The sequence below is a fragment of the Burkholderia guangdongensis genome (assembly GCF_013403875.1).
Lineage (GTDB): Bacteria > Pseudomonadota > Gammaproteobacteria > Burkholderiales > Burkholderiaceae > Burkholderia > Burkholderia guangdongensis.
The window spans coordinates 1-115,343 of the sequence record NZ_JACBNX010000027.1 but is presented as its reverse complement, the minus strand read 5'-3'; the positions used below and the strand labels follow the sequence as shown (position 1 = coordinate 115,343).

Genomic DNA, 115,343 nt, shown 5'->3' with positions numbered 1-115,343 from the left:
GCCTTCGTGCTTGCGCCGAACGTCGTCGCGTAGTTCTCGTTTTCGAGTGTGATCACGAACACGTGATGGATCTGCTGCTGCCCGGTCGTCTGCGTCGACGACGAGTTGCAGGCAGCAACGAAGAGCGTGGCGAGCGAGCCCACCAGCGCGATCAACAGCGCGCGGAACCAGAGACGGGAGGTCATGTTTTTTCTTTTGGGGTTTGGAGCTTTAGGTCCGATGAATCTAGCACACGGGATTGGCCAGTGTCTGCGCCGAATGGCTTAGGTGGAAACGCCAAGTGGAAATGCGGACTCGCGGCGCACAAAAGAAAAGCGCGTGAACCTCGCCGCGGTTTGCGGCGAGGTTCACGCGCATGCGTCTGGCCGATCGAGCGGGGTGCTCAGGCCTCGACGTCGGCGAGACTGAAGATCTCGGTCTTGTCGTTGTATGAGAACACTTCGCCGTAGCGGCCCCAGTCGATCACCGCGTCGAGCGTCTCCTCGGCCGCGCCGTCGGACAGGGAATCCTCGAGCTCCTGCTCGAAGCGCACGCGCGGCGCGCGATGGCCCGGCCGCTCGTTCAGCACCTTCTTGATCCGCGCGGCGAGCGGCACGTGCTGCAGCAGGTGGTCGGCGAACATCATCTTGCGCTCCTGCGTGCCGAACTCGGCGAACACGCGCGCGGGCGGCGTCAGGAACACGTCGCCTTCGCGCACGTCCGCGAAGCCGAGGTGCTGCAGCATTTCGGCGATCGGGAACAGATCGTCGACTTCCAGATGCAGCGAGCGCGCGATTTCCGGCATGTCCGCGCGGCCGTGATAAGGCGCCGCCGCGAGCGTCTCGATCAAGCCGGCCATCAGGTTGGTCGACACGCGCGGCAGCCAGCTGCCGAGGTCGAGCCCCTTCTTCGTCGCCTCGCCGGTCTGGCGCGCGGTCATCTTCGCGTAGATGTCGTCGACGAGCTTGCGGAACGACGGATCGAGACGATTGCGCGGATGCTTGAACGGTACCTTGATCTCGGCGATCACGCGGCCCGGGTTCGACGACAGCACCAGAATCCGGTCGCACATGAACACCGCTTCCTCGATGTTGTGCGTGACGATCAGCACCGACTTGATCGGCATCCGGCCCTGCGTCCACAGATCGAGCAGGTCGGTGCGCAGCGTCTCGGCGGTCAGCACGTCGAGCGCGGAGAACGGTTCGTCCATCAGCAGGATCGTCGGATCGACGACGAGCGCGCGCGCGAAGCCGACGCGCTGCCGCATCCCGCCCGACAGCTCGCGCGGATACGCGTTCTCGAAACCGTCGAGGCCGATCAGGTCGATCGCCGCGAGCGCGCGCTGGCGGCGCTCGTTCGCGCCGACGCCGAGCGCCTCGAGGCCGGCTTCCACGTTCTGCAGCACCGTGAGCCACGGAAACAGCGCGAACGTCTGGAACACCATCGCGACGCCTTCGGCCGGGCCGTCGAGCGGCTGGCCGCGATACGCGACGTCGCCGCTGGTCGGCTCGATCAGCCCGGCGATGATCCGCAACAGCGTCGATTTGCCGGAGCCCGAGCGGCCGAGCAGGCCGACGATCTCGCCTTCGCGCAGCGACAGGTTCGCATCGTCGAGCACGAGCAGCTCGCCCTGGCTTTTGTTGAAGCCGCGGCACACGTGATCGACACGCAGGATTTCTTCACCCAGGCGCGGCGGCGCCTGAACGGGAGCGGCGGTCTTCGCCAACGTATTCGAATTTTGCATCGCGTTTACTCTCAATCGAGCCGGAGCTTGGATTCCGCATAGGCGTACAGCGGACGCCACAGCAGGCGGTTGAACAACGTGACGAACAGGGACATCACCGCGATGCCCAGGATGATTTTCGGGAAGTCGCCGGCGGCGGTCGTCTGCGCGATATACGCGCCGAGGCCGTGCGCGACGACCTTCGTGTCGCCCCACTGCACGAACTCGGACACGATGCTCGCGTTCCATGCGCCGCCCGACGCGGTGATCGCGCCCGTCACGTAGTACGGGAAGATGCCCGGCAGCATCGCCTGCTTCCACCATTGCCAGCCGCGGATGCGGAAGTTCTTCGCGGCTTCCTTGTAATCGTTCGGATACGACGTCGCGCCGGCGATCACGTTGAACAGGATGTACCACTGCGTGCCGAGCACGATCAGCGGCGACAGCCAGATGTCCGGGTTCAGGTGGAACTTGACGATCACGATCACGAACACCGGGAACAGCAGGTTCGCCGGGAACGCGGCGAGGAACTGCGCGAGCGGCTGGATCTTCTCGGCGAGCGCGGGGCGCAGGCCGATCAGCACGCCGAGCGGCACCCAGATCACGGATGCGATCGCGATCAGCAGCATCACGCGCAGCAGCGTGATCAGGCCGAGCACGAGCACGTGGCCGACTTCGTCGAGCGTCACGCCGGTCGACACGTAGCTGACGACGCGCCACACGACGTACGCGGTCAGCAGGATCACGAGAATTCCCCAGACGATGTCGCCGACGCGCGTCGACTTGCGGCTCGTCGTGCCGCGACCGGCCGGCAGCTTGATCGCCGGCACGCGCATCGGCACGCGCGCGGCCTGCGCGAGCAGCCAGCCGGCCGGCACGAGCAGCTGATGGATCAGCCGCGTGCGGCGCAGCATGTCGAGCAGCCACGATTCGGGCGCGTCGCCCGAGCTCGTGTTCTCCATCCGGAACTTGTCGGCCCATGCGACGAGCGGGCGGAACAGCAGCTGGTCGTACGCGAGAATCACGACCGTCATCGCGAGGATCACCCAGCCGATCGCGCCGATGTTCTTGTCGGAAATCGCCTGCGACAGGTACGCGCCGATGCCGGGCAGCGTGATCGTGTTGTTGCCGACCGTGATCGCCTCCGACGCGACGACGAAGAACCAGCCGCCGGACATCGACATCATCATGTTCCAGATCAGGCCCGGCATCGAGAACGGCACTTCGAGCTTCCAGAAGCGCTGCCACGCGGTCAGGTGAAAGCCGCGCGACACCTCGTCGAGATCGCGCGGCACCGTGCGCAGCGACTGATAGAAGCTGAACGTCATGTTCCATGCCTGGCTCGTCCAGATCGCGAAGATCGCGGCGAGCTCCGCGCCGAGCACGCGCCCCGGAAACAGCGACAGGAAGAACGTGACGGTGAACGAGATGTAGCCGAGCACCGGCACCGACTGCAGGATGTCGAGGATCGGGACCAGCACCATCCCCGCGCGGCGGCTCTTCGCGGCGAGCGTGCCGTAGACCAGCGTGAACGCGAGCGACGCGACCATCGCGGCGAGCATCCGCAGCGTCGTGCGCAACGCGTACTCGGGCAGCATCGACGGCGCGAGCGAGATCGCCTCGGTCTTCAGCGTCGACATCGGCGCGAGCGTCTGATGAAAGCCGATCGCCGCCATCGCGATCAGGCAGATGATCAGCGGGAACGACACGAAATCCCAGCGGTTCGGCAGCACGCGCCAAGCCGATGCGTTCGCGGTGCGATTCGGATTGAAGAAACTGATATCCATCGGGAACGTTCTCTGGCGATAGGAAAGGGGAGGCGGCGCGGCGCGTTCAGAAGATCATGTGCAGCAGCCAGTACAGGCCCGCGGACAGCGCGATCGACGCGGGCAGCGTCAGCACCCACGCGAGCACCAGATTGCGCACGGTGTCCCAGCGCAGGCCCGAGCCGTTGGCCGTCATCGTGCCGGCGACGCCGGACGTGAGCACGTGGGTCGTCGACACCGGCAGCCCGTACATGTCCGCCATCCCGATCGTCAGCATCGCGACCGCCTCGGCCGACGCACCCTGGCCGTAGGTCAGATGATCCTTGCCGATCTTCTCGCCGACCGTCACGACGATCCGCTTCCAGCCGACCATCGTGCCGAGACCGAGCGCGATCGCGACCGCGACCTTCACCCAGGTCGGGATGAACTTCGTCGCGTGATCCATCTGCTTGCGCAGCGCGTCGAGCGCGCTTTCGTCCTCGGCGGAGAACGCCGGCGCCTTCGCTTTTTCCATCAGGCGGATCGCTTCGGACGCGACGTACATGTTGTTGCGCACGTTGTCGACGTTGTTCTGCGGCACCGCCGAGATCGAGCCGGCTTGCGCGACCTGATCGGCGATCGTGTCGCTGAGCTTCTGCAGCGCGGGCACCGTCGCGGGCGTCATCGTGTGCGTGCGGACGTACGCTTCGACGTCGCCGCGCGGGTCGGCGGACTGCACGGCCGGATCGCCGTACTTCGCGAGCGTGACCGACGCATGGCGCGCGACCGCGACGAACGTGCCGGTCTGGTCGGGCGTGACCGCCTTGTTCAGCGCGTAGGCGGTCGGCATCACGCCGATCAGGATCAGCATGATGAGGCCCATCCCTTTCTGGCCGTCGTTCGAGCCGTGCGCGAACGACACGCCGGTGCAGGTCAGGATCAGCAGCGCGCGAATCCAGAACGGCGGCGGCTTGTTGCCCTTCGGCTCCTTATAGAGCGCCGGCACGCGCACGACCGCCTTCAGCACGACGAGCAGCAGCGCGGACAGCAGGAAGCCGACGATCGGCGAGAACAGCAGCGCCTTGCCGACGCCGAGCGCCTGGTTCCAGTCGACGCCGCTCGTCGCGGCCGCGCCGCTGACGAACTGGTTCATCACGCCGACGCCGATGATCGAGCCGACGAGCGTGTGCGAGCTCGACGACGGCAGCCCGAGATACCAGGTCGCGAGGTTCCAGACGACGGCCGCGATCAGCAGCGCGAAGACCATCGCGAAGCCGGCGCCGCTGCCGACCTGCAGGATCAGCTCGACGGGCAGAAGCTGCAGGATGCCGAACGCGACGGCGCCGCTCGACACGAGCACGCCGAGCAGATTCCACAACCCGGACCAGACGACCGCGAGATGCGGATCGAGCGAGTGCGTGTAGATGACGGTCGCGACCGCGTTCGCGGTGTCGTGGAAGCCGTTCACGAATTCGAAGCCGAGTGCGATCAGCAGCGCGACACAGAGCAGCACGAACGGCAGGACGGAGCTTTCGTTGATCGGGCGGAGGTCGGCGGACAGATGAACCGCGATGTAGACGATCCCGCACGCAATGATCAGAAGAAACAGCGCGAAGCTGATGGTGCGCGTGCGGCTGGCTGCGCCGCTCGCGCTCGTTGCCGTGAGGTTCGGCATGTCGATGCTCCTGGGGTGTGGTCTCGTGTGGCTTAGGGACGGAGCCTAACGGGCGGCAGTGTCATCAATGTGACACGCAAATTACCGTCCATTAATTCGTCATCTTCGGCCGCGGGTCAGTAGGTGTCGGGCACGTGCATGTGCTCCGGCACCGGATGACGGATGTAGTCCTCGTGATGCACGCGCGCGGGCAGCACGACTTCGGGGCGCTCGACCTCGTGGTACGGCATCTGGCTGAGCAGGTGATGGATGCAGTTCAGGCGCGCCTTTTTCTTGTCGTCCGCGCCGACGACCCACCACGGCGATTCGGGAATATGCGTCCGTTCGAGCATCTCCTCCTTCGCCGCCGTATATGCCTCCCAGCGCCGCCGGCTTTCGAGGTCCATCGGGCTCAGCTTCCACTGCTTCAGCGGATCGTCGATGCGGCCCTGGAAGCGCGCTTCCTGCTCGTTGTCCGATACCGAGAACCAGTACTTGAGGATCTGGATGCCGCTGCGCGCGAGCATCTTCTCGAACTCGGGCACCGAGCGGAAGAATTCCTCGTATTCGTCGTCGGAGCAGAAGCCCATCACGCGCTCGACGCCCGCGCGGTTGTACCAGCTCCGGTCGAACAGCACGATCTCGCCGGCGGCCGGCAGATGCGCGACGTAGCGCTGGAAATACCATTGCGTGCGCTCGCGGGTCGACGGCGCGGGCAGCGCGGCGACGCGGCACACGCGCGGATTCAGCCGCTGCGTGATCCGCTTGATGACACCGCCCTTGCCGGCCGCGTCGCGGCCTTCGAAGATCACGACGAGCCGGTGCCCGGTATCGACGATCCAGTCCTGCAGCTTCACGAGCTCGCCCTGCAGGCGCAGCAACTCGCGGAAATAGCGGTGGCGGCTCGCGCGCCAGTCGGGATCGTCGGCGAGGCCGGATTCGAAGCGGCGGTCGTCGAGTTCCAGCTCGAATTCTTCATCGATCGTGTCGATGAGATCGGCATGCAGACGGCGCTCGCGTTCGAGCTCGGCCATTGCGTCGTCGTGTTGATGAATGTTGTCCATTGCGTACCTGTTCGTACCTGTTGTTCCGGTGTGACGGTTCTCGTGTGGTGGGCAGGCGCGTGGCCCGGGCGCCGATCGGACGGGCGTCCGCGTCAATGGTGCGTTCAGGTTCGTGTCGGGAACGTGTCAGGTTGGACGGCGATTGATTGCGAATTATTTCGGTTGATTGCGGCGTCTCGCGTTCAGCGCGTGACGAACGGCGCCGCCGCGCCCGGCGGCGCGCTGCGCGCGTGCCTGCGCTGGCGCAGCAGCGCGACCCGGCAGTTTTCTCGGGCGGTTTCGCGGCCGTCGTCGTCGAGCAGCACGAGGTCGCCGCGCATCACGTTGAACGTGATCACGTCGCCGGGCTGGTCGGCGAGCGTTTCCGGTGTGTGGATCGAGCCGGCCGGTTCGAGCACGGTCGAGCCGGCATGCGCGACCCAGTCGTATTCGCGGTAGCGCCATGCGCCCTGCAATGTGTAGACGAATACGCGGCCTTCGTGGCGATGCCGCGGCAGCGGGCGGCCGGCCGGCATACGCAGCAGCGCGGTCAGCGTGTCTTCGGCCGCGTCGATGTGCAGGTACTTGATCGCGAGGCCCGGCAGGTCGGCGTGCATCGGCAGCCAGGGGAGCGCGTCGTCGGGGAGGCAGGCGATGGGGGGGAGAGCGGACATGTCGAAAGGCGGGTGGTGTGGGACCGAGTAGTCGTGGAGTTGCGTTGGGTGATCAAGTTTACCAATGTGACAGGTTCGTGCCGACGAAATCGGCGAGTCGATGATCGTGCGGATGGATATCGGGCGATTTGCTTTCAAAATCCTTCCGTCGAAGCCTTGATGAATGTACCAATTTTGGTACAATTCGTGTCTGAGTCACATCGGGCTGCGGTTTATGGCGAAACAACAAGAAACTGAAGCGGTCAGGCTGGAAGTCAGGTTCTTCCAGACGACAACGGGAAAGGAGCCAGCAAAGGAATGGCTCAAGACGCTTGAGGGGCCGGATACGAGGAAGATCGACGCGGACACGATGGTTCTGCTGCACGGGTTCATCAAGAAGTCACAGTCGACTCCGCAGGATGACATCGATACCGCGAAATATCGTATGAAGCTGGTCAAGGCGGAACGCTGATCGGCAGAGCCCGCGCCGCTTGCAGCGCGCGACGGGCAAACAGGCAGCAGCAAACGCAGTAGCGCAATGGAGTGCGATATGCAACGCAAAAATAATAAGCACATCGGAAGTGATTTCGACAGTTTCCTCGAGGAGGAAGGTCTTCTCGAGGAAGTAACCGCAATTGCGATCAAGCGCGTCATCGCATGGCAGATCGAGCAGGCGATGAAGGCGCAGAAAATCACCAAAACGGAGATGGCGGCTCGCATGAAGACGAGCCGCGCGGCGCTCAATCGCTTGCTCGACGAAACTGATACGAGCCTGACGCTCACGACTCTGGCAAGCGCTGCAGCCGCACTCGGCATGCAGTTGCATTTCGGTCTGGAAGGCATGATGCCCGACGCGCCGGGAAGCGATGAAGCGGACGAGCAAAAAAGCCGCGCATCGACCAAGGCGCCGACGCGCCGGAAAGGACCGTCCGCATCCGCATCCGAAGACGTAAAGGCGGTCATTGCGCGGATCAAGAAGGTCAAATTGCCGCCGACTCAATCCAAGGAAATCGAAACGATCGTGACGGAATTCGTGTTGAGCCTGGGCGCCTCCACCCAAAACCGGGATCGCAGCAGGAGGTTGCCCGTCGACGCGCATTGAGATCGGCGCACCGGCCGTGCCGGTCTCCAGCCTCTATCCGCCGGTCGCCGCGACTGCCTCCCCCCCCGCATGCGCGTCCTCCAGACACGCCTGAAACAGCAGCGCCGCCCGCGACGGCCGCGGCGAGCGCCTGAGCAGGCTGACGAACCGGCACGCGTAATGAAACCGCTCCGGCGCGATCGGCTGCATCAGCCCCTTTCGCTCGAAACTCTCCGCATAGTGATCGGGCAGAAACCCGAGATACCGCCCCGACAGGATCAGCGTCGCCATCGCTTCCTGATCGAACGCGGTCGCGCTGCGCGTGAGCTTCGCGCGATGGCTCAGCTCCATGTTGGGCGAATGAAAGCCGAGCCCGACGAACGCATGCTTGCGGATCGCGCTCCACGTGAGCTTGCCGTGCGGCCGGTCGAACAGCGGATGCTGCGCGCCGCAGTACAGCAGCATCCGCTCGTCGAACAGATCCGCGTATACGAGACTGCCCGAGTTGCGATGCACCGGGATGATCCCGACCTGATAACTGCCGTCGATGACCCCGCGCTCGACCTCGTTGATCGACGCGACGTGCAGATTCAGCACGACGTCCGGCGCCTCGTCCGCGAACCGGCGGATTGCGTCGCCGAGCCGCGCGCGCGGGTTCGTCGCGGTCTTGTCGAACACCGCGATATGCAGTTCGCCGCCCATCCGGTCGTGAATCCCGTCGATCCGGCTCCTGAACGCCTCCATCGACGCGAGCAGCCGCAGTGTCTCCTCGTAGACGGTCTGCCCCTCGGGCGTCAGCGTGAAGCCCGCGCGGCCGCGCCGGCACAGCACGAGGCCGAGGCGCGTCTCGAGATCCTTCACGTGCCGGCTGATCGTCGAGATTCCGATGTTCAGCTCCAGTTCGGCCGCCGCCATCCCGCCGCATTGCACGACGCCCTTGAAGACCCGCAGCAGCCGCAGATCCATGTCGCTCAACTGCCCGAGCAGCGCGCGACTCTTCGGTTTCTTTGCTTGCATGGTTGCGCAAGTGAATATTGATATTGCGATATTCAAAAGACTAATCGGCCACTCGACAATGCGCAACATCATCACCGAGGAGGGGCGCGCCGCGCCGATGACATGACCGTTCAGACCGCACCGCAGCAACAACAGGAAGACACCGCCGTGCGCACCGATGCCGCGTGGCTCGACGCGCACTGGATGCCGTTCACCGCCAACCGGCAGTTCAAGGCCGATCCGCGCATGATCGTGTCCGCGAAGGACGCGTATTACACGGATGCCGAGGGCCGCAAGATTTTCGACGGGCTGTCGGGCCTCTGGTGCACGGGTCTCGGGCATGGCCGCACCGAGATTGTCGAAGCGGTCAGCCGCCAGATCGCGCAGCTCGACTACGCGCCGGCGTTCCAGTTCGGCCATCCGAAGTCGTTCGAGCTCGCGAACAAGATCAAGGCACTGACGCCGGCCGGCCTCGACTATGTGTTCTTCACCGGCTCCGGCTCGGAATCGGCGGACACGTCGCTGAAGATGGCCCGCGCGTACTGGCGCGCGAAGGGCAAGGGCACGAAGACCCGCCTGATCGGCCGCGAGAAGGGTTACCACGGCGTGAACTTCGGCGGGATCTCGGTCGGCGGGATCGGCGCGAACCGCAAGCTGTTCGGCCACGCGGTCGACGCGGACTTCCTGCCGCACACGCAGATCGCCGCGAACGCGTTCACGCGCGGCATGCCCGAGAACGGCGCCGACCTCGCGGACCGCCTGCTCGACCTGATCGCGCTGCACGACGCGTCGAACATCGCCGCGGTGATCGTCGAGCCGTTCGCAGGCTCGGCCGGCGTGATCATTCCGCCGAAGGGCTATCTGCAGCGTCTGCGCGAGATCTGCACCGCGCACGACATCCTGCTGATTTTCGACGAGGTGATCACCGGCTTCGGGCGCGCGGGCGCGATGACGGGCGCCGAGGCGTTCGGCGTGACGCCGGACATCCTGAACTTCGCGAAGCAGGTGACGAACGGCACGCAGCCGCTCGGCGGCGTGATCGCGACGAAGGAGATCTACGACACGTTCATGGCGGCCGGCGGCCCCGACTACATGCTCGAGTTCCCGCACGGCTACACGTATTCCGCGCATCCGGTCGCGTGCGCGGCCGGCGTCGCGGCGCTCGACCTGCTGGTGAAGGACGACGCGATCGGCCGTGTGCGCGAGCTCGCACCGCACTTCGAGGCGGCCGTGCACGGGCTGAAGGGCCAGCGCCATATCGCCGACATCCGCAACTACGGCCTCGCGGCGGGTATCACGATCGCCGCGCTGCCGGGCGAGCCGGCGCGCCGCCCGTACGAAATCGCGATGCGCTGCTGGGCGAAGGGCTTCTACGTGCGCTACGGCGGCGATACGATCCAGCTTGCGCCGCCGTTCATCTCGGAGAAGCGCGAAATCGACAACCTGGTCAACGCGCTGTCCGACGCGCTGAACGAAGTGGACTGATCCGCGCGTATCCTCGCGCGGGCGACGGCCCGTTCCCGATATCCGAATTCACGAAAGATCACAGGAAGCATCCGAACCATGAAACACGACAGCAACGTCACCTCCACCATCGGCCACCTGATCGACGGCAAGCGCGTCGAAGGCGGCACCCGCGTGCAGCCGGTGTTCGATCCGGCGACCGGCGCGTCGACCAAGAGCGTCGCGCTCGCCGACCAGTCGACCGTCGCAGCGGCGGTCGCATCCGCGAAGGCCGCGTTCCCCGCATGGCGCAACACGCCGCCGCTGAAGCGCGCGCGCGTGATGAGCCGCTTCAAGACGCTGCTCGAGGAGCACGCGGACGAGCTGTGCGCGCTGATCACCGCCGAGCACGGCAAGGTGCTCGCCGACGCGATGGGCGAACTGCAGCGCGGGATCGAGAACGTCGAGTACGCGAGCTACGTGACCGAACTGCTGAAGGGCGAGCACAGCCGGAACGTCGGCCCGTCGATCGATTCGTGGAGCGAGTATCAGGCGCTCGGCGTCGTCTCGGGGATCACGCCGTTCAACTTCCCGGTGATGGTGTCGCTGTGGATGTGGCCGATGGCCGTCGCATGCGGCAACACGTTCGTGCTGAAGCCGTCGGAGCGCACGCCGTCGTCGACGCTGCGGATGGCCGAACTCGCGCTCGAAGCGGGCCTGCCGCCGGGCGTGCTGAACGTCGTGAACGGCGACAAGGAAGCGGTCGACGCGATCCTGACCGCGCCGGACGTGAAGGCGGTGAGCTTCGTCGGCTCGACGCCGATCGCCGAATACATCTACACGACCGGCTGCGCGCACGGCAAGCGCGTGCAGGCGCTCGGCGGCGCGAAGAACTTCGCGGTCGTGATGCCGGACGCGGACATCGGCAACGCGGTGAACGCGCTGATGGGCGCGGCGTACGGCTCGTGCGGCGAGCGCTGCATGGCGGTGCCGCTCGTCGTCGCGATCGGCGATGAGACTGCCGACAAGGTCGTCGAAGGGCTCAAGGCCGAGATCGCGAAGATGAAGGTCGGCCCGGGCACCGGCGAAGGCGTCGACATGGGCCCGCTCGTCACGAAGCAGCACTTCGAGAAGGTCACGGGCTTCGTCGACGCCGGCGTTGCGGCGGGCGCGACGCTCGTCGTCGACGGCCGCGGCATGAAGATCGACGGCCACGAGGACGGTTATTACCTCGGCCCGTGCCTGTTCGACAACGTGAAGCCGGGCATGCCGATCTATCAGCACGAGATCTTCGGGCCGGTGCTCGGTGTGATCCGCGTGAAGTCGCTCGACGACGCGATGGCGCTGATCGACGCGCACGAGTACGGCAACGGCACGTGCCTGTTCACGCGCGACGGCGAGGCCGCGCGCTATTTCAGCGATCACATCCAGGTCGGGATGGTCGGCATCAACGTGCCGCTGCCGGTGCCGGTCGCGTATCACTCGTTCGGCGGCTGGAAGCGTTCGCTGTTCGGCGATCTGCACGCGTACGGCCCGGACGCGGTGCGTTTCTACACGAAGCGCAAGACGATCACGCAGCGCTGGCCGTCGGCCGGCGTGCGTGAAGGCACGATGTTCAGCTTCCCGTCGAATCGCTGACGAACGAAGCGAGCGGGGCCGGGCGCCGTGCAGTGCGCCCGGTCTTCGCTCGTCTCTCGCACCCGACGGCCGCGATCGCGAAGTCGAGGCCGGAATGGACCGCACTCGTCCACACCGGCGAGTAGAGGGCGGTCACCAGCAGCCCGAACAACAGCGCGCCGCGCACGGTCAACGCGGCGGCTGCCGCGCGACGTTCGGCGATATGATGCGTCACATTGCTCGACGCTCGACGCTCGACGCTCGACGCTCGCAGCGGCACGGCTTTCGCGTCGCCGCCTCCATCGTCCTCCCACTCGAAGCCAGGATCGCCCATGAACGTCGTCAACGCGCTGCTTCGCGGCCGCGAAGGTCTGCATACGATCGCTATCGAAGCGGGCGACATCTCCCGGATCGACCCACAACCCGGCCCGCTTGCCGCCCGGCCCGACGACGTCGATGCCGGCGGCCGCCTCACGATCGCGCCGCTGGTCGAGCCGCACATTCACCTCGACGCGGTGCTGACCGCCGGCGAGCCCGAATGGAACATGAGCGGCACGTTGTTCGAGGGGATCGAGCGCTGGGCGCAGCGCAAGGCGACGATCACGCACGCCGACACGAAGGCCCGCGCGCACGCGGCGATCGGCATGCTGCGGGATCACGGGATCCAGCACGTGCGCACGCACGTCGACGTGACGGATCCGTCGCTCGCGGCATTGCAGGCGATGCTCGAAGTGCGGGAGGAGGCGCGCGCGCTGATCGACCTGCAGATCGTCGCGTTCCCGCAGGAGGGAATCGAATCGTTCGACGGCGGCCGCACGCTGATGGCACGCGCGATCGAGATGGGCGCCGACGTCGTCGGCGGGATTCCGCATTTCGAGAACACGCGCGAGCAGGGCGTCAGCTCGATCCACTTCCTGATGGATCTCGCGGAGCGCACCGGCTGCCTCGTCGATGTGCATTGCGACGAGACCGACGATCCGCATTCGCGCTTTCTCGAGGTGCTCGCCGAGCAGGCGCGCGTGCGCGGGATGGGCGCGCGCGTCACCGCGAGCCACACGACCGCGATGGGTTCGTACGACAACGCGTACTGCTCGAAGCTGTTCCGGCTGCTGAAGCGCTCCGGAATCAGCTTCATCTCGTGCCCGACCGAGAGCATCCATCTGCAGGGGCGCTTCGACACGTTCCCGAAGCGGCGCGGGCTCACGCGCGTCGCGGAGCTCGATCGCGCGGGCATCAACGTATGCTTCGGGCAGGATTCGATCCGCGATCCGTGGTATCCGCTCGGCAACGGCAACATCCTGCGCGTGCTCGACGCCGGGCTGCACATCTGCCACATGATGGGCTACGACGATCTGCAACGCTGCCTCGATTTCGTGACCGACCATAGCGCGAGGACGATGCATCTCGGCGAGCGCTACGGGATCGACGTCGGCCGGCCGGCGAACCTGATCGTGCTCGACGCGGACGGCGACTACGACGCACTGCGCCGGCAGGCGAAGCCGCTCGTGTCGATCCGCGGCGGCGCGGTGATCATGCGGCGCGAGCCGGAGCGGATCAGCTACCTGGACGCGCCGCGCTGACGTCTGCTCGCCTGCCTACCCATCCACCGCGCGCCGTCGCTCAATGCGCCGGCGCGTCGACCAGCGTATTCAGGAACGCCTCGATGTCGCGGATGTCCTGCGCGCTCATCGCGGGCGCGTCGCCGGGCTTGCGGTCGAACGGCGCGTCGGTGAAGTCGATGTTCGCGCGGTACTTCGGCGGAATGTCGTCGAACGCGTCGATCTTGCCGTCCGGGCCGCGCGGATAGAATTTCTGCGGCGCGATGTTGCGCTCGTTGTAGAACGCCATCACCTGATCGAGCGTATGGAACACGCCGTTGTGGAAGAACACATGGCGCGTTGCCGCGTTGCGCAGCGTCGGCGTCAGGAACATCCCGCAATACTGCGTCTGGTCCTTCAGATCCTGCCGGAACGGGCCGCAGATGCCGAGATCGTGGAACGACGGATCGCGGTTCGCCGCGAGCGCGCGATTGCGCGGCGCGCCGAGCGCCTCGTACTGGTAGTCGGTGAACATCGGCGGCAGCCCGTCCGCGCCGGGCTTCGACAGATGGCAACCCGCACAGTTGGCCTTCTTCGGATCGTTGAACAGCCGCAGCCCACGCAACTCGGCGCGCGTGAGATTCGCGCGCCCCTCGAGCCAGCGGTCGTACTTGCTGTCGTATGGATGGAACGACGGATCCTCGACCTGATAGCGCGCGATCGCGAACATCGCCTCGGCGACGGCCATCCGCACGTCGTCGAAGATCCGCGCGCCGAACAGTTGCCGGAACGCGTCGCGATACGGCGCGCGGTCCAGCTTCTTCGCAACCTCGCCGACGCTCGCGTTCGCCATCTCGACCGGGTTCAGCAGCGGGCCGAACGCCTGCTGCTGCAACGTGTCCGCGCGGCCGTCCCAGAACAGGCCGCCCTGTGGGACGAGCTGCGGCGCGGCGGCGGTGCCCGCAACCTTCTGCTCCTTCACGACGCCGGCCGCCGACGCGGCCTGCTGCGCGACGCTCGCGGCATCGTCGTTCTCCGACGCATCGGGGCCGATGCTGAAGTTCGGCTGCCGGTACAGATACATCAGCGACGGCGGCGGCCGGTAGCCCTGCTGCGTCATCGCGAGCCCGCCCGGCTGCGCGGCGAGACCGTTCGGCGGACCGTACGCGCGATCGGGGCTATGGCACGACGCGCACGACTGGCGGCCCGACGCGGACAGCGACGGATCGGCGAACAGCGCGCGCCCGAGCTGCGCGACCGCGCTGAGCGGCGCGACGGGCGGCCGCTTCAGCACGACCGGATGCGGATTCGCGCCGGTCAGGTTCTCGACGCGATCGCCGATCGCGGCCGGAACGTGCGCGGGGAACGCGAGCGCGAACGCCGCGTAGCCGGCGAGCGCCGCGCACGCGGTCAGCACGGTGCGGCGGATCGAATGCGCGCGGCGCGGGGCGGCGGTGCGGGCAAGCGTGGAAGCGGGAGCCGGAGTGGACACGGTCATGCTGGTATCGTGAAACGAACGCCCGATGGCGATCAGTTCGCCGGCGGCGTGCTGACCTGCGTGCCGAGCGTCGGGTCGAGATAAAGCGCCGCGGTGTTCGGTTTCGCGCTGAAGTCGAACAGGTTGCGCAGGTCGCCCGCGCTCGCGTCGAACGAGCCGCCGCCTAGACGCTGGCTGCCCAGCCAGTTGTCCTCGATGAAGCGCGTGACCGACGTCTGATTCAGCATCGTGTGATCGACATAGTTCTGCTTCGCCCACGGCGAGATCACGACGAGCGGAATCCGGATGCCCGGCCCGCAGCGGCCGTTGACCGGCTGGCCGTTCACGCCGGCCAGCGCGGCGCCGCTGCCGCACACCCCATTGCCGTTCAGCTGGTCGACCGCGTCGAACGACGCGCTCGTCGGCTGCGCGTACACGTGGTCGTACCAGCCGTCCGAGTCGTCATACGTGACGATCACCGCGGTGTTCTGCCAGTCGGGCTGCTGCTGCAGGAAGTTCACGACCTTCGTGACGAACGCCTGCTCGTCGAGCGGATCCGAGTAGCCGGCGTGCGCGTCCTGCGCGGCCGGCGCCTTCAGGAAGCTGACCGACGGGAAGTTGCCGGCCTTGACCGCCGCGAAGAAGTCGTCGGTGTCGTACTGGTGGTTCGCGGGCTCGGCCGTCTTGCCATCGGCCTCGACGCTCGAGCCGATCGCGGCGACCGCGCTCGGCCGCGTGTGCAGCGGGTTCGACGTCGACTTGTAGTACTGGAACCAGTTGTGGTGTGGAATGTAGTCGGCGGTCGCGGCGTTCACCGCGGTCGCGATGGTGCTGCGCTGGCAGCCGGTCGTGCCGTTGCCGTTGACCGTCGACAGGTTGAAGCCGCCCATGAAGCCGCCCCACGTGACGTTCGCGGCGTTCAGCAGATCGCCGATGTTCTTGCCGGACATCATCGCCTGGTCGGTCGTGCTCGAGCACGTGTCGTAGCCCGGATCGACGTCGTTGATCATCGTGAGGCCGCCCTTGCCGTCATTGATGTAGTACGACGTCGCGGCCAGCGTCGACGGCGCCTTCGACGTCTTCACGATCTGCATCCCGTTCGTCTGGCCGCTGACGAGGTTCAGCGCGCCCGGCGTGGACGGGCCGTAGTTCGACGTGTACGTGTTGTCGCTCATCGCGAAGCGCTGCGCGTAGTTCCACAGCGCGGTCACGGTGTTGCCGTCGAAGTAGCCCATCACCTGGCCCTTCGTGCCGAACGCGCCGGCGCCGCCGGCGGTGCCCTTGCCGGTGTATTTCGGGAACAGGTCGGCGAGGCCGTTGTCCTCGGCCTGCTGTTCGGCCGTGTACGCGTGGTTCTGGTCGGCGGTCGCGGCCTGCGTGCGGTCGAGGCGGAACGGATTCGCGGCGTCGGTGCCGTTCGCGGTGTTCGTGAAGTTCGGGTTCGCGGTGAGCAGCGAGCCGGACAGCCCGTTCACGGCGGGCGTGCCGGTCGCGCCCTTGAACGCGGGTTCGCCCGACGGGTTCGTCGCGTTCGGGTAGGTCGCGAAGTAGTGGTCGAACGACACGTTCTCGCCGTAGATCACGACGACGTGCTTGATCGGCGTGGCGGTTTGCAGCGCGTCCTGCGCGGACACCGGCGCGGGCGTCGAGATGTCGTTGCCGCCGCACGCGAAAAGCGCGATCGCGGCGCCGGCACAGGCGGTGACGAGCAAGGCTTGGCGAAGCATCGTAGAGACTCCAGGGGTGTTTCGGCGGCCCCGGCGGCGCGCCGGGGCAGGATTCGACCGAACGCGGAACCGGTTCGGCGAGCACGCGCATTGAAACAGGGCCGTATGAAGCTGTGGAGTCGGAATGCTTTCCGTTGGATTACGAATCGATATCGGGGAGAGGGCGGGACGCCGCGAGCGCGCGGGCGCGGCAGCAGACACGCCGGCCGCGCCCGCGACGAGCAGGGATCACTTCGGCGCGTCTTCGTGTTCCTGCAGCACGCGCCACAGCACCTTGCCGCTCGCGCTCTTCGGCAGCGCGTCGACGAATTCGACGGTGCGCGGGATCTTGTAGACGGCCATGTTCTCGCGGCACCAGTCGATGATCTGCTGCTCGGTCGTATCCAGGTGAGTGGGGCGCAGCACGACGACGGCCTTCACCGATTCGCCGCGATACGGATCCTTCATCGAAATCACGCACGCTTCCTGGATCGCGGGGTGCTTGAACATCAGCAGCTCGACCTCGGCCGGCCACACCTTGTAGCCGCTCGCGTTGATCATCCGCTTCAGGCGATCGGTGATGAAGAAGTAGCCGTCTTCGTCCATCTTGCCCATGTCGCCGGTCCGGAAGAAGCGCTTGCCTTCGAACTCGACGAACGATGCGGCGGTCGCGTCGGGCCGTTTCCAGTAGCCCTCGAATACCTCGGGCCCGTGCGTGATGATCTCGCCCGATTCGCCGACGGGAAGCTCCCGCAGCGTGTCGGGGTCGACGACCCGGGAGTCGGAGCCGATGAACGGAATGCCGAGGCACTGCTGTTTCGGCCGCTGCAGCGGATTCGAATGCGACGGCGCGGCGGTTTCGGTCAGCCCGTAGCCTTCGATGTAGTTCAGCCCGTATTGATCCAGCAGCCGCTGTGCGATCGCCTGCGGCATCGCGGCGCCGCCGCCGCCGATATAGGCGAGGCTGCTGAGGTCGAAGCTCGCGAAATTCGGGCTCGCGAGCAGATCGATCACCATCGTCGGAATGTTGGTCCACGTGGTGATCTTGCGGCGCGAGATCAGCCGCCCCGCCATGTCGCGATCCCAGCGCGGCATGATGACCAGCGCGGCCGACGCGACGATCAGCGCGTGCATCACCGCGACGATGCCGGTGATGTGGAACATCGGCACGACCACCAGCGCGACGCTCTCCGGATGAACCTGTCCCCAGATCATGCCGCTGAGCGCGTTGTGCATCAGGCTCGAGTGGTGATGGACGCAGCCTTTCGGCAGGCCGGTCGTGCCGCTCGTGTACGGCAGGAGCGCCATGTCGTGCGCGCCCACGGTGTGCTCGGGCGGCGTGTGGCCGGCGGACAGCGCGTCGGCCCACGCGATCGCCTGGCCGCCGTCCAGCGCGGGCAGCGGATGGCGCGTGAGCAGCCAGTCGCGCCAGCCGGGCACCGGCGCCTCGTCGCCGGTCGCGTTCGCATCGAACGCGTCGGTGAACTGGGTGACGATCAGATGCGAGAGCCGTTGCCCGTCGGGCAGCGCGTTGCTGGCGCTCGCGAGTTCGGGGGCCAGGTCGCCGGTGGTGATCGCGACCTTCGCGTCCGAATCGCTGATGTAGTGCTTGATCTCCTCGGCCTTGTTCATCGGGTTGACCGGCACGACCACCGCATTCGCGCGCAGGATCGCGAAATGGGCGGCCACGAGCTGCGGGCAGTTCTGCATGTCCAGCAGCACGCGATCGCCGCGGCCGACGCCGAGCGCGTGAAGCGCGCCGGCCAGCGCCTCCACCTGGCGGGCGAGCTCGCCGTACGTCATCTCGCTGCCGAGGAACGCAATGGCGAGCTTGTCGGGGTAGCGCTCGGCGCTGGTCTTCAGGTTGTGCCACATCGACGTGGCCGGCATCGTGAGGGTCCGCGGCAGGCCCTTGGGCCAGAAGCGAAAGTGCGGGCGATCGTGCTCGAGCTCCAAGGCGTGTCTCCTGTTTTGTGGTCCGGCAAAGGACAGAGCGTAGCGAGTGCGTTCTGCTGCTGCGAGGTTCTATTTTGACGGATATCAGGTTATTTGGGGACACCCGCGCGCGCGTCACGCTTCGAGCGGCATCGCGCACGTGCACTTGATTTCGTCGAGGCACACGCTCGAATGTACGCCGCTCACGCCGGGGATGCGCATCAGGGTTTCGAGCAGGAACGTCGACAGCCCCTTCAGATCGCGCGCGACGACCTTCAGCACATAGTCGATGTCGCCCGTCACCGAGAAGCATTCCTGGATCTGCGCGAGATCGGACACGAGCTTCTGGAACTTCGACAGGTCGCGGATGTGCCCGCGCTCCATCGTCACGTGCACGAACGCGGTGACGCCGAAGCCGAGCGTATCGGCGTTCAGGCGCGTCTCGTAGCGCCGGATCGCGCCGATCTCCTCGAGCCGCCGGTGGCGGCGCAGCGTCTGCGCGGGCGACAGCCCGACCCCCTTCGCGAGCTCGAGGTTCGACGCGCGCCCGTTTTCCTGCAACAGCGCGAGAAGATGCCGATCGATGCGGTCGAGAACCGGTTCAGGCATCTTTATTTCCTCATCTGTCTCCTGGATGCAATCTTATCTCATAATGTAGGGTTTGCATGTGCGGTTGACGAAACCCGATTTCGCGGCCGCGAAGCTAAACTGGGCTTCGGTGCAGTCCCCCGACCCGGCGGCCCCACGAACGGCCGCCGGCAAAGCAAAACAGCGCCCGGCACACCGAAGGCGCACCGCCTCCGCAACAGGCGGACAGAATGGAGAAGACATGGTTTCCGGACATGAAAGCGACGGCCTGAAGCGCGGGCTGAAGAATCGCCACATCCAGCTGATCGCGCTCGGCGGCGCGCTCGGCACGGGGCTGTTCCTCGGCATCGCGCAGACGATCAGGATGGCGGGTCCGTCGGTGCTGCTCGGCTACGCGCTCGCCGGCATCGTGGCGTTTTTCATCATGCGCCAGCTCGGCGAGATGGTCGTCGACGAGCCGGTCGCCGGCTCGTTCAGCTATTTCGCCGACAAATACTGCGGCCACTTCACCGGCTTCCTGTCCGGCTGGAACTACTGGGTGCTGTACATCCTCGTCAGCATGGCCGAGCTGTCGGCGGTCGGCATCTACGTGCATTACTGGTGGCCCGGCGTGCCGACCTGGATCTCCGCGCTCGTGTTCTTCGTCGTGATCAACGCGATCAACCTCGCGAGCGTGAAATCGTACGGCGAGACCGAGTTCTGGTTCTCGATCATCAAGGTCGTCGCGATTCTCGGGATGATCGTGTTTGGCGCCTACCTGCTGATCACCGGCCACGCGGGCCCGGAGGCCGGCTTCTCGAATCTGTGGCGGCACGGCGGGTTCTTCCCGAACGGTGTGTCGGGCCTCGTGATGGCGATGGCCGGGATCATGTTCTCGTTCGGCGGGCTCGAGCTCGTCGGCATCACGGCCGCCGAAGCGGACGATCCGTCGCACAGCATTCCGCGCGCGACGAATCAGGTGCTGTACCGGATCCTGATCTTCTACATCGGCGCGCTCGGCGTGCTGCTGTCGCTGTATCCGTGGGAGAAGGTCGCGTCCGGCGGCAGCCCGTTCGTGCTGATCTTCCATGCGCTGTCCAGCGACATCGTCGCGAACGTGCTGAACGTCGTCGTGCTGACGGCCGCGCTGTCGGTGTACAACAGCGGCGTCTACTGCAACAGCCGGATGCTGTACGGCCTCGCGCAGCAGGGCAATGCGCCGCGCGCGCTGCTGTCGGTGAACCGCCGCGGGATTCCGCTCGCGGCGCTCGGCGCATCGGCGCTCGCGACCGGCGTGTGCGTGCTCGTCAACTACTTCATGCCGGGCAAGGCGTTCGAGGTGTTGATGGGGCTCGTCGTGTCGGCGCTCGTGATCAACTGGTCGATGATCACGCTGATCCACCTGAAGTTCCGCCAGACCAAGCGCGACGCCGGACAGCAGACGCGCTTCAGGAGTCTGGGCTATCCTTTCACGAATTACTTCTGCCTGGCGTTCATGGCCGGCATTCTCGTCGTGATGTATCTGACGCCGGATCTGCGTCTGTCCGTGTACCTGATTCCGGTCTGGCTCGCGGTGCTCGGCGTCGGGTATCGTTTGCGTCCGAAGAATGCCGTCTATGCGCTGCGCGACGGCGCGTCGGCACAATAAAGCACGCAGTCCACGCGTTTTTTTCCTTACCCTGTCAGGTCACGCCATGTTCGAACACGTCGACGCCTATCCGGGCGACCCGATTCTCACGCTCAACGAGAATTTCCAGAAAGATCCGCGCAGCCGGAAGGTCAATCTGAGCATCGGCATCTATTTCGATGCCGACGGCCAGATCCCGGTGATGCACGCGGTGCGCGACGCCGAGGCCGCGCTGAAGATCGGCGCGAAGCCGTATCTGCCGATGGTCGGCATGGACGCGTACCGCGACGGCGTGCAGTCGCTCGTGTTCGGCGCCGATCATCCGGCGCGCGCGGCCGGCCGCATCGCGACCGTGCAGACGCTCGGCGGCTCTGGCGCGCTGAAGGTCGGCGCGGATTTCATCCGCCGCTACTTCCCGAACGCGCAGGTGTGGCTGAGCGATCCGAGCTGGGAGAACCACCGCTTCATCTTCGAGCGCGCCGGGTTCACGGTGAACACGTACCCGTACTACGACGCGGCGACGGGCGGTCTTAAGTTCGACGTGATGCTCGCGTCGATCGACGCGCTGCCGAAGGGCAGCGTCGTGCTGCTGCACGCGTGTTGCCACAACCCGACCGGCGTCGATCTCGACGAGGCGCAGTGGCAGAAGCTGATCGACGTGCTCGAGACGCGCGAGCTGCTGCCGTTTGTCGACATGGCGTACCAGGGCTTCGGCGCGGGCCTCGATTCCGATGCGTTCGCGGTGCGCGAAATCGCGCGTCGCGGGCTGCCGGCGTTCATCGCGAACTCGTTCTCGAAGAATTTCTCGCTGTATGGCGAGCGCGTCGGCGGGCTGTCCGTCGTCTGCGAAGATGCGGACGCGGCCGCCCGCGTGCTCGGCCAGCTCGCGAGCGCGGTGCGCTCGAACTACAGCAGCCCGCCGTTGCACGGCGCGCAGATCGTCGCGGCGGTGCTGAGCTCGCCCGCGCTGCGCCGGCAATGGGAGGAGGAGCTCGCGTCGATGTGCCGCCGGATCGCGCGGATGCGCCAGACGATCCACGACGGCCTGCGCGACCACGTGCAGGGCGAGGCGCTGACGCGCTACGTGAAGCAGCGCGGGATGTTCACGTACACCGGGCTGACGGAGCCGCAGGTCGCGGCGCTGCGTGACGAGCACGGCGTGTATGTGCTGCGCTCGGGCCGGATGTGCGTCGCGGGGCTGAACGATTCGAACGTCGGGATCGTCGCCGACGCGATCGCCGCGGTGCTGAAGAGCGGCGTCTGAACCGGGCGGCGGCCGGCGCGGCGGTACGATGTCCGGCATCGCGTGCCGAAAACGCGGGAGCGTGATCCGATGAGCATACGAATCGTCCGGCTGGGGTCGCCGCGCGCGCCCGGCGAGGGGCTGCGGATCGGCACGGTGCGCCGCCCGCCGCGCGGCGTGCCGAAGAGCGAATTCGCGTCGCGCGACTATTACGACGTGTGGCTGCCGACGCTGTCGCCGAGCCCCGAGCTGGTCGCGCAGGCGCAGGCGGCGGAGACCGATGCCGACTGGCGCGCGTTCGTGCGCCATTTCCGCGCGGAGATGGCGCACGGCGACGCGCCGAAGGTGCTGGACCTGCTCGCCGCGCTGTCGGCGACCACGCATTTCTCGATCGGCTGCTACTGCGAGAACGAGCAGCATTGCCATCGCGGCGTGCTGCGCGCGCTGCTCGCCGAGCGCGGCGCGGCGATCGAGCCGGACGTTTCCTGAGCCGTGCGCCCAGCGCCTGCCACGGTGATGAGCGGGAGCCGGCCCTAACCGGTCGAGCCGAGCGGTTCGTCCGGCGTTTCCCACGGCGGCAGCTCGGCCCAGCCGAGCGGCCCGTAGACCGACCCACCCGCCGACTCGATCGTTTCGACGAACGCCTGCAGCGACGCACCGCCCATGATGCGCAGCGCATGGCCGTTGAAGAAATTCTCGCTGCGCAGCCACGGCGCGGCGCCGTTGTTGATCTGCTCGACGCTGCACGCATACGCGAGGCGCCCGGCCTCGGGCGGCAGCAGCGGCCCGTCGAACGCGACCTTGAGGATCTGCGTGCGTGAATCGCTGTAAGGCGGTTTCGCCGAGTCCTGATACGGAACCGCGGCCCAGCTTTCGCCTGCCTGCTCGTCGAGCGGCAGGCACGTGAAATACGCCCACGGCGCGCGGACGAAACAGAGCCGGTACAGGTCGCGCGCGCCGTCCAGATTCGCAATCAATGCCATCGCGCGTTCCATCGTTCGAGGCCCCGTGCGGCTCCGGTGCGCGCCGCGGCGGGGCGGCCCCGCGTGACGCGCGACATGCGCGCCGCGCACCGGTTCTGACCATTGGACCGCGGCGCGGCCCGCGCGTTGACTCGGTTCAAACTCGGTTCAAATTCCGCTCAAGCGCGCCGTGCGGACACTCCGTTGACGTGGGTCAATGGTGCCGCCGCGCATCGTCCTATGCTGAGCGGCATGGATGCGGCAGGGCATCCGCGCAGGATGCGGGAGAGCGGCATGGCGCTGTCAGGCAACATTCGCGAAGGGGATTGGACGGTCGAGGTCGAGACGATCCCGACCGGCGACGGCGGTTTTCGTTGCCGCGTGCGGGTCGAGCATGGCCGTCCGGCGGGCCCGTTCCGGCACGCGTTCGATCACGGCCCGTCGTGCCCGACCGAGCGCGAAGCGCTGCTCGAAGGGCTGCGAGCGGGCATGGTGTGGATCGAACTGAAGGCGTCGCACGTCTTCGATGTCTGATGCGGGCCGCGCGACGCGGCGAACGGAAGAATCAATTGAAGGGCGGCTGTGCCGGGAGGCGCGCCGTCAGGGGAAAAAAATGGGCGTCGGCATGCAGATCGTCTATCTGGGGTTCACCGGCTCGGCCGCGCTGGAAGCGGAGGCCGGCGCCGAACTCGTGCGCCTCGACCGCTTCTGCGGGCTGATCAGCGGCTGCCATCTGGCGATCGAGGCGCTGCATCCCGGCACCGGCCGGCACGCGTACGGCGTGCGTCTCGATCTGGTGATGCGCAACGGCGTCGTGAAGCCGGTCGATCTCTGTGTCGCCGAGGATGCGAGGGAAGCGGTGCACCGCGCGTTTGCGGACGCCGAACGGATGCTGACCGCGTGGCAGGACGGCCCGCTCGCGACGGGCCGTGCACTTCGGCAGGCAACGCATGTGCATCATTGATGCGAAGGGCGCGCGGTCGGGCGCTCAATCAGACGATCAATCAGACGATCAATCAGACGATCAATCAGACGATCAATCAAACGAGCGCGAGCCGCTCCGCGTCGACGATGTGCACGCGTTTGCCGCGCGTTTCGACGAGCGCGTCGCGCTGGAAGCGCGAGAACATCCGGCTGACGGTCTCGAGCTTGATGCCGAGATGGCAGCCGATTTCCTCGCGAGTCATCCGCAGGTTGAATTCGGAACCGGAATAGCCGCGCGCCTTGAAGCGCGTCGCGAGGTTCAGCAGGAACTGCGCGAGGCGCTGCTCGGCGGACATCGTGCCGAGCATCAGCATCTGCGTCGATTCGCGCACGATTTCGTTGCTGAGCATCTGATACAGGTATTGCTGCATCGATTTCAGCTCGTTGCACACCTTCTGCAACTGGCCGTACGGGATGATGCACGCGACGCTGTCCTCGAGCGCGATCGCGTCGCACGTGTGCTCGCTGCTGGCGATCCCGTCCATCCCGAGCGTTTCGCCGGTGATCTGGAAGCCGGTGACCTGCTCGCGGCCGTCGCGATGCACGATCACGGTCTTGAACGAGCCCGCGCGCACCGCGTAGAGGCTCTGGAATGCGTCGCCGGCGCGATACAGCGAGTCGCCCTGACGAACGTGGCGGGTCGTGCAGATGATGGCGTCGAGGCGGCCGTAGTCGGTCGCGCTCAGCTCGGGCGGCAGGCACAGCGTGCGCATCGCGCAATTCGAACAGCGCGCGCCGCGTTGCTTCGGAACGTCGGTGCGCGCCACCGCGTACAGCGGAATGACCGGCCGCATCGGCGCGACGGGATCGGTGGCTTTGCAAACGGACGTCGAAGACATGATCTACTCCAGCAGTTTGGTGAGGCGCCTGCGGCGTGACTGCACCAGGGCCTCGATGACATGGCATGCGGCGTCGAACTCGGCGGTCTTGTCGAAGAAGTAATCGGCGCCGGCCGACGCGCATGCTGCTCGGAATGCCGGTGCCGAAAGGTCTGTCAGGACGATCGTGACGATGCGCGGCGTGCCTTTCGACAGCTTCCCGATCAGGTCGAGGCTGCTGCCGTCCGTGAGCCGGAGATCGACGATCACCACGTCCGCCCGGCTCTGGCGGGCGTCCGTCAACGCGGCATCGCTGTCTTCCGCCTCGCCGACGACGACGACGTCACGAATCGCGCCGACGAGCAGCGCAATGCGCTGCCGGACGGCGACGGCGTGGTCGACGAGGAACACCCTGAGCGCGGCGGGCGACTGACTGGCATTCATGATGGCCAGTATCGCGGTCTTGTTGGGAAAATGAAATCAGCGGAGGTTGAACTTCGCGTAGGGGAGTTCGCCGCCTTGTAGGCGTTTTCCTACAAAGTCGTTTTGCGGCTCAGCCGGCGTCGCGCGCCGCGAGTGCGTCGCGGGCCGCGCGGCACGCGGCGAGATCCCAGGCCGCGCAGCCGACGGTCTTGAACAGCAGCGGCCCGCGGCGGTCGAACGTGCCGCCGAGCGCATCGGCGAGCGACGCGACGCCGCTCCAGTCGATCTGCGCGGCGATCAGGTCGCCGGCCTCGTGGGGCGCGCCGACCGGATCGTCGACGACGATGCGGCTCGCGCGCACCGTGCCCGCATCGATTTCCGCCATGTCGGGCGTGAACGCACCGACGCCGACCACGAGCCGGCCTTCGCGCGCGGCTTCGCGGTAGACGGGGGTCCTGCTCGTCGTCAGCGTGACGACGACGTCGATCGAATCGGGGATCCGGTCGCCGGCGAGCGGCTCGATGCGCGGCGCCTGCGCGCGGTGCGCGTCGCAGAACGCGGCCGCTCGCGCGGCGCTGGTTCCGCGCACGACGAGCCGCGCGTGCGGAAAGACCGCCGCAAACGCTTCCGCGTGGTTCGCGGCCTGCTTGCCGGTGCCGATCAGCAGGATCTCGCGCGGCGCGGCGCCGTGCAACGCCTGAATCCCGAGCGCCGTGACCGCGGCGGTCCGGCGGCCGGTGACGGTCGGCCCGTCGAGCACGAAGCGCATCTCGCCCGTCTGCGCGTCGTATGCGACAACCTGCCCGTGAATCGTCGGCAGCCCGCGCGCCGCGTTGCCGGGGCACACGTTGACGAGCTTGTGGATCGCCAGATCGCTCGCGCTCGACGGCATCGACAGCATCACGCCGCCTGCCTGCAGCGGCACGACGAGCCGCTCCGGGCTCACGACGCCACCCGCCGCGTAATCGACGACGGTTCGGCGCAGCGCGCCGAGCAGCGCGGGATAGTCGAGCAGCACGGCGGTCGCGGCCGCGTCGAAAACGGGAGTCGGGGCGTGGTCGGTCATTGGGCTGCGCAATCGTGTGAGCGGTGGTGTGGGCGAAAAGCCGCCAACGCGGGGTCCGGCGGAACGGGGTGCCGTCGGATGGTCGGCTGCCTGGATCGAATCTATACCAATTTTGGTGTATCTTCAATGCTTCGAATCGAACTTCGCGTCTTTTGGTTCTAATATCTATCCAGGAAACCGGGGCATTCGCCCCGTTCCGATAACGATCCGGCAGCGATCCGGCAGGAGCATCGCGATGGCGTCCGCGCGTCCCGAGTTTCTCGATGGCGGCTTCAGGCCGCTGCAAATTTACGAGCAGGTCGCCGAGCGGATCCGCGACGAGATCCGCGCCGGCCGTTTCGCGCCCGATTCCAGGCTGCCGTCCGAGCGCGAGCTCGCCGCGCGCTTCAAGGTCGGCCGCCCGGCCGTGCGCGAGGCGCTCGGCGCGCTGCAGAACGAAGGGCTCGTGTTCACGAAGCGCAATTCCGGCTCGTACGTCGTGCCCGCCGCGCTCGACATCCTCACGCAGGCCAACGGCGACGGTATCGGCGCGGCCGAGCCCGACGTGAGCCCGACGTCCGCGCTCGACGTCCGCCTGATTCTCGAGCCGGCGATCGCGCGCCTCGCGGCCGCGAAGGGCCGGCCGGACCGCGCGGCCGAGCGCTATCTCGCGCAGATGGAAACGGTCACCGACATCGCCGATCCGCGGCAGCGCGCACTGTGGAACGAGAGCGACCGGCTGTTCCACCGGCAGCTCGCGCTGATGACCGGCGATCCGCTGATCGTCCGGATCGCCGAGGAAGTCGCGAAGACGATGGACCAGCCGCTGTGGAAGCGCCTGAAGGACGACGGGATCAGCGACGCGAGCCGGATCCGCCTGTACGTGTCCGAGCATCGCCTGATCTACGAGGCGATCGTCGAAGGCGACGCCGACGCGGCCGCGTTCTACGTCGAGCAGCATATCCGCCGCGTGCGGCGCGACATCGCGCCAAAATGACATCGAGGCGACATCGAGGCGACATCGAGGCGACATCGAGGCGACATCGAGGCGATATCGGAATGACGCCGCCCCCGGCCCGATCCGATTATTGAAACTGCTTGCATTACGACCACGCTTCTCCTACATTGGTTCGCACAAAACCAATTTGGAGACTGTCCATGCGTCCTCTCGCCCTTGTCCTGGCCGTTTCGGCGGCCGCCGGCGCGTTCGCGTCCGTGCAAGCCCAGGAAGTCGTCACGATCGGCCATTCCGCGCCGCTGACCGGCCCGCAGGCCGCGAACGGCAAGGACAACGAGAACGGCGCGCGCCTCGCGATCGACGAGCTGAACCAGCAGCATCTCGTCGTCGGCGGCAAGACGGTCACGTTCAAGCTGATGTCCGAAGACGACCAGGCCGATCCGAAGGTCGGCGTGCAGGTCGCGCAGAATCTCGTCGACAAGGGTGTCGTCGCGGTGCTCGGGCCGTACAACTCGGGCGTCGCGATTCCCGCGTCGCGCGTGTACAACACCGCGGGCGTGCCGATGCTGCCGGTCGCGTCGAACCCGGCGCTGACGAAGCAGGGCTTCAAGAACATCTTCCGGATCGGCGCGAGCGACGCGCAGCTCGGCGGCACGATGGGCACGTTCGCCGCGAAGACGCTGCACGCGAAGACCGCCGCCGTGATCGACGACCGCACCGCCTATGGTCAGGGCGTCGCCGAAGAGTTCATCAACGCCGCGAAGGCAAACGGCATCCAGATCGTCGAGCGCGAGTTCACGAACTCGTCGGCGACCGACTTCCTCGGCATCCTGACGACGATCAAGGCGAAGAATCCCGACGTGATCTTCTTCGGCGGCTACGCGGCGCAGGGCGCGCCGATGGCCAAGCAGATGAAGCAGCGCGGGCTGCGCGCGAAGCTGCTCGGCGGCGACGGCATCTGCTCGGCCGACATGGGCAAGGTCGCGGGCGACGCGGCGTCGATCGTCTACTGCGCGCAGGGCGGCGTCGCGCTCGACCGCACCGCGCAGGGGCGCGCGTTCCTGAAGAAGTATCAGGACACGTATCACACCGACACGCAGGTGTACGCGGTCAGCTATTACGACGGGATGAAGCTGCTCGCCGACGCGATGATCCGCGCGGGCACGACGACCGACCGCGCGAAGCTCGTCGCGCAGCTCGCGAAGACGAGCTACAAGGGCGTCGCGGGCACCTATTCGTTCGATGCGTACGGCGACCTGAAGGGTGCGCCGACGACCGTCTACGTGATCCGCAACGGCCTGCCGGCGCCGTATTCCGAATGACCGGCACCCCGTTCACTTCATGCCGAATTTGAATTACCGATGAAACTGACTCGATCCATTTCCACCGTCGAAGTGCACACCGGCGGCGAGGCGTTCCGCATCGTCACGAGCGGGCTGCCGCGTCTGCCGGGCGACACGATCGTCCAGCGCCGCGCGTGGCTCAAGGACAACGCGGACGAAATTCGTCGCGCGCTGATGTTCGAGCCGCGAGGCCACGCGGACATGTACGGCGGCTACTTGACCGAGCCGGTGTCGCCGGGCGCCGATTTCGGCGTGATCTTCGTGCACAACGAAGGCTACAGCGACCATTGCGGGCACGGCGTGATCGCGCTCGCGACGGCCGCGGTCGAGCTCGGCTGGGTGCAGCGCACACAGCCGGAGACGCGCGTCGGCATCGACGCGCCGTGCGGCTTCATCGAGGCGTTCGTGAAATGGGACGGCGAGCACGCGAACGGCGTGCGCTTCGTGAACGTGCCGTCGTTCATCTGGCAACGCGACGTGTCGGTCGACACGCCGTCGTTCGGCACCGTGACCGGCGACATCGCGTACGGCGGCGCGTTCTACTTCTACGTCGACGGCGCGCCGTTCGACCTGCCGGTGCGTGAATCGGCGGTCGAGCGGCTGATCCGCTTCGGCGCGGAAGTGAAGGCGGCCGCGAACGCGAAGTATCCGGTCGCGCATCCGCAGATACCGGAGATCAATCATATCTACGGAACGATCATCGCGAACGCGCCGCGCCATCCGGGCTCGACGCAGGCGAACTGCTGCGTGTTCGCGGATCGCGAGGTCGACCGCTCGCCGACCGGCTCGGGCACCGGCGGGCGCGTCGCGCAGCTTTATCTGCGCGGCTTGCTGAAGAGCGGCGACACGCTCGTCAACGAGTCGATCGTCGGCACGATCTTCAAGGGCCGCGTGCTGCGCGAAGCGCAGGTCGGCGACATCCCGGCGGTGATTCCGGAGATCGAGGGCAATGCGCATATCTGCGGCTTCGCGAACTGGATCATCGACGATCGCGATCCGCTGACGTACGGCTTCCTCGTGCGCTGAATCGGCAAGGCGGGCTCGGCGTCCGGTTCCGCTTCCGCTTCCGGTTCGGCCGGCCGGCCGCGCGAGTTTTGGTACGATGCACGCTTTCCAGCTGATCTGTCACCCGCGTGAATCGCCGATCCTTGTCGTCCTTGCGCGAGCATTGTGCCAAATGGCTCGCGCGCGCCAAGCCCGTCGCGACCGCCGCCGCCCGGCCCGTCCGGGCCGCGCTGGCCGTCGCGTGGTTCCATCTCCGTCATCCGACGCGCCGCAGCGTCGCGTTCGCGATCGCCGCGCTGCCGGCGCTGCTCGCGCTGTACGTGGTCGTGCTGATCCCGTTCACGCCGAGCATCGGCGACATCCGTAAGGCGCGTGTCGACGAGCCCGCGCAGGTGCTGTCCGCGGACGGCAAGCTGCTCGCCGAGTTCAAGCCGTCGAACCGCGAGTGGGTGCCGCTGTCGCAGATCTCGCCGCACATGGTCGACGCGCTGATCGCGACCGAGGATCACCGCTTCTACCAGCATCACGGGCTCGACTGGCGGCGCACCGCGGGCGCGGCGCTGCACACGTTCTCCGGCGACCGGCAGGGCGGCTCGACGATCACGCAGCAGCTCGCGCGCAATCTGTATCCGGACGAGATCGGCCGCGCGCCGACGCTCACGCGCAAGATCAAGGAAGCGATCACCGCGCTGAAAATCGAAGCGGTCTACAGCAAGGCGCAGATCCTCGAGACCTACCTGAACACGGTGCCGTTCCTGTACAACGCGTACGGCGTCGAGATGGCCGCGCGCACGTACTTCGACAAGTCCGCCGACGAGCTCGACGTGCTCGACAGCGCGACGCTCGTCGGCATGCTGAAGGGCAACAGCTACTACAACCCGGTGCTGAACCCGGAGCGCGCGCTGCAGCGGCGCAACACGGTGCTCGGGCAGATGGTCAAGTACGGGAAGTTGTCGCCGGCCGCGTTCGCGCAGTTGTCGCGCAAGCCGCTGCGGGTCGACTTCGAGCGGCAGACCGAGCCGCCGGGCCCGGCACCGCATTTCGCGCAGCAGCTGCGCAAGTGGCTGATCGCGTGGGCCGACCGCAACGACTACAACATCTATTCGGATGGGCTCGTCGTGCGCACGACGGTCGATTCGCGATTGCAGGCGATGGCGACGCAGGCGGTCGCGCAGCAGGCGAACCAGTTGCAGGGGATCGCGAACGGCGCGTGGGGCGGCCGCGACGGTTGCTCGCCGGGCAGCGACCTGTTCCGCGCGTTCATCCGCGAATCGCCCGAGTTCCAGGCCGCGAAGACCGCCGGCAAGACCGACGATCAGGCGTTCAAGGCGCTCGCGTCGGACCGCGGTTTTGTGCGCGCGCTGTGCAAGTCGAAGACCGACGTCCAGGCGGGCTTCGTCGCGATCGATCCGCGCGACGGCGCGATTCGCGCATGGGTCGGCAGCCGCGATTTCACGACCGAGCCGTACGATCACGTCGCGCTCGCGCGCCGTCAGCCGGGCTCGACGTTCAAGGCATTCGTGTACGGCGCCGCGTTCGCGAGCGGGATGACGCCGGACGATACGTTCGTCGACCAGCCGGTCGAGATCCCGCTGAAAGGCGGCGAGATCTGGCGCCCGGACGATGCGGAGCCGGCGACCGGCAAGCCGATGACGCTGCGCGACGCGCTCGCGCTGTCGCGCAACCGGATCACCGCGCAGGTGATGGAGAAGGTCGGGCCGTCGAAGGTCGCGCGGCTCGCGCGCGACATGGGCGTGCGCGAAAGCCCGCTCGAGCTCGTGCCGTCCCTCGCGCTCGGCACGAGCCCGGTCACGCTGAAGGAGATGGTGACCGCGTACAGCACGATCGCCGATGACGGGCTCTATCACGAGCCGTACATGGTCACGCGGATCGAGAACCGCCAGGGCGACGTGCTCGCCGAATTCGCGCCGGCGCCGCCCGAGCGCGCGCTCGACGAGGCGACCGACCGCACGCTGCTCGACACGATGCGCGACGTCGTCCAGCGCGGCACCGGCGCGAGCATCCGCACCCGCTACGGGATTCGCGGCGACGTCGCGGGCAAGACGGGCACGACGCAGGACAACGCGGACGCGTGGTTCATCCTGATGCAGCCGGAGCTCGTCGCGGGCGCGTGGGTCGGCTTCGACGACGGGCGCGTGACGCTGCGCAGCGACTATTGGGGGCAGGGCGCGCACAGCGCGCTGCCGATCGTCGGCGATTTCTACTCGCGGGCGCTGCGCGCGCGCGTGATCGACGCGAAGGCGCGCTTCGACACCGAGACGTCGCCCGGCTTCTTCGCGTCGATGAAGGACCGGCTGACCGGCTGGTTCGGCACGTGGTTCAAGCCGGAGACGAAGCCGCGTCCGACCGTTGCGAAGGTGCGCAAGGCGCCCGAGCAGGCGGTGTCGGGCGCGATCGGAACGTCGGAGGCGTCGGCCGCGCTGCCGGCGTCCGGCGGGATGATCGAGGAGTGGGTGCCGGCGTCCGAGGTCGCGGCATCGGCGGCCGCGCTCGCGGCGTCGAATGCGGGGACGTCGGGCGCGTCGGGCGGCGCGCCGGCATTGCCGGCCAGCGGTGCGACCGGCAACGGCACGACGGGCAACGGCAACGCAGGCGGCGGCAGCGGCGCGCAACCGGGCCCGCCCGCGGTCGCGCCGACCACGTCGCTGGCGTCGCCGCCTGCGATCCCGCCGGATACGTCGCCACCGTCCGCCGCGAGCGGCACGAACTGAGCGCGGCACGGGCGATCGCGGGCCGCTCAGGTTTTGCGCGGGGCTGCCGTCATCCGGTGATGACGACAGCCTTCGAATGCGACCGCCACGCTCTCTTATGCGCAGCTCACACGACTACCACCCGCTCGGACCGGACGATATCGCCGCCGGATCGCCGCTTCCTTGCGATCTTTACGACCACGACGGCGCCGCGCTGCTGCCGGCCGGCACGACGCTGCGCGACGACGGGCAGCATGCGTTCCTGTTCGGGCATTTCCGGCCTGCGCGGCGGGAGGTGGCTGCCGACGCCGCGCATCGGCAGTCTGCCGGCGAGCACTGGACGCTCGAGCGGATGGGGCTGTCGATCGGTGCGACGATCGGCATCCGGCGGCGGGTCGGCACGACGCGGCTGATGCAGCGCTGCCGGCTGATCGGCCATGGCGCGTCGCAGGCGATCTTTCTCGAGCCGTTGCACGCGGCGGCGCTCGAGATCGCGCGCGGCGACGACGTCGAGGCGATCGCGATCGGCCGCGCGGCGATCTTTCGTTTCGTGTCGACCGTCGACGCGGTGCGCCCGGAGCCGACACCGTTCGTGATCCTGTCTCCGCCGGGCTTCGCGGAGCGGCTGCGCACGCGCGCGGAGCCGCGCGTGCCGATGCGGATCGCGGCGCGCTTCAGCGGCGGCGATGGCAACGAGGACATTGGCATCGTCCGCGACGTCAGCCTGAGCGGGATGTCGCTGGCCGCGCGCCAACCGGTCGCCATCGGCGCGCCGCTGCGAATCTGGCTGCCTTACAACGACGACTGTAACCACGACCGCAACGGCAACGGCAACGACATCCGGCAGCTCGCGCTGTCCGGCACCGTGCGCCACGTGCATCCGGACCCGGCCGCGCCGGCGCTGAGCCTGCATCACATCGCGTACGACGGCGCCGAACCCGCCGATCTCGCGTGTTTAAAGGGAATCCTCTACGACCGGCTGGTCGCTTCGCCGGGCGCTGGCGACCCGCGCTGACCCCGGACGGGCGCGCGACGTTATCTGCGCGCACCCGCTCGGCCGAGCGGGCCCGAATCGCGCTCAGGTCCGCCCGACAAGGCTCCGCAGGATGTTGGGCCGATGTTCCGCACGGCGAACATACGCTGGATTTGCCGTCGAATTGCACAAAATCTTCTGACGATTCGCAACTATCGGCGTCGATTGTCTCGTTTTCATCAACAGTGAATTCAGGTTTTAGGCGTTTACCCTGAGCCTCTGCGCCCCTAGACTTCATTCAAACGCAGCGAACGACTCAAACTGCTGCGCCTGACAAGATAATCGCGGAGGTTCCCAATCATGAAATCGCTCATCAATGCAGTTGCCGTTGCCCTGATCGTCGCCGCTCCGGCCGCTTCGTTCGCCCAGTCGAACCAGCCGCTGACCCGCGCGGAAGTGCGCGCCGAGCTGGCTCAGGTCGAGAAGGCCGGCTACAACCCGAACGACTGGATGAACTACCCGGCGAACATCCAGGCCGCGCAAGCGAAGGTCGCGGCCGCGCAAAACGACACGACCGGCTACGGCAAGAACGCGGCCGCGAAGTCGGAAGCCGGCCCGCGCGTGGCGGCACCGGCCGCCGGCCAGGCGCCCGTCATCGGCTACTGACCCTCGCTCCCGGGTGCCCCGAACGCGGCACCCGGACGCTTCGAAAGGCCCGCTTCGTCGAGAAGCGGGCCTTTCTGCTTTTATGCCGCCAGCGACGCACACGATCGGGCTGACATCTCGTCATACGTAAGATAGGATCGCGGTCGATGCCGCCGCGCCCGTCACGGGCAAGCGGCGCCGCGCGCCGAGGCGCGGCGGGGCGGCGATGCCCGGCATCGGTTCCACGACTTCAACGAATAAAAAGGAGCGTCCATGCGTGTCTCGATTGGTCTGGTGCTGGCGGCGGCGGTCGCGGCGAATGCTCATGCGCAGCCGAACTGCACGAATCCCCAGGATCAGGCGACGATGAATGCGTGCGCCGAGCAGGCGTACCGCAAATCCGACGCGGAGCTGAACCGCGTCTATCAGTCCGTGACCGCCCGCGTGCGGAACAACAATGCGCTGTCGCAGAAGTTCGTCGCGGCCGAGCAGGCGTGGATCGCGTTCCGCGACGCCGAATGCGGATTCTCGAGCGCCGGTGTCGAAGGCGGCAGCGCCTTTCCGGCCGTGATGACGACCTGTCTCGACGATCTGACGAAGGCGCGCACCGAGAGCCTGCAGGGGTATCTGTCGTGCGACGAGGGCGATCTGGCCTGCCCGGTGCCGGCGAAGTAAACGGCGCGCGCCGCTCAGCCGCCGTCGTCCGGCGCGGGCGCGGTCTGCCGGGCCGGCCTCGCGCGGCTCGTCAGCACCAGCGCGATGCCGCCGAGGATCGCCGCCGACGCGATCCCGAGCCGCCAGCTCGGCGTTTCCGACAGGAACAGCACCGCGCCGATCGCGGCGATCGGCGGCACCGACAGCTGCACGGCGGCGGCGCGCATCGCGGTGAGCCGCGTCAGCGCCGCATACCAGATCACGTAGCCGATCCCCGACGTCAGCGCCCCCGACGCGATCGCGAGCATCGCGCCGCTCGCGCTCAGATGGAAGCGCCCGGCGAGGATCGCGCTCACCACGAGCGCCATCGGCGCGGCGCGCAGGAAATTGCCGGCCGTGGCCGCGAGCGGATCGGCGAGCCCGCGGCCGCGCAGCGAGTAGATGCCCCACGCGACGCCCGCGACCGACATCAGCAGCACGCCGCGCGGCGTCGGCGCCGACACGCCGGGCGACACCAGGTAGAGCAGCCCCGCGGTCGCGGACGCGAGCCCGAGCCAGCCGAGCGGCGCGAAGCGTTCGCCGGCGCGCAGGCCGGCACCGAACATCGTCATCTGGACCGCGCCGAACAGGATCAGCGCGCCGGTGCCCGCGCTGACCGACAGATACGCGAACGAGAAGCAGGCGACGTACGCGAACAGCATCGTCGCGGCGATCCAGTCCACGTGCGGCGCCGGCGTGCGGCGCGCGCCGGCGCGCACGACGATCGCCAGCATCAGCGCGCCCGACACGAGGCGGATGCTCGCGAAACTCGCCGCGTCCACCCGCCCGAGCGCAAGCGCCAGGCGGCACAGCAGCGAGTTCGACGCGAATGCGATCATCGCGACGCTCGTCAGCAGGATCGTGCGTGCGGTCGTGGCGGCGGCGTTCGCGGAATCGGCGGCGGCGGGCGGGCGCATCGGCATCTCACAGATGATCGGCGACGATCAGCATCGCCCAGCCGATCAGCGCGACGCCGAGCGGCGCGCTGAGCCCCGCGCCCCAGGCGGCGTTCTTCTCGATCGCCATCGCGGCGGCGAGCGCGAGCATCCAGCCGAGGCTGCCGGCGCCGACGGCGAACATCAGCAGCATCAGCGCCCAGCAGCAGCCGACGCAGAAGAGCCCATGCCGCCCGCCGAGCGCGAACGCCTGGCGACGTGGCGTGCGGCCGCGCCAGTGGCTGATCACGAAGCTCAGCGGCGTTCGGCATCGGTCGAGGCAGCGCGTCTTCAGCGTGCTGAACTGGAACGCGCCCGCGAGCGCGAGCGTCGCCGCGCCGATCAGCCAGCCGCGCCACGCGAGCGCCGGCACGCGCGCGACGCCGGCGAGCAGCAGCGCATGCAGCGCGTGCGCGATCAGCCCGAAGCCGCTCCATGCGGCCACGTAGCCGAGGCCGAGCAGCGCGAGCAGCCACGTGCGGTCGGCGCGGTCCGACACGACGCGGTCGAACGCGTTGAACAGCGACAGCGCGCTCGGCAGCATCATCGCAAGGATCATCAGGGTCCACGCCGCCGCATAGAACAGCGCGGACAGCCACAGCGACCCGCCGGGCATCGTACGGCAGAGCCACGCGAGCGGCCCGGTCGCGCTCAGGTCGTCGTGAGCGAGATAACGGCCGTAAGGGCTGCGCGTCCACGCCCACAGCGCGGCCCACGCGAGCAGCACGAGGCTCGCGAGCGTCGGCACGAACACGTTTCGATGGCGCAGCGCGGACATGGCCGGGCCCGGTGCCGCGCGTGTGCGCGGCACGGCGGTCCCTTATGCGTCGAACAGGAACGTGCTCTGCAGCGCGTTGTGATTCTGCAGGTCGACGTCGATGCCGATCGTCGCGTTCTTCGAGCGATAGACCGGCGCCTTGCCGACGAACACCGGCGCGCCCGGCACGGTCGAGAACACGGTATCGGACAGCGTCGTCTTCTCGCCGGTCGGCCCGAGGTACGGCTCGAGCTCGGCGTAGTAATCGGCACCGATCGTCAGCGTGCCCTTGCCGCCGCGCACGTCGAACGAAATCGGCGCGCGCTCGACCGACACGACGGTGCCGATCAGCTTCACGAGCTCGGCGACCGGGCCGCCGGCCTGGCCCGTATAGACGGAGAGCAGCGCTTTCTCCTGCTCGTCGGACGCGTTGTCGCTGATATAGACCGCCGCGGTCCAGTTGCCCTTCAGGATGTTGCCGGGCAGGTGCGCGACGAGCGCGAGCGTCGTGCCGGTAACGTCGACGCCGTCGATCGTGCCGTGGTCGAAGTGCCACGAGACGATCGTGTCGCAGGTTTTGAAATCGGGGTCCTCGCCGATCCAGCACGGGCACAGAACCCGGCAGTTGCAGACCTCGAGCAGACGGCCTTCCAGGTGGTAGCTCATCATCTCCTCCTCACGGTCGGAACGATCAGCTGTGCGCCGCGCAGGGGGAAGTCGGCTGACACCAGGCGACGGCCGAATCGACGGTGCGAACGCGGAATGCGCAGAGGATTGCGAAGAAAGGGTATCGTCGTTCGCGCGGTTCCGCAGGCTGGTGACAGCGTATCGATTTACCAGTGTAGGTGCGCGTGCAGACGATAGGCAAGCCGGTGCGCGGGCCGCGTGGCGCGCAATCGATTGCGCGCATCCGGGCGGGCGACGCCCGCGCTCACACGTCGTCCGAATCGTCGAGCAGCTTGTGCCGCATCGCGTAGCGGACGAGCGCCGCGTCGTGCGGCATCTGCATCTTTTCGAGAATCCGCGTCTTGTACGTGCTGACCGTCTTCGCGCTGACGCACAGCTCCTGCGCGATCTCGGTCAGCGTCTGACCGGCGGCGATGCGCCGGAACACGTCGAATTCGCGGTCTGACAGCCGGTGGTGCGGCAGCGTGTCCGCGGGCTCGTTCAGGCTCTGCGCGAAATGCTCGGCCATCGCGAGGCTCACGTAGACGCCGCCCGCCGCGACCTTCGTCACCGCGCCGACGAGCTCCGCGCTCGCGCTTTCCTTCGTCATGTAGCCGGACGCGCCCGCGCGGAACGCGCGCACCGCGTACTGCTGCTCCGCGTGCATCGTCAGCACGAGAATCCGCAGCGCCGGCTTCTCGTCCTTGATCTGCTTGATCAGCTCGACGCCGTTGCGGCCCGGCATCGACAGATCGAGCACGAGCACGTTGGCGGGCGTCGAGCGGATCATTGCGATCGTCGTCGGGCCGTCCCACGCTTCGGCCGCGACTTCGAACCCGCTCGCGTTCTGGAGAATGTGCCGCAATCCATCCCGCACGAGCGTATGGTCGTCGGCGATCAGCACCTTGATCATGTCTCTGACTCTTCCTGTTGTATCGAAGCGAGCGGCAGCGCGACCGTGATCGCGAAACCGCGTGCCTGGGCCGTATCGATCGTCACGGTGCCGCCGAGCATGTGTGCGCGCTCGCGGATCCCGATCAGACCGAACGACTTGTCTTCGCGCGCGGCGCCGTCGACGACCGCGCCGCGGCCGTTGTCCGCGATGCGCAGCACGCAGACGCCGTCGTCGACGTGCAGCTTCACCGCGACGCTCGTCGCCTCCGCGTGGCGCGCGACGTTCGTCAGCGCCTCCTGAACGATGCGGAACAGTGTCGTCGCGCCCGCACCCGTGAACTCGACGCCGCGCGGATCGACGTCGCGCTCGACGTCGATTCCGTAGCGGTTCGTGAAGTCGTTCGCAAGCCAGTCGATCGACGGCACGAGCCCGAGATCGTCGAGCATCACCGGGCGCAGGTCGGCCGCGATCCGCCGCACCGACGCGACCGTCGCGTCGATCAGCCGCCGCATGCCCTTCAGATGCTTCTGCACCTCCATCGGCGACGAGTTGCATGGATCGCGCAACTGTTGCTCGACGACCGACAGGTCCATCTTCAGCGCGGTGAGCTGCTGGCCGAGGTCGTCGTGCAGCTCGCGCGCGATCCGCGCCTTCTCTTCCTCGCGCACCTTCTGCAGGTTCGCGGACAACTCGCGCAGCTCCTCGCGCGACTGTTTCAGCGTGTTGTCGCCGCGCAGGCGCTCGGTGATGTCGCGCAGCATCACCGTGTAGAGCTTGCCGGACGCGTCGCGGATCTGCGAGATCGATGCCTCGATCGGGAATTCCTCGCCGTTGCCGCGCAGCCCGGACAGCACGAGTTGCTTGCCCATCTGACGCTCGGACACGCCGGTCACGCCGAACTGCTCGACGTGCTTCGTGTGCGCGGCGCGAAAGCGCTCGGGGATGAAGCGCGAAAGCGGCCCGCCGATCGCCTCCATCGCGGACACGCCGAAAATCTCCTCGGCCTTCGGATTGAAGATCACGACCTTGTGCGATTCGTCGACCGTGATGATCGCTTCCATCGACGAGCGGATGATCGCCATCATCCGCGCCTCGTTCAGCAGGCCGCTGCGCTGCGTGTCGGGATCGGCCTCGCGCAACAGCCGCGCGCGCACCATCGCGTGGGCGAGCACGCCGAACACGAACGACGCGATGAGCCCGGCCGCGAGCACGGTGGCCGCCGCGTGCTGCGCGCCCGTCACGCCCGGGCGGCCGTCGGCCGCGTACGAGAGCGTCAGCGTGTTGCCGCCGAAATCGAGCCGGTCGACGCGGCGCATCAGATCCGACGACCACACCGCCTCGTCGGACAGCGCCTCGAGCGCGTAGATCGGCCGGTCGTCGCCGGTCGCGATCACGCGCAGGTCGATCCCGCGCTCCGCGTCGAGCGCGCGCTGCAGCAGCCGGCGCGCGTCGAGCGCGGCGAACAGCACGCCTTCCGTCGCCGCCAGCCGCGCGGCGGGCGTGAGCGGCGTGTCGGGCGTGTCGTACACGGGCAGCACCAGCGCGAGTGCCGGGCGTGCCTCGCCGCTCGGGTCGTCGATCTGCCGCGACGCCATCGCGACTTCGCCCGATTGCGCGGCGCGCTGCAGCGCGCTCGCGTCGCGCGAGCCGAACGTCGTGACGGGCGCGCGCGACGGCGGCGCACTCAGCGACGCGGCCACGGTCGGCATCGACGCGGCGGTCGCTGTAGTCACGTCACTCGCGAGCGACGCGCGGGCAGCGGATGAAAGGGGGACGAAACCGAGCCGCCGGATCGGCGACTGGCTGTGATCGAGGTCGAGCGTTCCGACGTACTGCAGCCAGCGCTCGGGCGACATCGGCCGCGACGTCAGCATGAACGCGCCGCGCGCGCTCTGCAGCACCGCGGCGCTCGCCTGCAGCTCGTGGCGCATCATCGTCGTGATGTGCCACGCGCGCCGCTCGAAACGCGCCTGCACGTTGTGCTGCCACTGGTCGCGCACGATGAGCGCGACGTTGAGCGAAAACGCCGCGCCGAGCGCAAAAGCGGCAGCGCCGGCCGCGAAAGGCTGGCGTAACATGTTCAAGAAACGTTTCCGCGCAGGCGATCGGGCGTCGCGCGTCGGTGTTCCGTTGACGGTCATTCTTGGGCCACTCTATCGATCGAGGTCGCCCGCAGTGCCCGGACGACTCAGGAATTGGGCGCATTACGCGCACGATTATCGGCGGCGCCGTTTATAACGAGGTGAGATTTTGCGCCTTTTGCAGTTTTTATGTAATGGGCCCGTCTCGAAAAGACGGAAGAGGGCGGCGAGCCGCCCGTGCGCCGGCCGCGCCTGATTCGCGCCGACGGCGCGCGAGCGCGCGAGCCACGCCGAACGCGACGCCGGCCGATTCGCCGGCACCCGCGTCCGGGCGGTGACGACGTGGGAGGTGATGCGATGTACAAGCGGATTTTCGTGGCGCTCGACGACGGCCCCAGCGCGCGTCTGGCGCTGGACGAGGCGATCAGGATCGCGGCGGCGTCGGGCGGCGCGATCACGTGCGCGCACGTCGTCGAGCATCGGCCGAAGCTCGTCGACGTCGGCGAGGGTTTCTCCGGGGAAAGCGAGGTGTCCGCGGACGATGCCGCGACGGCAGCCCTGGAAGACGCGAAGACGATGCTCGAGCAGGGCCGCGTGCCGGGCACGGTGCGCGCGCTCGACGCGTACGGCGAGAACGTGGCCGCGGTGCTGATGCGCACGGCCGCCGAGGCCGACGCCGATCTGATCGTGATGGGCGCGAGCGGCCGCCATGGGCTGAAGCGCCTGCTGCTCGGCAGCGTCGCGGAATCGCTGCTGCGCGCGGCGGACCGGCCGGTGCTGCTGGTGCGGCACGACGAGAAGGAAGCGGCGCCGGCCTGAGCGCCGCGCGGCCCGCGCATGCACCGCGGAGGTGCGTCGCGGCCAGGCTCCGCGATTCGAATGCGTTTCAAGCACGCATTCGAACGGCTTTTCTCGATTTTTTTGGAATCGAGAAAAATCGTGAATCACCTGGTCGGTGGATTAGTAAATAAGACTTGTCTGATTTTGGTGTGTGGTTGAAATAAATCAACAAACTTCAATTTCCTGCAATCGGCATTCAAAACCGACAGTATCTTTTCACCGTGGCACCGGGCGCGACAGGCGGCGCGGCCGCCAAGCCGGACGGACAACGGGCGTCGCCCCACCTGCATGATGCTAGAGACCAGAGATTTACCCCTCGTCGTCGATCTCGACGGCACGCTGCTCCTGACCGGCGCGCTCGCGGAATCCGTCGTGCGCGCGGTGCGGCGCAACCCGCTGATCCTGCTGAAGCTGCCCGTCTGGCGGCTGAAAGGGCGCGCGGCGTTCGGCCACGCGCTCGCCGCGCGCGCGGATCTGTGCGTCGACACGCTGCCGTATCGCGAGCCGCTCGTCGACTACCTGACGGTCGAGCAGCGTCGCGGGCGGCGGATCGCGCTCGCGACGGACGCGCCGCATGCGATCGCAACCCGCATCGCCGCGCATCTGGGCGTGTTCGACGCGGTGCTCGCGACCGAAGACGGCATCGCGCTGCGCGGGGATGAGAAGCTCAAGCGCATCCGCGAGCGGTTCGGCGACCATTTCGTCTACGCGGGCGGGCGTGCCGCGGATCTGCCGATCTGGCGCGCGGGCGGCGGCGCGATCCTGGCTGGCGCGTCGAGCACGGTGTCGCGCGCGGTTCGCTCGAGCGCGTTCGTCGAGCGCGAGTTCGCCGGCGACACGCGCAGCGGCGCGCTGTGGCTGCGTGCGCTGCGCGCGCGGCAGTGGCTGAAGAATCTGCTGCTGTTCGTGCCGCTGATCGCCACGCTCACGCTTTTCGACGCGGGCCGGTTCGCATCGTTGCTGCTCGCGTTCTCGGCGATGTCGCTCGGCGCGTCCGCGGCCTACATCGGCAACGATCTGTGGGATCTCGACCGCGATCGCCGCCATTCGCACAAACGCGAACGGCCGTTCGCGAGCGGCCGGCTGCCGATCGGCGCCGGGATCGGGGCCGCGATGGCGCTGCTCGCGCTGTCGTTCGCGCTCGCGTTCGCGGTGTCGGCCGGATTCGCGGCGATGCTCGCGCTCTATCTCGCGATGGCGAGTGCGTATTGCTGGTGGCTCAGGCCGTATGTGATCGTCGACGTGCTCGTGCTGTCGCTGCTGTACGCGCTGCGCATCGTCGCGGGCGGGCTCGCGGCGAACGTCGACGTCGGCGAATGGCTGCTCGCGTTTTCCGCGTTCGCGTTCCCGAGCCTCGCGCTCGCGAAGCGCTGCGCGGAACTGGTTGCGCTGCGCCAGGCCGGCGCGTACGCGACGCCGGGGCGCGACTATCGGGTGTCGGATCTCGAAGTGCTGTGGCCGCTCGGAGGCGCGACGTCGATCGGGGCGGTGATCGTGTTCGGGCTCTTCATCCGGTCGCCCGACACGCAGCTCGCCTATGCGCTCCCGGATCTGCTGTGGTTCGTGGCGCTTGGGTTCATCTATCTGTTCGCGCGGCTGTGGATCGCCGCCGCGCGCGACGATCTGCGCGACGACCCTGTCGCGTACCTGCTCGGCAATCGCGGCAGCTTGCTGACGCTCGGCGCGATCGTCGCGACGGCGGTGATCGCGCATTCGGCGACGCTCGATTGAGATTCGGAATGCGGGCGCCGGGCATCGGGCATCGGACGCCGGCGCCCGGCAGCGTCGGGCCGCGTGACCTAGTATCGAAATGACGTCGCGATGGCCTGCTGTGCCGGCAGGGTGCGTCCCCGTCGACGCGCGGCATCGGTCATCGACGTCGCGATCCGGCGACCTCGGTCGTCAAGGAGCACGTCATGCAGCAGACCACGCCGGCCGCGCGCGAATGTCGCGAATGTGACAAGCGGCGACCCATGCCGGCCGGCGACGCTTGGGACCGCGCCGCGCACGCGACGGTCGCGGCGGCGACGATGGGGATGTCGCCCGCGTCGCTCGCGATCGCGTGGTTCGACTGGGCGACGCATCTCGCCGTGTCGCCGGGCAAATGCGTCGATCTCGCGATGCAGGCCGGGCAGGCGGCGCTGACCGGGTTTCGGCCCGCGCCCGCGCCGGCCGCTCATCGGCGCGAAATCGGTGAAACCGGCGAAACCGGCGGGTCCGACGCGCCCGCGCTCGCGGCGGCGCCGCCGTTCGATCCGCGTTTCGTGGGCAACGCATGGTCGCGCTGGCCGTTTTCCGTCTATCGCGACGCGTTCCTGTCGATCGAGCAATGGTGGCAGCAGGCGACGACCGGCGTGCCGGGCGTCGATCGCCATCACGAGGATCTCGTGCGCTTCTTCGCGCGCCAGTGCATCGATGCGTGCTCGCCGGGCAACTTCGTCGCGACGAATCCGGTCGTGCTCGACGCGGCGCTCGAAAGCGGCGGGAGGAATTTCGTCGACGGCGCGCGGCACTGGCGCGAGGATGTCGACGCGATGCTCGCGCATCTGCGCGGCCAGCCGTTCAGGCCGGCGGCCGGCTTCCGCCCGGGCCGCGAACTCGCGGTGACGCCGGGCCGCGTCGTGTTCCGCAACGCGATGTTCGAGCTGCTGCAGTACATGCCGAAGACGCAGCGGGTCGCGCGTGAGCCGATCCTGCTCGTGCCGTCGTGGATCATGAAGTACTACATCCTCGATCTGCAGCCGCACAACTCGCTGATCCGCTATCTCGTCGACGAGGGCTTCACGGTTTTCGCGATCTCGTGGCGCAATCCGGGCGAGGAGGCGCGCGACGTCGGTCTCGACGATTACCTGCGCGACGGGCTGCTCGCCGCGCTGAACGAGGTGCGCGCGCGCTGCGGCGACGCGGTGCACGCGGTCGGCTACTGCCTCGGCGGCACGCTGCTCGCGATCGGCGCGGCGGCGCTCGCGCGCGACGGGCACGCCGACGCGCTGCGCACGATGACGCTGCTCGCCGCGCTGACCGATTTCAGCGACCCGGGCGAGCTGGGCCTCTTCATCGACGCGAGCGAGCTCGCCGCGCTCGACGCGCTGATGTGGCGCCAGGGCTACCTCGACGGCGCGCAGATGCGGGCCGCATTCCAGTTGCTGAACGCGCGCGACCTGGTCTGGTCGCGGATGATGAGCGAATATCTGCTCGGCCGGCGGCTGAAGCCGAACGACCTGACCGCGTGGAACGCTGACACGACGCGAATGCCGTACCGGATGCACAGCGAATACCTGACGCACCTGTTCCTCGACAACGATCTCGCCGAGGGCCGCTATTGCGTCGACGGCCGCCCGGTCGCGCTCGGCGACATCGAGACGCCGACGTTCGTCGTCGGCACCGAGCGCGATCACGTGTCGCCGTGGAAGTCGGTGTATCGGCTGCATCTGCTCACGCATCACGCACTGACGTTCGTGCTGACCGCGGGCGGGCACAACGCGGGGATCGTGTCCGAGCCCGGTCATCCGAAGCGCCATTACCGCAGCGCGACGCGCGAGGCGGATACGCCGTATCGCGGCGATCAGGCGTTCTTCGACGATACCCCCGTCGTCGCCGGCTCGTGGTGGCCATGCTGGTCCGGCTGGCTCGAACGGCATTCGACGGGCGAGGTCGCGGCCCGCGACGTGCCGGACGGCCTCGCCGACGCGCCCGGCACGTACGTGCACGAATCGTAGCGGCACTCACACGCCGGTCACCAAACCTGTTTAGAATGCCCGACATTACCGTCCGAGCCGCGCAAGCGCCGCGGCCGCCGGCACGCGCGCCCGCCGCCGCGCGTCGGCGCGGCTTGCCCATCGCCCAGGAGCGCCGCCGTGTGGCACTTTCCCGTCGCAATTCCTCCGTCGCTCGGCCCGTGGGTCGTGTTCGCGAGCGTGCTGATCACGCAGCTCGGCGTGCCCGTGCCGGCCGTGCCGATGCTGATCTTCGGCGGCACGATGGCGGCGATGGGGCAGGCGTCGTACGCGAGCATGTTCCTCGCGGCGATCGGCGCGACGATGATCGCGGATTCGCTGTGGTTCTACATGGGCCGCATGCACGGCCGGCGTCTGCTGAACGGGCTCGTCCGGTTTTCGCTGTCGCTCGACACGACGCTGCGCGTCGCGCGTAACGTTTTCGAAAGATACGGCGCGCCGCTGCTCGTGCTCGCGAAATTCCTGCCGGGGCTCGGCCTCGTGTCGGCGCCGCTGCTCGGTACGACCGCGATCGGCTTCGGTGTGTTCATGCTCTGGGATCTGGCCGGCGCGTCGCTGTGGGCCGGGTTCTGGCTCGTCGGCGGCGCGGCCGTGCACGACCAGATCGTCCAGCTCACGCTTTGGGTGCGCAGCAGCGGCGGCACGATCCTCGATGCGTTCGCCGCGATCTCGATCACGTTCGTCCTCTATCGCTGGGTGCGCCGCTTGCAGTTCCGGCGCTGGCTCGCGCAGGTGCGGATCTCGCCGCAGCAGCTCGACGACATGATGAAGTCCAGCGATCCGCCGCTGATCTTCGACGCGCGGCCGCGCGCGGTGCGCGAGCGCGAGTCGTACCGGATCACGGGCGCGTATCCGCTCGATCTCGATTCGCCCGACGCGCTCGATCCGGAGCTGATGAAGCGCCCGATGGTCGTCTATTGCGTGTGCCCGAACGAGGCGACCGCGAAGCGTATCGTCAGCCAGCTGCAGCGCAAGCAGATCCGCAACGTGAAGGCGCTGAAAGGCGGCCTCGACGCGTGGGAGAAACACGGCTATCCGGTCGAGCCGCTGCCGTCCGATTTCGACGCGTCGAAATATGTCGTGCCGCGCGAGCACGGCGTACTCGAAGGCGAATACACGGTGCGCGCGACGTTGTCGAAGTAAGCCGCGCGTCTACCCCCCCCGCATGCGTCATGCCTGTCCGCATCGCCTGTGCCGGCTGGTGTCGTCCGGTGCCGGCTTCATCGCATGCGTCCCCATTTCATTTCGATTGATCTAAATCACAAAGTCCCGATAGTGCCCATGGGATCCTGAGGCGTTCCAGCGGTCGACCGAGCGGCCGCCGCGGTGAACCCTCCGGGCACGAGGGCAGGCGGGCGCAAGGCCGCCTTTGGACGATGGGCGGGGTCCGCCAACCCCGCCCGTCCCTCCATTCGCCCATCCATCCGCCGGTTCAACCGGTCTGTTCGTCGAGCAGCGGCGCTCGAACGATATTGGCCCCGTTCGCTTTCACAGCTTCCCCGCAGAAACAAAGCGCAAACATCAAGCGCAGACATCAAGCGATCACGCATGCTCCGACGTCGTTGTCGGGCAGGCGAGCGCAGGCTCGCTGACGCTGCCGGTGAATCGCGCGTGCAACGCGGCGACGAAGCGTTGCAGCGCGCTCACCGAGCCAGCGACGCTCTGATATTTTTCTCGTCCGATCTGCCCGTCGAGCGTCACGAGCATGCCGGCCTGACGGGCGAGCGCGAGCAGTGCGTCGAGCTCCTCGTCAGTCTCCTCGCGCGGCGACGATACCTCGTGCCCCGATTGCACGTCGCGCGCCTTACCCCGATAGCCGTATTGATTCTTCAGAAACGTGCCGCATGTCATGATGGGTCTCCTGCGCCGGAATCCCCCGCCAGATCTGTGCCCGCGTAGAGAACATCCGTCATGAACGTTTTGTTCATGGCTTTAGTATCGCGGACGGCCCGTTCCGCACCAAGAGGGCCTTTCCGAACTTGGTGTCAAGTATTTCCGATGCGGCTATCGGAAATGTCTTACACCCCCATTTCCCGAGATGCCGTTTTTTAAGCGAGCGGTTCACCGCGCGCCTCCCTTGACGGGAATATTGACCGAGTCTAAGTTCGTTTCTGCGCCAGCCGACGGTGCCCGTCAATCGCACGGGCACGCGGCGGGCGCGCCGCGTCTCCGGGGCGACGCGCGCCGCTTCCATCGTCCGTGCGTTTGCGCGCACGTGCGCCAGTTCGCTGTCGATCCGTCCAGGATCCCATCACCCGGCCCCCACCGGGTGCCGTCCGCGCCGCGGCCGGTTCTCATGCAGCGCCCCGGGGGGCACGCCCGTCGCGTGCCGTTTCGCCTACAAGTCTCCAACGCTCCACGCTTCGAAACACGTGAACCTTTCAATTACTTGAAAGACGGGAGTATGTCGATGTCACAGGACAGGCTGTTCGAGATGCTGGTTGAGGCCGCCGCCCAACGGTCGATCGCCAAGGACGAACTGCAACACATGATCGAGGACGAAGTCCGCGCGCTGTCGTCCGACGCGCGCGTGCACGATTACATCCACGTGTTCGCGATGCGCCATCTGCGCGAGCGGATCCTGTCGGACGACCGCGCATCGCGCGCCGCACCGCCGGGCTATCGCGCCGCCGAGCCCGTCCATGCGGGCCATGAATGATGACGGCCTCGCGCCGTACCTGATCGAACACGATCCGCCCGATCCGCCCCTCGGCTCGGGCTTATCACGCGCAACACCTCCTCGAATTGATTCAGCGCAAAACGACTCAAGTCGGCTCGCGCGGTGCCGTTTACGTCTGATAGTTCGTCCACCGCACCCGCGCCCGTCCATCCCTTACGAGTCATTGCCATGCTTTCGTCCCTCCGGGCACGCATTCTCGCCGCGTGCATCGCCATCGTCGCGTTCGCGCTCGCCGCAAGCACGTTGATCAATTACGCGATCGCCCATTCGTACAACGACGACGCGATCGACCGGAACCTCACGTCGGTCGCGAGCGGCCACGTCGTCGGCATCGGCGACTGGGTCGCGTCGAAGAGCCGGATGATCGAGTCGCTGCAGGACGCGGCGCTGTCGCCCGACCCGCTGCCGACGTTCAAACAGCTCGCGGCCGCCGGCGATTTCACGAACGTCTATGCCGGCTACGCGGACAAGACCTACAAGTTCTCGGACCCGACCGGCATCCCGCCCGACTACGACCCGACGATCCGCCCGTGGTACAAGCAGGCCGCGCAGACCGGCAAGGCGGTCGTCACGCCGCCTTACGTCGACGCCGGCACCGGCAAGCTCGTCGTCTCGTTCGCGGTGCCGGTCGTGCGCGACGGCGCGCTCAAGGCGGTCCTCGGCGGCGACGTCGCGATGGACAGCGTGATCGCGAACGTGAAAGCGATCCGCCCGACGCCCGCGAGCTTCGGCATGCTCGTCGACAGCGACGGCCACATCGTCGCGCATCCGGATCCGAAGCTGACGCTGAAGCCCGTCGCGGACGTCGCGCCGGATCTCGCCGGCATCAATCTCGCGTCGCTCGCGGCGGCGCGCGCGCCGGTCGAGGTGCACGTCGGCGGCGACACGAAGCTCGTCCGCGCGCAGGCGGTGCCCGGCACCGACTGGTATGCGATCGTCGCGCTCGACAAGGCCGAAGCGACGGCCGGCATGCGCTCGCTGCTCGGCGCATCGCTCGTGACGCTCGTCGCGATCGTCGGGATCGCGTCGCTCGTCATCGGCGCGATCACCGCGACCGCGTTCCGCCGGTTGTCGCAGGTGCGGGACGCGATGACCGCGATCGGCTCCGGCACCGGCGATCTGACGAAGCGGCTGCCCGCCGACGGCGGCGACGAAGTCGCGGACATCGCGCGCTCGTTCAACGCGTTCGTCGACAAGCTGAGCCACGTGATGCGCGAGATCCGCGACGCGAGCGAATCGGTGCGCACCGCCGCGAACGAGATCGCGGCCGGCAACGTCGACCTGTCGTCGCGCACCGAATCGGCGGCCGCGAGCCTCCAGCAGACCGCCGCGTCGATGGAGGAAATCACCGCGACGGTCGGCCAGTCGGCGAACGCGGCCGGGCAGGCCGACGCGCGCGCGGCGGCCGCGTCGAAGATCGCGTCGCACGGCGGCGCGGTCGTCGCGGACGTCGTCGCGACGATGGGCAAGATCGAGGAAGCATCCGCGCGGATCGGCGACATCATCGGCGTGATCGACGGCATCGCGTTCCAGACCAACATCCTCGCGCTGAACGCGGCGGTCGAGGCCGCGCGCGCCGGCGAGCAAGGGCGCGGGTTCGCGGTCGTCGCGCAGGAAGTGCGCAGCCTCGCGCAGCGCAGCGCGCAGGCCGCGCGAGAAGTGAAGGTGCTCGTCGAATCGACGGTCGACAGCGTCGCGGCCGGGTCCGGACAGGTGCGGCAGGCCGGCGAGACGATGCACGAGATCGTGACGAACGTCGCGAACGTGACGACGATCATCTCCGAAATCACGCACGCGGCGAACGAGCAGACGCGCGGCATTCAGGAGGTCAACCGCGCGGTCACGCAACTCGACGAGATGGTGCAGCAGAACGCGGCGCTCGTCGAACAGTCGACGGCGGCGGCGTCCGCGCTGCAGACCCAGGCGAACGCGCTCGCGTCGACGGTCGGGCAATTCAAGGTCGCGTGACCCGCGCGGGCGTGGCGATGTCGAATATGCGCGGCAACATGCCGCGCATTTGCTATCATCCGACGCTGTACAAACGTACAGTCATCGATCCCCGTGCCGCCGTCCCCGCCGCCAGACGCGTTCTACTATCTGACCAATTTCGAGCGTGCGCTCGCGTGGCTCGCCGAGCGTTATGACGACGTGCTCGACGAGCACGAGCATACGTTCCTGCGCGCGTTCGCGACGCTGCCTAGGCCGTCGCGCGCGCTGCTCGTGCGGATGCTGATGCGCAACGGGCCGAGTTTCCGCGCGAGCAAGCTCGTCTACGACGAGATCGGCTGCCCGCTCGACGCGGCCGCGCCGCTCGTCGCGCACGGCTGGGTCGATCCGGCGCCATCGCTGTCGCTCGACGAGGTTTTCGCGCTGACGACGAAGGCCGAGCTCGCGGAGCGGTTTCCGGCGCTGGCCGCGAGTCCGTCGGGCCGCAAGTCGGATTGGCTCGAGCAGGTGCGGCGCGATCTTGCCGCCGACGCGCCGGGCGCGGGTGGTGCCGGCTCGGCCCAAACTGGCTCGGCCCTGCTTGACGCGGCCCGGTCTAGCTCGGCACTGCCTGACGCGGCCCGGCCTGACGTGGCCCGGCCGTTCCACACCTGGTTCCCCGACACCGCCGACCGCGTGCTGCGCGTGACGGTCGGCGCGCTGTGCGACCGCCTGCGGCTGATGTTCTTCGGCAATCTGCACCAGGACTGGAGCGAATTCGTGCTCGCGGACCTCGGCGTGTTCCAGTATGAAAGCGTGCCGCTCGCGCCGTCGTCGCGCGCGTTCCAGCGGCGCGGCGACGTCGACGCGTATCTCGCGCTGCACGCGTGCCGCGACGCGCTCGACGCGTGGCCCGACGACGCACCGCTCGATCCGCTGCTCGACGCGGCCGATGCCATCGCGTGCGCGCAGCCGTGGCTCGCGACGCGCCGCGCGAAGCTGCTGTTCGCGCTCGGTCAGGCCGGCGAGCGGCGCGGCGCGTGGCCGTTCGCGCTCGACGCATATGCGAAGAGCGCGTGGCCGGGCAGCCGCCACCGGCGCATCCGCGTGCTCGAGCGCTGCGGCCGCGACGGCGACGCGCTCGCGCTCGCTCGGCAAGCGCGCGCCGCGTTCGAAAGCGACGAGGAGCGCCAGCGCGTCGAGCGGATGCTGCCGCGCCTTCAGCGCCGCGCGGGCGTCGCCGTCACGCGGGCAGCCGGCGCGTCCGCGGCGCCACGGGCGACGCTCGTGCTGCCGCGCCCGGGCGAGGCAACCAGCGTCGAATTCGCGGTGCGCGACCATCTCGCCCAGCCCGCGTCGACGGTCCATTACGTCGAGAACACGCTGATCAACTCGCTGTTCGGGCTGCTCTGCTGGGACGCGATCTTCGCGGCGGTGCCCGGCGCGTTCTTCCATCCGTTCCAGCGCGGCCCGGCCGACCTGCACGCACCCGATTTCGCCGCGCGCCGTGCCGACGCGTTTGCACGCTGCTTTGCCGAACTCGACAGTGGCGCGTACCGCGACACGATCCGCGTTCGCTACGAAGCGAAATTCGGCCTGCAATCGCCGTTCGTGTTCTGGGGCGTGCTGACCCCGGCGCTGCTCGACGAAGCGCTCGCGTGCCTGCCGCCCGCGCATCTGCGGCTGTGGTTCGCGCGGCTGCTCGCGGACATTCGCGGCAATCGCTCCGGACTGCCCGATCTCGTGCGCTTCTGGCCGGCCGAACGGCGCTATGAACTGATCGAGGTGAAAGGGCCCGGCGATCGCCTGCAGGACAACCAGACGCGCTGGCTTGCTTACTGCATCGCGCACGGAATGCCGGTGCGCGTCATCGACGTCGAGTGGGCTGACGATGCGCGCACGCCGGCCGATATGGCCGGCACGCTGTCCGCATGAGCTACGTCGTCGCGGTGCGGGCGATGTGCGAGTTCACCGCGCGGCGCGGCGATCTCGACCTGCGCTTCACGCCCGCGCCGACCGCGCTCGAAGGGATCGCCGGGCACGGCGCGGTGACCTCGCGGCGCGGCGCCGGCTACGAGACCGAGATTCCGCTGTCCGGCGCGTGGCACTCGCTGACCGTGCGCGGCCGCGCGGACGGCTACGATCCGGCCGCGAACCGTCTCGAGGAGATCAAGACCTACCGTGGCGATCTCGACGCGATGCCCGCCAACCATCGCGCACTGCACTGGGCGCAGGCGAAGGTCTACGGCCATCTGCTGTGCGCGGCGCGCGGCCTCGCCGAACTGACGGTCGCACTCGTCTATTTCGACATCGTGTCCGAGCACGAAACCGTGCTGACCGACACGCTGCCGGCACACGCGCTTGCCGCGTTCTTCGACGAGCAGTGCGCGTGCTTCCTCGCATGGGCCGAGCGCGAGGCCGCGCATCGCGATGCGCGCGACGCGGCGCTGCGCGCGCTGACGTTTCCGCACCGCACGTTCCGGACCGGCCAGCGCGCGCTCGCGGTCGCCGCCTACCGTGCGGCGCGCGACGGGCACAGCCTGATCGCGCAGGCGCCGACCGGCATCGGCAAAACGCTCGGCACCGTGTTCCCGATGCTGAAGGCGTGCGGCGAAGGCCGGCTCGACCGCGTGTTCTTCCTGACCGCGAAGACGTCGGGCCGCGCGCTCGCACTCGACGCGGTCGCCGCGCTCGGCGGCGGCACGCCGGCGCTGCCGCTGCGCGTGCTCGAGTTCGTCGCGCGCGACAAGGCGTGCGAGCATCCGGGCAGCGCGTGCCACGGCGAATCGTGTCCGCTCGCGCGCGGCTTCTACGACCGGCTGCCGGCCGCGCGCGACGCGGCGTTCGCGGGCCGCGTGCTCGACCGCGACACGGTGCGCGAGCTCGCCCGCGCGCACGACGTCTGCCCGTACTACCTCGCGCAGGAGCTCGCGCGCTGGTCCGACATGACGATCGGCGACTATCACTACTATTACGACGGCAGCGCGATGCTGTTCGCGCTCGCGCAGCAGAACCAGTGGCGGGTCGGCGTGCTCGTCGACGAGGCGCACAACCTGCTCGACCGCGCGCGCAAGATGTACAGCGCGTCGCTCGACCCGTTCGATTTCGCGGCCGCGCGCGAGGCGGCGCCGGCTGCATTGCGCGCCGCGTTCGCGCGGCTCGGCCGTGCGTGGAGCACGCTGGGCAACGCGCAGCCTGCGCGCTATGCCGCGTATCCGGCGCCGCCGGGGCCGCTCGTGTCGGCCGTGCAGAATCTCGTCGCGGCGGTCGGCGAGCATCTGGCCGACGCGCCGCGCGCGAACGACGACGCGCTGCTGCGCTTCCATTTCGATGCGGTGCGGTTCGCTGCGCTCGCGGACGCATTCGACGACGCGTCGATCTTCGACGCGACGCTGCACGATGCGCCGGAGCCGGAGCCGCCGCCCACGCCCACGCCGCCGCAGTTGCCCGGGTTCGATCGCGACGATCACGACGACCGCGACAACCGTGGCGATCTCGAAAGCGCGCCCGCCGCGCGCCGCCGCCGGCGCGTGCGCTCGACGCTGTGCGTGCGCAACGTGATTCCCGGCGGCTTTCTCGCGCCGCGCTTCGCGGCCGCGCACGCGACCGTGCTGTTTTCCGGAACGCTGAGCCCGTTCCATTTCTACCGCGACACGCTCGGGCTGCCGCGGGACACCGCCTGGCTCGACGTCGACGGGCCGTTCCGCGCGGAGCAGTTGACGGTACGCGTCGCGAGCCACGTGTCGACGCGCTGGCGCGACCGCGACCGCTCGCTCGAGCCGATCGCGGACCTGATCGCCGCGCAATACGACGCGCGGCCCGGCAATTATCTGAGCTTCCTGAGCAGCTTCGATTATCTGCAGCGCGTCGTCGAGCAGATGCGGCAGCGATACCCGCACGTACCGGTGTGGGCACAGGCACCCGGCATGGACGAGGCCGAGCGCGACGCGTTCCTCGCGCGCTTTCGCGCGGGCGGGTGCGGCATCGGGTTCGCGGTGCTCGGCGGGGCGTTCTCGGAAGGTGTCGACCTGGCGGGCGAGCGGCTGATCGGTGCGTTCGTCGCAACGCTGGGTCTGCCGCAGTTCAACGACGTCAACGAGCAGATGCGACGCACGCTCGATGCGCGGTTCGGCAGCGGCTATGACTATGCGTATCTGTATCCGGGATTGCAGAAGGTCGTCCAGGCGGCGGGGCGGGTGATCCGCAGCGAGGCCGATGAAGGTGTCGTCCATCTGATCGACGATCGCTACCGGCGGCCCGACGTGCGCGTGCTGTTGCCGCGGTGGTGGCGGGTGGGGTAGGGCCCGCGTTCAGGCTAGGCGAGCGCCTGATGCCACTCGGATGAGACCAGCACGCTTTGACGGGCTCGGCTGGGCAAGTAGCCGAACTGCTTGGCAAAGGCTGCGCTGAAGTGGCTGACGTTCGAGTATCCGACCATCATGGCGGTCTCGGTGACGTTGTGGCGCTGTAGTAGTTGCCTGGCGCGAGACATTCGCTCTTCCTGGAACATCGCGTAGATGGTGCTGCCGAAGTGATGCTTGAATCCCTTCTTCAGCTTGCACTGATTCATGCCGACGGCGCGCGCCAACCCGGCGATCGTCGGAGGCGCGCTCAGGTCTTGCATCAGCAACGATTTCGCTGCCTCCAACTGCCGGCATTCACGCGCGGTGAGCGCCTTGCAGTCATTGCCGTGGCGAAATGCGGCCAGGTGCCAGTGCAGGAAATCGAGCGTCGCCGAGTGCAGCAGAAGCCGCTGCCGTGGGCGCTCGACCATCAATGAGGCAATGGCGTTGGCCGAACGAATCGACCTTCGGCAAAGGCCCGCGCATCTGACGAAGAATCCCGGTTCATCCCTGGCGCTCAGCATCGCGCGTACTTCCTCGCCGGCCAGATCGCACAGGACGTCCGGGGTGACCATGACGGTCAGGTTCTGGAACTGGCTGCAATGTTGAACACGAAATCGTTCGCTATCCGAAAAGCCGAAAGAGAGATCGCCTTGCGCGAAGTTCAGTGACTGCCGCCGCACCTGTCCCGCAAATTTCCCGGCCAGCTGGCAATTGAGATGAATGAACTCGTTATCGCCGTCGAACGTCTTTGGCGCCTGGATGGCGCCGAGATCGTCTGCCGTGGTGTGGCAAACGACCAGGCCCGGCTGAAGCATGACCATGCGAGGGTCGGCCTCGGGAAGAGAAGCGAACGAGTCGATGATTGCACCTTCCATGATGTGACACGCGCCCATGGGAATCCAATAAATGCAAATGGGAATCATTATCAAATAAATGCAATCTTGTAACAGATATCATGGAATAGGACAACTGATTTTTTGGGAAGGGATCAGCGAGGCGCGCTCATGCTTGCGCCTGTACCCGATCGTCGCCAGCCATCAGGCGAGTTCCGTCCGATGCCGCTCGGCTTGATGGTCATCGGCGGCTCGAGGCAATTGCAGGGCAATCGTCGCGCCACCGCACGGCTCGGCCCGCCACTCCACCGACAACCCGCTATGGCTTGCCATGTACTCGAGCGCCTCGCGCTCCATCCGGCGTACGAGCGTTGCCAGCTCCGGGCATCCGAGCAGGGTGAACATCGCAGCGTACGCGCAGTAGTCGAGATGGCAGCGGACGGTATTTCCCTCTTCGCTCGCGTTGAAGCGAAGCACCCCCAATTCCTGGCATCCGTCCATGAAGGCCATCCAGTAGTCGCGAACGGCTGAAGCAGGGCGGTCCAGGGCCGCGAATACGGTCGGGTCCGGCCATAGCCAGCGCATCTCCATGCGCCCCGTCTCGAGAAACATTTTCCCGTAAAGACGAAGCGCGTCAGCCTGCCCGAGCATATCCCGCACACGAGCGTATCCCGAAGTGAACAGGCTGATATCGCGGGTGATCGCCGGCCACCTGGCGGCGAACGGCCCCTCCGCGCGTACCCTGAATGGCTCGAGCGCCTTGTAGTGCTGGCGCCACCGGCGCATGGCGAGGACAACGAACCCCAGGAATGCCACGCCCTTGCGCCGGCTCCGCACAGCCTTCCACACATCGGATCGCAGCAGGAATCGCTTCTGCAACGGCGCCATCTTCGGATGCGTCGGCGCGGCGGTGTACCAGTTGCATCGGTAGTGGCGAAGCGCACTGACGTCGCTGCCGCTCACCGGAGCGATCCAGCCGAAGTCCAGGCCTTGCCCGGACAGGGCCGCCAGATTGGCCGGCTTGCTGGTAATGCCTCGCCTGGCCAGATGGCTGCCGAGGCGCGCGCGCACCTGTGCGTCGAGATGGTCGACGGCGAACACCCCGCCATGTCCGGCAAGGTCGCCAGCCAACCAGGCATCGGCAACGGCGCAGGCCATCGCCGCCGTCAGGTCGTACGAAGACGTCACGCCGTGGATCAGCAAGCCGCGCTCGGGCGCATCGTCCGGATACACCCATAGCACCGTATCCGGATCCGCATCCTTCCTGCGTTTCATCTTCTGGCCGCTCGTGTAGAACTTCCTGGCAAAACGATCCAGGGTACGGGGCGACGGCTCGAAGCGGGCCATGAGCCGCGCGAATCCTGGCTTCAGGTACTGGATGTGGTATCGCGCATCCAGACTTGAAACCGCCCCGGCCAGCATGCTGCGCCGGGCGTTCAGACTGGCGGTCTCCACCGGCGAGAACGGGATGGTCTCCACCGGCGCCGCCTGGCCGGGAAACTGAAAGCGCTCCCGTCCATCCTTCCACGGTGTGGCGATGCGCTGGCGTCGTCCGTCCCGCAGGGTGTCGATATGCTTGCGGAAGCTCGACAGGATCGCATAGGGACTGGTTTCTCCACCGCCATAGGCCGCGCCCATGCATGCGCGAATCCTGTAGTGGCCGGCGGCGGATAGCCGCCGGCTCGCCAGTTCGGCAAGCAGCAGGCTGGACAGGCCCGGGGTGAACCCCATGCCCGTGAATACCCGGCACCGCTTTTCCACCGCCGTGTCGTGCAACGCCAGAACGTGATCGGCCACGGTCAGGTTGTCGTTGATGTCGATGCAATCGATGCCGGCCTCGAGGCAAATCTGATGCGGCAGGCTGCCGTGGAGATGCATGGGCCCGAGTGCAAGGATCGCCAGATCGTACCGGGAAAGCGTGGCCAGAGCGCGTGTCCGGTCGGCGATGTCGATCTGGATGCATGGCCGGGTTCCGGCGCCTTCCGACCCGACAGGCGCGCGCCGCGATCCGCCGGCGACGTCGATTTCCGGATAGCGCCGCGCCAGACCCTCGACGATGCGTCGGCCTGTCTCTCCGCGGCCGCCCAGCACGATGATCCGTTTCTTCGGCGTCATGCGGTCACCCCTTTCAGAATCATGCCGGCGGTCTCGGGCCGGGGATGGATCTCGAGCAGGCCCTCTTTCCGCAGGCATTGCATGAAGCGATCCGACTGAACCGCGTCATGCAGCAGGAAGACCCCGGGCCCGGGGCCGTGCCCTTCCAGCAGCATGTGCGCGGTGATGCCGATCACGGTGCCCGTTGCGCGGTAGGTATCGGCCAACGTCAGCGTTGCGCTGTCCGACGAGCCATCGCGATAGCGAAGGTCGACATGAATGCCGTAGGCCGGCTCGAGGGTGCGCATGTCGCGAGCGGATGCCCGGGCGAGCCACCGAGCCCCCGTCGCAATCCTTTCCGGGCTGCGATGCAAGCGCAGGATCTTCGCCAGCATGCACACCAGCGTTGCGCGCGGCCCGATGTTGGCGCCGTATACGCGCACCGTGTTGATCCGGCGCTGTTGCGCCAGACGCGCGATTTCCTCCGCATGGATCAGCATGGCCGAGACCTTGCCGATCGGATCGGGAAACGCGATCCTGCGCGTCGCCTTGCGCATCGGAACGCGGACGATCTCCCGTCCGCTCAGGTAGCAGCAGCCGCGATCGACGCCAAATCCACCGAGGCTGCTGACGATGTCCCACGCGGAGTGATAGGTCCACGCGTCGCGCCCCACGTAGCAAACGTCGAGTTCATCCACAGCCTGCTTGTTGCCACGGACGTCGAGCAGCCATTGCGGAAACAGGCCGGAAAGACCGGGGAGCAAGCCCACGTTGATCACCAGCGGAACCGGGGTTGGGTCGTTTTCCTCCGCCTGCTCGAGGCTGCGCAGCAGCGGGTCGTATCCGCCGGCATCGACCAGCGGCACGCGTGCCTGCTTGCAGGCCACGGCCACGCGGTCACCGACGATTCCCGATGGCCCGACGCAGTTGATGACCAGGCTCGCCCGCATGCATTCGGCAAGCAGCGCGTGATGGTCGAACACATCGAGCATCGTGATGTCGGCCCGGGCCCGCGAGGCGGGCGCCATCCAGTGCGGAACCGGTCTGGGCGTTCGGCTGGAAAGCACGAGCTTCGCATCCGTGGCCTTGAGCAGATAGCGGGCCACCTCCTGTCCAACTCGTCCATAACCGCCCAGGATCAAAATTCGGGGGGCGTCATGCTGAGCGCCCCCGGACCTGCCGCCTCGCGCCCGGCCCCCCGAGGGGGTCAAGAAAAACTTGGGGCGGCCCGGCGTTGTCTTGAGAATGTCCATGAATCCGATTCCTGTTGGGTTGAATTCAGGCGCCGCCAACGAGGCGCTATGCGGAGTGAGTGGTGCTGGCTCATCAGGGCAAGTCGCGCCCGGGCGGCGGTGCATGCAAGAAACCGGGCAGGCGCTGGCGTATCTGCTCGGTTATCGCGCTGTACTGGTCCGAAAGGTAGAAATGCCCGCCGGGGAACCGGCACAAGTCGAAACCGGCGACGGCGATCCGCTGCCACGCCCGGGCATCGTCCTCGCTCAGTTCTTCGTCGTGCTGACCGATCAGGACCAGGACGGGGGAATGGACCTGCAGAAGGGATGGCTTTCGGGCACCGTAGGTTTCGATCAGCCGGTAGTCGCTCCGCAGCGCGGGAAGCACCAGGCGGGTCAGTTCCGGCGAGCGCATGAGGTGCTTCAGTTTGCCGTTCAGCCTGACGATCTCCGCAAGCAGATCGCGGTCATCGGCGCGATGCAGCGCGCCCGGCTTCCTCGCGCCGGGGCCTTCGCTGGCCGAGAGCGCCAACAGGCAGGGCGGCGGCATTCGGTGGAACCGCAGCGCCAGGCAGAGCTCATAAGCGATCGCCGCACCCATGCTGTGACCGAAAAGCACGTAGGGTTTGTCCAGCAGCGCGCGGGTGAGGCTCAGCGCCTGCACCAGAGCGCGCACCATGACGTCCATGTCGTCGATGCAGGCCTCGCCGATCGCCTCCTCGCGCCCCGGATACTGAATGACCACCAGCTCCGCATCAGCCGGGAGGGCTCCGCCCCAGGGGTGAAAGAAACTCGCCGATCCGCCGGCGTGGGGCAGGCAGATCACGCGCCAGGTCGCCTTCGGGTTTGGCCGCGGGATGCGGAACCAGCCGCCCCGGCCGCCACTGGCACGATAGCCCGCGACGCCGGCGTGCACGCTGCTCGTCAGTTCGGCGCGCATGCGATGCCTCCTTCGCTGCCGTGCGTGGCGCCCGCCATCTGCGACAGCAACGGCTCGAAGTAGGCACGATCGACCCGATTCGGCTCCATGCCGTGTTCGTTCAGCACCGACATGAGATTGTCGATCCGGTATTGGTGATGGCCGCTCTGACCGATGCCGTGCTTGAAGTATCGATTGATGAAGCCGCGCCCGAAACTGTCCTGCAGGCGCTCGCGCCACGTGTCGAAATCCATCGCCGCGAACCGGCAGCCCATCTCGTTGAACCAGGTGTAGATGTCCCGTCCCGGCAGGCTGTGCTGCGATACCAGGTGGAAGTTCTGCCCGTGATCCACGATGTCGCGTCCGGCGATCATGCCGATGTACCTGGCGATCACGTTGACCGGGGTGATGCTGATCAGGATCGACGCGTCGGGATAGCCTTGCACGCTCACGCAGGTGCGGAAGAATTTGACGAACGCGTCATCGTTGATGAAGGGAGGGTTCTGCTCGCTGTCCCATGTGATGGCGCCCGAGCGGAAGATGTTCACCTTCACCCCCTGTTGCCTCGCCCGATGGAACAGTTGCTCCGCCATGTACTTGGTGTGCTCGTAGGTGAGTTCCGGTTTGTGCCAGGGCGCGTCCGGCCCGGTTGCCTCGGCAATGGGGGCCTCGCTCTCCCCGTACGGAAGCCGGCAGTGCACACCGACGGTGGACATATGGTGGATGGGCTTGCGCTTTCCGGTGCACGCCAGTTCGATCACGTTGGCGCAGCCCAGTACGTTGATCGGGTACGCGGCGGAGAGCGGCGCGATCAGACTGATCATCGCCGCGACGTGAAGGATCTGGTCCATGTCCCGGGCCAATGTCGCGTAGGCCGCATCGTCCAGTCCGAATCGCTCGGCGGCCAGATCGCCGGGAACGATGCGTACGCGCTCACGGTCGAGGTCGAAGCCCAGTCCCTTTTCGTCGATCATCTGGCGCAGTCGAAGGTAGCCGTTCTCGTCGTCGCGGCAGCGCACCAGGCAATGAATCCTGGCGTCCGTGGTGTGCAGAAGCGCGCGCAGCACATAAATGCCGAGGTAGCCGGTCGCACCCGTGAGGAAGAGGTTCCTGACCGGGGTCGATGGCAGTTCGGGCCTGGCTGAATCGAGATTTCGGGTGGCGTTGGCAAGCAGTGCGTCGAGGTCGATGCGTTGCCGGAAGCTCGCTTCCTCGTCTTCGGCACGCTTGAGCGCCGAGACCATGTCGTGGAAGACCGGGTGATTGAAGATCAGGTCGATATTGACGCGGAATCCTTCGCTGGAGAGCCGGTTGAGCAACTCCACCGCAGTCAGGCTGGTTCCTCCGATCATGAAGAAATCGTCGTTGCGCGAGATGTCCGTGGCCAGCGTCAGCTCGCGCCATATGGCCGCCATCTTCTGCTCCAGCGGCTCGTCACGGGGCGGCTCGTGGTTGCGGATACCCGCCGCGCCTGCCTCGAAGATGTCGGCAAGCGCCTGGCGGTCGACCTTGCCGTTTCGGCTCAGCGGTATCCGCGGCAGGACCTCGATGGCCGCCGGCAGCATGTAGCGGGGCAGGCGGGCCGCCAGCCCGCGGCCTAGCCGTTCGGCAAGCGTGGCGGCGGGCTCCCGCCGAGGATCGGCCGCTTCCACGGCTTCCACCGCTTCTGCCGCTTCCACCGCCGCCACTAGATCCAACGGTTTCCGGCGCACCAGCGCGACGGCCCGGCCAACGCCCGGCAGCGACGCAAGCGCCGCCTCCACGTCGCCCAGTTCGATGCGATGGCCGCGGATCTTGACCTGATTGTCCTCGCGGCCAAGGATCTCGATGACGCCATCGTTGCGGAAGCGGCAGATATCGCCAGTCCGGTACAGGCGCTCACCGGTTCGCGGATGCGTGACGAAGCGTTCGCGGGTGCGCTCGGGATCGTTGACGAAGCCCAGTGCGACGCCGGGCCCGCCCACGTACATTTCCCCCGGGGTCCAGTCGGGGCGGTGTTCCAGTTGCCCGTCGAGGACATACAGCCGGTGATTGCTCAACGGCGACCCATACGGTATCGATACCGCTTCCAGGCGCACGTCCCGGATATCGTGGTAGATGCAGGCCACCGATATCTCGGTCGGCCCGCCCAGGCTTCTCAGCATGAGGCCGGGCACGCGCATGCGGACCTGGTCGGGCAGCGTCACCGGAATCCAGTCTCCGGAGAGAAAACCCATTCGCAGGCTGGAGAGCGCTGCGCCTTGTGCCGGATGGGACAGCAGCATCTGCATGTGCGCCGGCACGGAATTCCAGACCGTTGCACGGTGCCGCTCGATCGCCGATGCCCACTGTTCGGGGTCGTTGCGCCACTGCCCCTGTGGAAGGACCAGCGCGGCGCCGGCCGTGTACGCGCAAAAGATATCCAGCACCGACAGGTCGAACGTGTAGTTCACCAGTCCGAACAGCCGGTCGTCCTGGTCGATGCCGAACTGGCGGTTGAACCCCGCGATCGTGTTCAGCACGCCCTGGTGGCTCAGCATGACGCCCTTCGGGCGCCCCGTGGTGCCCGACGTGTAGAGCACATACACGAGCTGTGCGGCCGTGTCGCGCCGGGCGCCGATCTCGATCGCCTCCTGCAAGGCCGACTTCACGTTGGCGGCCGGCAGGCGGGCGGCGGGTTCGACGAGAATGGGCCGGATGCCGGCGGGCCACCCGGAATCGAGGTGTTGGCGGTCGGTCAGCAGCAGCCTGATCTTGACGTCCGCGAGCATGATGTTCCGGCGCTCGGTCGGCTGGCCGACGTCGATCGGAACGTACGCGCCTTCCGCGAGCAACACGCCCAGTATGGCAGCGATCTGGGCCGGGCCTTTGTCGAGAAAGAGCGCGACGGGTTCTCCGGGCGTGCATCCGGCCGCACGCAGGCTGCGCGCGATGGCAACCGCCCAGGCGGCCAGTTGACCGTAGGACCAGCAGTCGTCGCCGGACAGCAGAGCAGGGCGCTCAGGGGACGCCAGCGCGTGGCGGCAAAACCCGCCGTGCAGGAAACCGGCCGGCAGAGGGGCGTCGCGCTCATGATTGATGCGTTCACGCTGCACGCGTGTCGCGTCCGGCAACGCCGCCAGACGCGCGGCGTCCCAGGTGTTCCGGTCCTGCGCGAGCGACTCGATGGCCTGCGTGAAGGCGGCGAAAGCCTGTTCGATCAGGCCGTCAGGGAAGATGCCGGTGCGGACGTCCCAGTCGACATGCAGTGCGCCGCCCCGCTCGGTCGCCTGGCAGTCGAGCCAGACCTGCGGGGTCTGGGTGATACCGTAGCGCAGTGTGGCATCGTGCATGAATTCGTTCCTGGGCAGCCCTTGGCCGGCAATGCCCAGCGTGCTGGTGAACACCACAGGAACGAGCTGGTTGCTGCCATGCATGCGCGACAGTTGCCGCAGCACGTCGATGCCGCTGAATTCCGAATGCTCGATGTCTTGCCACAGGCGCCATTGCAATGCCTTCGCACGCTGCAGGAAGGTCGCTCCGCTATCGCCGCGGGCCTCGAGGACGTTGACGGCGATGAAGTCTCCGACGATCTGCTGAATCTGGTCATGGGCCGCGGGGCGGTTGAACAGTGTCAGGTTGATGCAGAAATCGGGCTGCCGCGACCAGAGCCGCAGCACTTCGATGAAGGCGCCCATGACCGCCGAAGTGGGGGTCAGTTGCAGTTCCGTGGCGATCGCGCAAAAGCGTTTCCACGCATCCACTGGAAGGTCGAAACTGTGACGCTCGAAGCTCTGCGCGTGCTGGTTGGTGCGAGCGGTATACGGCAACGTCGGCAATTCGGGCGCGCCGGGGAGGCCCGGCAGACGCCGCATCCAGTAGTCGCGGTGTTTTTGCAGGCGGGCCCGGGCATCCGGGCGCTGACGGCGCGCGCGTTCGGACACGACGACATCCCGGAAAGTCAGCGCGATCGGCGCAAGCGGCACGTCGGGATGGTGGTAGAGCTGACCCAACTCGGCCAGCAGCAATTGGATACTGGCGAAATCGGCGATCAGCAGATCGGTCGAGTAGTGCAGGATCGAGCAGTCGTCGTGCAGCGTGAGCCGGACTTCATACAGCGGCCAGCGCTCGGCGTCGTAACGCCGAAATGCCATCTCGTCACGGCTCAAAAGCACGGCGCGCTCGAATGCTTCCGCGGATGCGCCATGCAGGTCGTCGCAGTGCAGCGGCGGCAGAGCGACGGTCTTGAGTACACGTTGCTGGCCGTCGGTGCCGATTTCCGCGCGCAGCATGTCATGCCGCATGATCAGCGCATGCCATGCACGTTCCAGCCGCTGCGGGTCGAGCGGCGGCAATTGCAGCTCGAGGTAGTTGTGGCAGCCTACGCCGCCGAGTTCGTAGTTGTCGCGACGCCCGACGATGTACGCGAGCTGCAAATCGGTGAGCGGGAACGGCTCGTATCGGTTGAGCGGGTCCGTGGTGATACCGGCGGCAACTGGGGTCAGGTGTGCCACGAACGCTTCTCGTCGGGCCTTGAGCATGGCCCTTTGCCCAGAACTGAGCGCTCCCGCCGGCGCCCTGAAGCGCAGTTGGCCTGCTTCGGTCCACAGAAAAATACCGGCGGCCGTCAGATCGGCAACAACGTCCGCGACCGGCTTGGTGTAATCGTTCATAGAATGCCTTCCTCGATAGGATCTTCGACGGCTGTCGTGCCGAGCGCTTGCCATTGCTCGCGTATGTGGTCGGCGAGCGCGGCGACCGTCGGGCTGGAGAACAGGACGAACAGCGGCACAGGGGCCGGGCTGACGCGCCGGCTGTGAAGACGCTGCACGATCTGGGTGGCCCGGAGGCTGTCGCCGCCGATCAGGAAAAAGTCGTCCGTCCTGGAGAGGCGCTCGCACGCCAGCACTTCCTTCCAGATGTCGGATACCTGGCGCTCCAGGCCCGGCAGCGGCGGTTCATCGGCGACCTTGGCAGGTGTGTGGTGCGCCAACAGGGCCGCCACCGCGTGACGGTCGACTTTCCCATTCGTACTCAGGGGCAAGGCCTCGATGGCCAGCAGATGGGCGGGCACCATGTAGTCGGGCAGCAGCCGGCGCAGGGCGTCGGTCAGTTCCTCGGCGGCCGGCGGCGCACCCGCCTCGCTCGGCACGAAAGCCGCGGCGAGGGCCGCCGGCTGGCCGACGGTCAGCACCACCGCGCGGGCCACGCCGGGCAGGCTCGCCAGCGCCGCCTCGATCTCGCCCAGCTCGATGCGATGCCCGCGCACCTTGACCTGATGGTCGCGCCGGCCGAGAAACTCCAGGTTGCCGTCCGGCCAGTAGCGGCCCAGGTCACCGGTGCGGTACCAGCGCTCGCCGAGGTGCTCGACGAAGCGTTCGGCCGTCTGCCGAGGATCGCCCCGGTAGCCGACGGCCACCCCGGCGCCGCCGATCCACAGCTCGCCGGGCACCCAGTCGGGGCAGTCCCGGCCCTGCGCGTCGACCACCCGGTAGCGCTGGTTGGCCAGCGGCTTGCCGTAGGGGATCGAGCGCCAGTGTGCCGGCAGCGGCAGCGTGACATCGAACGCATTCGACCAGATCGCCGCCTCGGTGGCGCCGCCCATCGCCACCAGACGGGTATCGCCGGCGGTCTTGGCGAACAGCCGTTCGGGCAGGTCCAGCCCGATCCAGTCGCCGGACAGGAAGACCTGTTCGAACGGCAGCGGCCGGGGATCGTCGGCGGCCATCACCAGCAGCATGTCGAGCAGCACGGGCACCGAGTTCCAGACGGTGACGCGGTGCCGGTGAATCAGATCCAGCCAGGCCGCGGCGTCGCGGCGGTGGTCCTCGTCGGGCAGCACCACGGTGCCGCCTACGCTTAGCAGGCCGAACAGGTCGTACACGGACAGGTCGAAGTCCAGCGACGACACGGCCAGCCCCCGGCTTGCCGGACCCACGCGATAGCGGGCGTTGAGCGTGTCGATGGTGTTGGCCGCCGCCGCGTGGGTGACCTCCACGCCCTTCGGCTCGCCCGTCGAACCCGATGTGAAGATGATGTAGGCGCTGGCATCCGCCTGGCACGGCACAGGATGGGACAGCGGCGCTTCTGACTTGGCCTGCTGGATATCCAATGCCTGTGCGCCACTTTCGGCGACGCCACCGGAATGCTCGGCGTCCGTCAGCACCCACCGAATACCGGCGGTCCTGTGAATCCTGGCCTGGCGTGCGGCCGGCTGGCTCACACCAACCGGCACGTAGCAGCCTCCTGCGGCCAACACGCCGAAGACCGCGCAAACCTGGTCGATGCCGCGCGGCAAGCTCACGGCTACCGGCTCGCCCGGCCGGATGCCATGGCGCCGAAGCAGGCTGGCAATCCTCAGCGCTTTGTCGGCGAGTTCGCCATACGAAAGCGAGTCGCCGGCCGACAGAAGGGCCGGCCGATCGGGAGAGCATGCGGCCATGGCGAACAGGCCAGCGTGCAGCAGGTGGGGTTCGCACCGCGCATCGCTGCGGTTGGCCGCGTCGCGCACATCCGCTTGTGCGGATGGCAGCCGCAGCAGCGACGGTTGCGGCCATGTGTCGGCCAATTGCTCCAGCAAATGCAGGAACGCGGAGAACATCTCGTCGAGCATGCCCACGGGGAACAATGCGTCGACCGCATCCCAGGAGATCCATAGCTCACCGCGATGCTCGTACATCTGGTGATCCAGCCAGACCTGCGGCGTTTCGGAAAGGCCGCCCCCGGCAAGGTCAGGGAATCCGTCGGCGTGCATATCGTCGAAGCGTGCGTCGGACATGCCGAGCGTGCTGGTGAACACGATGGGCAGCGCGGCGGCGGCGAGTCCCATGCCGCGGGCGCGCTCGCGCTGCACCCAGATCGACGAGATCGCTCGATGCTCGAGGACTTCGGCGATCTCGCTTTGCATGCGGCCGGCAAGTTCTCGCAGATCCGCCCCGGGCGTCGGCCGATAGGTGACCGGCGCGAGGGTGGTGAAATCGCCGACTAATCTGGCGATGTCGGCATGGACCGGCTTGCGGTCGAACATCGTCAGGTTGATGGTGTGCGCGTCGCCGCCGCTCCAGCGGCTCAGGATTTCGCCGTAGGCCGCCAGCACGAAAACCGAAGGTGTCAGTGCCTGGCGCCTGGCCGCTTCCTTGATGCGCGACCACAGGCGTTGCTCGAGTCTTGACGTGCGGCGCTTGAAGCGCACGTCCCGCAACTCCCGGGGATCGCACGCGAGCGTCAGCTGGGCCGCGGGCGGCAGATCCGCCAGGCGCGGGCGCCAATAGTCCTCGGCCCGCTGCAAAGCAACGGGATCCGCCTGCACCTGCGTGACATAGTCGCGGAACGACAAACCGATCTCGGGTAGCGCGCAATCGGGGGCCCGGTACAGCTCCGCAAGCTCCTGCACCAGCAGTTTGATGCTGTAGCCATCGAGCGACAGGTAGTCAAAGAGCAGCCCGAGCCGGCACTGACCATCGCCATGGCGGACGACATGCGCACGGAGGACCGAGCGCGTCGCGCGCCGAGTGCTGTCGTGCCACCAGCGCTGCAGGTTCTCGCTGGCACGTTCCGCGTCCGGTTCGACGCAGTCCGTGATGTCGACAGGGTGTGCCGAGTCGACCGGCAGGATACGCTGCAGGCCGTCGCCGTCGACTGTCACGCGCAACATGTCGTGACGCGCCAGCAGACGGTTGCAGGCGCGCTGGAGGCGATCGAGATCCACCTCCGCTCCCTGGAGCGCCAGCATGAAATGGGTGCCGCAGTTGAGCGGCAGGCCGGGAGACCGTCCCATCCAGTACGCACGCTGCACTTCGGTGAGCGGGAACGGCCTATATCGCTGGCCGGGCTCGGCGACGATCCGTGTCCGGGGCTGGTCCGATACCGGTGCCAGTCCTGCTGCGAAGTCCATCAGGCGCGGCTGGGCGAACAAAAGCCGCAGGGGTTGCTCCGCGCCCAGCCCTTGTTCGCGAAGCGCGGCGATGAGCCGGGTCGCCAGCAGGCTGTCTCCCCCGAGGGCAAAGAAGCTGCTCTCGCGCCCAATCTCGATCTGCTCGGTGCCCAGCAGGCGACGCCAGAGCTTCGCGACACGGACCTCGTTGTCGGTGGTCGGCGGTGTCAGCTCCCGAGCCCGGTAACCCGCTCCGGTTGCCAGCAGGTCGGCGACCTGGCTTCGGTCGACCTTGCCATTGGAACTCAGAGGCAGGGCCTCGATGGCCAGCAGATGGGCCGGGACCATGTAGTCGGGCAGCAGCTGGCGCAGGGCGTCGGTCAACGCCTCGGCGGCCGGCGGCGCACCCGCCTCGCTCGGCACGAAAGCCGCGGCGAGGGCCGCCGGCTGGCCGACGGTCAGCGCCACCGCGCGGGCCACGCCGGGCAGGCTCGCCAGCGCCGCCTCGATCTCGCCCAGTTCGATGCGATGCCCGCGCACCTTGACCTGATGGTCGCGCCGACCGAGAAACTCCAGGTTGCCGTCCGGCCAGTAGCGGCCCAGGTCACCGGTGCGGTACCAGCGCTCGCCGAGGTGCTCGACGAAGCGTTCGGCCGTCTGCCGAGGGTCGCCCCGGTAGCCGACGGCCACCCCGGCGCCGCCGATCCACAGTTCGCCGGGCACCCAGTCGGGGCAGTCCATGCCTTGGGCGTCGACCACCCGGTAGCGCTGGTTGGCCAACGGCTTGCCGTAGGGGATCGAGCGCCAGTGCGCCGGCAGCGGCGGCGTGACATCGAACGCATTCGACCAGATTGCCGCCTCGGTGGCGCCGCCCATCGCTACCAGACGGGTATCGCCGGTGGTCCTGGCGAACAGCCGCTCGGGCAGGTCCAGCCCGATCCAGTCGCCGGACAGGAATACCTGTTCGAACGGCAGCGGACGGGGATCGTCGGCGGCCATCACCAGCAGCATGTCGAGCAGCACGGGCACCGAGTTCCAGACGGTGACGCGGTGCCGGTGAATCAGATCCAGCCAGGCCGCGGCGTCGCGGCGGTGGTCCTCGTCGGGCAGCACCACGGTGCCGCCTACGCTTAGCAGGCCGAAGAGGTCGTACACGGACAGGTCGAAGTCCAGCGACGACACGGCCAGCCCCCGGCTTGCCGGACCCACGCGATAGCGGGCGTTGAGGGTGTCGATGGTGTTGGCCGCCGCCGCGTGGGTGACCTCCACGCCCTTCGGCTCGCCCGTCGAACCCGATGTGAAGATGATGTAGGCGCTGGCGTCGGATGAGGACGGCAAGGGCGCAGGCAGAGCGGGAAGCGCCGAGGCCGCGGCCACGGCGAGCGTGACTGGGCCGGGGCCTTGATCCGTCCCGGCCTCGGCGCGTTCGCCGAGGATCCAGCGGATGCCCGCCGTCGCATGAATTTTTGCCTGGCGCGTGGCGGGCTGGTGCATGCCGACCGGGACGTAGCATCCACCGGCCGCCAGTATGCCGAAGACGGCGCAGACCTGATCGACGCCACGCGGCAGGGTCACGGCGACTGCGTCGCCCGGCTGCATGCCATGAAGCTGCAACTGGGCGGCGATGCGCAGGGCCCGTTCCGCCAGGACGCCATAGGAGATGAGCTTGCCATCGGCAATCAGCGCCGTACGATCGGGTTCCCGGGCCGCAATGGCGAACATGCCGGCATGCAGCAGCGTCGTCGACGAGGGCGGGCCGGACGGCTCGGATTCCGCACGCGCTTTAGCCTGTTGCGCTGGCAACGGCACGGACATCGGCTGCGTCCATTCGTCGTCGACGAGACGGTGCAGCAGGTCGACATAGGCCGCGAACATATCGTCCAGCATGCCGGGCGGGAACAGGTCGTCGACGGCATCCCAGGAAACCGACAGTTCGCCGTCGTATTCGTAAAGCTGGTGGTCCAGCCAGACCTGCGGCGTGGCGGACAGGCCGCCGGCGACAAGCCGTGGAAATCCGGGCGATGGCGCTTCAAACAGGCCGCCGCCCAGCCCCAGCGTGCTGGTGAACACGATCGGCAGGGCCGCTGCAACCAGGCTCGTTTCGCGTGCGCGTTCGCGCTGAACCCAGATGGACGAGACTTCCCGGTGTTCCAGCGCAGCGGCAATGTCCAACTGTGTTGCGCGCGCTTGGGCCAGCATGTCGGATCCGTTGGCCGCCCGAAACGCGACAGGCGCCAGCGACGTGAAATCGCCCAGCATGGCGCCCACATCGGGGTGGACGTTTTGCCGATCGAACAGTGTCAGGTTCAGCGTGAAATCGGCATCGCCACTCCACCTGCGGATGATCTGGCTGTAGGCCACCAGCAGCAGGACGGAAGGCGTGATGTGATGTGCGCGCGCACGCTCTTTCAGCCTGGACCACTGCGTGCGCGGGATCCTTGCCTCGCGTCGGAAGAAGTGAGGCTGGCTCAGTTTGACGGGATCGACGGCAACGGGCAGCGCCGGAGCGTGGGGCAGGTCGGCCAGCTTTGCGCGCCAGAACGCCTCGGACCGGGCCCGAGCTTGCGCGGACGGATGAACCTGGAGGACATAGTCGCGAAACGAAATCTCCGGAACGGGCAACGAGGCGAGGGGATCGGCATAGAGTTCGGCCAGTTGCTCCAGCAACAATTTGATGCTGTAGCCGTCGAGCGTCAGGTAATCGAGCAGAATGCCGATCCGATGGCGCCGTTCGCCGTAGGCCACCGCATGAATCTCGAATGGCGGCCATTCGGCGTCGCTATCACGCTGTGAGGTCAGGCGGCGCCAGCACGATTGCAGGTGCGCTTGTGCGGCCAACGCGGAATCATCGTCGCCATGCTGCAATACGTGGCTGAGAACGATTCGCTGGATCGGAACGTGGGGGAGAATCCGTTGCTGGCCATCGCTGTCCACGACCGCGCGCATCATTTCGTGGTGCCGGATAAGGCGATTCCATGCCTGTTCCATGCGTTCAAGATCTACGTCGGCCCCGTCCAGTTCCAGCAGATAGTGCGTGCCGCTGTTGAGCGGCAGGCCGGGAGACTGGCCCATCCAGTAGGCCCGCTGGACCTCGGTCAGCGGGAATGGGGCATGGCGATGTGCCGGGTCTGCGACGATGCTTGCGTCGGCTTCCTTCGCCATCGGGATCAGGTCCGCTGCAAAGTCCTTCAGCCGAGGCCTCGCGAACAAGCGCTGAAGGGGTTGATCCGCACCCAGGCCATGATCGCGCAGCGCGGCAATGAACCGCGTCGCCAGCAAGCTGTCCCCCCCGAGTGCGAAGAAGCTGCTCTCGCGCCCGATCTGCTCGACGCCGAGCAGCCGGCTCCAGATCCCGGCGACGAGGATCTCGTTGTCGGAACCTGGATCAGTTAGGGTCGATGCCGGCTCAGCCACGCCCTCGGCAAGCATGCTCACGAGCATCTTGCGATCCACCTTGCCGTTCGCACTCAGGGGCAAGGCCTCGATGGCCAGCAGATGGGCGGGGACCATGTAGTCGGGCAACAGCCGGCGCAGGGCGTCGGTCAGTTCCTCGGCGGCCGGTGGCGCACCCGCCTCGCCCGGCACGAAAGCCGCGGCGAGGGCCGCCGGCTGGCCGACGGTCAGCGCCACCGCACGGGCCACGCCGGGCAGGCTCGCCAGCGCCGCCTCGATCTCGCCCAGCTCGATGCGGTGCCCGCGCACCTTGACCTGATGGTCGCGCCGGCCGAGAAACTCCAGGTTGCCGTCCGGCCAGTAGCGGCCCAGGTCACCGGTGCGGTACCAGCGCTCGCCGAGGTGCTCGACGAAGCGTTCGGCCGTCTGCCGAGGGTCGCCCCGGTAGCCGACGGCCACGCCGGCGCCGCCGATCCACAGCTCGCCGGGCACCCAGTCGGGGCAGTCCCGGCCCTGCGCGTCGACCACCCGGTAGCGCTGGTTGGCCAGCGGCTTGCCGTAGGGGATCGAGCGCCAGTGCGCCGGCAGCGGCAGCGTGACATCGAACGCATTCGACCAGATCGCCGCCTCGGTGGCGCCGCCCATCGCCACCAGACGGGTATCGCCGGTGGTCCTGGCGAACAGCCGCTCGGGCAGGTCCAGCCCGATCCAGTCGCCGGAGAGGAAGACCTGTTCGAACGGGAGCGGACGGGGATCGTCGGCGGCCATCACCAGCAGCATGTCGAGCAGCACGGGCACCGAGTTCCAGACGGTGACCCGATGCCGGTGAATCAACTCCAGCCAGGCCGCAGCGTCGCGGCGGTGATCCTCGTCGAGCAGCACCACCGCGCCACCCACGCTTAGCAGGCCGAAGAGGTCGTACACGGACAGGTCGAAATCCAGCGACGACACGGCCAGCACCCGGCTTGCCGGACCCACGCGATAGCGGGCGTTGAGGGTGTCGATGGTGTTGGCCGCCGCCGCGTGCGTGACCTCCACGCCCTTCGGCTCGCCCGTCGAACCCGATGTGAAGATGATGTAGGCGCTGCGGTCCACGGGCACGGTCGGGGTCAGCTCGGCCGGCTCGAGTTCCCACGCCGTTGCCACATCCAGTCGTGCGGTGCCCTCGCGGGATTCGACGCCGACACCTGCCGTGTCCGTCAGCACCCAGCGCACGCCTGCCGCCTCGTGAATGCGGGCCTGGCGTGCGGCCGGCTGGCTCATGCCCACCGGCACGTAGCAGCCGCCGGCGGCCAGGACGCCGAAAACCGCAGCCGCCTGCTCGACGCCTCTCGGCAGGCTGATCGCGACAGGCTCGCCCGGCTCGATGCCACGCTGGAGCAGCAGTGCCGCCACTTGCCGCGCGCGGCGGGCCAGTTCGCCGTAGGACAACGTCGCATTTTCAAGGATGACGGCGATTCGCTCGGGCACGTCGGCCGCCACGGTGAACATGCGCTGGTGCAGCGGGGTGCTCGTCGTCGCCGAGGAGGGCGCGCAGGTTGCGGCGCGTGTGCATGCCTGATGGTCCGGAAGCGCCCGCGGCATCGGGTGCTGCCAGTGATCCGCATCGCGCGCCAGCCAGTCCAGCAACGCGCGATACGCGTCGAACATGTCGTCGAGCAGCCCTTCAGGGAACAGCTCGTCCACAGCGTCCCAGGCCAGCAGAAGCCCGTCCTTGTCTTCGTATACCTGATGATCCAGCCATACCTGCGGCGTCTGCGAGACCATGTAGCGCAGATCGCCCAGCGTGGCCTTGCACTCGTGCGTCAGCAGAGGCGTCCCCAGGTTGCACGCAAAGACGACCGGCGCCGTGCTCCCCTCGGCGAAGCCGTGCCTGACCAGGTCGCGCTGCACGTCGACCGCCGAGTAGGACGCATGGGCGACGTCGCGATGGAACTGCCGCTGGAGGTCGAGCGCTCGATTCGCGAAAGAAGCCGGGTGACGGCAATCGCAACGCAACAGCAGCAGGTTGGTGAAATCCGCGACGACGTGCTCGATGCCGGGATGGTCCGTCTTGCGATCGAACAGCGGCAGATTCAACGTGAATTCGGCTTCCTGGCTCCACCGCCCGAGGATTTCGGCATAGGCGGTCGCCAGCATCATCGCAGGCGTCACGCCATGCCTGGCCGCCAGGCCGCGCAACGTTTGCCACTTGTCGTTCGGGAGGAGATGACTGCGGCGAACGAATCGAGGCCGGACCACGCTGCCGGGCTCCTTGACGAGCGGCAACCTCGGCCCGGCGGGCAACTGGGCCAGGGCCGCCTGCCAGTACGCCCGGGCGGCGTCTCGTGGCTCGCTTCCTCGCGCTGCCTCGGCTTCCAGATAGCGGGAGAATCGCCAGCCGGGATCGGCTTGAAGCGCGTTCCCCTGATAGGCCGTCGCCAGATCGCGCAGCAATATGTGCAGGCTCTGCACGTCCGCGACGAGCAGGTCGACGTCGAAGTGTATGCAGGTTCTGCCATCGGGCAGCAGCGACAGTTCCAGCCCCGCAACCTCGCCATTCGCCACGTCCAGGCGACGATGCGACAGACGCTCGCGTATCGCGAGCAGCCTCGCGTCGGCCTCGGTGACGGGGAGCAACCTGAGGTCATGGGTAACAAGCTCAGGCCCGGCGAGGTCGTCGCAGATCCGCTGCGTGCCGTCCTCCGCAAAGCGGGCGCGCAGCATCGCGTGCTGCTGGTGGAGCCGCTTCCAGGCCGCACCCAGCCTGGCGGCCTCCACGTCACGCCCTTCGATCTCCAGATAGGCGTGGCATCCCACGCCCCCCAAGGACTGGCCATCCTGGCGGCCGATCCAGTACGCATGTTGTACATCGGTCAGGCCGAATGGTTCGCCCGAAGCCTCGCCATCCGCCGCGGGTCGAGTCGCGGGCAACGCGGCAGGGGTTTGCGCCGGCACGTTGCCGCGGGCGCTTTCGAACAGCGCCTGCCAGTGATGCAGGAATGGCCGCTCGACGAGCTGCGCGAAGGTCAGGTTGATGCCCATTCGACGCCACTCGTTGACGAGTCGCATGATGTGCAGCGAGTCCAGCCCGAGCTCGATGAGGTTCGTGTCCTCCCGGCCTGCGATCGGCGCGGACAGGAGCGGCTGGATGTGTGCAGAGACGAATGACGCGCGGGAAGCGTGCATCAGGCGCCCTCCAGTGCTTCGCCGGCAGCGACGGGGTCGAGCACGACGTATTTCAGGATGCAGGCCAGCTTCTCGTTGGTTTCCTCCAGTTCCCGTGCGGGCCGGGACAGGCCGACGATGCCGGCGCCGGCCTGGAGCCAGCTTTCCGTGCCGCGTTGGTAGATCGACCGCAGCACGAGCGCCGCATCCATCCCGCCTTGACTGTCCACCAGGAGGACGCAACCGCTGTACCAGCCGCGGGCGGTGCGTTCGAAGCGCTTGATGGCCTCGATACCGGCCTGCTTCGGAATGCCGGACGCCGTCACCGCGGGGAAGAGGGCTTCGAAGGCATCCCACGCGGTGCGCCCCTCGGTCAGCCGGCCGCTCACCCGGGAGGCCAGGTGCTGGACCGAGCCGCGCCGCAGCACGTTCATGAATTCGCTGACGCTCGCGTCCTCGCATACCTTCGCGACTTCATCCTGCGCGAGCTTGACCGATACGGCATGCTCGGCCACCTCCTTGGCGTCGTTGAGCAGATCCATGCGCAGCCGCTCCTCTTCCTCCCGGCTTGCGCCGAGTGCGCGGGTGCCGGCAAGCGGCTGGGTGCTGACCCAGCCGTCGGCGCTGACCTCGACGACAGTCTCCGGGCTGAAGCCCGCCATGCGCGACTCGCCGAGCTGGATCAGGAACGACCTGGCCGGCGTGTTGCGCGCCCGGCCCGCGCGATAGGTTTCGACGAGGTCGACGCCGGCGGGTAGCGGAATGCGGCGCGAAAGAATGACCTTCTGGTACTTTCGTGCGTTGATCTCTTCCACCGCCTGCTTGACGTTGGCCCTGTACGAATCTTCGTCGTGCTGCCGCAGGGCGAGGAGCATGGCCTCGTCCGCCGGGGCCACGGGCTTGTCTCGGGATTGCCGGTCGGCCTGCTCGACGTGCGCCTGCAGCGCCGGCAGCAACAGCGGGTCGATCGCTCTCAGCCGTGCCTGGCCATCGCGGATCCGGACCTCAAGCTCCGGCACGAAGAGCTCCAGCAACGATGTTTCAGCCACCGGGGCACGCAGGCCGTGGAAGATCCGCGAAAGCTCGAATCGGGCGACACCATAGGCACGCCAATCGTCCACCGCGATTTCCGCCGTGGCCGCACCGATCGCATCGACCAGTCGAGGCCGGCGGAAAGTTTGCCGGCGCGCCCCCTGGACCAGCTCGGCCCGCTCCGCGTCAACGCGCACCGTGGCCACCCGTCCCAAGCCGATGGACCACTCCTCCGGGTGCTCGTACAGTGTGTACTCCTGAGCGATACCGGAGCAAGCCAGCGCGGTCAGGATGTCGAGCGGCGCACCTTGTACCGCCAGCAAGCGTTCGGTATAGGTGCGCCTGTTCTCCGCCGGCCCGTCGCCGGTCGCGGACGAAGCGTTCCGGGCCAGTGCCACGAGGTGCGGCTTGTCGATCTTTCCGACGGTGGTGAGCGGCCAGGATGACACCACCAGAAGCTGATCCGGCAGCTTGTGCCGCGGCAGGCCCGCATCGCGCAGGAATGTCTGAATGTCCGCCAACGCAGGCGGCTGCCCTCGGGCAATGATCACCGCGCAGGTCCGTTCCCCGAGCCGCTCGTCCGGCACGGCGACCACGGCGCAGCTTTCCACGCGCGGATGTTCGTCGACGGCGAGCTCGATTTCGGCCGCGGCAATCTTTTCGCCGGCGCGGTTGATCTGCTCCTTGACGCGCCCGTGAACGACGAGGTTGCCTTCCGGGGTGAGCTGTACCAGATCGCCCGACCGGTAGAAACCATCGGAGGTGAAGCAGCGAGCGTTGTGCGCGGGCGCGCGATAGTAGCCGTGGATCGTGTAAGGCCCGCGCACCTGCAGTTCGCCGACCTGGCCGGCCGCCACCGGAAGGCCGTCGCTGCCGACAATGCGCAATTCGTCGTCGGGGCAGAGTGGCCGCCCCTGAGTGTTCAGCACCACGTCCATCGGATCGTCCAGGCGCGTGTGGCACAGCAGCCCCTCGGCCATGCCGAATACTTGTTGAAGCTGGCATCCCAGTGCGGGTGCGATCTGGCGGGCCAGCGCCGGTTCGAGGCGAGCGCCGCCAACCTGCAGCAGCTTCAGGGTCGACAGGTCGCGGGTGTCCCACTTGCGTGCCTCCAGCCAGAGCTTGACCAGCGCCGGAACCAACGCCGTGTGGGTGACGCGCTCCTTCTCGATGAGCGGGAAGGCTTCGTCGGCGCCGGGGGCCCTGGCCATCACCACCCGTCCGCCGACGATCAGCGTGCCCAGCAGGCCTGGGCAGGCAAGCGGGAAATTGTGGGCCGCGGGCAAGGCCACCAGGTAAGCCGAATCCGCGGAGAGACCGCACAGGCGTGCCGACTCGGTTGCGTTGTAGAGGTAGTCGGCATGTGTGCGCGGAATCAGCTTCGGCGTTCCGGTCGTGCCGCCGGAAAGCAGGAGCAATGCGGTGTCGGTATGCGCCGGGGCCCGGAACGCTCTTGGCGACTCATCCACCTGGTTCAGGGCCAGCCAGGGCCCCGGCTCGCCGTCGACGAGGATATGCCGAATGGATGGACTGCCGCGCCGTATCGACTGCGCGAGGTCGAGATAGTCGAACCCGAGGAAGGCTCGGGGGAGGACATAAGCGGAGGGTTCGGCCAGGCGGCACAGCGCCTGGAGGTCCTTCTCCCGATGCGCGGGCGTCGCCATGATCGGCAGTGCGCCGATACGGAACAGCGCGAACAGGCAGACCGCGAACGCCTGGCAGTTGGGCAACTGCATCAGCACGCGGTCTCCCGCGACGATGCCGAGGCGGTCCAGACCCGCGGCGAGGCGATCCACCTTCAGATCGAAATCGGCATAGGTCAGGCGAGCCTCCCCGTCTATCAGGGCCGGGGCGCTGGAAAACGTGTTCGCCGCGCGGCTGAGCAACTCGCCCAACGTCTGATGCTTCCAGTAACCCAGTCTCTCGTAGTGCTTCTCCAGCGCAGCCAGATCGAAACGATCGATATTCATCAATACTCCTTAAGTAACGATGCCGTTCTCTTGGGAAGCCTGCCTGATCGGCCACGCTCGCCTGGCGGCACGACCAAGCCGAGCGTGCGAGCACGCACGTGGACGATGGAACGATCTTATGAATCGATGCGTTGTCCCACTACTCGAAACGGGACGCATTTGCCCGAAGACGGACAATTTGAGGTGGTCAGAAATAAAGGATTGCGCCGAGACCGACCGTGGCACCCCGTGCGTAAGACGCGCCAAATACCGGATTCCCCTGGGCGTCGGTGCCGAAGCGTTCCTTGATCGTCATGTATTTTTTGCCCAGAAGATTGTCGCCAAAGAGGTAGATCTCCCCGTCTCCCCAGTCCAGGCCAACACGTGCCGATATCAGGTGCGCCGGAGCAAGCTTGCCGAAGTTCGACGCATCGGTGTAACGGCTGCCGATGTAGTTGTAGGACAGCCTCGCGCTCACCGATTGATCGGCCAGCCAGCCGGAAAGGCCCACGTCTCTACCCAACCCGTGGTATCCGACCGACGCCTTGCCGGCCCACTCGGGTACGGTCGGCAGCTGGTTGCCGCTACGCAAGCCATCCTGAGCGGCGGAGGCTTCCGCGGTGACGTGGCGAAGTGCGCTGTACGTGTAGGCGACGCCGGCCTCGATCCACCAGCTCCTGGACGGATGGAACCGGGCGTCCAGCTCGAATCCGGCCGAGCGGGCATCCAGATTCAAATTCTTTCCGGTGAAGTGCGTGTAGTCCCAGCTTTGCATCTGTTCGCGGCGCATGTCGTTGAAGAACAATGCGCCACTCAACGCGAGCGACTTGTCGAACCAGCTTGACCGGGTGCCAACCTCGTAGCTCATGACGGTGGAAGACGCATACGGCTGCCGCGGGACGCCGGCCCACATCAGCGAATTGCTCAGGCCGAAGCCGCCGCTCTTGTAGCCCCTCGACACGCTCGCGTACGACATCAGGTCATCGGTCCAGTCACGAGACAGCGCGGTGCGCCCGGTCAGGAAGCTGTAGCGCGCGTTGTCTGCCTCCGAGAAATGAGGCACCGCCCCAATGGCCCCGTTGCTGCGATACGCGGAGTGGAACGCCTTGCTCTCGTGGGTGCCGCGCCCGCCGACGGTCAACTTCAGCTTTTCGCTCAGCGCAACGGTTGCTTCACCGAACAGCGCCTGCCCGGTGGTCTTCAAATCGTAGTCGGTGCTGCCACTGGCCGAAGGCCCGAAATACCACATCTCGCCCGTCCGATCCCGGCGAGCCTGGTCCTGATAGAAGACCACGCCGGCCAGCCAGCCGATGCCGGCGCCGGGCAGCGAGCCGAGCCTGAATTCCTGCGTCAACCGCGAGTCTCGCTTCTTCCAGTCGGTGAAATTGGTCGTCGGATCCAGAAACCGCGACGCAGGCAAACCACTGAAATCGCTTGCGATCATCGCGTCGGGAAAGTTGTACCTGTTCCGGTCATCGAGGCGCGCATAGCTGGTCTGCGCAGCGAACGTCATCGCGTCGAAGTCGTACTCCAGGCGCGAGTGGATCGCGACCATGCGGATGTCGTCGACCGTCATGTTCTGCGCCGCGGTCTTCGGCCCGCCGGGCCGGTACGCGATGTAGCCCGTCGGTGCGCTGTCCGTGCTCTCTCCGTGCAGGCTCAGCAGCCATCGCGCGCGGGGCGATGGCGTGAACAGCAGCGAGCCGCGTCCGGCCCAGGTCGCCACCTTCCCCAGCGCCGCCCCGGCGATATTGTCGATATAGCCATCGGCGCCCGACCGGCGGATCGCCAGACGACCAGCCAGCATGCCCGGCACGAGCGAGCCGTTCAGGATGGTTTCGGCGCGGTAAATGCCATCGGTACCCAGCTCGCCTCGGACCGAGCCTTCAAACTCGTGGCTCGGCTTGACCGGGACCAGGTTGATTGCCCCGCCCGAGGTGTTGCGACCGAAAAGCGTATTCTGCGGCCCCTTCATGACCTCCATGCGCTCGAGGTCCAGATAGGGCGAGAAGGCGGCGCCGATCGGCATCGGCGCGCCATCGACAAAGGTCAGGACCGAGCTGTCGTCGGGGCTGAGCGGGGAGAGAACGGGCGCGACACCGCGGATGACGACGAACGCGTTGGAGCGATCGCCGAACGTTCCAATGCTGGCGCCCGCCACATCGCGCAGCGCTGACGCGCCGTCCAGCATGCGCTTTTGCTCCAGGTTGCGACCGGTCTCGACGTGAACCGAGCCCGGAATGTCCTTGATGTTCTCCTCGCGCCTGCGCACGGTGACGGTGATCGACTCCAGCACCGCCAGGTCATCGTCGCCGGACTGAGCAGCGGCCGCGGTCAGGGCGAGGAACTGAACCGATCCCGCCAGAATGCCCGCCAACAGAAGCGGGGAGAAGTTTTGCCGTTCACACATTCTTGCCATTTCCCTATGCGGTGAATGCCTGAGCCTTCCACATGGCGGCGTAGACACCGTTCCGCCCCAACAGATCCTCGTGCGTTCCGATCTCTGCCACACGGCCGCCGCTCAGCACCACGATCTGGTCGGCGTGTCTTACCGTACTGAGCCGGTGGGCGACCATGATCACCGTGCGGTGGGCAGGCAATTGACCGAGCGTGGTCTGGATCGCGAGCTGGGTGGGCGGGTCGACCGAGGCCGTCACCTCATCCAGCAGCAGGAGCGGCGCATCCTTCAACAGCGCCCGGGCAATCGACAGGCGCTGGCGCTCTCCGCCGGAGAGGGAGAAGCCTGACTCGCCCACCCGGGTCTGGTAGCCGTCGGGAAGGCTGCGAATGAACGCATCGCAACGCGCCGCCCGGCAGGCCTGAATGACCTCGTCATCGCATGCCTGCTCCCGACCCGCGCGGACGTTCTCGATGATGCTGCCGTCAAAGAGCTGGACATGCTGGAAGACCATGCTCACCAGGCCGTACAGTTGCTCCGATCCGATATCTCGCAGGTCCAGCCCCCCGATGCGCACCGAACCGCGTTCCGGCGTGTGAAAGCGCGCCATCAGATGCAGGAGGGTGCTTTTGCCCGCGCCGGAAGGGCCGACGACCGCGGTCACGCTGCCTTCCGGAACCGTGAAGCTGACGTTCCGCAAAACCGGGTTCTCGCCGTAGGTGAAAGAGACGTCGTCGAACTGGACGGCCAGGTTCGCAGGCCGCTCGGCTTTCTCCGGTTCGGCCAGCAACTCGACCATCCAGACTTCATTCAGCTTGACTTCGCTCTGGCACGCGTGACGAAGCATCACGAGATACTCGGCCAACTCCAGCAGTGGCCCGAGGAACTTGTACGCGAGCAGAAAGAACGCAATCCACGCGAGGGGACGCACGTCCTGCGCCCACGCACTCCATCCGCCAACAATGAACAGGGACACCAGTCCGCATTCGACGATCAAGCGGAACAGCATGACCGGCCCGCCGCCCCACTTCTCGATGCCGAGGCTCAACACCTTCAGCTCGGCGAAGGCGAGATCGAGTCGTCGAATCCATGCGTCGGTGCGGTTGAACAGGCGCAGCGTCGCCAGGCCGCCAATGAACTCCACGAGCATGCCGGCGGTGGATTTGACCACCGCGAATTTGCGCAGCCCGGCTCGCTCGAACAGGCGCCGGCTCGTTGTCAGCGCCAGCATGGCCAGCGGAACGAGTCCGGCCAGCGCCAGCGCCAGACGCCATTCGATCACGGCCAGCAGGAGCAGGGCGGTCAGCGCCAGACCCGCCGCGGCGACGAAGTCGGCGAGGACGTGAGCGAATATCGACTCCACGCGATTGATGTCGTCCGTCAGCAGGTCGGCCATCCGCCCGACACGCTGACTTCTCAACACACCGATCGGCATCTTCCGGACACGCTCCAGCAACTGCTCGCGGTAGCGTTCGATGATCCGATAGCTACTCAGGAAACACAGCTTCTGACCGCCGAAGGCCAGGCACCACTGCAACGCGAACAACGCAACGAGCCCGAGTGCCAGCCATCCCGGTCTGCCGGCCCATTCGAAGCCTGGCCACGGGGCGCCCAATGCCGCGCTGAGCCAAAGCCAGCAAAGCAGGTATGGAAGGACTTCGCAGCAACGCTCGGGGACACGCAGCGCAAGACCGGACAGCAACGGGGCGGTTGATGCGTTGCTCCTGCGGATGATCCGGCGAATGCTGGCCCAGACATTCACTTCGTGTTCCATGACCTATCCTCCAGCGGCATTCGAACCCGCGAGCACGCTGCCGCATGCGTCGAGGCCGATCGGGCCGCGAGCAGCCGCATTCCAGTCGCTCGCGCCCAACGCCCATTCGTCGGTCAGTTCCTCGCAACGCCACATGGCCCGGTAGTACTCGCTTTCCCGAAGCAGGTCGGCATGGCGCCCGCTCACGCTGATCCTGCCGCCGTCGAGCACCAGGATCTGGTCGGCCTTCTCGATGCCGTACAGACGATGGGCCACCACCAGCAGCGTTTTTTCCGGATATTCGTCGAGCAACGCCTGATAGAAGGCGCGCTGCGTGAGGCTGTCCGCGAATGCCGTTGCCTCATCGAGAATCAGTACCGGCGTATCGGCGAGGAGTGCGCGCGCGACAGCAATTCGCTGTCGCTCGCCGCCGGACAAGCGGGCGCCCAGTTCATTGACCTGCGTCTCGTAGCCCGCCGGCAGTTCGCGCAGAAGCGGCTCCGCCTGGGCGACACGCACCGCCTTCCGAATCTCCTGCCGGGTCGCGCCAGGGCGCGCCAGGCAGAGGTTGTCGCGGATCGTTCCGTGGAACAGGAACACATCCTGAGTCGCCAGTGCGATTTGCCGCGCCCGGTCGGCATCCTCCAGCGTGGCAACGGGTCGACCGTCGAGGGTGACGGTGCCGGAGTCCGGCGCGAGAATGCCGGCGACGAGCAGGGCGATCGTGGATTTTCCGGAACCCGATGCCCCGACGAGCACATTGAACGTGCCGGGTTCCAGACGCAGGTTGACCGTGTCCAGCACCTGGCGGGTGCCGTAACGAAATTGCACGTCGTTCAGCTCGACCTGGATCGACGCGGTGCCGCCGATGCGCCGCCGCTCTCCCGGCGCGGTGAACGCCAGAATGGGCGCCATTCGCAGCAGCCCGGCCAGGATCGGCGGGATTTCCATGAAAAAGCGGCTGACCTTCAGCAGCGGACGAAAGACACCCGCACCCAGCAGCACCGCGATGGCCACCTGGGCCGCGGTGACTTCGCCTCGCGCATGCAGCCAGGCCCCGAGCGGAAGGAGGAACAGCATGTGGGCGCCCAGGACGCTGGTGAACAGCGCCCAGCCGGGAACGGTTTTCCGGGTAATCCGGCCTGCAAGGCGGTAGTACTCGCGAAGACGCCTCTCCAGCAGACGAAAGCTGGAGGCCGTGCGGCAAAACACCTTCAGGACCGCCATGTTGCGCAGGTATTCGACCGTGACATTGTTGAGGCTGGCGGTCGCCTGGTTGAACCGGTCATGATTTCGCCCCGCCCCTCGCATGACAATGGCCGCGGTGAGCAGCGCCAGCGGGCCGACGGCCAGGACGGCCAGCGCCATCCGCCAGTCGATCCAGAGCAGCAGGAGCGTCACGCAGACCGGAGCCAGGACCGCGGCCGTGACCTCGACCGTATGGTGAGCGAGGAACGCCTCCAATCGTTCGACATCCTGAATGACCGATTGCTTCAGCGCGCCCGCGCCCTGCGCATGGAGCCAGTGCAGCGGCGCGTGATCGAGTTGCGTGATCAGCCGATGCCGGGCATGCGCGATGATCGCGTAGGCGGCATGGTGACTGATCAGGTAGGCCGTCCCGTAGGCGGCATACTTCGCCAGAAGGCTGCCGAGCAGCCACGGCGCCAGCTCGAGGAGGCGGGAAGCAAACGCGTGCGGCGACGCGATCAGCGTGTCGACGGCCAGATAGAGCAGAACGAACGGAGCCAGTTCCGCCAGCACGGCAAGCAGTGTCGCCAGCAGGGCGGCCACGATGACGAGCCGACGGCCGGCCGCCAGCTCGAACAGTATGCGCAACGCACCGGCGCGATCCAGATCGGTTCCCATTGGGGATTCGCTTCGCTAAAAGAGACGCCGTCAGCATAGGAGCGTGCGCTCGGCACCGGCTACCCGGATCTGTCATCAAGCACGCGCGCGGGGATTCCCGATTCGGGTAGCGGCCCTCGCGGAGCACGAGAAACACTGGCGGTCGATCTATTTTTTTTGGGAAAGACAGCCCCTCATGCGCACCGTTCGACCGTTCCTGTTTCTGCTGCTCGCGCTGGGCGCCACAGCCGTTCCGGCGATGGACTATCCGCGGACCATCGTCGACGATCGCCACCAGTCGGTGGTCATCGAGCGCGAGCCGCGTTCCATTGCGTCGATCTCATCCTTTGGCGCGGACGTTCTGGTTGCGCTCGATCGCAAGGTCGCCGGCCTGTCCACCTTGAACCACAAGCGCTCCGCGTTCCTGGGCGAATCGGTGGCCGGGGCGGTGGATCTCGGCGAGGTTCACCAGACCAACCTCGAAGTGCTGGCCCGGCTCGCTCCGGATTTGACGATCGGGCTGCGCACGTACACCGAACCCTTCGCCAAGAAAATCGAAGAGGCGAGCCGCGCGTTTCTGGCATTCGATCTGAAAACGCTGGATGACTCGCTGCGGGCCGTGGAGCGCACGACGCGGGCGCTTGGCGCGGACAGCCAGGGGGCGGCGCTGAACGCGCGATTCCTCCGCGATCTGGACGCAGCGGCAAAACGTGCGCCTGGTGGCGTCAGCGCCGTGTTTCTGTGGCATTGGGGGAACGTCCCGTATGCGTACTACAGCAATCATCTGACCGCGCACATCATGCAGCGGCTTGGAGCGGACAACATCCACGGCTCGCCGCCGAAGGGCAGGGCGTCCACGGACTCGTCCGCGATGACGATGGAAACCCTGTTGCGCCTGAACCCGGATGTGATCCTGTCGTTCAAGGGCGACGATGGTCCGTTTGCGAGCCACCCGGCATGGAAGCGCCTCAAGGCTGTCCAGACCGGGCGCGCGTGGCGGGTAGGCGACCAGTACGTGATGTCGCACGGCCCGATCGCCAGGGAACTGGTCCTGCGGGAGATGGCGCATCTGCTCTATCCGGCCGTCTTCCCTCCACCCGACGATGTTGTCCCGGAAGCGGCCAGAGCCAGGCCGATGGACTTCCAGCGCTGATTCGACATGCCCATGCACGCGCTCGACAGGCGGGCAAGTCGCTCGCCCCGTTCCCGCATGCGCTGGATCGCCGGACTCTGCCTGCTTTCCGCTGCGGGGGTGCTGGCCGCTGCCGTCGCGCTAGGCGAGTTCGACGTGCCGCTCGCCAGCGTGGCTCGCGCCTTCATCCACGACGATGGATCCGACGCGACCTTCGTGATTCGCGAGCTGCGCCTGCCCAGGCTATTGACCGGGATGCTCGCCGGCGGCGCCCTCGGGCTTGCCGGGGCCATCGTTCAGGCGGTCACGCGCAACCCGCTGGGTGAACCGGGCCTGCTGGGCGTGACGGCCGGCGCAGCATTCGCCACCGTGCTGTGCATGACGTACCTCAACCTCTCCACCCCCGCCGAACTGGTGTTGGGCACCGCCGGCGGGATCGTCGCGGCGACGATTACGCTTGCCATCGGGATGGGAGCGCGCCTCGATCCGCTGTATCTGACGTTGACCGGCATGAGCGTCAATCTCTTCTTCGCCGCGGCCATCATCCTGATGCTGGTCTGCGCCAGCGTGGAAGTGAATGGCATCTACTACTGGCTGACCGGAAGCCTGATCAACCGCACATGGGACCATGTGGCGATGCTCTGGCCCTGGGTGATGTCGGGACTGGCGCTGGGGCTCGCCTTCGCCGGGAGACTGGATGCCCTGATGCTCGATGAGGATATGCTGGCCGCCGTTGGCATGCGTGTCGCGTCCTGGCGGCTGCTGTTCGGGATCATCGCCGTGTTGTTGACGGCGGCGACCGTGGCGGCAACCGGCCCGATTACATTCGTCGGCCTGGTCGCCCCCCACCTTGTCCGATTCGGCCTGGGCGCACGGGCAAGCGGGCACCGGGTGCTTCTGCCATTGTCCGCATGGGTGGGGGCGAGCCTGGTCAGCGCGGCCGACCTCATCGCGAAGTGGCAGGAAATACCGGTAGGAATCCTCTGCGTGTTGCTGGGCGGGCCGATGCTGGTCTATCTGATCGGCAAGCGGGAGGTCGGCGGTGCTTAGTCCGGAAACCTCGAACGAAAGGGGCCGGGGACTCTGCTTTTCGGTGATGCTCGTGCTGCTGGTCGCCGCGCTGGTGGTGCTGGTTCTGGCTTCGCTTTTCTGGGGGGCCGTCTCGCTGTCTCCTCGCGCTGTTCTCGATGGCCTGATCGCCGGCCGGCACGCGTCATTGGAAGGCGCGCTGGTCTGGCATCTGCGACTTCCGCGGACCTTGCTGGCCGCGCTGGTCGGGCTGCAGTTCGCCACGGCCGGCCTCATCCTGCAGGCCGCGATGCGCAACCCGCTCGCCGATCCGGGCGTCATCGGCATATCCAGCGGCGCCGGGCTCGCTGTCATCGCCGTCCTGCTGCTGACCGACCTGGCCAGCGAGGATTCGTTGATCGGCGGCAACCCGCCATCGATGATGGTCTGGCTGCCGGCTGTCGCGTTATGCGGCGGTCTGCTGGCCGCCGGCATGGTGCTCGGCATGTCGATGCGAGCCCGGCTTTGCCCGATCCGCCTCGCGCTCAACGGCATTGCCGTCGGCTCCGTGCTCAATGCGTTGGTGATGTGGACCATCGTCGCCTGGGGCGGCGCACGTACCGAGATCGCGCTGATCTGGCTGGCAGGCAGCCTGTATGGCCGCGACTTCCTGCACTTGCAGGTGCTCTGGCCGTGGTGCGTGGCGGGGCTCGCCGGCACGTTGCTGCTGCTTCGGCCGCTGGCGCTGCTGCGCCTGGACGACACGGTCGCGGCCAGCCTCGGCATGCGTGGATGGCACTGGAGGGGCGCCGCCATTGCGGTGGCGGTCATTCTCGCCGCCAGCGCGGTCGCCGTCGCCGGCCCGGTCGGATTCGTGGGGCTGGTGACACCGCACCTTTCCCGCCTGCTGATCGGAACCGATTCGCGCCGGCTGGTCGTCGTCAACATGCTGGTCGGCAGCATTCTGATGCTGTGCGCGGATCTCGTCGCGCGAACCATGATCAGCCCGTTGGACATTCCAGTCGGCGCGCTGACCACTTTGCTCGGCATTCCATTATTCCTGCTGCTACTGCATCGCCAGAGGAGGCTTCCGGTATGACTTTGGTTGCTCGCGAGCTGCGGCTGAGCTACGGGGCGCGTGACGTCGTCCATGTGCCGGACCTGCGGCTGGAGCGAAACAGCACCGTTTGCCTGATCGGTCCCAACGGCTGTGGCAAGTCGACGCTTCTCCGCGCCCTTGCGGGGCTCATCAAGCCAGCCGCCGGCGAGGTCGGACTGGACGGGCAACCGTTGGCGTCCTGGGCGCCGAAAAGCCTGGCCCGGCGACTGGCGTTCCTGCCGCAATCTCCATCCACGCCGGACGGCATCGGTGTCCGGCAGTTGATCGCCCACGGCCGGTATCCCCATCAGGGCTTCTTCGCCCGGCAGTCCGCCCGCGACCGCGATGTCATCGAATGGGCGATGGATGCCGCAGGAGTCGGCCATCTGCACGACCGCGACGTCAGCCTGCTCTCCGGCGGTGAGCGGCAAAGGGCATGGATTGCGATGATCCTGGCGCAGGAGTCCGACATCGTTCTGCTCGACGAGCCCACCACCTATCTGGATATGGGCCATCAGGCGGAGTTGCTGGCGCTACTGTCCGAACTGCAGCGCACGCGCCGATTGACCATCGTGATGGTCTTGCACGACCTCAATCAGGCCAGTCAGTACGCCGACCGCCTGCTGGCCATGCATCGCGGCAGGATTGTCGCCGATGGGCCTCCGCTGGACATCGTCGATTCACGGTTGACCGAACGGCTGTTCGGTCTCGTGACGCAGCGCATCGAGCGCACGCTCTCGGGAAGGGTGGTGCCATGCTGCCTGCCAGTCGGGCCGGCCGGCTCGGCGCCGGGCCGCGGCCGGACTTCGAGCATGGAGATGATGAGTGCCCCATGCTGAGCCCGTGAACGAGCACGAGGATTTGCCGATGGCGTCGACAAGCGCGGCCGAAGTGCACGTCTGGAGTCTGGAGACGACCGACATTCCCGAATGGGCGACGCATGCGCACTCGCGGATTCTTACCCCGTGGGAGCATGAGCGGGCCGATGCGTACGTGAGCGAGCTGGACCGGAGAGACTACGTCTGGGCCCATGTGCTCCGCCGGCTTCTGCTTGCCCGTTGCTTTGACGTGCCGGCGAACCTTTGGCGATTCGAGTCGGCCAGGCTCGGCAAGCCTGTCATCGTGAACCGTGTACCCGATGGCCGGGCCGAGTGTGGCATCACCCATACCCGCGGGTTTGTCGGCGCCGTTGCCGCGCTCGACAGCGCGGTTGGCATAGACGTCGAATGCCGGCACAGACCTCTCGAGACCGACATCGCACCATTGATCTGTTCCGCCAGCGAGGCAGCGGCCCTGCGGGCCGTGGGGCAATGCGAGCAGAGGGAAGCATTGCTGCGGCTCTGGGTCAGAAAGGAATCGTTTGCGAAAGCGGTGGGTCTGGGCCTCTCAATGCCGCTCCCCCACGTCGACCTAGGTAGCGAAGGCTGCGTGCGGTTGCTCGAGCCGGTTCCCGGAATTGACCGCGCAGAGGATTGGCAAGTTCGGGATATGCCGACGGATCACCGATGGCTGATGGCGATCGCCGTTCACGCAGATGACCGATCCATCGCGGCCCATCACACCCACATGACTTGGGAAACGCTCGTCCACTTGGCGTGATCGTACCGTCCGTGCTTTTTCAGCGGCCCTGAACCGCACGCGCTTCGCCACGCCGCGGGCGAGCGCGGTCAAAGCACGTTGAGCATCGCGAGCGCGGTTTCCTGCAGATGCGGCAGCACCCGCCGCACGGCGGCTTCCGTGGTTTCGACGCCGATCGGCATGTTCGTGCTGAGCGCCGCGACCACCTCGCCGTGACGGTTCTTCAGCGGCACCGCGATCCCGCGCACGCCGATCTGCAACTGCTGCTCGATCGCCGCATAGCCTTCGATACGCGCCTCGTCGATCCGCTCGATCAGCCGCGCCTTGTTCGTCATCGTGTGCGGCGTGAACGGCGGCAGCTCGGCCGTTTCGATCCACGCGCGCACCGCGTCGCGGTCGGGCTGATGCGCGAGCAGCACGATCCCCGGCGACGTCAGCGGCGCCGGCACGCGCGCGCCGAGCACGAAGCCGGTCGTCATCACGCGCGACACGCCGTTGCGCGCAATGAACACGAGCTCCCAGCCGTCGAGCACGCTCACGTACGCGGATTCGTTCAGCGTCGCGCTCAACTGCTGCAGATAAGGCTGGACCGTGCGCGGCAGCCGCGCCGAATCGAAGTACGACCAGCCGACCCGCAGCACGCGCGGCGTCAGGCCGTACAGCTTGCCGTCGGTGTACACGTAGCCGAGCGATTCGAGCGTCAGCAGATAGCGCCGCGCGGCGGTGCGCGTGAGGCCGGTGCGGGCGGCGGCCTGCGTCGGCGTCATCCGCGCGTGCTGCGCGTCGAACGCCTCGAGGATCATCAGGCCCTTCTCGAGGCCGGCGATCCAGTCTCGCTTGTCCAGTCCGGCCTTCGTCATCGCGGGCGCTCCTCGAGTCGTGCGTCGTTCGCTCATCAGTGGGCGATTATCGCGCAAATTCGCGCGCGTCACTCGCTGCTGGTCCACTCCACGTTCGCGCCGACCGAGCGCAGGTTCTCGACGAAGTGCGGATGCGCGCGGCGGATCGGCAGCGCGTTCATGATCTCGGAGCGGCCTTCGATGCTCGCGGCGACCATCAGCAGCGCGATCGCGACGCGGATGATGTACGGGCTCTCGACGCGCGCGGGCGTGAGCTTCAGCCCACCGAACGTGATCAGCCGGTGCGGATCGGACAGCAGCACGTGCGCGCCGAACTTCGACAGCTCGCCGGACCAGCCGAGCGCGCCGTCGTAGACCTTGTTCCAGAACATCGCGCTGCCTTCGGCGCGCACGCCGAGCGCGATGAAGATCGGCAGCAGATCGACGGGCAGATACGGCCACGGCGCGGCCTCGACCTTCGTCAGGATGTTCTGCGTGAACGGCCGCCGCACGCGCAGCGGGCCGTCGCGCTCGGCGCGCGACCAGCCGTCGCGGTGCGTGACGTGCACGCCGAACTTCGCGAACGTGCGGTCGATCAGCGGAAACTGCTCGGGCGCCGAGTTGCGCACCGCGATGTCGCCGCCGGTGATCGCGCCGAGCGCGAGGAACGTCGCGATCTCGTGGAAATCCTCCGCGAAGCGGAACTCGCCGCCGCCGAGCGCGCGTCCGCCCGACACGCGGATTCGCGACGTGCCGATCCCGTCGATCGCGACGCCGAGCATCGCGAGGAATTCGCAGAACTCCTGCACGTGCGGCTCCGACGCGGCGTTCATCAGCGTCGACGTACCGGCGGCCGAGGTTGCGCAGAGCACGAAGTTCTCGGTCGTCGTGACGGACGCGTAGTCGAACCAGTGATCGTTCGAGGTGAGCGGGCCGTCGGCGCGCACGATCAGCGAATCGGGCGTGCGCTCGATGTGCGCGCCGAAGCGCTCGAACACCTCGACGTGCGGATCGATCTCGCGCACGCCGAGCGTGCAGCCCTTCACGTCGTTCTCGAGGCGCGCGACGCCGAAGCGCGCGAGCAGCGGCGGGATCAGCATGATCGACGAGCGCATCGCTTCGGGCAGCCGATGCACCGCGGGGTCGAATTGCGTCGCGCGGTGGTGGAGATCGAGGATGCCGGTCGCGAAGTCGATCGACACGTCGCTGCCGAGCGTGCGGAAAATGTCGAGGATCTTGCGGACGTCGGTGATGTCGGGCACGCCGACGAGCCGCAGCGGCTGATCGGTCAAGAGCGTTGCGCAGAGGATCGGCAGGACGGCGTTCTTGTTGGCGGACGGCTGGATGTCGCCGCGCAGCGGCGTGCCGCCGTGGACGATGAGATTCGACATGATATGGGGACGTATCGTTGGCTTGACGTAGGCCCATATGATGCCATCGGTGGCGCACCGGCGGAGAAGTTCGGTTCGTGCGATGATCGCCCGCAGATCGGGGCAGCACCGGGCGCCGCGCCGGCGTTGGCCGTTCGGCCGGGATGTGCGGTCTGAACGATTTGGTTAAAATCTCGAAAACGTCGCGGTATGGGCTCGACAGCCCGCCGCGCGCGCAGGAGAATCGACCCCGCTCGTCCGGAGACTACAGGAATGCACGGCAACACGTCCCCCCCGTCCAGCGATACGCCGCCCGCCGCGGATCCGGCTACCCATTCGGCCGCCAATTCGGCTGCGAATTCGGCTGCGAATCCGGCTGCGAATCCGGCTGAGAATCCGGCCGCCAATTCGCCTGCCAACCCTGCCATCAATCCGCTCGGGATGGCCGGCCTCGAATTCGTCGAGTTCGCCGCGCCGGTGCCGGAGGCGCTCGCGCAGCGCTTCGAGCAGCTCGGCTTCAAGGCGATCGCGCGGCACGTCAGCAAGGCCGTCACGTTGTATCGGCAGGGCGGCATGAATTTCCTGATCAACGCGGAGCCGGATTCGTTCGCCGCGCGCTATGCGGAGGAATACGGGATGGGCGTCTGCGCGATCGGCATCCGCGTCGCGAACGCGCGGCGCGCGTTCGAGCGCGCGATCGCGCTCGGCGCATGGGCGTTCGAGGGCGAGAAGGTCGGCGTCGGCGAGTTGCGGATTCCGGCGATCCAGGGGATCGGCGATTCGCACCTGTACTTCGTCGACCGTTGGCGCGGGCGCGACGGCCAGCGCGGCGGTGTCGGCGATATCTCGATCTTCGACATCGACTTCCGTCCGATCGACGTCGCGACCGCGCACACCGACCTCGACAACGCCGGCGCGGGCCTGACGCTCGTCGACCACTTCACGCAGACGGTCGGCTCGGGCCGGATGCAGGAATGGCTCGATTTCTACCGCGATCTGCTGCATTTCCGCGAAATCCACGAGATCGACGCGCACTGGCACGTGTCCGAGGAATCGCGCGTGATGGTGTCGCCGGACGGCGCGGTGCGGATTCCGGTGTACGAGGAGGGCACGCGGCGCACCGAGCTGATGCACGCGTACCTGCCCGACCATCCGGGCGAGGGCGTGCAGCACGTCGCGCTCGCGACCGACGACATCCTGTCGTGCGTCGACGCGCTGCGCGCGAACGGCGTCGAATTCATCGAGCCGCCGCCGCGCTATTACGAGCAGGTCGACACACGGCTGCCCGGCCATGGCGTCGATCTCGACGCGCTGCGCCGGCGCGCGGTGCTGATCGACGGCGAGATCGGCGACGACGGCGTGCCGCAGCTGTTTTTCCAGACTTTCGTGAAGCGCCGTCCCGGCGAAATCTTCTTCGAGATCGTGCAGCGCCGCGGCCATCACGGCTTCGGCGAAGGCAATCTCGCCGCGCTCGCGCAGGCGCGCGGCGCGGGCTGACGCGCCCGGTTCACGCTTCGGACTTGAAAAGGTGCGTCAGGGTTTGCAGCACTAGCCGGACGGCGATTGTGCGAGATCGCGCGACGCGCTTGTCGTGCAGTCGCGCTGTCCGCGATGCGGACGGCCCGTCCGAAACCCTTGCCGGGCGGTCCTTTGAGGCGGTCGCCACGCGGCGCGGCAGTTGTCTTTCGAGCAAAAATCGCGCACCGGAATGGGGATTTTTTGCGCACTAAGCATGTTGCATCGCAACGTCGCCGATATTTTCGGGGTGGTATGCTGCCCGGCATATAGGTGTACGGCAGGTTGCATGCATGGCGAAACTCGCGTTCGCGCCCTCAAACGAGATCATCCCTCCTTCAGTCCGCATCACGGCTCCGACACGAGACCGTCTCGCGCGCCCCGTCGTGCGCGCCACCGATGCCGCCTGCATCCCGTCCGCATGCCTCCCGCTTCTTTCATTCGACGGGTCACGCCCGTTTCCCCGATTCTGATCCCCTAGTTCCGGAGACACGCTCATGTCGCAAAACACGATGGCCGAGGTCGCACACGGCCTGCAGATCGCACCGCCCGCTTACGTCAAAAATGCGCGGCTGATCGAATGGGTCACGCGCATCGCCGAGCTGACCGAGCCGGCCCGCGTCGTCTGGTGCGACGGCTCCCAGGCCGAGTACGACGCACTGTGTCAGGCGATGGTCGATCAGGGCACGCTCACGCGGCTCGATCCCGTGAAGCGTCCCAATTCGTATCTCGCACAATCCGATCCGTCCGACGTCGCGCGCGTCGAGGACCGCACGTTCATCTGCAGCAACACGCGCGACGACGCCGGCCCGACCAACAACTGGGTCGATCCCGCGGAGATGCGCACGACGCTCGAAGGCCTGTTCCGCGGCTCGATGCGCGGCCGCACGCTGTATGTCGTGCCGTTCTCGATGGGCCCGCTCGGCTCGCCGATCGCGCATATCGGCGTCGAACTGTCGGACAGCCCGTACGTCGCGGTGAACATGCGGATCATGACGCGGATGGGCCGCGACGTGTACGACGTGCTCGGCACCGACGGCGAATTCGTGCCGTGCGTGCACAGCGTCGGCCATCCGCTCGAGGCGGGCCAGCCGGATGTGCGCTGGCCATGCAATCCGGTGAAGTACATCGTGCATTTCCCGGAAACGCGCGAGATCTGGAGCTTCGGCTCCGGCTACGGCGGCAACGCGCTGCTCGGCAAGAAATGCTTCGCGCTGCGCATCGCGTCGACGATGGGCCGCGACCAGGGCTGGCTCGCCGAGCATATGTTGATCCTCGGCGTCACGTCGCCGGCGGGCAAGAAGTATCACGTCGCGGCGGCGTTCCCGTCCGCGTGCGGGAAGACGAATTTCGCGATGCTGATTCCGCCGAAGGGCTTCGAAGGCTGGAAGGTCACGACGATCGGCGACGACATCGCCTGGCTGAAGCCGGGCCGCGACGGACGCCTGTACGCGATCAATCCGGAAGCCGGCTTCTTCGGCGTCGCGCCGGGCACCGGCGAGAAGACGAACCCGAACGCGATCGCGTCGCTGAAGGAGAACGTGATCTTCACGAACGTCGCGCTGACCGAGGACGGCGACGTCTGGTGGGAAGGGCTGACCGACACGCCGCCCGCGAAGCTGACCGACTGGCAGGGCAACGCATGGACGCTCGAGATCGGCAAGGAAACCGGCCGCAAGGCCGCGCATCCGAACTCGCGCTTCACCGCGCCGGCCTCGCAGTGCCCGTCGATCGACGGCGACTGGGAAAACCCGGCCGGCGTGCCGATCGACGCGTTCATCTTCGGCGGCCGCCGCTCGACGACGGTGCCGCTCGTGACCGAAGCGCGCGACTGGGTCGAAGGCGTGTACATGGCCGCGACGATGGGCTCGGAGACGACCGCGGCCGCGGTCGGCCAGCAGGGCGTCGTGCGGCGCGACCCGTTCGCGATGCTGCCGTTCTGCGGCTACAACATGAGCGACTACTTCGCCCACTGGCTCGCGATGGGCGAGCAGCTCGCGGCAAGCGGTGCGCGCCAGCCGAAGATCTATTGCGTGAACTGGTTCCGCAAGGACGAGAACGGCAAGTTCGTGTGGCCGGGCTTCGGCGAGAACATGCGCGTGATGAAGTGGATGCTCGACCGTCTCGAAGGGCAGGGCGGCGGCGTCGAGAACGCGTTCGGCGTGTCGCCGCGCTACGACGACCTGCACTGGGAAGGCCTCGGCTTCACGCCCGAGCAGTTCGACGCGGTCACGTCGATGGACGTCGGCGCGTGGCGCGAAGAGCTCGCGCTGCATGCGCAGCTGTTCGACAAGCTGAAAGAGCGGCTGCCCGCCGCGCTGACCGATACGATGGCGAAGATCGAAAGCCGCCTCGGCGCGTGACGGCAAGCGCGCGCGGCGGGGCGCGAGCCCCGGCCGCGCGGCGCGCTTCACGGCTGCGCGACGGCCGCCTCCGACGCGTCGGCGAGCGCATCGAGAAAACGCGTGCGCCACCAGTGCACGTCGTACTTGCGGATCGTCGCCATTAGCGCCGTGTAACGCTGCCGGCGCTCGTCGAGCGGCATCGCGAGCGCACGCTGGATCGCCTGCGCGGTGCCCTGCGTGTCGTACGGATTCACGAGCAGCGCCTCCTTCATCTGCTCGGCCGCGCCCGCGAAGCGCGACAGCACGAGCACGCCCGGATCCGTTTCGTCCTGCGCGGCGAGAAACTCCTTGGCCACGAGATTCATCCCGTCGCGCAGCGGCGTGACGAGCGCGACGCGGCTCGCGCGATAGAGCCCCGGCAGCCGCTTGCGCGCGACCGTGCGGTGGATATAGCGCATCGGCATCCATTCGAGCTCGCCGTAATCGCCGTTGATCGCGCCGCACAGGCTGTCCATCTCGCGCCGCAGGTCGTCATACGCACCGAGGTTCTCGCGGCTCGGCGCGGCGATCTGGATCAGCGTCGCGCGGCTGCGGTTCTCCGGATATCGTTCGAGCAACTCGCGAAATGCATGCACGCGCTGCGGCAACCCTTTCGTGTAGTCGAGCCGATCGACGCCGACGAGCAGTTGACGCCGCGAATACTCGTCGCGCATCCGATCGAACATCGCGATGCCGTCGCGATCGCCGGCAAGCGCCGCGAATTCGTCGACGTTGATGCCGATCGGGAACGCGCCTGCCGACAGCGTGCGTCCGAACGCGCGCAGCCGGCCGTTCGGCAGACGCGCGGCGCCGGCCTCCGCTTCGACGTACTGCTCGAAGTGCAGCAGGTCCGCTTCGGTCTGGAAGCCAACGAGGTCGTACGCGAACAGCGAGCGCATCAGCCATTCGTGTTCCGGGATCGCCGCCATGATCGGCAGCGGCGGCATCGGAATGTGCAGGAAGAAGCCGATCGGATTCGTGCAGCCCATCGCACGCAACTCGGCCGCGAGCGGAATCAGCTGATAGTCGTGGACCCAGACGATGTCGTCGGGCCGTAGCAGCGGGTACAGTTTGCGCGCGAACAGCTGGTTCACGCGGCGATAACCGTCCGCGAAACGGCGGTCGAACTGCGCGAGATCGAGGCGGTAGTGGAACACCGGCCACAGCACGTTGTTCGAGTAGCCGAGGTAGTACGCGTCGTAGTCGCGCGGGTCGAGATCGATCGTCGCGAGCTGGATGCCGCCGACCGTCTGCACCTGCACGCCGTCGCCGCGATGGGTCGCGTCGTTGCCTGCGTCGCGCAGCTTGCCGCTCCAGCCGAACCATACGCCGCCCGTTTCCTGCAGGCTGTCCTTGACCGCCACGGCAAGCCCGCCGGCCGCGGCCTTGCGAGGATCGGCAATACGATTCGAGACGATGACGAGACGACTCACCCGTTCTCCTGATAAGTGTTTTTTCAGGATACTCGGCATTCGTCGGTTTTAAAAGTCCGCATTTCGCCGTGATTTCGCGGGTATTTATCTCACATCGCACAAAAAAAATAAGAAAAAAAGCCCGCCGCGATGATGCGGCGGGCCCGTTCAGGCGGCGCGCGACGCGCCGTTACGCGATGGCTGGCTGCCAGCCCGGCGCGCCGTTTGCCACGGCGTCATGTGCGTGATTGCGCGCCCGCGCGCCGCCCGGCATCCGGAACGCCGCGACCGTTTCGCCGAGTTCGCGCCCCTGCGCCTCGAGCGATTTCGACGCAGCCGCGGCCTGCTCGACGAGCGCCGCGTTCTGCTGAGTCGTCTGATCCATCTGCGTGATCGTCAGGTTGACCTGGTCGATGCCGCGGCTCTGCTCGGCCGACGCGGCCGCGATCTCGCCCATGATGTCGGTCACGCGCGCGACCGCCTGCGTGACTTCGGCCATCGTCTTGCCGGCTTCACCTGCGAGCGTCGAGCCGTCGCGAATCGTCTGCACGGACGCGGTGATCAGCTCCTTGATCTCCTTCGCGGCGGTCGACGAGCGCTGCGCGAGGCTGCGCACCTCGCTCGCGACGACCGCGAAGCCGCGGCCCTGTTCGCCCGCGCGCGCCGCTTCGACGGCCGCATTCAGCGCGAGGATGTTCGTCTGGAACGCGATCCCTTCGATGATACCGGTGATGTCCGCGATCTTCGCGGAGCGATGGCCGATCTCGGTCATCGTGTCGACGACGCGGCCGACCACGTCGCTGCCGCGCAGCGCGACGTCCGACGCGTTCGCGGCGAGCGAGCTCGCCTGCTGCGCGTTTTCCGCATTCAGGCGCACGGTCGACGTGAATTCCTCCATCGTCGCGGCCGTTTCCTGCAGCGACGCCGCCTGCTCCTCGGTGCGCTGGCTCAGGTCGATGTTGCCCGACGCGATCTCGCCGACCGCGGTCGCGATGCTGCCCGACGAATCGCGCACGCGGCCGACGATGTCGATGAGCTTCGCGTTCATCGCGTCGAGTGCTTCGAGCAGGTCGCGCGTCTCGTCGTTGCCGCGCACGTCGATGCGGCTGCCGAGATCGCCTTCGGCGACCGTGCGCGCAACGTCGACCGCTGTGCCGAGCGGCGCCGTGATCGCCCGCGTGAGCCACATCCCGCCGACAACCGCGAGCAGGATCGCGAATGCGCTGATTCCGATCAGCACGTCGCGCGCGGTCGTGTAGCGATCGGCGAACTGCTGCGCGATCGTGATCTCGCGTTCGTGCGTGTACGTCGTATAGGCCTGGGTCGCGCGCACGAGTTGCGCGAGCAGCGGGCGGCAGTTCATGTTGATATCGGCAATCGCGGCCTCGTGCTTGCCGGTGCGCGCGAGTTCGACGATGTTGAGCGCGACCGGCCCGTAGCGCTCCTCGATGCTGGCGATGTCGGCCACGAGCGCGCGGGCGCGGTCGGTCGCGTCGTCGGCCTTCGCGATCATGTCCTTCAGCTTCGCGAGATTCTCCTGGACGTCCTGATGCGCGCGACGCACCTCGCCGAGTTCGACGTCGACATCGGCCGGCGTGTCGACGAGCACGAGGTTGCGCGCGGCGATCGCACGACGGTCGACCGCGGTGCGGATCTGCTCGACCACGGCCGTGCGCGCACGGATGCCGTTCAGATAATGGGAGAACTGGTCGTTCGCATCGGACAGCGACTTCAGCGCCATGCCGGACACGAGCAGCACGAGCATGGCGAGCACGCCGAAGCCGCCGAGCAGTTTGGTTTTGATGGACACTCTGGCGAATTTCACGGGGATCCTTTTGCGCGAGGGCGATGGCCGATTGGGGAAACGGGCGGACGAATACACGTGTCGTGCCCGCATTAACGGATCGCCGGCGATTTTCTTTACCCCAGGGATGAACGGCTCACGCCGGCGGCGCGGTCGGCTCCGCGAGCTGGAACAGGCAGTCGCCGCGCTGCACCTGCGCGGGCACGCGCTTGCAGACGACTTCGCCGTCGCCGATGAAGCGGCACAGTGCCGGCTCGCGCAGCGGCGTGTCGGGGAAGTGGATCCGCGCGGCCGGCTGTCCGGCGCGCACCTGATCGCCGAGCTCGACGAGCGGCTCGTACAGGCCGCGCTCGTAGGCGTAGACGAAATGACGATCGCCGTCGACACGCATGAAGCGCGTGAGCCCCGGCGGCGCGTTCGGCACGAGCGGGCCGCGCAGCAGCCCGATGAAGCCGAGGTAGTGCAGCAATCCGTGGCGGCCGAGACGGATCAGCGACGGGTCGGCCATCCCGGCGCCGCCGAGCTCGGTGACGATCGAGATCGCACGCTGGCGGCGCGCGGCCGACGCCGAATGCACGGGGTTCGGCGCATGCAGCAGCGCATTCGGCAACCCGAATGCGACGAGCAGCGCGTTGAGGCGCGCGGCTTCGTCGGCGTCGAGCGGATCGATCGCGAGCATGTTGCCGCCGCGATAGAGCAGCGAGCTGCCGCCCGAATGCAGATCGACCAGATACTGCGCGCGCGACAGCAGCGCGTGCTCGATGAAATGCGCGATCGTCGCGGTCGGCGAGCCGGCCGGATCGCCGGGGAAGCTGCGGTTCAGGTTGCCGCCGTCGAGCGGCGACACGCGCAGGCCCGCGTCGGCCGCCGGAAAGTTCGCCATCGGCAGCAGGATCAGTTGCCCGTCGACCATGTCGGGCTCGATCTCGCGGATCAGCTGCGACACGATGATCTGGCCTTCGTACTCGTCGCCGTGGTTGCCGGCCATCACGAGCGCGACCGGGCCGTCGCCGTGGCGGATCGACGCGATCGGAATCGGCAGCCAGCCGTACGCGGACCGGTGCACCGAATACGGCAGCCGCAGATAACCCGCGTGCTTGCCGTCGGCGTCGAGATCGATTTCGCAGTGGATCGGATTGCGGACTTGGGGGGGCGTGGCGGTCATGATCGCGGGCGCTTCGAACGGGCACGCGGTCATCTTATCGGGAAACCGCGACGGCAACGATCGGCGCACATGCGGCGGATCGAAACGCGGCCGGCGATGTTTCAGCGCTGTATCGCACCGGCGCGGCGGCCGGCCGGCGAATCGCCCGCCGGCGCGAGATTGCGCGCGGGCGAGCGTCGTCTCAGGGTTACACGTACCGCGTTTCAGCCTCGATACGTCCTTCTTCCCAGACCGCCCACAGACGGCTGCCCGCGCTGTACGGATTCGCGCGATTCGTCGTGTAGTCGGCCACGCCCTGACGGTACGCGCCGTACAGCGTCAGCGGCGGATTCGAGACGCGCGCCGCGCCCATCGGCGCGGTGGGGCGGTCGGACTTCAGTCGGCGGATCAGCGATGCGCCGTCGATCACGTTCACGCGATCGCCGAGGCGACCCGGGCTGAAAACTTCGAGAATGTCCATGTTGCGCTCCCTGGCACTGCGTTTTCCCAGGGAGCAGCAATAAGAGTGCCAGGGCTTGAATCACCGGCCGCGTGTCGTTTTTGCCGGTGTCCTCGACGTAACATCACGCAAATTTTGCCGCGATGTTACGGAACATGTAACGTGACGCCGCCGGTCGACGCACGTGGCGCGGCATAGAAGCGATAGACGCCCTTGCCGGACGACTTCGCGTCGTACAGCGCGCGGTCGGCCTGCTTCAGCAGATCGTCGGGCGTCTCGACGCCGCCGTCGAGCGCGATCCCGATGCTGACGCCGAGCTCGGCCGTCGTGCCGATCGGCAGCGCGTACGGCGCCGAAATCTGCCCGATGATCTGCGCGGCGAGCTGTGCGCAGGTTGCCGCGGTCGTCTCCTCGACGACGACCACGAACTCGTCGCCGCCGACGCGCGCCGCGAGCTCGCCGTGCTGCAGCGTCTTCGCGAGGCGCACGGCGACCTGCGTGAGCACGTCGTCGCCCGCATGATGGCCGAACGTGTCGTTGATCGGCTTGAAGCCGTCGAGATCCAGATACATCACCGCGAGCGCGCCGCCGCGGCGCTTTGCGCGCCGCGCGAGCAGCCGCTTGAGTTCCGCGTGCAGCGTATGCCGGTTCGGCAGCCCGGTCAGCGCGTCGTGCCGCGCGAGATGACGGATGTCGCGCTCGGCACGCCGGCGCGCGGTCACGTCCTCGACGATGATCACCGCGCTGCCGTCGGGCACCTGATGGCGGGTCAGCTCGAGCTGGCGGCCGTCGGCGAGCGTGATCTCGAGCGGCGCCGGCTCGCGGCCGAGCCACGCGCCGCAGCGCGTCCGGAGATCGGTCGCGCCCGGTTCGGCCACGCGGTCCGCGCCGAGCGTCGCGACGAGATCCGCGAACGGCGTGCCGAACGCGATGCCCTGCCCGGAGCCGAAAAGCTGCGCGGTGCGCGGGTTCGCGACGATCACGCGCTGCTGGGCGTCGATCATCAAAAGGCCGTGCGGCATGTGGGTCAGCGCGGCGTCGAAGCGCGCGGCGAGCTCCGCGTTGCGCTGCCGCGTCGCCATCAGCGCGACGAGCACGCGGTAGTGGCGCTGGACGACCGTGCGCATCGCGGCGAGATAGATCGCGAGCGGCGGCAGCAGGATCCACGCGCCGGGACGCATGCACAGCAGCGCGCCGACGCCGATCGGCAGCGTGCCGAGCGTGATCTGCGACAGCGCGAGGCGGGGCAGCGCCGCGTTGCGCGACGCGATCCCGCCGAACACGCCGCCCGCGACCATCACCGACAGCGTGCCGAGCTCGACGTCCGGGGACGCGACGCAGCCCATCGCGCCGAGGCCGAGCAGCAGGCACGCCGCGAGCGACACTGGCGCGTAGCGCATCGCCCACGTCTGCGCGGGATCCTCGCTGGCGTCGCCGGCATCGCGGTGAGCGACGTACGCGCGCGCGATGCCGACCCGCGCCGCGAGCAGGCACAGATCGACGACGAGCCAGACGAGCGCCCAGGTCTGATGAATGCGCAGCAGCGCGACGGCGGCGACGAAGCCGCTCGCGAGGCCGGACAGGAACATCGGACGGATGTCGTCGAACAGCGTGGACAGCATCGGACGACGCATCGCGTCCGTCACACGATGGTTGCCGGATGGGGGAGTGGCGATGACGGAGTGCAGGAGAGATGCCCTGACTGCCATGATCGATGACCTCGACGCGATGACGCGAATGCTGGCGATGACGCCCGCGCTGCCCGGGCGCGAGCGAATGGTGGGAATAATTCGCGCCACAATATCACGAAAAGTCAATATTATGTCCGACGAGACGCGGCGTGCCGGGCAGGCCCACGCGACGCGCTTATAAGTGCTGTGATAAGTCTTGCATGTGAAAAACGCTATGGGCATCAGCGCAAGAAAGATGCCAGAATGCGCGCCGCTCCGGGCGATGCGAGCCGCGCTCGCGTTCCTCGCGTCCGTGAGTCGCACACGCACCAGGAGGATCCCCCAATGAAAAACCACGGCCTGTCACGGCGGGGTTTTCTGAAAGCCAGCATGCTGGCCGGCGTGGCCGTATACATCGCGCCCCTCGGCAGCCGCGCATTCGCGGCGCTCTTCGAAGACAAGCTTCTGACGCCGGTCAAGTGGGACGACGCGACCGGCACCCCCAAATTCCGCATCGACGGCATCGCGAAAGTCACCGGTTCGAAGGTGTTCGCGCGCGACGTCCGCGCGGCCGACATGCCGCACTGGCCGCAGCAGCAGGCGCATGCGCTGATCCTGCGCGCGACGCAGGCGGACCGGCTCTATACCGGCTTCGACCTGTCGGTGCTCGGCGACGACCTGAAGCCCGACCGCGTCGTCACCGCCGACGATCTCGCGCGCGACGGCCTCGTGTTTCCCGCGTTCTACGGCGACGACATGCTGCTGCCCGCCGGCAAGACGCCCGCGTATCTGGGCCACGCGGTCGCGATCCTGATCTATCACGACTTCGCGCGCTTTCGCTTCGCGAAGAACGTGCTGAAGTTCCGCGACGACGTGGTCCGCTACGGCGCCGTCACCGGCCCGCTCGAGCGCGACCCGTGGGGCACGTTCCGCTTCGTGCGCGTCGGCGGCGCGACGCCTGATGACGACGACGTCTATTCGAGCCTGAAGGACGCGCCGATCTTCCCGAGCATGATGCGCAAGCATCAGCCGGTCTGGCCGGACGGCAACGAGCACGGCAAGCTCGACGAGCAGGGCATGTTCCATGCGGCGAAGATCGCCGACGAGCTCGATCACCCGGATGCCGACTGGCTCGTGTTCGACCGCGAGTACAACACGCAGTCGATCGACACGTCCGCGCTCGAGCCCGACAACGCGAACGGCTGGTACGACGCCGGCACGCAGACGCTGCATCTGGTCGTGCCGACGCAGTCGCCGCTCGAGATCGCCGAGAACGCGGCCGCGATGGTCGCGAAGGCGCACGTGCCGGTGAAGCGGATCTTCCTGCATCCGTGCTACACCGTCGGCTACGGGTCGAAGGATCACTGCAACGTGCCGTACTACGGGCTCGTCGCGGCGATGTACGGCGACGGCCGCCCGGTGCGCTTCGCGAACGACCGCTACGAGCAGTTCCAGACGTCGCTGAAGCGGCACGCGTTCAAGATGCATTACCGGATCGCGGTCGACCGCAAGACCGGCCTGCTGCAGTCGTTCAAGGGCGACTTCGAGGCGAACGGCGGCGGGCGCTGCAATTTCTCGCCGTCGGTCGCGATGGTCGGCGCGACGGCCGCGCAGTCGATCTACTACTTCCCGAAGAACGACCTCGCGTCGGTCGCGATCGCGACGCGCGCGATCGATGCCGGCTCCGCGCGCGGCTACGGCACGCTGCAGAGCATGGCCGCGATGGAGATGGCCGTCGACGAGATCGCCGCGCAGCTTCAGCTCGATCCGATCGAGTTTCGTCTGAAGAACGCGCTGCGCTCCGGGATGAAGAACACGCAGGGCGCGGTGCCGGCCGGCGCCGAGCGCGTCGACGAGGTGCTCGAGCATGCGCGCAAACATCCGCTGTGGACGCAGCGCGCGACGCGCAAGGCCGAATACGAGGCGAAGCATCCGGGCCGGCGCTACGGCGTCGGCTTCGCGTGCGTGCAGAAGGACTTCGGCACCGGCGCCGAGGCGTCGTTCGCGAAGGTCGAGTTCGACGAGAACGGCGCGATCACGCTGCATCACACCGGCGCCGAGATCGGCACCGGAATGTCGACGTCGCAGGCGATCGCGGTCGCGAAATGGCTCGGCAAGCCCGCGTCCGACGTGCGCGTCGCAGTGACCGAGTGGCCGGACCTGCCGGTCGTGACGAGCGGCGATCCGTACACGATGCCGCAGGCCGACCAGGACCGGCTGAGCGCGAACCCGCGCTGGTCGCCGAACTACGCGTCGCCGTCGAGCGCGACCAACTCGTCGTTCTACTTCACGCACAGCACGCGCGAGGCCGCGCGCGCGGTGTTCCGCTACGGGCTCTGGCCGGCGGCGATGTCGATCTGGACCCACGGCCCCGGCGGCGGCCAGGCCGCGCCGTATACGGTGCGGGTCGAGGACGCGCGCTGGATCGACGGCAAGCTGACCGCCGACGGCCTCGAGCCGCTGACGTTCGAGCAGCTCGCGAAACAGGCGCATGCGCTCGGGCTGCCGACCGGCGCGGTCGTTCACGTGTTCAACCGCTGGCAGTGGACCGACGCCGAGTTCGAGATCGGCGATAGCGTCGAGCGGCTGCCGATCGACGGGCTGTCGCTGCGCTACGGCGGCGGCAAGCCGGCCGATGGTTCAGCCAATGCGTCGGCCGCCGCGCCGGCTGCCGCCGTCGCCTCCATCCGCAGCACGCTGCCGCCGACCGCGAACGGCTACCGCGTGCTCGACCGCAAGCGCGTGTTCATCCCGCCGATGAGCCGCAACAACGCGGCGGTCACGTACTACACCGCGGTCGGCACGCTCGTCGAGCTCGCGATCCACGAGGCGACCGGCAATGTCGAGCTGCTCAAGCATCACTCGATCATGGAGTGCGGGAATCAGATCTCGCCGCAACTCGTGTCCGGTCAGTTGCAGGGCGGCGTCGCGATGGGCATCGGCCATGCGCTGCACGAATACCTGCCGCTGTACGAGGACGGCCCCGGCAACGGCACGTGGAACTTCAACCGCTACCACGTGCCACGCGCGTCAGACGTCGCCGTCTGGACGCAGACCGGCGACGTGCTGCCGCCGCTGTCCGAAACCGATCCGCCGAAGGGCGTCGCCGAAGTCGTGATGATCCCGGTCGTCGGCGCGATCGTGAACGGCATCGCACATGCGATCGGCCATCGTTTCACCGACCTGCCGGTGACCCCGCAAAAAATCCAGGAGGTGCTCGCATGACGGCCGCCCAATCCGCCGCCGCTTCCGCTGCCGGCGCCACCGCTTCGTCCGATGCCGCATCGGGCGTGGCCGATGCATCGGCCGCGGCCGTGGCGGCATCCGCCGCGCAACCGGCTTCACAGTCCGCTATGCAGCCCACGCCCGCACCGGCCGCCGCCGAGCGGCCGCTCATGTCATACCGCCCGAAGCCGCTGTCGGTCACGATCAACGGCCGGGCGGTCGGCCCGATGCAGGTGCCCGAAGGGCTGATGATGATCGAGTTCCTGCACGAGTACGCGGGCCTGACCGGCTCGCGGCTCGGCTGCGGGCAGGGGATCTGCCACGCGTGCGTCGTGATCCTCGATCAGCCCGACGGCACGAGCGAGGAGATCCGCACCTGCATCACCGGCGCGCATTACTTCAACGGCCGCGCGCTTCGCACGGTCGAAGGCCACGCGAAGCGCAACGACGCGGGCGAGGTCGTCGAGCTGTCGCCGATCCAGCAGAAATTCCTCGAGCATTTCAGCTTCCAGTGCGGCTACTGCACGCCGGGCTTCGTGAACGCGGCGACCGTGCTGATCGAGCGGCTGAAGCGCCAGCCGGTCGCGAAGGCCGACGTCGAGCAGACGATCCTCGACGCGCTCGACGCGCATATCTGCCGCTGCACCGGCTACGTGCGCTACTACGAGGCGGTGAAGGACGTCGTGATGAACACGCCGGGACTCGTGAGGGACGCCGCATGACACCCACCCACGCCCCGCGCTTTTCCCGTCTCGCGCGCCACGCGCTCGTCGCGGCCTGCGCGCTCGCGCTCGCCGCATGCGGCAGCCGCGAATCGTCGAGCAGCACCGCCTCCGCCGCGCCGGCGGGCGACGCCGTCGCACGCGGCCGCTATCTGGTGAAGGCCGCCGACTGCGCCGCGTGCCATACCGCGAAAGACGGCGCGCCGTTCGCGGGCGGCGTGAAGCTCGATTCGCCGTACGGCACGTTCTACGGCTCGAACATCACGCCGGACAAGGACCACGGAATCGGCAACTGGAGCGCCGACGACTTCTATCGCGCGCTGCACGACGGCGACGCGCGCGGCAAGCGGCTGTATCCGTCGATGCCGTACACGTCGTACCGGCAACTGACGCGCACCGACACCGACGCGATGTATGCGTATCTGATGACGGTGAAGCCGGTCGCGGCCGACGCGCCGGCCAACGAGCTGAAGTTCCCGTACAACCTGCGCTTCGGGATGGCGCTCTGGGATCTGTTCTTCCTGAAGGACAGCCTGCCGGACGCGTCGACGGGGCAATCGGCCGACTGGCAGCGCGGCCGCTATCTCGCGAACGCGCTCGGCCACTGCGCGGAATGCCACACGCCGCGCACCTTCACCGGCCAGCTCGACGGCGCGAAGCCGTTCGGGGGCGCCGCGCTCGGCCGCGTCGCCGCGCCGGAGATCACGCCGGCGGCGCTCGCCGCGCGCGGCTGGACCGGCCAGGATCTGCAGACGTTCTTCGGCGTCGGTATCGCGCCGCAGGGCTCCGCGTTCGGCGAGATGTACCCGGTCGTGCACCTGAGCACGCAGTATCTGACGAAGGACGATCTGCGCGGGCTGTCCGTGTATCTGCTCGGCGACACGCCGCCGGCGCCGCAGCCGGTGAAGCCGCCGCCCGCCGACGCCGCGCGGCTCGACCCGGGGCGCTCGATCTACATCGCCGTCTGCGCGGGCTGCCACGGGCTGTCGGGCGAGGGCAAGCCGCACGTCGCGGTCGCGATGAACGGCAACTCGACGCTGCGGCAGAGCGACCCGCGCAACCTGCTGGTCGCGGTGCTCGACGGGATCGACGCGCAGCCGTTCGCGGGCGTCGAGAGCATGCAGTCGATGCCGGGCTTCGCGCACAAGCTCAGCGACGACGACGTCGCACAGTTGTCGAACTACCTGCGCGCGACGTGGGGCGGGCAGGCGGCGGACGTGAAGGCCGACGACGTGAAAGCGATGCGCTGAGCGCCCGGCGGCGAGGGGCCCGGACTGGGTTCCGCGCCGCCGGTCAAATCTACCGGCGGCTGTCAATCGGGACGAATCGTCATGTCGAGCGGGAATGTGCGCGCCGATATCGCGGTGAATATTGTTCGACGGACAATATTCATCGCGGCGGCACGTCGACGTGGAGAAAGCGATCGTGAGCAAGCATACCAATCTGATGCCTGACCGGCGTGACTGGCGCCGGCTGTTCCACCTGACGATCACGATCGGCATCGTGCTCGCGCTGCTGACGTTCGGGCTCCGGCCGCGCGACGGCTCGGAGGGGGTGCTTGTCGTCGACCTCAACGGCCAGCGCTGCCAATTCGACAACGTGTTCGTCGGCGATCAGCTGATTCGCGCCCGAACGACGTGCCGGCCGATCGCGACCGCCGACGCGCCCGCACCGTGACATGAATCCCGGCGCGCGATCGCGGCGCGTGTTCATGTGCGCACCGTCGACGGGAATCGCGTGATCCGGCGTTGCGCGTCAATAACCGCCGCCTCCGCCACCTCCACCGCCGCCGCCCCCTCCATTGCCGCCATTGCCGCCAGTGTGGCTGGCGGGATGCATCGACATATCCGAACCGCCCGACGACGCGCACCCCGCGCCCAGCACGAGCGCGAGCACCGCGAAGGCGGCTGCCACGAGCCTGGTCGAACTCATTTCCGTCTCCTGTCGACGCACGCGCGGCCGCTCGCGCCGAGCGGCGCGCATGCGTACACGAAACGTTCGGGGCTGGCGGTTTATTCCAGGGGGCAGACGGGCGCCGAGCGGGTTGGAGCCGGCCGCCGCGATTGCTAAAGTGCGGCTATTGTGCGGCAATCGACACGATTGCGCCGGCTTCCACCGACTTCCATCGGCCTGCACTGACTTTCACCAACCTTCACCGACGACCAGGAGACACCGATGCAACACGAGCCGACACCTACGCCGGACTCCACCGCGGTGCGCGTCGCGCTGTGGCGCGCGCTGCACGTCGAAGTCGATGCGCCGCCGCACGTGCTCGCCGATGAGATCGGCCTGCGGCTGGTCGCGCCGGAGCCCGGCTGGCGCGACCGTCCGGACATGCATCCGCAGGGCACCGCCGCCTATCGCGCGTCGATCGTCGCCCGCGCGCGCTTCGTCGACGATCTGGCCTGCGAGCAGGCCGCACGCGGCGTTGCGCAGTACGTGATTCTCGGCGCCGGTCTCGACACGTTCGCGCAGCGGCGGTCGGACGTCGCGTCGCGCCTGCGGATCTTCGAGGTCGATCGGCCCGGCCCGCAGGCATGGAAGCGCCAGCGCCTGATCGATGCCGGCTACGGCGTGCCGGACTGGCTGCGGCTCGTGCCGGTCGACTTCGAGGCGGGCGCGTCGTGGTGGACGCGGATCGCCGCGGCGGGCTTCGATGCCGCGCGGCCGGCGGTCGTCGCGTCGACCGGCGTGTCGATGTATCTGACGCGCGACGCGATCGCGGCGACGCTGCGCCAGATCGCGTCGCTCGCGCCCGGCTCGACGCTCGCGATGACGTTCCTGCTGCCGCTCGATCTGATCGATCCGGCCGAGCGCGAGCAGCACCGGATGGTGTACGAGCGGGCGCGAGCGGCCGGCACGCCGTTTCTCAGCTTCTTCAGCCCTCAGGACATGCTCGCGTTCGCGCGCGAGGCGGGCTTGCGCGACGTCCGGCACGTGTCGAGCGACGATCTTTCCGCGCGCTATTTCAGCGGGCGGGCCGACGGGCTGCGGTTGTCGAGCGGGGAGGTGTTTCTCGTCGCGACGACTTGAGCGAACTCAGCGACCAAGCGATCTAAGCGCCCCGAACATGGCGACCGCCGCGCAGTGCGCGCCGCGCGTCACCTCGGCGCGCTCGCGCGCGGCGGCGTCGTCGTCGCATCGAGCCACGGCGGATTCTCGCGATACATCTCGAGCGTCAGCGCCTTCACGAGCTCGATGTATTCCGACTGATCGTTGATCCGGTGGCTGAGCACGATCGGCGACGTCGCATATTCGTCCGACAGCGGCCGATAGAGGACGTCCGACCGAATGAACCGCGCGGACCCCGGCACGACGCAGACCCCCGCGTCGGCGGCGACGAGCCCGAGCGCGGTCTGCAGTTCGCGCACCTCGGTGATCTCCGGCGGATGGACGCCGTGATCGCGCAGCAGCGACAGCACCTGGTCCGCATAGCTCGGGCGCGGCTCCTTCGGGTAGATGATCACGCGCTGATCGCCGACCGCATCGATCGACAACGCCGTCGACGCGGCCGCGAGCGGATTGTCCGGCGAGAACGCGACCATCAGCCGCTCCTCGCGCATCACGAGCCGCTCGACGCTCGGATCGGCGACGCGCAGCCGGCCGAAGCCGACGTCGATGCGGCCGTTCTTCAGCGCTTCCGTCTGCTGAATCGAATACATCTCGATCAGCTGCACGTCGAGGTCCGGGCAGTGCTGCCGCAGGCGCCGCACGAGCACCGGCAGGCCGCTGTACAGCGTCGACGCGACGAACCCGATCGACAGCACGCTGCGCTCGCCCTTGCCGACGCGCCGCGTCATGTTCTTCGCCTGCTCGACGCGCCCGAGAATCTGCAGCGCCTGCTCGTAGAACAACCGCCCGGCGTCGGTGAGCCGCAACGGCCGGCTCGAGCGGATCAGCAGCGGCACGCCGAGCTCGTCCTCGAGCTGCTGGATCTGCCGGCTCAGCGGCGGCTGTGCGATGTGCAGCAGCTCGGCCGCGCGCGTGACGTTCCGCTCGTTGGCAACGGCGACGAAGTAGCGAAGCTGGCGCAGGTCCATCGGGCAAACCCCATGTTTATCATGCAAATAAAGGTATTTTGCAGCGCATCAAAGCGATATTAACGGGCATTTCAGCCACAAAATACCATAAAGGTATCAAGAGAGACCGAAATAGTGTTGGATTGGGGTAGGGCGCGTTCATAGACTGCAAGCCATGGACACCACACACCCCACCCCAGCCTCCGCCGGATCGCGCATCGAGCGCGTGGAAACCTTCCTGCTCGATATCCCGACGATCCGCCCGCATCGCCTGTCGATGGCCACGATGCAAGGCCAGACCCTGATGATCGTACGCATCCATACCGCCGACGGCATCGTCGGGCTCGGCGAGGGCACGACGATCGCGGGGATGGCCTACGGCGCCGAAAGCCCCGAAGGCATGAAGCTGACGATCGACCGCTATGTCGCGCCGCAGCTCGTCGGCGCCGACGCGAACCGCGTGCAGGAACTGATGGCGCGCATCGGCAAGTTCGTCCGCGGCAATCACTTCGCGAAGTGCGCGATCGAGACTGCGCTGCTCGATGCGCTCGGCAAACGCGCCGGCCTGCCGGTGTCCGAGCTGCTCGGCGGGCGCCGCCGCGATGCGCTGCCGATCGCATGGACGCTCGCGTCGGGCGACACCGCGCGCGACATCGCCGAAGCCGAGCAGATGCTCGCGCTGCGCCGCCACAACGTGTTCAAGCTGAAGATCGGCGGCCGGCCGCTCGCGACCGACGTCGCGCACGTCGCCGCGATCAAGCGCGCGCTCGGCGAGCGCGCGAGCGTGCGCGTCGACGTGAACATGGCGTGGAGCGAAACCGAAGCGGTGCGCGGCCTGGCGGCACTCGCGGACGCGGGCTGCGATCTCGCGGAGCAGCCGGTCGCGTCGGCCCGCTCGCTCGCGCGGCTCGTGCGCCGCTTCCCGATCGCGGTGATGGCCGACGAATCGCTGCAGGGCCCGCAAACCGCATTCGAACTCGCGAGCGCCGGCGCCGCCGACGTGTTCGCGGTGAAGATCGAGCAGTCCGGCGGGCTCGTCGCGGCCGGGCAGGTCGCCGCGATCGCCGATGCGGCCGGCATCGAGCTGTACGGCGGCACGATGCTCGAAGGCGCGATCGGCACGATCGCGTCGGCCCAGCTGTTCGCGACGTTCGCGAATCTGCAGTGGGGCACCGAGCTGTTCGGCCCGCTGCTGCTGACCGAGGAAATCCTGACCGAGCCGCTGCGCTATGACGCGTTCGAGCTTCGCCTGCCGACCGGGCCCGGCCTGGGCATCGCGCTCGACGAAGACCGCGTCGACGCGCTGCGCCGCGACCGCAACCGCGTGTCGGTCGCCGCATCTAGCCACTGACCCACTGACCCACTGACCCGCTTGTCCCACTGACTCACGGTCCCACAGACCGGAAAGAGGAGAGATCCGATGCTTTTCCACGTACGCATGGACGTCTCGCTGCCGCTCGACATGCCGGCCGACGTCGCCGCGAAGTTGAAGGCCAACGAGAAGGCGCGCTTCCAGGAACTGCAGCAAAGCGGCGAGTGGCGCCACATCTGGCGCATCGTCGGGCAGTACTCGAACGTCAGCATCTTCGACGTCGACAGCCCCGCGCAGCTCCACGACTACCTGATGTCGCTGCCGCTGTTCCCGTATATGCGGATCGACGTGATGCCGCTGTGCCGGCACCCGTCGTCGCTGCATGACGACGACCGCTGACACCGGCCCGTTTTCCCGAGTTCCTGACTTCCCGACTTCCAGACGCACCGGGCGCATAGAGACCGCGCCGCCCCACATCCACCAGGAGGCACCGAAATGAGCACCCAGATCGCAGACACCGCCGACGTGCGGGAATTCCTGAAAATCGCCACCGGCCTGACCAACGACCAGGGTTCGCCGCGCGCGAAGCAGATCGCCCACCGTCTGCTGACCGACCTGTTCAAGGCGATCGACGACCTCGACATCACGCCGGACGAAATCTGGTCGGGCGTCGCGTACCTGAACGATCTTGGTGCCGCCGGCGAGGCCGGGCTGCTCGCGGCCGGCATCGGCCTCGAGCACTATCTCGACCTGCGGATGGACGCGGCCGACGCCGCGGCGGGCATCGCGACCGGCACGTCGCGCACGATCGAAGGGCCGCTGTACGTCGGCGGCGCGCCGCTGTCGGCCGGCAGCGCACGCCTCGACGACGGCACCGATCACGGCCGCACGCTGATCATGCACGGCATCGTCCGCGATCTGGCCGGCAAGCCGGTCGCGAACGCGATCGTCGACGTGTGGCATGCGAACACGTTGGGGATGTACTCGTTCTTCGACAAGTCGCAGAGCCCGTACAACCTGCGCCGCCGGATCCGGACCGGCGCCGACGGCCGCTACGAATTCCGCAGCATCTTGCCGGTCGGCTACGGCTGCCCGCCGGACGGCCCGACGCAGCAGTTGCTCGACCAGATCGGCCGTCACGGCCAGCGTCCGGCGCACATTCACTTCTTCGTCAGCGCGCCGGGCCATCGCCAGCTCACCACGCAGATCAACATCGCCGGCGACGCGTACCTGCACGACGACTTCGCGTTCGCGACGCGCGACGACCTGATCCCCGACGTCGTCGAGCGCCGCGACGCGGCCGCGATCCAGGCGCACGGGCTCAACGAGCCGTTCGTCGAAATCGCGTTCGACTTCGCGATCGCGCCGCTCGGCGAGAACGTGACGGACGACGTCGTCCAGCGCCGCCGCGTGGAAGCCGCCTGAGCCGCCGAGCCGCCGAGCGGCCGAGCCACTTAGCCGCCTGAGCCGGCGGAACCACCCAGGCCTGCGGAAACGCCCACGCCGGCCGAAACGCCCGAGACGCCCCGAGCACAACGCCCCGGCCGCACGACGCGGCCGGGCACCGACGGAGACTGCCGCCATGTCCACCGACATCCATCCGGCCGAAAGCCTGAACGAAAGCCTGAAAGACCTGCTCGACGCCGCGATCGTCGACGATCCCGAGACCGGCGTATTCCGCTGCCGCCGCGACGTGTTCACGAACCCGGACCTGTTCGATCTCGAGATGAAGCACATCTTCGAATCGAACTGGATCTATCTCGCGCACGAAAGCCAGATTCCGGCGCCGAACGACTACTTCACGACGTCGATCGGCCGTCAGTCGATCGTGATCACGCGCGACAAGGAAGGCGAGCTGCACGCGATGATCAACGCGTGCGCGCACCGCGGCGCGATGCTGTGCCGCCGCAAGCACGGCAACAAGGGCAGCTTCACGTGCCCGTTCCACGGCTGGACGTTCAACAACTCGGGCAAGCTGCTGAAGGTGAAGGACGGCAAGACCGGCCACTATCCGATCACGTTCAACACCAATGGCTCGCACGACCTGCGCCGCGTCGCGCGCTTCGAGAACTATCGCGGCTTCCTGTTCGGCAGCCTGAATCCCGACGTGCTGCCGCTCGACGCGCATCTCGGCCAGGCGCGCGTGATCATCGACCAGATCGTCGACCAGGCGCCGAACGGCCTCGAAGTGCTGCGCGGCAGTTCGTCGTATGTGTACGACGCGAACTGGAAGCTGCAGATGGAGAACGGCGCCGACGGCTATCACGTGAGCTCGGTGCACTGGAACTACTCGGCGACGATGCAGCACCGCAACTACGACGACGCGGGCACGCACACGGTCGACGCGAACGGCTGGTCGAAGAGCGTCGGCGGCGTCTATGCGTTCGAGCACGGGCACATCCTGCTGTGGACGCGCCTGCTGAACCCCGAGGTGCGCCCGATCTTCGCGCACCGCGGCGATCTCGCCGCGCGCGTCGGCCAGGACCGCGCCGACGTGATCGTCGACCAGACGCGCAACCTGTGCGTGTATCCGAACGTGTACCTGATGGACCAGTTCTCGACGCAGATCCGCGTCGTGCGTCCGATCGCGGTCGACAAGACCGAGGTGACGATCTACTGCTTCGCGCCGAAGGGGGAGAGCGCCGACGAGCGCGCGCTGCGGATCCGCCAGTACGAGGACTTCTTCAACGTGAGCGGGATGGGCACGCCCGACGACCTCGAGGAATTCCGCGCGTGCCAGGCCGGCTATCAAGGCAGCGAAATCCTGTGGAACGACCTGAGCCGCGGCGCGACCGAATGGATCGAAGGCGCGGACGACAACGCGCGCGCGATGGGCGTGAGCCCGCTGCTGAGCGGCGGGCGCACCGAGGACGAAGGACTGTTCGTGCGCCAGCACGCGTACTGGGCCGAGCGACTGCAGGCGGCGCTCGCGAGCGGTGAAAGCAATGGCAACTGCAGCGACGATGCCCATGACGATGACAACTGTAAGGAGGCCGTATGAATCACGACAATCAGGCGATCGCGGCGTTCCTCTATCACGAGGCGCGCCTGCTCGACGATCGCGACTGGGACGCCTGGCTCGAATGCTATGCGCCGACGGCCGAATTCTGGATGCCCGCGTGGGACGACGACGACACGCTCACGCAGGATCCGCAGCGCGAGATCTCGCTGATCTACTACCCGAACCGCAACGGCCTCGAGGACCGCGTGTTCCGGATCAAGACCGAGCGATCGAGCGCGAGCCTGCCCGAGCCGCGCACGAGCCACAACATCAGCAACGTCGAGGTGCTGACGGAAGAGGGCGGCGAACTGACGGTGCGCTTCAACTGGCACACGCTCAGCTATCGCTACAAGAGCACGGACAGCTTCTTCGGCACGTCGTTCTATACGCTCGACGTGTCCCGTCCGGCGCCGCGGATCCTGGCGAAGAAAGTCGTGCTGAAGAACGACTACATCCACCAGGTCATCGACGTGTATCACATCTGAACCGAAGCCCCGACTGCCGAGTGAGGTCGACATGAGTTACTCCATCGCATTGAACTTCGAGGACGGGGTCACCCGCTTCATCGATTGCCGCGCCGGCGAAAAAGTGCTCGACGCCGCGTTCCGCCAGCGCATCAACCTGCCCATGGACTGCGCGGACGGCGTCTGCGGCACCTGCAAGTGCCACTGCGAGAACGGCCAGTACGATCTCGGCGACGAGTACGTCGAGGACGCGCTGACCGAGGACGAAGCCGAGCGCGGCATGGTGCTGACCTGCCAGATGGTGCCGGCGTCGGACTGCGTGGTCTCGGTGCCGCTGCCGTCGACCGCGTGCAAGACCGGCTCGTCGCGTTTCGACACGACGCTCGCGACGCTCGAGCGCCATCAGGACGCGGCGCTCGAGCTCGAGTGCGACGTCGACGGCGACGCACCGGTGTTCCTGCCCGGGCAATACGTGAACATCGACGTGCCGGGGCTGGGCCTCACGCGCTCGTACTCGTTCAGCTCGCGCCCCGGCGAGCGGCGCATCTCGTTTCTGATCAAGAGCATTCCGGGCGGCGCGATGAGCACGTACCTCGATCGCGCGCAGGCCGGCGACCGCCTCGCGATGACCGGGCCGTCCGGCAGCTTCTATCTGCGCGAGGTCGCGCGCCCGCTGCTGTTCCTCGCGGGCGGCACCGGACTCGCGCCGTTCCTGTCGATGCTGCACGTGCTCGCGGAAAAGGGCTGCGCACAGCCGATCCACATGCTGTACGGCGTCACGCGCGACCAGGATCTGGTGCTCGTCGAGCGTCTCGCGCAATTCTCGGAGAAACTGCCCGGGTTCAGCTTCGACACCTGCGTCGCCGCGCCCGAATCCGCGCATCCGAAGAAGGGCTACGTGACCGACCATCTCGATCCGGCGAAGCTGTACGACGGCGAAGTCGACGTGTATCTGTGCGGGCCGCCGCCGATGGTCGACGCGGTGCAGCGCCACTTCGACGGGCTCGGCGTGAAGCCCGCGAGCTTCCACTACGAGAAGTTCACGGCGAACGCGACGCCCGCCGCCGCGAGGGCGGGATCATGAGCGGCCGCTTCGAACGCAAGGTGCTCGCGGTCACCGGCGCCGCGCAGGGAATCGGCCAGCGCGTCGCCGAGCGCGCGGCCGCCGAGGGCGCGCGGCTCGCGCTGATCGACCGCTCGCCTTACGTGCACGAAATCGCGGCGGCGCTCGTCGCGCAGGGGCACGCGGCGATCGCTCTCGAGGCCGATCTCGAGTCGTACGCCGAAAGCGCGCGCGCGCTGGCCGACGCGCACGCGCATTTTCAGCGGATCGACGTGCTGATCAACAACGTGGGCGGCACGATCTGGGCGAAGCCGTACGCGCATTACGCCGAGCACGAGATCGAGGCGGAAGTGCGCCGCTCGCTGTTTCCGACGCTGTGGTGCTGCCACGCGGTGCTGCCCTACATGCTGGACGCGGGCGGCGGCACGATCGTCAACGTGTCGTCGGTCGCGACGGCCGGCGTGCATCGCGTGCCGTATTCGGCCGCGAAGGGCGGCGTGAATGCGCTGACGCGCAGCCTCGCGATGGAATACGCGGACGCCGGCATTCGCGTCGTCGCGACCGCGCCGGGCGGCACCGACGCGCCGCCGCGCCGCGTGCCGCGCAATGCTTCGGCGCCGACGGATCAGGAAAAGACCTGGTACCAGGGCGTGATCGACCAGACGGTCGAGTCGAGCCTGATGAAACGCTACGGCACGCTCGACGAGCAGGCTGGCGCGATCCTGTTCCTCGCGTCGGACGACGCGTCGTACATCACGGGCACGGTGCTGCCCGTCGCGGGCGGCGATCTGGGCTGAGCGCGCGCCCCAAACCGGCCCGGCGGTCAGCCCGCCGGGCCGGATAACGTGCCGGATAGCGACTAATATGGATTTACCAGGTCTCTACCGCGCACGTCCCGTGTTTTGTCCCTGGAAACGTCTGACGGGGGGCGCGACCGCCGAAAGGGGACAACCCATGCGACGAATCTACGTGCTACTGCCTGACGTGAAGAGCGCGACGCACATCGTCGACGAGTTATTGCTCAGGCGAATCGAATGGCGGCACGTTCACGTGCTCGCCGCGCCCGGCGTGCCGCTCGAGGATCTGCCGGAAGCGACGTTGACGCAGCGCAGCGATTTGCTGCCTGCGCTCGCGCGCGGCACCGCGGCCGGCGGCGTGACCGGCATGCTGGCGGGCCTCGTCGCGATGGCGTTTCCGCCGGTGGGGCTGACGATCGCGGGCGGTGCCGTCGTGCTGATGACGCTCGCGAGCGCCGGCATCGGCGCGTGGACCGCGACGATGATCGGCGTCGACGTGCCGAATACGCGGCTCAAACGCTTCGAGGAGGCCGTCGCGAAAGGCGAATTGCTGATGATGGTCGACGTGAAGACCGATCGCGTCGAAGAAATCGAGGAAGTGATCAAGCAGCATCACCCGGAAGCGGACGTCGAAGGCCACGATCCGACGATCCCTGCGTTTCCTTGATCGATGGGCCGAAAACGAGGTTGAGGCGACTGCGCGCGCGAGGGCCGGGCGCGGGTCGCGTTGATCCCTGCGCCTGCGCATAAACGCGGTTATGATGCACAGGCCTCGGCGCCAGCGTTGACGTGCCGGGGTGCAGGGCGGTACCGGCAGTCCTTCCAACCTCGACCAATCAAAACAGCGAGTTCAACGATGAGAATCCAATTCAGCAAGCTCACGCTCGCCGCGGCTGTCGCGGCATGCCTGATCGGCGGCACGGCGTCGGCGTATGCGCAGGATGCGGCAAGCGCGCCCGCGACGCAGACGCAGGATGCGAAAGCGGCCGCCAAAGCAGCGAAGACGGAAGCACGCAAGGCAGCCCGCGCGAAGCGCAAGGCGGAACGCAAGGCCGCGCGCGCGAAGAATTCCGCGGAACTGAAGAAGCTCGAAGACAACGGCTACAACCCCGCGGTGAACACGCCGTCTTATCCCGAAGACCTGCAGAACGCGCAGAAGAAGGCTGCCGGAGCGGCCGGCGCCAGCCAGTAAGCATCGCCCCCAAGGCGGCGCGCCGTTTCTTCGGGAACGGCGCGGCGCGGAGGGTGGAGTTCGTGGGAGGTGTGGATGTCGATGTTAGTTGACATAAGATGAATTATGGACGTTTTATGTGTAGGTCCCAAGTTCAGATGTCGCGTTTCCGCTAAATAAAAATGTCGTGTTTTGGCCTGTAGGTTGATCGCCGACACCCCTCAGGGAGCGCCGGCGATGAACGCGACTGGGACGATCACGATGACGATGCATGAAGT

86 protein-coding genes and 1 pseudogene (1 of these 87 running past the window's edge) are annotated in these 115,343 nt (G+C 67.5%); 46 read left to right on the top strand and 41 right to left on the bottom strand.

Going from position 1 to position 115,343, the window contains the following annotated elements; translation table 11 throughout:
• The 6 genes from HZI36_RS23240 to HZI36_RS23215 form a co-directional block, all read right to left on the bottom strand.
• Positions 1-185 carry the beginning of an alkaline phosphatase family protein gene (locus HZI36_RS23240; RefSeq protein ID WP_179405020.1) on the bottom strand. 1,039 nt of this gene lie to the left of the window's left edge, so 185 of the gene's 1,224 nt are visible here — the first part of the coding sequence; the start codon lies at positions 183-185; its stop codon lies off the left edge, out of view.
• A 197-nt stretch (positions 186-382) separates the two neighbouring features.
• Positions 383-1,723 (bottom strand): ABC transporter ATP-binding protein, encoded by a 1,341-nt coding sequence (locus tag HZI36_RS23235; protein ID WP_179405019.1) that lies wholly within the window; start codon positions 1,721-1,723, stop codon positions 383-385.
• Between the two features lie 11 nt (positions 1,724-1,734).
• Positions 1,735-3,489 carry an ABC transporter permease gene (locus HZI36_RS23230; RefSeq protein WP_179405018.1) on the bottom strand — a complete coding sequence of 585 codons (1,755 nt, stop codon included), beginning with the start codon at positions 3,487-3,489 and terminating at the stop codon, positions 1,735-1,737.
• A 46-nt stretch (positions 3,490-3,535) separates the two neighbouring features.
• Positions 3,536-5,122 (bottom strand): inorganic phosphate transporter, encoded by a 1,587-nt coding sequence (locus HZI36_RS23225; protein ID WP_179405017.1) that lies wholly within the window; start codon positions 5,120-5,122, stop codon positions 3,536-3,538.
• 116 nt (positions 5,123-5,238) lie between these two features.
• Entirely contained in the window at positions 5,239-6,165 is a 927-nt protein-coding gene (gene ppk2, locus HZI36_RS23220) for a polyphosphate kinase 2 (RefSeq protein ID WP_179405016.1), read from the bottom strand.
• Between the two features lie 182 nt (positions 6,166-6,347).
• Positions 6,348-6,818, bottom strand: coding sequence for a 2,4'-dihydroxyacetophenone dioxygenase family protein (locus HZI36_RS23215; RefSeq protein ID WP_179405015.1), 471 nt, complete (start codon positions 6,816-6,818; stop codon positions 6,348-6,350).
• Positions 6,819-7,032: 214 nt separating this feature from the next.
• Between HZI36_RS23215 and HZI36_RS23210 the strand changes: the two genes are divergently transcribed.
• Both HZI36_RS23210 and HZI36_RS23205 read left to right on the top strand, forming a co-directional pair.
• Positions 7,033-7,269 carry a type II toxin-antitoxin system RelE/ParE family toxin gene (locus tag HZI36_RS23210; protein WP_179405014.1) on the top strand — a complete coding sequence of 79 codons (237 nt, stop codon included), beginning with the start codon at positions 7,033-7,035 and terminating at the stop codon, positions 7,267-7,269.
• Positions 7,270-7,347: 78 nt separating this feature from the next.
• A pseudogene (locus tag HZI36_RS23205) lies at positions 7,348-7,632 on the top strand (helix-turn-helix domain-containing protein); the annotation flags it as partial.
• A 300-nt stretch (positions 7,633-7,932) separates the two neighbouring features.
• Here HZI36_RS23205 and HZI36_RS23200 read toward each other — a convergent pair.
• The gene (locus HZI36_RS23200) at positions 7,933-8,895 is read right to left on the bottom strand and encodes a LysR family transcriptional regulator (RefSeq protein WP_179405013.1); all 963 of its coding nucleotides are present in this window, start codon (positions 8,893-8,895) and stop codon (positions 7,933-7,935) included.
• 102 nt (positions 8,896-8,997) lie between these two features.
• Here HZI36_RS23200 and aptA point away from each other — a divergent pair, with 102 nt between their 5' ends.
• Together aptA and HZI36_RS23190 are read left to right on the top strand one after the other, a co-directional pair.
• Positions 8,998-10,359, top strand: a complete 1,362-nt coding sequence (gene aptA / locus HZI36_RS23195; protein WP_179405012.1) for an omega-aminotransferase AptA — start codon at positions 8,998-9,000, stop codon at positions 10,357-10,359.
• A 78-nt stretch (positions 10,360-10,437) separates the two neighbouring features.
• Positions 10,438-11,955 (top strand): CoA-acylating methylmalonate-semialdehyde dehydrogenase, encoded by a 1,518-nt coding sequence (locus HZI36_RS23190; RefSeq protein WP_179405011.1) that lies wholly within the window; start codon positions 10,438-10,440, stop codon positions 11,953-11,955.
• Here HZI36_RS23190 and HZI36_RS23185 read toward each other — a convergent pair.
• Positions 11,933-12,280, bottom strand: a complete 348-nt coding sequence (locus tag HZI36_RS23185; RefSeq protein ID WP_179404939.1) for a hypothetical protein — start codon at positions 12,278-12,280, stop codon at positions 11,933-11,935. The two genes, HZI36_RS23190 and HZI36_RS23185, sit on opposite strands and share 23 nt — an antisense overlap.
• On the opposite strand from HZI36_RS23185, the gene codA reads away from it, so the two are divergent.
• Positions 12,267-13,514 carry a cytosine deaminase gene (codA, locus tag HZI36_RS23180; RefSeq protein ID WP_179405010.1) on the top strand — a complete coding sequence of 416 codons (1,248 nt, stop codon included), beginning with the start codon at positions 12,267-12,269 and terminating at the stop codon, positions 13,512-13,514. The two genes, HZI36_RS23185 and codA, sit on opposite strands and share 14 nt — an antisense overlap.
• Positions 13,515-13,554: 40 nt before the next feature.
• Here codA and HZI36_RS23175 read toward each other — a convergent pair whose 3' ends face one another.
• From HZI36_RS23175 to HZI36_RS23160, 4 genes are all read right to left on the bottom strand, one after another.
• Positions 13,555-14,970, bottom strand: a complete 1,416-nt coding sequence (locus tag HZI36_RS23175) for a cytochrome-c peroxidase (RefSeq protein WP_179405009.1) — start codon at positions 14,968-14,970, stop codon at positions 13,555-13,557.
• 32 nt (positions 14,971-15,002) lie between these two features.
• On the bottom strand, positions 15,003-16,676 hold the full coding sequence (locus HZI36_RS23170) for a phospholipase C (protein WP_179405008.1): 1,674 nt from the start codon (positions 16,674-16,676) through the stop codon (positions 15,003-15,005).
• A 228-nt stretch (positions 16,677-16,904) separates the two neighbouring features.
• Positions 16,905-18,611 carry a long-chain fatty acid--CoA ligase gene (locus tag HZI36_RS23165; protein WP_179405007.1) on the bottom strand — a complete coding sequence of 569 codons (1,707 nt, stop codon included), beginning with the start codon at positions 18,609-18,611 and terminating at the stop codon, positions 16,905-16,907.
• 114 nt (positions 18,612-18,725) lie between these two features.
• The gene (locus tag HZI36_RS23160; protein ID WP_179405006.1) at positions 18,726-19,199 is read right to left on the bottom strand and encodes an Lrp/AsnC family transcriptional regulator; all 474 of its coding nucleotides are present in this window, start codon (positions 19,197-19,199) and stop codon (positions 18,726-18,728) included.
• 220 nt (positions 19,200-19,419) lie between these two features.
• Here HZI36_RS23160 and HZI36_RS23155 point away from each other — a divergent pair, with 220 nt between their 5' ends.
• The 3 genes from HZI36_RS23155 (at position 19,420) to HZI36_RS23145 (ending at position 22,516) form a co-directional block, all read left to right on the top strand.
• Positions 19,420-20,805 (top strand): amino acid permease, encoded by a 1,386-nt coding sequence (locus tag HZI36_RS23155; protein WP_179405005.1) that lies wholly within the window; start codon positions 19,420-19,422, stop codon positions 20,803-20,805.
• A gap of 46 nt (positions 20,806-20,851) precedes the next feature.
• A complete protein-coding gene (locus HZI36_RS23150) occupies positions 20,852-22,048 on the top strand; it encodes an amino acid aminotransferase (RefSeq protein WP_179405004.1) in 1,197 nt (398 codons plus the stop codon).
• A 69-nt stretch (positions 22,049-22,117) separates the two neighbouring features.
• Positions 22,118-22,516: a DUF488 domain-containing protein gene (locus tag HZI36_RS23145; protein ID WP_179405003.1), complete on the top strand. Its 399-nt coding sequence runs from the start codon at positions 22,118-22,120 to the stop codon at positions 22,514-22,516.
• A 44-nt stretch (positions 22,517-22,560) separates the two neighbouring features.
• Here HZI36_RS23145 and HZI36_RS23140 read toward each other — a convergent pair whose 3' ends face one another.
• Positions 22,561-23,010, bottom strand: a complete 450-nt coding sequence (locus tag HZI36_RS23140; RefSeq protein WP_179405002.1) for a hypothetical protein — start codon at positions 23,008-23,010, stop codon at positions 22,561-22,563.
• Positions 23,011-23,283: 273 nt separating this feature from the next.
• Between HZI36_RS23140 and HZI36_RS23135 the strand changes: the two genes are divergently transcribed.
• Both HZI36_RS23135 and HZI36_RS23130 read left to right on the top strand, forming a co-directional pair.
• Complete coding sequence (locus HZI36_RS23135) at positions 23,284-23,523, top strand: UDP-glucose 4-epimerase (protein WP_179405001.1); 240 nt, start codon at positions 23,284-23,286, stop codon at positions 23,521-23,523.
• 79 nt (positions 23,524-23,602) lie between these two features.
• Positions 23,603-23,953 carry a metal ABC transporter ATPase gene (locus HZI36_RS23130; protein WP_179405000.1) on the top strand — a complete coding sequence of 117 codons (351 nt, stop codon included), beginning with the start codon at positions 23,603-23,605 and terminating at the stop codon, positions 23,951-23,953.
• A 76-nt stretch (positions 23,954-24,029) separates the two neighbouring features.
• On the opposite strand, the gene HZI36_RS23125 is transcribed toward HZI36_RS23130, so the two are convergent.
• The 3 genes from HZI36_RS23125 to lhpI all read right to left on the bottom strand — a co-directional run bounded on the left by HZI36_RS23125 (position 24,030) and on the right by lhpI (position 26,280).
• Positions 24,030-24,812: a helix-turn-helix domain-containing protein gene (locus tag HZI36_RS23125; RefSeq protein ID WP_179404999.1), complete on the bottom strand. Its 783-nt coding sequence runs from the start codon at positions 24,810-24,812 to the stop codon at positions 24,030-24,032.
• A 3-nt stretch (positions 24,813-24,815) separates the two neighbouring features.
• Positions 24,816-25,235, bottom strand: coding sequence for a response regulator (locus HZI36_RS23120; protein ID WP_179404998.1), 420 nt, complete (start codon positions 25,233-25,235; stop codon positions 24,816-24,818).
• Between the two features lie 109 nt (positions 25,236-25,344).
• Entirely contained in the window at positions 25,345-26,280 is a 936-nt protein-coding gene (gene lhpI, locus HZI36_RS23115) for a bifunctional Delta(1)-pyrroline-2-carboxylate/Delta(1)-piperideine-2-carboxylate reductase (protein WP_179404997.1), read from the bottom strand.
• A gap of 235 nt (positions 26,281-26,515) precedes the next feature.
• Here lhpI and HZI36_RS23110 point away from each other — a divergent pair, with 235 nt between their 5' ends.
• The 7 genes from HZI36_RS23110 (at position 26,516) to HZI36_RS23080 (ending at position 34,569) form a co-directional block, all read left to right on the top strand.
• Positions 26,516-27,256, top strand: a complete 741-nt coding sequence (locus tag HZI36_RS23110) for a FadR/GntR family transcriptional regulator (protein WP_179404996.1) — start codon at positions 26,516-26,518, stop codon at positions 27,254-27,256.
• Positions 27,257-27,417: 161 nt separating this feature from the next.
• On the top strand, positions 27,418-28,539 hold the full coding sequence (locus HZI36_RS23105; RefSeq protein ID WP_179404995.1) for a branched-chain amino acid ABC transporter substrate-binding protein: 1,122 nt from the start codon (positions 27,418-27,420) through the stop codon (positions 28,537-28,539).
• A gap of 39 nt (positions 28,540-28,578) precedes the next feature.
• Complete coding sequence (gene lhpH, locus HZI36_RS23100) at positions 28,579-29,586, top strand: trans-3-hydroxy-L-proline dehydratase (RefSeq protein ID WP_179404994.1); 1,008 nt, start codon at positions 28,579-28,581, stop codon at positions 29,584-29,586.
• Between the two features lie 122 nt (positions 29,587-29,708).
• Positions 29,709-32,297 carry a penicillin-binding protein 1A gene (locus HZI36_RS23095; protein WP_425485288.1) on the top strand — a complete coding sequence of 863 codons (2,589 nt, stop codon included), beginning with the start codon at positions 29,709-29,711 and terminating at the stop codon, positions 32,295-32,297.
• Positions 32,298-32,394: 97 nt separating this feature from the next.
• The gene (locus HZI36_RS23090) at positions 32,395-33,291 is read left to right on the top strand and encodes a PilZ domain-containing protein (RefSeq protein WP_179404993.1); all 897 of its coding nucleotides are present in this window, start codon (positions 32,395-32,397) and stop codon (positions 33,289-33,291) included.
• 318 nt (positions 33,292-33,609) lie between these two features.
• On the top strand, positions 33,610-33,915 hold the full coding sequence (locus tag HZI36_RS23085; protein WP_179404992.1) for a DUF4148 domain-containing protein: 306 nt from the start codon (positions 33,610-33,612) through the stop codon (positions 33,913-33,915).
• Positions 33,916-34,167: 252 nt separating this feature from the next.
• A complete protein-coding gene (locus HZI36_RS23080; protein ID WP_179404991.1) occupies positions 34,168-34,569 on the top strand; it encodes a lysozyme inhibitor LprI family protein in 402 nt (133 codons plus the stop codon).
• A 14-nt stretch (positions 34,570-34,583) separates the two neighbouring features.
• Here the strand turns inward: HZI36_RS23080 and HZI36_RS23075 are convergent, their stop codons facing one another.
• From HZI36_RS23075 to HZI36_RS23055, 5 genes are all read right to left on the bottom strand, one after another.
• Positions 34,584-35,504 carry a DMT family transporter gene (locus HZI36_RS23075; protein ID WP_179404990.1) on the bottom strand — a complete coding sequence of 307 codons (921 nt, stop codon included), beginning with the start codon at positions 35,502-35,504 and terminating at the stop codon, positions 34,584-34,586.
• Between the two features lie 7 nt (positions 35,505-35,511).
• On the bottom strand, positions 35,512-36,300 hold the full coding sequence (locus HZI36_RS23070; protein WP_179404989.1) for a DUF2182 domain-containing protein: 789 nt from the start codon (positions 36,298-36,300) through the stop codon (positions 35,512-35,514).
• Between the two features lie 42 nt (positions 36,301-36,342).
• A complete protein-coding gene (locus HZI36_RS23065) occupies positions 36,343-36,945 on the bottom strand; it encodes a DUF1326 domain-containing protein (RefSeq protein WP_179404988.1) in 603 nt (200 codons plus the stop codon).
• A 265-nt stretch (positions 36,946-37,210) separates the two neighbouring features.
• On the bottom strand, positions 37,211-37,858 hold the full coding sequence (locus HZI36_RS23060; RefSeq protein ID WP_179404987.1) for a response regulator: 648 nt from the start codon (positions 37,856-37,858) through the stop codon (positions 37,211-37,213).
• Positions 37,855-39,981 carry a sensor histidine kinase gene (locus HZI36_RS23055; protein WP_179404986.1) on the bottom strand — a complete coding sequence of 709 codons (2,127 nt, stop codon included), beginning with the start codon at positions 39,979-39,981 and terminating at the stop codon, positions 37,855-37,857. Before HZI36_RS23055 ends, HZI36_RS23060 begins: the two co-directional genes overlap by 4 nt.
• Positions 39,982-40,278: 297 nt before the next feature.
• On the opposite strand from HZI36_RS23055, the gene HZI36_RS23050 reads away from it, so the two are divergent.
• From HZI36_RS23050 to HZI36_RS23035, 4 genes are all read left to right on the top strand, one after another.
• On the top strand, positions 40,279-40,740 hold the full coding sequence (locus tag HZI36_RS23050; RefSeq protein ID WP_179404985.1) for a universal stress protein: 462 nt from the start codon (positions 40,279-40,281) through the stop codon (positions 40,738-40,740).
• Positions 40,741-41,049: 309 nt separating this feature from the next.
• Positions 41,050-42,492 carry a UbiA family prenyltransferase gene (locus HZI36_RS23045; protein ID WP_246327185.1) on the top strand — a complete coding sequence of 481 codons (1,443 nt, stop codon included), beginning with the start codon at positions 41,050-41,052 and terminating at the stop codon, positions 42,490-42,492.
• Positions 42,493-42,677: 185 nt separating this feature from the next.
• Positions 42,678-44,480, top strand: a complete 1,803-nt coding sequence (locus HZI36_RS23040; protein WP_179404984.1) for a PHA/PHB synthase family protein — start codon at positions 42,678-42,680, stop codon at positions 44,478-44,480.
• Between the two features lie 138 nt (positions 44,481-44,618).
• Positions 44,619-45,641, top strand: coding sequence for a VTT domain-containing protein (locus HZI36_RS23035; protein WP_179404983.1), 1,023 nt, complete (start codon positions 44,619-44,621; stop codon positions 45,639-45,641).
• Positions 45,642-46,040: 399 nt separating this feature from the next.
• Here the strand turns inward: HZI36_RS23035 and HZI36_RS27385 are convergent, their stop codons facing one another.
• Positions 46,041-46,349 carry a hypothetical protein gene (locus tag HZI36_RS27385; RefSeq protein ID WP_179404938.1) on the bottom strand — a complete coding sequence of 103 codons (309 nt, stop codon included), beginning with the start codon at positions 46,347-46,349 and terminating at the stop codon, positions 46,041-46,043.
• A 559-nt stretch (positions 46,350-46,908) separates the two neighbouring features.
• Between HZI36_RS27385 and HZI36_RS23025 the strand changes: the two genes are divergently transcribed.
• The 4 genes from HZI36_RS23025 to HZI36_RS23010 all read left to right on the top strand — a co-directional run bounded on the left by HZI36_RS23025 (position 46,909) and on the right by HZI36_RS23010 (position 53,405).
• Positions 46,909-47,157: a DUF3562 domain-containing protein gene (locus tag HZI36_RS23025; protein ID WP_179404982.1), complete on the top strand. Its 249-nt coding sequence runs from the start codon at positions 46,909-46,911 to the stop codon at positions 47,155-47,157.
• A 189-nt stretch (positions 47,158-47,346) separates the two neighbouring features.
• Positions 47,347-49,146, top strand: a complete 1,800-nt coding sequence (locus tag HZI36_RS23020) for a methyl-accepting chemotaxis protein (protein ID WP_179404981.1) — start codon at positions 47,347-47,349, stop codon at positions 49,144-49,146.
• A 93-nt stretch (positions 49,147-49,239) separates the two neighbouring features.
• A complete protein-coding gene (locus HZI36_RS23015; protein WP_179404980.1) occupies positions 49,240-51,039 on the top strand; it encodes a VRR-NUC domain-containing protein in 1,800 nt (599 codons plus the stop codon).
• A complete protein-coding gene (locus HZI36_RS23010; RefSeq protein WP_179404979.1) occupies positions 51,036-53,405 on the top strand; it encodes an ATP-dependent DNA helicase in 2,370 nt (789 codons plus the stop codon). The genes HZI36_RS23015 and HZI36_RS23010 overlap by 4 nt, the downstream gene beginning before the upstream one ends.
• Positions 53,406-53,419: 14 nt before the next feature.
• Here HZI36_RS23010 and HZI36_RS23005 read toward each other — a convergent pair whose 3' ends face one another.
• The 10 genes from HZI36_RS23005 to HZI36_RS22960 form a co-directional block, all read right to left on the bottom strand.
• Positions 53,420-54,325 carry a helix-turn-helix domain-containing protein gene (locus tag HZI36_RS23005; RefSeq protein WP_179404978.1) on the bottom strand — a complete coding sequence of 302 codons (906 nt, stop codon included), beginning with the start codon at positions 54,323-54,325 and terminating at the stop codon, positions 53,420-53,422.
• Positions 54,326-54,487: 162 nt separating this feature from the next.
• A complete protein-coding gene (locus HZI36_RS23000) occupies positions 54,488-56,398 on the bottom strand; it encodes a saccharopine dehydrogenase family protein (RefSeq protein WP_179404977.1) in 1,911 nt (636 codons plus the stop codon).
• Positions 56,395-57,630, bottom strand: a complete 1,236-nt coding sequence (locus HZI36_RS22995; RefSeq protein ID WP_179404976.1) for a saccharopine dehydrogenase NADP-binding domain-containing protein — start codon at positions 57,628-57,630, stop codon at positions 56,395-56,397. The genes HZI36_RS23000 and HZI36_RS22995 overlap by 4 nt, the downstream gene beginning before the upstream one ends.
• 73 nt (positions 57,631-57,703) lie before the next feature.
• Complete coding sequence (locus HZI36_RS22990) at positions 57,704-58,549, bottom strand: thioesterase II family protein (protein WP_179404975.1); 846 nt, start codon at positions 58,547-58,549, stop codon at positions 57,704-57,706.
• A complete protein-coding gene (locus HZI36_RS22985) occupies positions 58,534-63,159 on the bottom strand; it encodes a non-ribosomal peptide synthetase (RefSeq protein WP_179404974.1) in 4,626 nt (1,541 codons plus the stop codon). Before HZI36_RS22985 ends, HZI36_RS22990 begins: the two co-directional genes overlap by 16 nt.
• Entirely contained in the window at positions 63,156-72,920 is a 9,765-nt protein-coding gene (locus HZI36_RS22980) for a non-ribosomal peptide synthetase (RefSeq protein WP_179404973.1), read from the bottom strand. Before HZI36_RS22980 ends, HZI36_RS22985 begins: the two co-directional genes overlap by 4 nt.
• Positions 72,920-75,901 (bottom strand): salicylate synthase, encoded by a 2,982-nt coding sequence (locus tag HZI36_RS22975; RefSeq protein ID WP_179404972.1) that lies wholly within the window; start codon positions 75,899-75,901, stop codon positions 72,920-72,922. The genes HZI36_RS22980 and HZI36_RS22975 overlap by 1 nt, the downstream gene beginning before the upstream one ends.
• Before the next feature lie 187 nt (positions 75,902-76,088).
• Positions 76,089-78,290, bottom strand: a complete 2,202-nt coding sequence (locus tag HZI36_RS22970; RefSeq protein WP_179404971.1) for a TonB-dependent receptor — start codon at positions 78,288-78,290, stop codon at positions 76,089-76,091.
• 13 nt (positions 78,291-78,303) lie between these two features.
• A complete protein-coding gene (locus HZI36_RS22965) occupies positions 78,304-80,052 on the bottom strand; it encodes an ABC transporter ATP-binding protein (protein WP_179404970.1) in 1,749 nt (582 codons plus the stop codon).
• A 3-nt stretch (positions 80,053-80,055) separates the two neighbouring features.
• Positions 80,056-81,897, bottom strand: coding sequence for an ABC transporter ATP-binding protein (locus HZI36_RS22960; RefSeq protein ID WP_179404969.1), 1,842 nt, complete (start codon positions 81,895-81,897; stop codon positions 80,056-80,058).
• Between the two features lie 175 nt (positions 81,898-82,072).
• On the opposite strand from HZI36_RS22960, the gene HZI36_RS22955 reads away from it, so the two are divergent.
• Genes HZI36_RS22955 through HZI36_RS22935 form a run of 5 tightly spaced genes read left to right on the top strand, consistent with a single transcriptional unit; the run spans position 82,073 to position 86,714 of the window.
• On the top strand, positions 82,073-83,029 hold the full coding sequence (locus HZI36_RS22955; RefSeq protein WP_179404968.1) for an ABC transporter substrate-binding protein: 957 nt from the start codon (positions 82,073-82,075) through the stop codon (positions 83,027-83,029).
• Between the two features lie 12 nt (positions 83,030-83,041).
• Positions 83,042-84,058, top strand: a complete 1,017-nt coding sequence (locus HZI36_RS22950) for a FecCD family ABC transporter permease (RefSeq protein WP_218884235.1) — start codon at positions 83,042-83,044, stop codon at positions 84,056-84,058.
• A gap of 46 nt (positions 84,059-84,104) precedes the next feature.
• Entirely contained in the window at positions 84,105-85,115 is a 1,011-nt protein-coding gene (locus HZI36_RS22945; protein WP_179404966.1) for a FecCD family ABC transporter permease, read from the top strand.
• The gene (locus HZI36_RS22940; protein ID WP_179404965.1) at positions 85,112-85,954 is read left to right on the top strand and encodes an ABC transporter ATP-binding protein; all 843 of its coding nucleotides are present in this window, start codon (positions 85,112-85,114) and stop codon (positions 85,952-85,954) included. Before HZI36_RS22945 ends, HZI36_RS22940 begins: the two co-directional genes overlap by 4 nt.
• Positions 85,941-86,714 (top strand): 4'-phosphopantetheinyl transferase superfamily protein, encoded by a 774-nt coding sequence (locus tag HZI36_RS22935; protein WP_179404964.1) that lies wholly within the window; start codon positions 85,941-85,943, stop codon positions 86,712-86,714. The genes HZI36_RS22940 and HZI36_RS22935 overlap by 14 nt, the downstream gene beginning before the upstream one ends.
• A gap of 68 nt (positions 86,715-86,782) precedes the next feature.
• Here HZI36_RS22935 and HZI36_RS22930 read toward each other — a convergent pair whose 3' ends face one another.
• Both HZI36_RS22930 and HZI36_RS22925 read right to left on the bottom strand, forming a co-directional pair.
• Positions 86,783-87,553 carry an IclR family transcriptional regulator domain-containing protein gene (locus tag HZI36_RS22930; protein ID WP_179404963.1) on the bottom strand — a complete coding sequence of 257 codons (771 nt, stop codon included), beginning with the start codon at positions 87,551-87,553 and terminating at the stop codon, positions 86,783-86,785.
• A gap of 68 nt (positions 87,554-87,621) precedes the next feature.
• On the bottom strand, positions 87,622-88,923 hold the full coding sequence (locus HZI36_RS22925; RefSeq protein ID WP_179404962.1) for a UDP-N-acetylglucosamine 1-carboxyvinyltransferase: 1,302 nt from the start codon (positions 88,921-88,923) through the stop codon (positions 87,622-87,624).
• A 252-nt stretch (positions 88,924-89,175) separates the two neighbouring features.
• Here HZI36_RS22925 and HZI36_RS22920 point away from each other — a divergent pair, with 252 nt between their 5' ends.
• Both HZI36_RS22920 and HZI36_RS22915 read left to right on the top strand, forming a co-directional pair.
• On the top strand, positions 89,176-90,399 hold the full coding sequence (locus HZI36_RS22920; protein WP_218884232.1) for a 4-hydroxyphenylpyruvate dioxygenase family protein: 1,224 nt from the start codon (positions 89,176-89,178) through the stop codon (positions 90,397-90,399).
• A gap of 515 nt (positions 90,400-90,914) precedes the next feature.
• Entirely contained in the window at positions 90,915-92,780 is a 1,866-nt protein-coding gene (locus HZI36_RS22915; RefSeq protein WP_179404961.1) for a phosphoenolpyruvate carboxykinase (GTP), read from the top strand.
• Positions 92,781-92,827: 47 nt separating this feature from the next.
• Here the strand turns inward: HZI36_RS22915 and otsA are convergent, their stop codons facing one another.
• The 5 genes from otsA to HZI36_RS22890 form a co-directional block, all read right to left on the bottom strand.
• On the bottom strand, positions 92,828-94,234 hold the full coding sequence (gene otsA / locus HZI36_RS22910) for an alpha,alpha-trehalose-phosphate synthase (UDP-forming) (RefSeq protein ID WP_179404960.1): 1,407 nt from the start codon (positions 94,232-94,234) through the stop codon (positions 92,828-92,830).
• A 169-nt stretch (positions 94,235-94,403) separates the two neighbouring features.
• On the bottom strand, positions 94,404-96,023 hold the full coding sequence (locus HZI36_RS22905) for a methyl-accepting chemotaxis protein (RefSeq protein ID WP_179404959.1): 1,620 nt from the start codon (positions 96,021-96,023) through the stop codon (positions 94,404-94,406).
• 130 nt (positions 96,024-96,153) lie between these two features.
• Positions 96,154-97,182 carry a succinylglutamate desuccinylase/aspartoacylase family protein gene (locus HZI36_RS22900; protein WP_179404958.1) on the bottom strand — a complete coding sequence of 343 codons (1,029 nt, stop codon included), beginning with the start codon at positions 97,180-97,182 and terminating at the stop codon, positions 96,154-96,156.
• Between the two features lie 187 nt (positions 97,183-97,369).
• The gene (locus tag HZI36_RS22895) at positions 97,370-97,642 is read right to left on the bottom strand and encodes a hypothetical protein (protein ID WP_179404957.1); all 273 of its coding nucleotides are present in this window, start codon (positions 97,640-97,642) and stop codon (positions 97,370-97,372) included.
• Between the two features lie 125 nt (positions 97,643-97,767).
• Positions 97,768-99,330 (bottom strand): sensor domain-containing diguanylate cyclase, encoded by a 1,563-nt coding sequence (locus HZI36_RS22890; protein WP_179404956.1) that lies wholly within the window; start codon positions 99,328-99,330, stop codon positions 97,768-97,770.
• A gap of 306 nt (positions 99,331-99,636) precedes the next feature.
• Here HZI36_RS22890 and HZI36_RS22885 point away from each other — a divergent pair, with 306 nt between their 5' ends.
• The 4 genes from HZI36_RS22885 to HZI36_RS22870 all read left to right on the top strand — a co-directional run bounded on the left by HZI36_RS22885 (position 99,637) and on the right by HZI36_RS22870 (position 104,915).
• On the top strand, positions 99,637-102,516 hold the full coding sequence (locus HZI36_RS22885) for a xanthine dehydrogenase family protein molybdopterin-binding subunit (RefSeq protein ID WP_179404955.1): 2,880 nt from the start codon (positions 99,637-99,639) through the stop codon (positions 102,514-102,516).
• A complete protein-coding gene (locus HZI36_RS22880; protein ID WP_179404954.1) occupies positions 102,513-103,238 on the top strand; it encodes a (2Fe-2S)-binding protein in 726 nt (241 codons plus the stop codon). Before HZI36_RS22885 ends, HZI36_RS22880 begins: the two co-directional genes overlap by 4 nt.
• Entirely contained in the window at positions 103,235-104,488 is a 1,254-nt protein-coding gene (locus HZI36_RS22875; RefSeq protein WP_179404953.1) for a cytochrome c, read from the top strand. Before HZI36_RS22880 ends, HZI36_RS22875 begins: the two co-directional genes overlap by 4 nt.
• Positions 104,489-104,663: 175 nt before the next feature.
• A complete protein-coding gene (locus HZI36_RS22870) occupies positions 104,664-104,915 on the top strand; it encodes a hypothetical protein (protein ID WP_179404952.1) in 252 nt (83 codons plus the stop codon).
• Between the two features lie 78 nt (positions 104,916-104,993).
• On the opposite strand, the gene HZI36_RS22865 is transcribed toward HZI36_RS22870, so the two are convergent.
• Positions 104,994-105,170, bottom strand: a complete 177-nt coding sequence (locus HZI36_RS22865; RefSeq protein ID WP_179404951.1) for a hypothetical protein — start codon at positions 105,168-105,170, stop codon at positions 104,994-104,996.
• Between the two features lie 243 nt (positions 105,171-105,413).
• Here HZI36_RS22865 and HZI36_RS22860 point away from each other — a divergent pair, with 243 nt between their 5' ends.
• The gene (locus HZI36_RS22860) at positions 105,414-106,271 is read left to right on the top strand and encodes a class I SAM-dependent methyltransferase (RefSeq protein WP_179404950.1); all 858 of its coding nucleotides are present in this window, start codon (positions 105,414-105,416) and stop codon (positions 106,269-106,271) included.
• Positions 106,272-106,339: 68 nt separating this feature from the next.
• Here HZI36_RS22860 and HZI36_RS22855 read toward each other — a convergent pair whose 3' ends face one another.
• Positions 106,340-107,278 carry a LysR family transcriptional regulator gene (locus HZI36_RS22855; protein ID WP_179404949.1) on the bottom strand — a complete coding sequence of 313 codons (939 nt, stop codon included), beginning with the start codon at positions 107,276-107,278 and terminating at the stop codon, positions 106,340-106,342.
• A gap of 154 nt (positions 107,279-107,432) precedes the next feature.
• Here HZI36_RS22855 and HZI36_RS22850 point away from each other — a divergent pair, with 154 nt between their 5' ends.
• From HZI36_RS22850 to HZI36_RS22810, 9 genes are all read left to right on the top strand, one after another.
• Complete coding sequence (locus HZI36_RS22850; protein ID WP_179404948.1) at positions 107,433-108,608, top strand: muconate/chloromuconate family cycloisomerase; 1,176 nt, start codon at positions 107,433-107,435, stop codon at positions 108,606-108,608.
• Positions 108,609-108,677: 69 nt separating this feature from the next.
• Positions 108,678-108,968, top strand: a complete 291-nt coding sequence (gene catC / locus HZI36_RS22845; protein ID WP_179404947.1) for a muconolactone Delta-isomerase — start codon at positions 108,678-108,680, stop codon at positions 108,966-108,968.
• A gap of 96 nt (positions 108,969-109,064) precedes the next feature.
• Positions 109,065-109,994 (top strand): catechol 1,2-dioxygenase, encoded by a 930-nt coding sequence (catA, locus tag HZI36_RS22840; protein ID WP_179404946.1) that lies wholly within the window; start codon positions 109,065-109,067, stop codon positions 109,992-109,994.
• Between the two features lie 157 nt (positions 109,995-110,151).
• Positions 110,152-111,570 carry a Rieske 2Fe-2S domain-containing protein gene (locus tag HZI36_RS22835; protein ID WP_179404945.1) on the top strand — a complete coding sequence of 473 codons (1,419 nt, stop codon included), beginning with the start codon at positions 110,152-110,154 and terminating at the stop codon, positions 111,568-111,570.
• Positions 111,567-112,055 (top strand): benzoate 1,2-dioxygenase small subunit, encoded by a 489-nt coding sequence (benB, locus tag HZI36_RS22830; RefSeq protein WP_179404944.1) that lies wholly within the window; start codon positions 111,567-111,569, stop codon positions 112,053-112,055. Before HZI36_RS22835 ends, benB begins: the two co-directional genes overlap by 4 nt.
• A gap of 31 nt (positions 112,056-112,086) precedes the next feature.
• Positions 112,087-113,118 (top strand): benzoate 1,2-dioxygenase electron transfer component BenC, encoded by a 1,032-nt coding sequence (benC, locus tag HZI36_RS22825; RefSeq protein WP_179404943.1) that lies wholly within the window; start codon positions 112,087-112,089, stop codon positions 113,116-113,118.
• Positions 113,115-113,894: a benzoate diol dehydrogenase BenD gene (gene benD, locus HZI36_RS22820; RefSeq protein ID WP_179404942.1), complete on the top strand. Its 780-nt coding sequence runs from the start codon at positions 113,115-113,117 to the stop codon at positions 113,892-113,894. Before benC ends, benD begins: the two co-directional genes overlap by 4 nt.
• 157 nt (positions 113,895-114,051) lie before the next feature.
• On the top strand, positions 114,052-114,561 hold the full coding sequence (locus tag HZI36_RS22815) for a DUF1269 domain-containing protein (protein WP_179404941.1): 510 nt from the start codon (positions 114,052-114,054) through the stop codon (positions 114,559-114,561).
• Between the two features lie 189 nt (positions 114,562-114,750).
• On the top strand, positions 114,751-115,086 hold the full coding sequence (locus tag HZI36_RS22810) for a DUF4148 domain-containing protein (protein ID WP_179404940.1): 336 nt from the start codon (positions 114,751-114,753) through the stop codon (positions 115,084-115,086).
• The last annotated feature ends 257 nt before the right edge of the window (positions 115,087-115,343 follow it).

Coding starts and splice junctions, on each gene's coding strand:
- HZI36_RS23235 (WP_179405019.1), bottom strand. CDS start 1,723: ATGCAAAATTCGAATACGTTGGCGAAGACCGCCGCTCCCGTTCAGGCG.
- HZI36_RS23230 (WP_179405018.1), bottom strand. CDS start 3,489: ATGGATATCAGTTTCTTCAATCCGAATCGCACCGCGAACGCATCGGCT.
- HZI36_RS23225 (WP_179405017.1), bottom strand. CDS start 5,122: ATGCCGAACCTCACGGCAACGAGCGCGAGCGGCGCAGCCAGCCGCACG.
- ppk2 (WP_179405016.1), bottom strand. CDS start 6,165: ATGGACAACATTCATCAACACGACGACGCAATGGCCGAGCTCGAACGC.
- HZI36_RS23215 (WP_179405015.1), bottom strand. CDS start 6,818: ATGTCCGCTCTCCCCCCCATCGCCTGCCTCCCCGACGACGCGCTCCCC.
- HZI36_RS23210 (WP_179405014.1), top strand. CDS start 7,033: ATGGCGAAACAACAAGAAACTGAAGCGGTCAGGCTGGAAGTCAGGTTC.
- HZI36_RS23200 (WP_179405013.1), bottom strand. CDS start 8,895: ATGCAAGCAAAGAAACCGAAGAGTCGCGCGCTGCTCGGGCAGTTGAGC.
- aptA (WP_179405012.1), top strand. CDS start 8,998: ATGACCGTTCAGACCGCACCGCAGCAACAACAGGAAGACACCGCCGTG.
- HZI36_RS23190 (WP_179405011.1), top strand. CDS start 10,438: ATGAAACACGACAGCAACGTCACCTCCACCATCGGCCACCTGATCGAC.
- codA (WP_179405010.1), top strand. CDS start 12,267: ATGAACGTCGTCAACGCGCTGCTTCGCGGCCGCGAAGGTCTGCATACG.
- HZI36_RS23175 (WP_179405009.1), bottom strand. CDS start 14,970: ATGACCGTGTCCACTCCGGCTCCCGCTTCCACGCTTGCCCGCACCGCC.
- HZI36_RS23170 (WP_179405008.1), bottom strand. CDS start 16,676: ATGCTTCGCCAAGCCTTGCTCGTCACCGCCTGTGCCGGCGCCGCGATC.
- HZI36_RS23160 (WP_179405006.1), bottom strand. CDS start 19,199: ATGCCTGAACCGGTTCTCGACCGCATCGATCGGCATCTTCTCGCGCTG.
- HZI36_RS23155 (WP_179405005.1), top strand. CDS start 19,420: ATGGTTTCCGGACATGAAAGCGACGGCCTGAAGCGCGGGCTGAAGAAT.
- HZI36_RS23150 (WP_179405004.1), top strand. CDS start 20,852: ATGTTCGAACACGTCGACGCCTATCCGGGCGACCCGATTCTCACGCTC.
- HZI36_RS23145 (WP_179405003.1), top strand. CDS start 22,118: ATGAGCATACGAATCGTCCGGCTGGGGTCGCCGCGCGCGCCCGGCGAG.
- HZI36_RS23140 (WP_179405002.1), bottom strand. CDS start 23,010: ATGGCATTGATTGCGAATCTGGACGGCGCGCGCGACCTGTACCGGCTC.
- HZI36_RS23135 (WP_179405001.1), top strand. CDS start 23,284: ATGGCGCTGTCAGGCAACATTCGCGAAGGGGATTGGACGGTCGAGGTC.
- HZI36_RS23130 (WP_179405000.1), top strand. CDS start 23,603: ATGGGCGTCGGCATGCAGATCGTCTATCTGGGGTTCACCGGCTCGGCC.
- HZI36_RS23125 (WP_179404999.1), bottom strand. CDS start 24,812: ATGTCTTCGACGTCCGTTTGCAAAGCCACCGATCCCGTCGCGCCGATG.
- HZI36_RS23120 (WP_179404998.1), bottom strand. CDS start 25,235: ATGAATGCCAGTCAGTCGCCCGCCGCGCTCAGGGTGTTCCTCGTCGAC.
- lhpI (WP_179404997.1), bottom strand. CDS start 26,280: ATGACCGACCACGCCCCGACTCCCGTTTTCGACGCGGCCGCGACCGCC.
- HZI36_RS23110 (WP_179404996.1), top strand. CDS start 26,516: ATGGCGTCCGCGCGTCCCGAGTTTCTCGATGGCGGCTTCAGGCCGCTG.
- HZI36_RS23105 (WP_179404995.1), top strand. CDS start 27,418: ATGCGTCCTCTCGCCCTTGTCCTGGCCGTTTCGGCGGCCGCCGGCGCG.
- lhpH (WP_179404994.1), top strand. CDS start 28,579: ATGAAACTGACTCGATCCATTTCCACCGTCGAAGTGCACACCGGCGGC.
- HZI36_RS23090 (WP_179404993.1), top strand. CDS start 32,395: ATGCGCAGCTCACACGACTACCACCCGCTCGGACCGGACGATATCGCC.
- HZI36_RS23085 (WP_179404992.1), top strand. CDS start 33,610: ATGAAATCGCTCATCAATGCAGTTGCCGTTGCCCTGATCGTCGCCGCT.
- HZI36_RS23080 (WP_179404991.1), top strand. CDS start 34,168: ATGCGTGTCTCGATTGGTCTGGTGCTGGCGGCGGCGGTCGCGGCGAAT.
- HZI36_RS23075 (WP_179404990.1), bottom strand. CDS start 35,504: ATGCGCCCGCCCGCCGCCGCCGATTCCGCGAACGCCGCCGCCACGACC.
- HZI36_RS23070 (WP_179404989.1), bottom strand. CDS start 36,300: ATGTCCGCGCTGCGCCATCGAAACGTGTTCGTGCCGACGCTCGCGAGC.
- HZI36_RS23065 (WP_179404988.1), bottom strand. CDS start 36,945: ATGAGCTACCACCTGGAAGGCCGTCTGCTCGAGGTCTGCAACTGCCGG.
- HZI36_RS23060 (WP_179404987.1), bottom strand. CDS start 37,858: ATGATCAAGGTGCTGATCGCCGACGACCATACGCTCGTGCGGGATGGA.
- HZI36_RS23055 (WP_179404986.1), bottom strand. CDS start 39,981: ATGACCGTCAACGGAACACCGACGCGCGACGCCCGATCGCCTGCGCGG.
- HZI36_RS23050 (WP_179404985.1), top strand. CDS start 40,279: ATGTACAAGCGGATTTTCGTGGCGCTCGACGACGGCCCCAGCGCGCGT.
- HZI36_RS23045 (WP_246327185.1), top strand. CDS start 41,050: ATGATGCTAGAGACCAGAGATTTACCCCTCGTCGTCGATCTCGACGGC.
- HZI36_RS23040 (WP_179404984.1), top strand. CDS start 42,678: ATGCAGCAGACCACGCCGGCCGCGCGCGAATGTCGCGAATGTGACAAG.
- HZI36_RS27385 (WP_179404938.1), bottom strand. CDS start 46,349: ATGACATGCGGCACGTTTCTGAAGAATCAATACGGCTATCGGGGTAAG.
- HZI36_RS23025 (WP_179404982.1), top strand. CDS start 46,909: ATGTCACAGGACAGGCTGTTCGAGATGCTGGTTGAGGCCGCCGCCCAA.
- HZI36_RS23020 (WP_179404981.1), top strand. CDS start 47,347: ATGCTTTCGTCCCTCCGGGCACGCATTCTCGCCGCGTGCATCGCCATC.
- HZI36_RS23010 (WP_179404979.1), top strand. CDS start 51,036: ATGAGCTACGTCGTCGCGGTGCGGGCGATGTGCGAGTTCACCGCGCGG.
- HZI36_RS23005 (WP_179404978.1), bottom strand. CDS start 54,325: ATGGAAGGTGCAATCATCGACTCGTTCGCTTCTCTTCCCGAGGCCGAC.
- HZI36_RS23000 (WP_179404977.1), bottom strand. CDS start 56,398: ATGACGCCGAAGAAACGGATCATCGTGCTGGGCGGCCGCGGAGAGACA.
- HZI36_RS22995 (WP_179404976.1), bottom strand. CDS start 57,630: ATGGACATTCTCAAGACAACGCCGGGCCGCCCCAAGTTTTTCTTGACC.
- HZI36_RS22990 (WP_179404975.1), bottom strand. CDS start 58,549: ATGCGCGCCGAACTGACGAGCAGCGTGCACGCCGGCGTCGCGGGCTAT.
- HZI36_RS22985 (WP_179404974.1), bottom strand. CDS start 63,159: ATGAACGATTACACCAAGCCGGTCGCGGACGTTGTTGCCGATCTGACG.
- HZI36_RS22980 (WP_179404973.1), bottom strand. CDS start 72,920: ATGCACGCTTCCCGCGCGTCATTCGTCTCTGCACACATCCAGCCGCTC.
- HZI36_RS22975 (WP_179404972.1), bottom strand. CDS start 75,901: ATGAATATCGATCGTTTCGATCTGGCTGCGCTGGAGAAGCACTACGAG.
- HZI36_RS22970 (WP_179404971.1), bottom strand. CDS start 78,290: ATGTGTGAACGGCAAAACTTCTCCCCGCTTCTGTTGGCGGGCATTCTG.
- HZI36_RS22965 (WP_179404970.1), bottom strand. CDS start 80,052: ATGGAACACGAAGTGAATGTCTGGGCCAGCATTCGCCGGATCATCCGC.
- HZI36_RS22960 (WP_179404969.1), bottom strand. CDS start 81,897: ATGGGAACCGATCTGGATCGCGCCGGTGCGTTGCGCATACTGTTCGAG.
- HZI36_RS22955 (WP_179404968.1), top strand. CDS start 82,073: ATGCGCACCGTTCGACCGTTCCTGTTTCTGCTGCTCGCGCTGGGCGCC.
- HZI36_RS22950 (WP_218884235.1), top strand. CDS start 83,042: ATGCACGCGCTCGACAGGCGGGCAAGTCGCTCGCCCCGTTCCCGCATG.
- HZI36_RS22945 (WP_179404966.1), top strand. CDS start 84,105: ATGCTCGTGCTGCTGGTCGCCGCGCTGGTGGTGCTGGTTCTGGCTTCG.
- HZI36_RS22940 (WP_179404965.1), top strand. CDS start 85,112: ATGACTTTGGTTGCTCGCGAGCTGCGGCTGAGCTACGGGGCGCGTGAC.
- HZI36_RS22930 (WP_179404963.1), bottom strand. CDS start 87,553: ATGACGAAGGCCGGACTGGACAAGCGAGACTGGATCGCCGGCCTCGAG.
- HZI36_RS22925 (WP_179404962.1), bottom strand. CDS start 88,923: ATGTCGAATCTCATCGTCCACGGCGGCACGCCGCTGCGCGGCGACATC.
- HZI36_RS22920 (WP_218884232.1), top strand. CDS start 89,176: ATGCACGGCAACACGTCCCCCCCGTCCAGCGATACGCCGCCCGCCGCG.
- HZI36_RS22915 (WP_179404961.1), top strand. CDS start 90,915: ATGTCGCAAAACACGATGGCCGAGGTCGCACACGGCCTGCAGATCGCA.
- HZI36_RS22900 (WP_179404958.1), bottom strand. CDS start 97,182: ATGACCGCCACGCCCCCCCAAGTCCGCAATCCGATCCACTGCGAAATC.
- HZI36_RS22895 (WP_179404957.1), bottom strand. CDS start 97,642: ATGGACATTCTCGAAGTTTTCAGCCCGGGTCGCCTCGGCGATCGCGTG.
- HZI36_RS22890 (WP_179404956.1), bottom strand. CDS start 99,330: ATGGCAGTCAGGGCATCTCTCCTGCACTCCGTCATCGCCACTCCCCCA.
- HZI36_RS22885 (WP_179404955.1), top strand. CDS start 99,637: ATGAAAAACCACGGCCTGTCACGGCGGGGTTTTCTGAAAGCCAGCATG.
- HZI36_RS22880 (WP_179404954.1), top strand. CDS start 102,513: ATGACGGCCGCCCAATCCGCCGCCGCTTCCGCTGCCGGCGCCACCGCT.
- HZI36_RS22875 (WP_179404953.1), top strand. CDS start 103,235: ATGACACCCACCCACGCCCCGCGCTTTTCCCGTCTCGCGCGCCACGCG.
- HZI36_RS22865 (WP_179404951.1), bottom strand. CDS start 105,170: ATGAGTTCGACCAGGCTCGTGGCAGCCGCCTTCGCGGTGCTCGCGCTC.
- HZI36_RS22860 (WP_179404950.1), top strand. CDS start 105,414: ATGCAACACGAGCCGACACCTACGCCGGACTCCACCGCGGTGCGCGTC.
- HZI36_RS22855 (WP_179404949.1), bottom strand. CDS start 107,278: ATGGACCTGCGCCAGCTTCGCTACTTCGTCGCCGTTGCCAACGAGCGG.
- HZI36_RS22850 (WP_179404948.1), top strand. CDS start 107,433: ATGGACACCACACACCCCACCCCAGCCTCCGCCGGATCGCGCATCGAG.
- catC (WP_179404947.1), top strand. CDS start 108,678: ATGCTTTTCCACGTACGCATGGACGTCTCGCTGCCGCTCGACATGCCG.
- catA (WP_179404946.1), top strand. CDS start 109,065: ATGAGCACCCAGATCGCAGACACCGCCGACGTGCGGGAATTCCTGAAA.
- HZI36_RS22835 (WP_179404945.1), top strand. CDS start 110,152: ATGTCCACCGACATCCATCCGGCCGAAAGCCTGAACGAAAGCCTGAAA.
- benB (WP_179404944.1), top strand. CDS start 111,567: ATGAATCACGACAATCAGGCGATCGCGGCGTTCCTCTATCACGAGGCG.
- benC (WP_179404943.1), top strand. CDS start 112,087: ATGAGTTACTCCATCGCATTGAACTTCGAGGACGGGGTCACCCGCTTC.
- benD (WP_179404942.1), top strand. CDS start 113,115: ATGAGCGGCCGCTTCGAACGCAAGGTGCTCGCGGTCACCGGCGCCGCG.
- HZI36_RS22815 (WP_179404941.1), top strand. CDS start 114,052: ATGCGACGAATCTACGTGCTACTGCCTGACGTGAAGAGCGCGACGCAC.
- HZI36_RS22810 (WP_179404940.1), top strand. CDS start 114,751: ATGAGAATCCAATTCAGCAAGCTCACGCTCGCCGCGGCTGTCGCGGCA.